Annotated in this window: 85 protein-coding genes; 61 read left to right on the forward strand and 24 right to left on the reverse strand. The window is 43.7% G+C overall.

Translation table 11 applies throughout. From position 1 onward, the window contains the following. Positions 1-59 precede the first annotated feature (59 nt). The 6 genes from ACNQGS_RS16600 to ACNQGS_RS16625 all read right to left on the reverse strand — a co-directional run bounded on the left by ACNQGS_RS16600 (position 60) and on the right by ACNQGS_RS16625 (position 4,929). Positions 60-275 (reverse strand): DUF5342 family protein, encoded by a 216-nt coding sequence (locus tag ACNQGS_RS16600; protein ID WP_491488277.1) that lies wholly within the window; start codon positions 273-275, stop codon positions 60-62. A 41-nt stretch (positions 276-316) separates the two neighbouring features. Further along, positions 317-883 (reverse strand): PepSY domain-containing protein, encoded by a 567-nt coding sequence (locus ACNQGS_RS16605; RefSeq protein ID WP_378584610.1) that lies wholly within the window; start codon positions 881-883, stop codon positions 317-319. 165 nt (positions 884-1,048) lie between these two features. Next, positions 1,049-1,597, reverse strand: coding sequence for a PepSY domain-containing protein (locus ACNQGS_RS16610; protein WP_378584612.1), 549 nt, complete (start codon positions 1,595-1,597; stop codon positions 1,049-1,051). Between the two features lie 43 nt (positions 1,598-1,640). Then, positions 1,641-3,029, reverse strand: a complete 1,389-nt coding sequence (locus ACNQGS_RS16615; RefSeq protein WP_378584613.1) for a HAMP domain-containing sensor histidine kinase — start codon at positions 3,027-3,029, stop codon at positions 1,641-1,643. A gap of 3 nt (positions 3,030-3,032) precedes the next feature. Next, a complete protein-coding gene (locus ACNQGS_RS16620) occupies positions 3,033-3,719 on the reverse strand; it encodes a response regulator transcription factor (RefSeq protein WP_378584615.1) in 687 nt (228 codons plus the stop codon). A gap of 265 nt (positions 3,720-3,984) precedes the next feature. Beyond that, positions 3,985-4,929 carry an urea transporter gene (locus tag ACNQGS_RS16625; protein ID WP_378584617.1) on the reverse strand — a complete coding sequence of 315 codons (945 nt, stop codon included), beginning with the start codon at positions 4,927-4,929 and terminating at the stop codon, positions 3,985-3,987. Between the two features lie 277 nt (positions 4,930-5,206). Between ACNQGS_RS16625 and ACNQGS_RS16630 the strand changes: the two genes are divergently transcribed. From ACNQGS_RS16630 to ACNQGS_RS16680, 11 genes are all read left to right on the forward strand, one after another. Next, entirely contained in the window at positions 5,207-5,509 is a 303-nt protein-coding gene (locus tag ACNQGS_RS16630; RefSeq protein WP_213143852.1) for an urease subunit gamma, read from the forward strand. A 23-nt stretch (positions 5,510-5,532) separates the two neighbouring features. Beyond that, positions 5,533-5,856 (forward strand): urease subunit beta, encoded by a 324-nt coding sequence (locus ACNQGS_RS16635; RefSeq protein ID WP_378584620.1) that lies wholly within the window; start codon positions 5,533-5,535, stop codon positions 5,854-5,856. Next, positions 5,853-7,565, forward strand: coding sequence for an urease subunit alpha (gene ureC, locus ACNQGS_RS16640; RefSeq protein ID WP_378584622.1), 1,713 nt, complete (start codon positions 5,853-5,855; stop codon positions 7,563-7,565). Before ACNQGS_RS16635 ends, ureC begins: the two co-directional genes overlap by 4 nt. Before the next feature lie 11 nt (positions 7,566-7,576). Next, positions 7,577-8,032 carry an urease accessory protein UreE gene (gene ureE / locus ACNQGS_RS16645; RefSeq protein ID WP_378584624.1) on the forward strand — a complete coding sequence of 152 codons (456 nt, stop codon included), beginning with the start codon at positions 7,577-7,579 and terminating at the stop codon, positions 8,030-8,032. Beyond that, positions 8,025-8,711 carry an urease accessory protein UreF gene (locus tag ACNQGS_RS16650; protein WP_378584625.1) on the forward strand — a complete coding sequence of 229 codons (687 nt, stop codon included), beginning with the start codon at positions 8,025-8,027 and terminating at the stop codon, positions 8,709-8,711. The genes ureE and ACNQGS_RS16650 overlap by 8 nt, the downstream gene beginning before the upstream one ends. 21 nt (positions 8,712-8,732) lie before the next feature. Further along, the gene (gene ureG / locus ACNQGS_RS16655; protein ID WP_213143857.1) at positions 8,733-9,344 is read left to right on the forward strand and encodes an urease accessory protein UreG; all 612 of its coding nucleotides are present in this window, start codon (positions 8,733-8,735) and stop codon (positions 9,342-9,344) included. Between the two features lies 1 nt (position 9,345). Further along, positions 9,346-10,170, forward strand: coding sequence for an urease accessory protein UreD (locus ACNQGS_RS16660; protein WP_378584626.1), 825 nt, complete (start codon positions 9,346-9,348; stop codon positions 10,168-10,170). A 63-nt stretch (positions 10,171-10,233) separates the two neighbouring features. After that, entirely contained in the window at positions 10,234-10,953 is a 720-nt protein-coding gene (locus ACNQGS_RS16665) for an urease accessory protein UreH domain-containing protein (protein WP_378584628.1), read from the forward strand. 74 nt (positions 10,954-11,027) lie between these two features. After that, on the forward strand, positions 11,028-11,663 hold the full coding sequence (locus tag ACNQGS_RS16670; protein WP_378584630.1) for a PadR family transcriptional regulator: 636 nt from the start codon (positions 11,028-11,030) through the stop codon (positions 11,661-11,663). A gap of 206 nt (positions 11,664-11,869) precedes the next feature. After that, positions 11,870-12,031: a hypothetical protein gene (locus ACNQGS_RS16675; protein WP_213117382.1), complete on the forward strand. Its 162-nt coding sequence runs from the start codon at positions 11,870-11,872 to the stop codon at positions 12,029-12,031. Between the two features lie 379 nt (positions 12,032-12,410). Then, positions 12,411-12,548, forward strand: a complete 138-nt coding sequence (locus tag ACNQGS_RS16680; protein WP_241113738.1) for a hypothetical protein — start codon at positions 12,411-12,413, stop codon at positions 12,546-12,548. A 160-nt stretch (positions 12,549-12,708) separates the two neighbouring features. On the opposite strand, the gene ACNQGS_RS16685 is transcribed toward ACNQGS_RS16680, so the two are convergent. Next, on the reverse strand, positions 12,709-13,608 hold the full coding sequence (locus ACNQGS_RS16685; RefSeq protein ID WP_491488278.1) for an EamA family transporter: 900 nt from the start codon (positions 13,606-13,608) through the stop codon (positions 12,709-12,711). A gap of 86 nt (positions 13,609-13,694) precedes the next feature. On the opposite strand from ACNQGS_RS16685, the gene ACNQGS_RS16690 reads away from it, so the two are divergent. From ACNQGS_RS16690 to ACNQGS_RS16710, 5 genes are all read left to right on the forward strand, one after another. Next, a complete protein-coding gene (locus ACNQGS_RS16690; protein WP_491488279.1) occupies positions 13,695-13,832 on the forward strand; it encodes a hypothetical protein in 138 nt (45 codons plus the stop codon). Positions 13,833-13,961: 129 nt separating this feature from the next. Continuing rightward, entirely contained in the window at positions 13,962-14,948 is a 987-nt protein-coding gene (locus ACNQGS_RS16695) for an HD-GYP domain-containing protein (RefSeq protein WP_491488280.1), read from the forward strand. A gap of 20 nt (positions 14,949-14,968) precedes the next feature. Further along, positions 14,969-15,652: a diguanylate cyclase gene (locus ACNQGS_RS16700; RefSeq protein ID WP_491488281.1), complete on the forward strand. Its 684-nt coding sequence runs from the start codon at positions 14,969-14,971 to the stop codon at positions 15,650-15,652. A gap of 178 nt (positions 15,653-15,830) precedes the next feature. After that, the gene (locus tag ACNQGS_RS16705; protein ID WP_491488282.1) at positions 15,831-16,340 is read left to right on the forward strand and encodes a CBO0543 family protein; all 510 of its coding nucleotides are present in this window, start codon (positions 15,831-15,833) and stop codon (positions 16,338-16,340) included. Further along, on the forward strand, positions 16,331-16,786 hold the full coding sequence (locus ACNQGS_RS16710) for a CBO0543 family protein (RefSeq protein ID WP_491488283.1): 456 nt from the start codon (positions 16,331-16,333) through the stop codon (positions 16,784-16,786). The genes ACNQGS_RS16705 and ACNQGS_RS16710 overlap by 10 nt, the downstream gene beginning before the upstream one ends. A 36-nt stretch (positions 16,787-16,822) precedes the next feature. On the opposite strand, the gene ACNQGS_RS16715 is transcribed toward ACNQGS_RS16710, so the two are convergent. Beyond that, entirely contained in the window at positions 16,823-17,086 is a 264-nt protein-coding gene (locus ACNQGS_RS16715) for a hypothetical protein (protein ID WP_491488284.1), read from the reverse strand. 282 nt (positions 17,087-17,368) lie between these two features. Between ACNQGS_RS16715 and ACNQGS_RS16720 the strand changes: the two genes are divergently transcribed. Further along, complete coding sequence (locus ACNQGS_RS16720; protein ID WP_491488285.1) at positions 17,369-18,964, forward strand: FMN-binding glutamate synthase family protein; 1,596 nt, start codon at positions 17,369-17,371, stop codon at positions 18,962-18,964. A gap of 245 nt (positions 18,965-19,209) precedes the next feature. On the opposite strand, the gene ACNQGS_RS16725 is transcribed toward ACNQGS_RS16720, so the two are convergent. After that, positions 19,210-22,335: an alpha/beta hydrolase domain-containing protein gene (locus ACNQGS_RS16725; protein WP_491488286.1), complete on the reverse strand. Its 3,126-nt coding sequence runs from the start codon at positions 22,333-22,335 to the stop codon at positions 19,210-19,212. Between the two features lie 465 nt (positions 22,336-22,800). Between ACNQGS_RS16725 and ACNQGS_RS16730 the strand changes: the two genes are divergently transcribed. Both ACNQGS_RS16730 and ACNQGS_RS16735 read left to right on the forward strand, forming a co-directional pair. Then, positions 22,801-24,414, forward strand: coding sequence for a long-chain fatty acid--CoA ligase (locus tag ACNQGS_RS16730; RefSeq protein WP_491488287.1), 1,614 nt, complete (start codon positions 22,801-22,803; stop codon positions 24,412-24,414). Positions 24,415-24,453: 39 nt separating this feature from the next. Continuing rightward, positions 24,454-25,770, forward strand: coding sequence for an MFS transporter (locus ACNQGS_RS16735; RefSeq protein ID WP_491488288.1), 1,317 nt, complete (start codon positions 24,454-24,456; stop codon positions 25,768-25,770). Positions 25,771-25,833: 63 nt separating this feature from the next. Here the strand turns inward: ACNQGS_RS16735 and ACNQGS_RS16740 are convergent, their stop codons facing one another. After that, positions 25,834-26,751 (reverse strand): LysR family transcriptional regulator, encoded by a 918-nt coding sequence (locus tag ACNQGS_RS16740; RefSeq protein WP_491488289.1) that lies wholly within the window; start codon positions 26,749-26,751, stop codon positions 25,834-25,836. Positions 26,752-26,864: 113 nt separating this feature from the next. Then, complete coding sequence (locus ACNQGS_RS16745; RefSeq protein ID WP_491488290.1) at positions 26,865-27,710, reverse strand: MurR/RpiR family transcriptional regulator; 846 nt, start codon at positions 27,708-27,710, stop codon at positions 26,865-26,867. Positions 27,711-27,978: 268 nt separating this feature from the next. Here ACNQGS_RS16745 and ACNQGS_RS16750 point away from each other — a divergent pair, with 268 nt between their 5' ends. From ACNQGS_RS16750 to ACNQGS_RS16790, 9 genes are all read left to right on the forward strand, one after another. Beyond that, complete coding sequence (locus ACNQGS_RS16750) at positions 27,979-29,556, forward strand: ABC transporter substrate-binding protein (protein ID WP_491488291.1); 1,578 nt, start codon at positions 27,979-27,981, stop codon at positions 29,554-29,556. A 27-nt stretch (positions 29,557-29,583) separates the two neighbouring features. Continuing rightward, positions 29,584-30,534, forward strand: coding sequence for an ABC transporter permease (locus ACNQGS_RS16755; protein WP_491488292.1), 951 nt, complete (start codon positions 29,584-29,586; stop codon positions 30,532-30,534). A gap of 17 nt (positions 30,535-30,551) precedes the next feature. Further along, on the forward strand, positions 30,552-31,457 hold the full coding sequence (locus tag ACNQGS_RS16760; RefSeq protein ID WP_491488293.1) for an ABC transporter permease: 906 nt from the start codon (positions 30,552-30,554) through the stop codon (positions 31,455-31,457). Positions 31,458-31,479: 22 nt separating this feature from the next. Beyond that, positions 31,480-32,493 carry an ABC transporter ATP-binding protein gene (locus tag ACNQGS_RS16765; protein ID WP_491488294.1) on the forward strand — a complete coding sequence of 338 codons (1,014 nt, stop codon included), beginning with the start codon at positions 31,480-31,482 and terminating at the stop codon, positions 32,491-32,493. Then, positions 32,474-33,460: an ABC transporter ATP-binding protein gene (locus ACNQGS_RS16770; protein ID WP_491488295.1), complete on the forward strand. Its 987-nt coding sequence runs from the start codon at positions 32,474-32,476 to the stop codon at positions 33,458-33,460. Before ACNQGS_RS16765 ends, ACNQGS_RS16770 begins: the two co-directional genes overlap by 20 nt. A gap of 16 nt (positions 33,461-33,476) precedes the next feature. After that, positions 33,477-34,589 (forward strand): o-succinylbenzoate synthase, encoded by a 1,113-nt coding sequence (gene menC / locus ACNQGS_RS16775; protein WP_491488296.1) that lies wholly within the window; start codon positions 33,477-33,479, stop codon positions 34,587-34,589. Positions 34,590-34,653: 64 nt separating this feature from the next. Beyond that, complete coding sequence (locus ACNQGS_RS16780; protein ID WP_491488297.1) at positions 34,654-35,805, forward strand: M20 peptidase aminoacylase family protein; 1,152 nt, start codon at positions 34,654-34,656, stop codon at positions 35,803-35,805. A gap of 114 nt (positions 35,806-35,919) precedes the next feature. Then, positions 35,920-37,032, forward strand: a complete 1,113-nt coding sequence (gene menC / locus ACNQGS_RS16785) for an o-succinylbenzoate synthase (RefSeq protein ID WP_491488298.1) — start codon at positions 35,920-35,922, stop codon at positions 37,030-37,032. A 621-nt stretch (positions 37,033-37,653) separates the two neighbouring features. Beyond that, a complete protein-coding gene (locus ACNQGS_RS16790) occupies positions 37,654-38,058 on the forward strand; it encodes a VOC family protein (protein ID WP_491488299.1) in 405 nt (134 codons plus the stop codon). Positions 38,059-38,135: 77 nt separating this feature from the next. Here ACNQGS_RS16790 and ACNQGS_RS16795 read toward each other — a convergent pair whose 3' ends face one another. Both ACNQGS_RS16795 and ACNQGS_RS16800 read right to left on the reverse strand, forming a co-directional pair. Then, positions 38,136-38,576 (reverse strand): phosphate-starvation-inducible protein PsiE, encoded by a 441-nt coding sequence (locus ACNQGS_RS16795; RefSeq protein ID WP_491488300.1) that lies wholly within the window; start codon positions 38,574-38,576, stop codon positions 38,136-38,138. A 172-nt stretch (positions 38,577-38,748) separates the two neighbouring features. Beyond that, positions 38,749-40,962 (reverse strand): glycerophosphodiester phosphodiesterase family protein, encoded by a 2,214-nt coding sequence (locus tag ACNQGS_RS16800; RefSeq protein ID WP_491488301.1) that lies wholly within the window; start codon positions 40,960-40,962, stop codon positions 38,749-38,751. Between the two features lie 281 nt (positions 40,963-41,243). On the opposite strand from ACNQGS_RS16800, the gene ACNQGS_RS16805 reads away from it, so the two are divergent. From ACNQGS_RS16805 to ACNQGS_RS16820, 4 genes are all read left to right on the forward strand, one after another. Further along, a complete protein-coding gene (locus tag ACNQGS_RS16805) occupies positions 41,244-41,699 on the forward strand; it encodes a staygreen family protein (protein ID WP_491488302.1) in 456 nt (151 codons plus the stop codon). A 303-nt stretch (positions 41,700-42,002) separates the two neighbouring features. Further along, on the forward strand, positions 42,003-43,118 hold the full coding sequence (locus ACNQGS_RS16810) for a mechanosensitive ion channel family protein (protein ID WP_491488303.1): 1,116 nt from the start codon (positions 42,003-42,005) through the stop codon (positions 43,116-43,118). 201 nt (positions 43,119-43,319) lie between these two features. Further along, positions 43,320-44,177, forward strand: a complete 858-nt coding sequence (locus ACNQGS_RS16815; RefSeq protein ID WP_491488341.1) for a diguanylate cyclase domain-containing protein — start codon at positions 43,320-43,322, stop codon at positions 44,175-44,177. Between the two features lie 372 nt (positions 44,178-44,549). After that, positions 44,550-45,323: an REP-associated tyrosine transposase gene (locus ACNQGS_RS16820; RefSeq protein WP_491488304.1), complete on the forward strand. Its 774-nt coding sequence runs from the start codon at positions 44,550-44,552 to the stop codon at positions 45,321-45,323. Between the two features lie 92 nt (positions 45,324-45,415). On the opposite strand, the gene ACNQGS_RS16825 is transcribed toward ACNQGS_RS16820, so the two are convergent. The 4 genes from ACNQGS_RS16825 to ACNQGS_RS16840 form a co-directional block, all read right to left on the reverse strand. Further along, entirely contained in the window at positions 45,416-45,805 is a 390-nt protein-coding gene (locus ACNQGS_RS16825; RefSeq protein ID WP_491488305.1) for a VOC family protein, read from the reverse strand. A 51-nt stretch (positions 45,806-45,856) separates the two neighbouring features. Then, positions 45,857-46,021, reverse strand: coding sequence for a hypothetical protein (locus ACNQGS_RS16830; RefSeq protein ID WP_491488306.1), 165 nt, complete (start codon positions 46,019-46,021; stop codon positions 45,857-45,859). A 10-nt stretch (positions 46,022-46,031) separates the two neighbouring features. Continuing rightward, the gene (locus ACNQGS_RS16835; protein ID WP_491488307.1) at positions 46,032-46,802 is read right to left on the reverse strand and encodes an IclR family transcriptional regulator; all 771 of its coding nucleotides are present in this window, start codon (positions 46,800-46,802) and stop codon (positions 46,032-46,034) included. A gap of 220 nt (positions 46,803-47,022) precedes the next feature. Then, a complete protein-coding gene (locus ACNQGS_RS16840) occupies positions 47,023-48,321 on the reverse strand; it encodes an MFS transporter (RefSeq protein WP_491488308.1) in 1,299 nt (432 codons plus the stop codon). Positions 48,322-48,800: 479 nt separating this feature from the next. On the opposite strand from ACNQGS_RS16840, the gene ACNQGS_RS16845 reads away from it, so the two are divergent. From ACNQGS_RS16845 to nfsA, 4 genes are all read left to right on the forward strand, one after another. Next, entirely contained in the window at positions 48,801-50,384 is a 1,584-nt protein-coding gene (locus ACNQGS_RS16845) for a bifunctional 3-(3-hydroxy-phenyl)propionate/3-hydroxycinnamic acid hydroxylase (RefSeq protein ID WP_491488309.1), read from the forward strand. A 40-nt stretch (positions 50,385-50,424) separates the two neighbouring features. Beyond that, positions 50,425-51,354 (forward strand): VOC family protein, encoded by a 930-nt coding sequence (locus ACNQGS_RS16850; RefSeq protein ID WP_491488310.1) that lies wholly within the window; start codon positions 50,425-50,427, stop codon positions 51,352-51,354. A gap of 21 nt (positions 51,355-51,375) precedes the next feature. Continuing rightward, positions 51,376-52,212: a fumarylacetoacetate hydrolase family protein gene (locus ACNQGS_RS16855; RefSeq protein ID WP_491488311.1), complete on the forward strand. Its 837-nt coding sequence runs from the start codon at positions 51,376-51,378 to the stop codon at positions 52,210-52,212. 132 nt (positions 52,213-52,344) lie between these two features. Then, positions 52,345-53,097, forward strand: a complete 753-nt coding sequence (nfsA, locus tag ACNQGS_RS16860; protein WP_491488312.1) for an oxygen-insensitive NADPH nitroreductase — start codon at positions 52,345-52,347, stop codon at positions 53,095-53,097. A 178-nt stretch (positions 53,098-53,275) separates the two neighbouring features. Here the strand turns inward: nfsA and ACNQGS_RS16865 are convergent, their stop codons facing one another. The 4 genes from ACNQGS_RS16865 to ACNQGS_RS16880 all read right to left on the reverse strand — a co-directional run bounded on the left by ACNQGS_RS16865 (position 53,276) and on the right by ACNQGS_RS16880 (position 56,551). Beyond that, the gene (locus tag ACNQGS_RS16865) at positions 53,276-53,743 is read right to left on the reverse strand and encodes a thioesterase family protein (protein ID WP_491488313.1); all 468 of its coding nucleotides are present in this window, start codon (positions 53,741-53,743) and stop codon (positions 53,276-53,278) included. A gap of 323 nt (positions 53,744-54,066) precedes the next feature. Next, the gene (locus ACNQGS_RS16870; protein WP_491488314.1) at positions 54,067-55,029 is read right to left on the reverse strand and encodes an L-carnitine dehydrogenase; all 963 of its coding nucleotides are present in this window, start codon (positions 55,027-55,029) and stop codon (positions 54,067-54,069) included. Next, on the reverse strand, positions 55,029-55,925 hold the full coding sequence (locus ACNQGS_RS16875) for a beta-keto acid cleavage family enzyme (RefSeq protein ID WP_491488315.1): 897 nt from the start codon (positions 55,923-55,925) through the stop codon (positions 55,029-55,031). Before ACNQGS_RS16875 ends, ACNQGS_RS16870 begins: the two co-directional genes overlap by 1 nt. 89 nt (positions 55,926-56,014) lie before the next feature. Then, positions 56,015-56,551 carry a GbsR/MarR family transcriptional regulator gene (locus ACNQGS_RS16880; protein WP_491488316.1) on the reverse strand — a complete coding sequence of 179 codons (537 nt, stop codon included), beginning with the start codon at positions 56,549-56,551 and terminating at the stop codon, positions 56,015-56,017. Positions 56,552-56,810: 259 nt separating this feature from the next. Between ACNQGS_RS16880 and ACNQGS_RS16885 the strand changes: the two genes are divergently transcribed. From ACNQGS_RS16885 to ACNQGS_RS16965, 17 genes are all read left to right on the forward strand, one after another. Further along, positions 56,811-57,950 carry a betaine/proline/choline family ABC transporter ATP-binding protein gene (locus tag ACNQGS_RS16885; RefSeq protein WP_491488317.1) on the forward strand — a complete coding sequence of 380 codons (1,140 nt, stop codon included), beginning with the start codon at positions 56,811-56,813 and terminating at the stop codon, positions 57,948-57,950. A 12-nt stretch (positions 57,951-57,962) separates the two neighbouring features. Beyond that, positions 57,963-58,616: an ABC transporter permease gene (locus ACNQGS_RS16890; protein ID WP_491488318.1), complete on the forward strand. Its 654-nt coding sequence runs from the start codon at positions 57,963-57,965 to the stop codon at positions 58,614-58,616. A 16-nt stretch (positions 58,617-58,632) separates the two neighbouring features. Beyond that, positions 58,633-59,556: an osmoprotectant ABC transporter substrate-binding protein gene (locus tag ACNQGS_RS16895; RefSeq protein ID WP_491488319.1), complete on the forward strand. Its 924-nt coding sequence runs from the start codon at positions 58,633-58,635 to the stop codon at positions 59,554-59,556. A 4-nt stretch (positions 59,557-59,560) separates the two neighbouring features. Then, entirely contained in the window at positions 59,561-60,247 is a 687-nt protein-coding gene (locus ACNQGS_RS16900; protein ID WP_491488320.1) for an ABC transporter permease, read from the forward strand. Positions 60,248-60,387: 140 nt separating this feature from the next. Beyond that, a complete protein-coding gene (locus ACNQGS_RS16905) occupies positions 60,388-62,157 on the forward strand; it encodes a CocE/NonD family hydrolase (protein ID WP_491488321.1) in 1,770 nt (589 codons plus the stop codon). A 271-nt stretch (positions 62,158-62,428) separates the two neighbouring features. Beyond that, positions 62,429-63,361: a 3-hydroxyacyl-CoA dehydrogenase NAD-binding domain-containing protein gene (locus tag ACNQGS_RS16910; RefSeq protein ID WP_491488322.1), complete on the forward strand. Its 933-nt coding sequence runs from the start codon at positions 62,429-62,431 to the stop codon at positions 63,359-63,361. A gap of 47 nt (positions 63,362-63,408) precedes the next feature. After that, positions 63,409-64,086, forward strand: a complete 678-nt coding sequence (locus tag ACNQGS_RS16915) for a cyclase family protein (RefSeq protein WP_491488323.1) — start codon at positions 63,409-63,411, stop codon at positions 64,084-64,086. 111 nt (positions 64,087-64,197) lie between these two features. Beyond that, on the forward strand, positions 64,198-65,259 hold the full coding sequence (locus ACNQGS_RS16920; protein ID WP_491488324.1) for a zinc-dependent alcohol dehydrogenase: 1,062 nt from the start codon (positions 64,198-64,200) through the stop codon (positions 65,257-65,259). Positions 65,260-65,418: 159 nt separating this feature from the next. Beyond that, positions 65,419-65,763, forward strand: coding sequence for a DUF3870 domain-containing protein (locus tag ACNQGS_RS16925; protein WP_491488325.1), 345 nt, complete (start codon positions 65,419-65,421; stop codon positions 65,761-65,763). 358 nt (positions 65,764-66,121) lie between these two features. Beyond that, positions 66,122-67,459 carry a short-chain fatty acid transporter gene (locus ACNQGS_RS16930; protein WP_491488326.1) on the forward strand — a complete coding sequence of 446 codons (1,338 nt, stop codon included), beginning with the start codon at positions 66,122-66,124 and terminating at the stop codon, positions 67,457-67,459. Between the two features lie 216 nt (positions 67,460-67,675). Beyond that, complete coding sequence (locus ACNQGS_RS16935; RefSeq protein WP_491488327.1) at positions 67,676-68,359, forward strand: CoA transferase subunit A; 684 nt, start codon at positions 67,676-67,678, stop codon at positions 68,357-68,359. Continuing rightward, positions 68,356-69,012 carry a 3-oxoacid CoA-transferase subunit B gene (locus ACNQGS_RS16940; RefSeq protein WP_491488328.1) on the forward strand — a complete coding sequence of 219 codons (657 nt, stop codon included), beginning with the start codon at positions 68,356-68,358 and terminating at the stop codon, positions 69,010-69,012. Before ACNQGS_RS16935 ends, ACNQGS_RS16940 begins: the two co-directional genes overlap by 4 nt. A 13-nt stretch (positions 69,013-69,025) precedes the next feature. Beyond that, the gene (locus ACNQGS_RS16945; protein WP_491488329.1) at positions 69,026-70,219 is read left to right on the forward strand and encodes a thiolase family protein; all 1,194 of its coding nucleotides are present in this window, start codon (positions 69,026-69,028) and stop codon (positions 70,217-70,219) included. Between the two features lie 100 nt (positions 70,220-70,319). Next, positions 70,320-71,078 (forward strand): carboxymuconolactone decarboxylase family protein, encoded by a 759-nt coding sequence (locus ACNQGS_RS16950; RefSeq protein WP_491488330.1) that lies wholly within the window; start codon positions 70,320-70,322, stop codon positions 71,076-71,078. An 84-nt stretch (positions 71,079-71,162) separates the two neighbouring features. Further along, a complete protein-coding gene (pcaD, locus tag ACNQGS_RS16955; protein ID WP_491488331.1) occupies positions 71,163-71,948 on the forward strand; it encodes a 3-oxoadipate enol-lactonase in 786 nt (261 codons plus the stop codon). 469 nt (positions 71,949-72,417) lie between these two features. After that, complete coding sequence (gene nhaC, locus ACNQGS_RS16960) at positions 72,418-73,830, forward strand: Na+/H+ antiporter NhaC (protein WP_491488332.1); 1,413 nt, start codon at positions 72,418-72,420, stop codon at positions 73,828-73,830. After that, positions 73,827-74,693: an MBL fold metallo-hydrolase gene (locus ACNQGS_RS16965; protein ID WP_491488333.1), complete on the forward strand. Its 867-nt coding sequence runs from the start codon at positions 73,827-73,829 to the stop codon at positions 74,691-74,693. Before nhaC ends, ACNQGS_RS16965 begins: the two co-directional genes overlap by 4 nt. A 120-nt stretch (positions 74,694-74,813) precedes the next feature. Here the strand turns inward: ACNQGS_RS16965 and ACNQGS_RS16970 are convergent, their stop codons facing one another. After that, complete coding sequence (locus ACNQGS_RS16970) at positions 74,814-75,380, reverse strand: hypothetical protein (RefSeq protein WP_491488334.1); 567 nt, start codon at positions 75,378-75,380, stop codon at positions 74,814-74,816. A gap of 250 nt (positions 75,381-75,630) precedes the next feature. Beyond that, positions 75,631-76,293 (reverse strand): TetR/AcrR family transcriptional regulator, encoded by a 663-nt coding sequence (locus ACNQGS_RS16975; protein WP_241113734.1) that lies wholly within the window; start codon positions 76,291-76,293, stop codon positions 75,631-75,633. Positions 76,294-76,488: 195 nt separating this feature from the next. Between ACNQGS_RS16975 and ACNQGS_RS16980 the strand changes: the two genes are divergently transcribed. The 4 genes from ACNQGS_RS16980 to ACNQGS_RS16995 all read left to right on the forward strand — a co-directional run bounded on the left by ACNQGS_RS16980 (position 76,489) and on the right by ACNQGS_RS16995 (position 81,939). Continuing rightward, complete coding sequence (locus ACNQGS_RS16980; protein WP_491488335.1) at positions 76,489-78,027, forward strand: BCCT family transporter; 1,539 nt, start codon at positions 76,489-76,491, stop codon at positions 78,025-78,027. A gap of 110 nt (positions 78,028-78,137) precedes the next feature. Then, a complete protein-coding gene (locus ACNQGS_RS16985; protein ID WP_491488336.1) occupies positions 78,138-80,189 on the forward strand; it encodes a CocE/NonD family hydrolase in 2,052 nt (683 codons plus the stop codon). A gap of 83 nt (positions 80,190-80,272) precedes the next feature. Next, on the forward strand, positions 80,273-81,409 hold the full coding sequence (locus tag ACNQGS_RS16990; protein ID WP_491488337.1) for a M24 family metallopeptidase: 1,137 nt from the start codon (positions 80,273-80,275) through the stop codon (positions 81,407-81,409). 17 nt (positions 81,410-81,426) lie between these two features. Further along, positions 81,427-81,939 (forward strand): DUF2179 domain-containing protein, encoded by a 513-nt coding sequence (locus ACNQGS_RS16995; RefSeq protein WP_213143906.1) that lies wholly within the window; start codon positions 81,427-81,429, stop codon positions 81,937-81,939. 88 nt (positions 81,940-82,027) lie between these two features. Here ACNQGS_RS16995 and ACNQGS_RS17000 read toward each other — a convergent pair whose 3' ends face one another. Continuing rightward, complete coding sequence (locus tag ACNQGS_RS17000) at positions 82,028-82,477, reverse strand: MarR family winged helix-turn-helix transcriptional regulator (protein WP_213143907.1); 450 nt, start codon at positions 82,475-82,477, stop codon at positions 82,028-82,030. A gap of 287 nt (positions 82,478-82,764) precedes the next feature. Here ACNQGS_RS17000 and ACNQGS_RS17005 point away from each other — a divergent pair, with 287 nt between their 5' ends. The 4 genes from ACNQGS_RS17005 (at position 82,765) to ACNQGS_RS17020 (ending at position 86,832) form a co-directional block, all read left to right on the forward strand. After that, entirely contained in the window at positions 82,765-83,985 is a 1,221-nt protein-coding gene (locus ACNQGS_RS17005) for a MalY/PatB family protein (protein WP_491488338.1), read from the forward strand. 41 nt (positions 83,986-84,026) lie between these two features. Beyond that, positions 84,027-85,403 (forward strand): APC family permease, encoded by a 1,377-nt coding sequence (locus ACNQGS_RS17010; protein ID WP_491488339.1) that lies wholly within the window; start codon positions 84,027-84,029, stop codon positions 85,401-85,403. A 71-nt stretch (positions 85,404-85,474) separates the two neighbouring features. Beyond that, a complete protein-coding gene (locus ACNQGS_RS17015) occupies positions 85,475-86,149 on the forward strand; it encodes a carboxymuconolactone decarboxylase family protein (protein ID WP_378586275.1) in 675 nt (224 codons plus the stop codon). Positions 86,150-86,292: 143 nt separating this feature from the next. Then, positions 86,293-86,832: a CBO0543 family protein gene (locus ACNQGS_RS17020; protein WP_491488340.1), complete on the forward strand. Its 540-nt coding sequence runs from the start codon at positions 86,293-86,295 to the stop codon at positions 86,830-86,832. The last annotated feature ends 54 nt before the right edge of the window (positions 86,833-86,886 follow it).

Here is an 86,886-nt window from a genome sequence, read left to right on the forward strand (position 1 = left end):
GTGCCTCACCCCATGAAAAAAGTGAAGCACGAGAACCGTCCCCATGCCTCACCCGTGCCTTATGCCAGGTGGCGTGTCATGAGATCATTGACTTTGGTTTCTACCTGTTGAACGACTTTTTTCTCGAGTTTGGATTGTGGTGTTGGATAGAACCATTGGATTTTTCCGTTTCGGAAAATCCCTTGGTAGGTATGTCCTTTCATTTTTAATGAAAATTGATGGCGTTGGTGGTATTGGTTTTCAAACATTGGTTTAACTTCAAAATTTTGAAACATATGGAACCCTCCTAGAATTTTTTCTTCAATTGCTGGATGATTTAATCACTAAATTCCGTGCTTAAAACTTTTCCGCTGATTGCATCTACTTTAACCTCTGCTTCCTGATGATCAGCTGTCTTTATTTCCACTTCGTAAACGAGCGACTTGTCCTCATCATCCAATTCTGCTTTCGTAATGGAACCTTTTATTATGTCCAAGGCTGTTTTCTTGGCGTTTTCTAATGAAATAGTCGGTGTAACACCCTGCAGAGGAGCCTCATTCTTATGTTCAGCCTTATCCTCATCCCCAGCCTTATCTTGCAATTCCTGTTCCAATTTCAAGACCTTGCCGGTTTCTGCATTTACTTCCACTTCAAATTCTTCATTTTGCTTTATAATCGTAATTTCATATTTTGTCATGCCGTTATCCTGATCCAGCTCGCACTTTGTTACGAGCCCGCCTTTTGATGCGCCTAAGGCGATTTCTTTTGCTTTTATTTCACTAATTGTCTTTACTGTTTCATTTGTTTGTGCTGCCGTTTGCTGATGATTTGTCAACGCATAAGCACTTGCGCCTAAACCGCCTGTGAGTAAACTGCCTGTTAATAGAATGGAAAAGAAGTTCATTCTTGATAACCTCCTTGTTTGTTAGTAACTACATCATAACCAATCAATTTTAAAGAAATTGAAGGAGAAGTTTAAAATTCTCTTAGAAAAATCGAAGAATACCTCATGACAGCATTAAACCCCTCCATTTTTTGAAAAAAAAACGTGCAGCATTACGCCGCACGTTTAGTCTTCATCCTCTGTTTCAAAAGTAATTGATTCAATTTTTCCTGAATAGGCATTAATGATCACTTCTGCCTTCTTAGATTTCGATTGTTTGATTTCAATCTCGTATACCAGTTCACCATCTTCTTCATCTAATTTCGCCGAAGTGATTGTGCCGCTTACTTTTTCTAATGCTAATGCTTTTGCTTTTTCGATGGCGATGGGGGTTTCTGGAGCAACCCCATTATTGCTAGGTGGCGGTTCCTTCGTTTCTGGCTGCCTGCGATCCGTTGTGTCAGGTGCGCCTTGTTTAGTCATAGAGAGCACTTCCCCCGTTCGGCCATTTACAATGATGTCATATTTAATCTGATCTTTAACAAGAGTCAATTTATAGTTTTCTTGAATCATGCTTATGTTCTGAATCATTCCGCCGTATTTGTTCAAAATCATTTGGCTGACCTTGTCTTCCGAAAGGGAGGGATGGGAACGATTGAACGCCATTGTTGCACCATACCAGCCCAGAGCGCCTATGATAAGGATTAGCAAAATGCCTGCCGCTATTTTTTTCATCCATTCACCTCTTCTGTTGTTGAGACAGTGTATCATAGGTTGTTTAATCCTCTATTAAAGATACCTTAGAATCGTTGGAGAAGTGGCGCGGGAATTTTAACGTAACCGTTGTTCCTTTTCCTTCCTCACTGTCAATGTGAATTTCGCCGTTATGGGCAGCAACAATTTTCTTGGCGATGGGCAAACCTAACCCTGAACCGCCAGTATCACGGCTTCTGGCTTTATCTACTCGGAAAAATCGCTCGTATACACGTGCTAATTCATCTTTTGGAATGCCGATTCCATAATCGGTAATCGCAAGAAGCAAAGAATGGCTGCTTCGAGAAATCGAGATGTCTATCGGTTTTTCGCTGTATTTGATAGCATTGTCGACTAAAATATAGAGCAACTGTTTTATTTTCTTTCCATCAGCCATCATTAATGGATGGTCTGTGTTGAGATGAATTGAAATCTTGCGTTCAAACGCCTGCTGAAGATACTTCGCGGTTTCGCGGCAAATGTCTGCCACATCTATTTTCTCAATTTTTAGTTCCCACTGCGTATCACCCTTTGCTAGTAAAAGCATCTGCCCCGTAAGCTGTTTCATCCGGATTGACTCGGAATGAATGGCATCGATTGCCTCTTCCAAAATATCAGGCCGTTCCATTCCCCAGCGTTTTAACATACTAGCGTAGCTTTCAATCACGGTAAGGGGAGTTTTTAATTCATGAGATGCATCTGAAACGAATTGTTCCTGCTTCTTATAACTTCTCTCTAATAACTCCATCATGTTGTTAAACGTGTTGGCCATTTGGTCGAGCTCATCTTTTGAGGGGCGGTCTCTGCTAATTTTTTTAAACGTTCTTGATTCCTGTATCTCTTCCATTGTCTGAATAAGTGCTTTGATGGGACCAAGGATAATTTGGCTTAGTATGCGGCCGCCAATAATCGTTGGAATTAAAATGACGAGAGACGCGACTACTAAAATTACCTGTAGGATGCTTAGTGAATGTTCGACATCTGTTAAGGGTTCTATTACTTCTAGTGAAACGATATCGCCATGGGTCCAAATCATCGGTGTTTTTCCTACCGCATATAAATGTTGATCCACCCTTTCAACGGCCATATGTTCACCTGCTTTATAGGAATACGGAAGGTCTTGCAGCTTGAAGTTATTTTTCATCACTACCAGAATGGGTTTGCCCTTTGGAGGTAGAATCCGGATCATTCCATTTGGCGGCAAATAAGCGCGTAATAAATTTGCAAAATTAACGGAAGAAGGGTTTGCTTGTTTTACTCCTTCTATTATATTGCTGCTCTCTGTTTGAATTCGTTCAATTGCGTGATCCGTCATTGTTTTTTTAAAAATAAAAAAAATGGAACTATTAGCTAATACCAGAAGAATTAATAGCCAGATGGTAGATGTAAAGATGATTTTCGTTTGAATCTTCATACCTTATTCCTTTAACATATATCCAACACCGCGAATGGTGTGAATATAAGGTTTTGAAAATGGGGCGTCAATCTTTTTGCGTAAATAACGTATGTATACATAGACGACATTGCTGTCACCGTAATAATCAAACCCCCATACATTTGATAACAGTTGATCAAATGTTAGGACTTGGTTTTGATTTTGTACTAAGTATAGAAGTAATTCATATTCTGTTGGTGTTAATTCAATGGACTGATCGGCACGGACTACTTCCCGTGTTTTTTGATTGATGGTTAAATCCCCTATGCTAAGAGAGGAATCAGCTGGTTCTTCTTGGAGGACTGATTGCCTGAGCCATACACGAATCCGAGCAAGTAATTCTTCAATTCGAAATGGCTTGGTAATATAGTCGTTGGCCCCTAAATCTAATCCGCTCACTTTATCAGGCAAGGCATCGCGGGCAGTTAGTAAAATCACGGGGGTTTGGTCATTGGCAGTGCGGATTCTCCTTAACACTTCAAGGCCGCTTAATTCAGGCAGCATCACATCCAATAACAGCAGGTCCCAATTTTCTTGTTTAAATAATGAATAACCCTCCAACCCCGTGTAGGCAGTACCTGTCTCATACCCTTCATGCTCAAGCTCTAATTGAATCAAGCGTGCAATTTTCCTTTCATCCTCAACAATCAATATCTTCCCTTTACTCATATGGACCTCCTTGGTTTACCTGCCCTATGCAAAATGGAATTTACCACAACTGTAAATAAATATCCAGTAGAGCGTAAAAGTGGTGCATGGGGACGGTTCTCATGCATCAAGTGGGACACGGGGATAGTTCTCATGCATCAAAACACGTTTGCTCCTGAGGACCATCCCCGTGTTTCCTTTGAATCAACCATTTTGAGGCAGAAGAACCGTCCCTTTGCCTCAGAAAGAATGAGGCAGAAGAACCGTCCCCATGCATCACCATGCCTTACAAATTCGGCATGGTTTTTCTGGCTCCGAGGATGAGCCAGGTGGAGAGGACGAATGGCATGGTTAGGGCGGGGAGGCCGTAGGGGAGGAGCCATGTGCTGAGTCCTGCTGTAATGGGTACGGTTAGACAGGCGGCAAGGATGCCTGATGGTAGGTTATAACGATTGTGCTTCTCATTAAATACACCGGATACGGCAATGATGGTTAGGATGGCGTTGTAGCCGTAGAGTCCTAAGACGATTAAGGAGTGTTCTCCGCCTAGAACATAGGCTATGATGATGGCCGCTGCATTTCCAATCGCTGCGTACATTCCCAGTTTTCTGCTTCCCCAAAAAACAGCAATTAAAACAAGAATACCAGACCATGTATTATTAAGAAAAAACACTTGCCCAATCCCATGGAAAACTCCATCTAATAAATTCACTTTTCCCGCAATATTTAGCTGCCAGTTTGCCAAATCCTGAGGGACTAAGGAAGCGCTTAATGATAAATGTTTTAATTTATAAGCCGCAAGCAGCATTAACCATGTCAGAACAATAAAAGGAAACGTTAAAATAGGTACCTTTGTATTTTTCATAAAATGCATCATTGCGGCCGTCAAAACCGCTGCTACTACAGCACCAGCTAAAGCCACAGTCCACATATAAGGCCCCTGTAAGAATAATGCCAACGCCATTCCCGTTAGGACGGAGTTATACCCTAACAAACCTTGATCGATAGATTCTTTATCGGCGCCCCCCAACATCGCTGTGAATGTCCCAATCATGGCGGACAGCAGTGCAATCACCCCTAAATAAATAGAGGAAATGGCAATGGCAATTAGGATTAGTAATCCGGTGATGGAATTCTCAATCAATATGACCTGAGAGATTCCTTTGAGGGATGCTCTTAGGAAGGGATAAAACTTCCCACCCTTTAAAGATTTTGGTACGTCTGTCTTCATCCTCTTAATCTCCTTTTTTGTAATTTCATAAAAACTGCTAAAAAATATATTTTTTTACATATATAAATTTATTAATATATAAAAATTGATATATGATAATTATGATGATATAGTATAAATCATTGGGAATCAATCAGATATTTTCATCGTCATGATATTCCTTCATTAACATATATCGTGATGTTCAGGATTCATTGATTTCCGGCGAGTAATGACAGAACTGCCTTTTGGCGGGTTCTGTCATATTATTATGCAAAAAATTAGAGGAGGTATATCTATGAAACTATTACCACGCGAGATCGACAAACTCATGATTGTAGTGGCTGCAGACCTTGCAAAGCGCCGAAAAGACAGAGGATTGAAGCTGAATTACCCAGAAGCAGTCGCTCTTATCACCTATGAAGTTTTAGAAGGTGCACGGGATGGAAAAACAGTTGCCCAATTAATGGAATACGGAACAACCATTTTGTCACGTGAAGATGTGATGGAAGGTATTCCCGAAATGATCCATGATATTCAAGTTGAAGCAACTTTTCCTGACGGAACAAAACTTGTGACTGTACATAGTCCAATTAAATAACAAATGACGGGAGGAGTAATGAAATGATTCCGGGACAATTATTTTTAAAAGAAGAAGAAATTATCTGTAATGCTGATCGAACAGCATCGAAACTAACGGTCATCAATACTGGGGACCGCCCAGTTCAAGTAGGATCGCATTTTCATTTTTTCGAAGTAAATGATGCTTTGAAATTTAATCGGGACGAAGCATTCGGAAAACGGCTGAATATTCCAGCAGGGGCTGCGGTTCGTTTTGAGCCAGGCGACGAAAAAGAAATTGAATTAGTAGACTTTGCTGGGGAGCGCCGTGTATATGGCTTTAACAATAAGGTGGATGGATCAGTAGAAAAGGGGTGCAGCAAATGAGTTTTAAAATGACAAGAAATCAATATGCTCAAATGTATGGTCCGACTACAGGAGATTCTATTCGTTTAGCAGACACAGACTTAACGATTCAGATTGAGAAGGACTACACCACTTATGGGGATGAAGTCGTATTTGGCGGCGGTAAGGTCATCCGTGACGGAATGGGACAGCATCCGCTTGTAACACGAGGTGATGGAATTGCTGATGTCGTCATTACGAATGCGGTTATTTTAGACTATACGGGTATTTACAAAGCCGATATCGGTATCCGTGATGGAAAAATTGCCGGGATTGGTAAAGCGGGTAATCCATTAATTATGAACAATGTGGACATAATCATCGGGGCTGGTACAGAAGTAATTGCTGGTGAAGGGATGATCGTTACTGCCGGCGGGATTGATACCCACGTGCACTTTATTAACCCTGAACAAATCAGAACTGCATTAGCTTCAGGATTAACGACCCTGATTGGCGGAGGAACAGGCCCTGCTGCAGGTTCAAAGGCCACCACTGTAACACCGGGTGAATGGCATATCCACCGGATGCTGGAAGCAGCAGAGGGAATGCCGATTAATGTCGGATTTACTGGTAAAGGTCAGGCTGCTTCAGAAGAGCCGCTGGCAGAACAGGTACGTGCAGGTGTCATCGGTCTTAAGGTCCATGAAGACTGGGGAGCAACCCCATCCGCGCTTGATAATGCTCTAAAGGTAGCTGAAAAATATGATGTACAGGTTGCCCTTCATGCTGATACGTTAAATGAAGCAGGCTTTATGGAAAATACAATGGCCGCTCTAAAAGATCGGGTCATTCATATGTACCATACAGAAGGAGCTGGCGGCGGACATGCTCCAGACTTAATTAAATCAGCAGGTTATATGAATGTTCTGCCATCATCTACGAACCCAACTTTACCGTATACGGTTAATACAGTAGATGAGCACCTTGATATGTTAATGGTGTGCCACCACTTAAACCCATCGATTCCGGAAGATCTTGCATTTGCGGATTCACGAATTCGCAAAGAAACCATTGCTGCAGAAGATATTCTTCAGGATATGGGTGTATTCAGTATGGTCAGCTCCGATGCTCAGGCAATGGGACGCGTTGGTGAAGTGATTTTACGTACATGGCAGACAGCTGACAAAATGAAGAAACAAAGAGGTATTTTAGAAGGAGACAAGGAGCTTGCCGATAATAATCGTGCAAAGCGCTATGTCGCCAAATATACGATTAACCCAGCCATTACTCATGGTATTTCTGAATACGTAGGCTCAATAGAGGTTGGAAAAATTGCCGACCTAGTCGTTTGGGATCCTGCCTTTTTCGGTGTGAAACCTGAAATGGTGATTAAAAGCGGCTTTGTGGTGGAGGGTTTAATGGGTGATGCAAACGCGTCGATTCCAACACCGCAGCCGGTGATTTACCGTCCGATGTATGCACAGCTTGGCAAGGCTCTTACAAGCTCTTCCATTACTTTTATTTCGCAGGCAGCATTTGACGGTAAGGTCCATGAAAAGCTTGGCTTGCAAAAATTAATTCTTCCTGTTCGGGGAATCCGCAAATTAACGAAAAAAGATATGAAGCTGAATTCTGAAACACCTGAAATTACGGTGGATCCGCAAACGTATGAAGTAAGAGTTAACGGGGAAGTAATTACCTGTGACCCTGTTGATAAGGTACCGATGGGGCAACGATATTTCCTATTTTAGAGGTGAAGGTTTTGATAATCGAACAAATCGTAACGAATATTGAACAAATGGATAAAGAAGAGATAGCCAAACGTCATAAGGAAAAAGTCTACCTCGAAAGCGCCCATTTAGTGAAACGAATTCAGCGCGTTACAACAGATCACGGTACAGAAATCGGCATCCGGTTAAAAGAGCCGCGTGACCTTGTTGCTGGTGATGTTTTATATATGGATGATAAAAACATGATTATTATCGATGTGATATCAGATGATTTATTGATTATTTGCCCGCGCAGTATGAATGAAATGGGAACGATTGCCCATCAATTAGGGAATCGCCACTTGCCAGCCCAATTTGAAGGGGACGAGATGCTTGTTCAGTACGATTATCTTGTAGAAGAATTACTTCAAAACCTGCAGATCCCTTATAAACGAGAGGATCGCAAAGTAAAGCAAGCATTTCGTCATATAGGTCATAGCCATGACTGATCAAATGTTATCCTTATTTCAGCTGTGTGATTCGAATTTTCCGACGGGGGCATTTAGTCACTCGTATGGGCTTGAGAGCTATATTCAAGAAGATAAAGTTCATGATAAAGCCTCATTCTTAGAATGGCTTCATGTGTATGTCAACGAGCAGCTCATCTATTCAGATGGGCTTGCTTCCCGCCTTGTTTATGAGGCATTGGAGAAGGAAGATCTAGAAAAGGTGTGGAAATTGGACCGGATGCTGATGGTGCAAAATTTACCCCGTGAAACGCGGGAAGGAACGCAGCGAATCGGTGACCGAATGTTGAATCTCGTGGAATCACTCTATGATATTCCAATTCTTGCAGTCTATCGAGAGCGAATCAAGAATAAACAATCCTTCGGTCATCCGTCCATTGTTTTTACAATCGTTGGTCATCATCTAGGAGTTCCTAAAAAAACCACCACTATGTATTATTTATATTCTACCGTTTCAAGTCTTGTCCAAAATGCGGTGCGGGCGATTCCGTTAGGGCAAACGGCCGGTCAGAAATCAATCCAGGAGTTTCAAGCAGCATTAATCAACGCTGCCGAAAAAATCCAAAGTTTAGAGGAAGAAGATTTTGGAATTGTCTCTCCTGGACTGGAATTATCTCAAATGAAGCATGAACGAGTAAATATTCGAATATTTATGTCTTAATAGAAAGAGGAAGTGTTAGAAATGGAACCAATTAAAATTGGTGTAGGCGGACCTGTCGGAGCAGGCAAAACGATGTTAGTAGAAAAATTAACCCGTTTTTTAAAAGATGAACTTAGTATGGCAGTTGTCACAAATGATATTTATACAAAAGAAGATGCCCAATTCTTAATGAAAAATGGCGTGCTTCCAGCTGACCGTATTATCGGTGTGGAAACTGGCGGCTGTCCACATACAGCGATTCGTGAAGATGCATCGATGAACTTTGCAGCCATTGATGAATTAAAGGCAAAGCATCCCGATGTGGAACTAATTTTTGTCGAAAGTGGCGGAGATAACCTGGCAGCCACTTTCAGTCCGGAACTCGTTGATTTTTCCATCTATATTATCGATGTTGCACAAGGGGAAAAAATTCCGCGTAAAGGCGGACAAGGTATGATTAAATCGGACTTATTTATTATTAATAAAACAGATTTAGCTCCGTTCGTTGGTGCAAGTCTTGAGGTGATGGCGTCGGACACGAAGGTTTTCCGTGGCAACAAGCCTTTTGTTTTTACTAATTTGAAAGAAAATGACGGTCTTGATCAAGTCATAGACTGGATTAAGAAAAATGCGCTTTTAAAAGGATTGGAGTAAGATGGAGGACTGGACAGGAGTTTTGCGTTTAGGCGCGGAAGCAAAAAACGGGAAGACGATAGCGAAGGATGTTTATTTCCAAGGGGCGTTTAAAGTCATGCGTCCCGTCTATCATGATGATTCCGGCCAGGCCTGCTATTATATTTTAAATCCTGGCGGCGGTTATTTAGACGGCGACCGCTATCAAATGAATATTTCTTTAGAGAAGCAGGCGCAATTAACCTTAACCACACAATCGGCAACCAAAATTTATAAGACACCTCATTCGCATGCCTATCAGGAAGCTGAATTTCATTTAAAAGAAGGGAGTTATCTTGAGTATATTCCAGACCCGCTTATCGGTTATCAACATGCACGTTATAAACAAAAAAACGTGTTTTATATAGAAAAAGGGAGTTCCCTTCTTTACTCCGATATCATTACCCCGGGATGGTCGCCCGATGGAAATCGATTTAGCTATGATTTGCTCCAGCTTATCAATGAAATTTATTTGGACGATGAGCTGGTTGTATTTGATCATATTAAATTAAATCCAGTTTCACAGAACATGGATGGGATCGGTTTGATGGAGGGCTATTCACATTTAGGATCAATGATTGTGATAGAGGAAAAAACAACTCCTGACCTGCTTGATCGGTTATATCAGGCTTTACCTCACAACCCAGAGGAATATAAACTAGGGATCTCGCTGCTTTCTGTTCCAGGGTTTACCGTTCGGGTATTAGCCAATACCACACAAACTGTTGAAAAAGTATTTTCTGACTTACATTCGATTCTAAGTCAAGAATGGTTTAACAAGAAGCCAAGTTTTTTAAGAAAATATTAATGTTCATAACCCAGCAATTGTTAGGATTGCTGGGTTTTTACTAGAAAGTAGAGGAGAAATCTTATGGATGTTACGTTATTGTCTGTGCTGGCATTGGGCCTGATTTTGGGTATTAAGCACGCCATTGAACCCGATCATGTGATTGCAGTATCAACCATTGCAAGCCAAAGCAAAAAGCTATGGCAGGCTTCTTTAGCTGGAGTATTTTGGGGGATTGGCCACACTGTGACATTATTTATCGTCGGTATTATTGTCATTTTGATGAAGGGTGAAATACCGGAGAAATGGGCCATGTCTTTAGAATTTTTAGTCGGAATTATGCTTGTTTTTCTTGGAATTAAAACCATTATTTCTTTTAAAAATATCCATATACACTCTCATAAACATGATGGTGATGTTGAGGAGCATAAGCATGTCCATTCTCATATAAATAGCGGCAAACATAATCACCAGCATAAGCATAAAAAGGTGACGTACTTAGGATCAACGGTAATCGGTTTGGTTCATGGTCTTGCAGGGAGCGGAGCGATGATTCTGCTAACGATGAGTACAGTAAAGAGCGTAGGAGAAGCCGCTGTTTATATCCTCATATTTGGTTTAGGAACGGTGATCGGTATGCTTTTCTTTACGACCATTATTGGAATTCCCTTTGTGTTAAGCAAGAAACGTACGAGCATCAGTGGTTCTTTAGGATTATTTACCGGTGTCATTAGTACTATTTTTGGTGTATATTATATGTATAATATTGGTGTCAATGAAGGTTTATTTCACCTCTGGATATAAGAATGCTATACTTATAGCACCGTAAACTGCAGCATTTACAGAGGATATTTGGATGCCGTGGTTTAAAGATTGGGGTGATTGCTATCAATACTCTGGGATATGCGATTCTTAGTGTTATCGGCAGAAAGCCTTGTACCGGATACGAATTAGTGAATTATTTAGATCCCATATGGCCGGCCAAACATAGTCAAATTTATCCGCTTCTAACCAAGTTGGAGGATAAGGGACTTCTAGTCCATGAATTTGTCGAACAAATGGGAAGGCCAAATAAAAAGATTTTTTCCATCACAGAAAAGGGCAAAGAGGCGTTAGCAAACTGGATGGTTAAAACACCGTCTGACCCCGTGAATAGAGATGAATTTCTTATCAAGGTCTATTCTTCTTGGGTTGCCGATGAGGAAAAATCGATAAAATTAATCCATGACCGGATGGCAAAATTAGAAGAATCTGTCACCAGACTTTCCGACAAAATTAAAATAATAGAAGAGACCCAAGAACTGGAGACCAATTCCAAAAACTTTGGCCGCTACCTCCTATTCCACCGGAAATTCAGACTCGTTCAAGAGGAAAAGGCCTGGTGCCAATGGGTCCTAAACCTGCTCAAAAACAAAAAAATAAACATCCCCCTTCTATCTATGACCTTCGCGGGAAAACTTCTCCAATATGGAATTGGGACAGAGGGACGGTTCTTGTGCTTCATTTTAGGGTGAATACTTGTATAGTGGATTTCTCGAAAAAGCGAACCTCTATTGCTAAAGGAAACTAGCAAGGTGGTTAGCTTTTTTTGTTTTTTTGTAAGAAGGCGAGACGTATGTATAATCTATGAAAAAATTGTCCATCCTTAAAATATAGTACCTTGGGGAAGTTTATTAGATTGACAGAAATAGAGATATTTTAAAGGTAGGGGTGGCTATTAATGACAGTAGAGGAATTAAACAAGATTATCGAAGTAAAAAAGATGGATTTAGAAGAATGTGAACAAGAACTTTATAACCGTTACTATCCTTCCATAGTCAGAGTCGCAATGATGAACTACATATTGTCCTTGAAAGAACAAATAAAAGAATATGAAGCGTAGGGACGGTTCTCATGCATCATTTTTATTTTAAATTTGGATGGGGAATGATGCAGAAGAACCGTCCCCGTGCATCACTAATTATTATGCAGCCTGATTTATAAAAAACCGTTCATTTTTGGCTAGTTGGGTGGTTACCCATTCGTTTGTAGCACTTTGTCAAAACTTGTAATATAATAATCTTTGAATATGTAACCGTTTTCAATTATAATAAGAACAGGTGGATGGCGCGTGTGGCCATCATGGTATTGTGCGTAGGGCGGGGCCGATACTGTAAGGCTAGGCATTTAACCAAGAATTAAAATCTTAGGGTAAAATTATTTTTATTTAGATATGGTGTATGTCTAGATTTCCAAATCACGACGAAGAAAGGGGAAGAGACGTGGAAAAAAGTAAAACTTCGTTTGACGACTTTCTAAAAGAAGACCGATTTGAACTTCAATCATATCTCACTTACCTGTTTACCCGTATTTCCGACTATTTTCCGGAACAAACAGAAGAAAACATGATCAATCAATAAAAACATGGAGACAAATACATGAGCAAAAATAAATAAAGCGGCCAATTTCATTTTAACTGAAATTGGCCGCTTTTTTGATGCATAGGGACGGTTCTTCTGCATCAAACGCGTTCCTGTGCCTCAACAAAATGAGGCATGAGAACCGTCCCCGTGCATCATCCTACGAGGCGACGCGCAATATCAGGATGCCGATAAAGGCCAGGATGAGGCCGGTGACTTCGCGTCTGTTCCAGGCTTCTTTGAGGTAGAAGCGGGCGTAAAGAATGACAAAGGCCACGTTCATGGCGACGATGGCGGAGACAATCCCGGTAATCCCATCGCGGAAGGCAGGGAAGATTAAAATCATTCCTAGAGCATTTGTAATCCCCACTCCCATTCCAATACCGAGTGTTTTTTTCACGGTCCAGCTGCCGGCACGCTCCATTAACCCTGTTTCAACGGCGGCTGCGGCTTCATGCCGGGCTTTGTTTGCTTTGGCGTTGCCAAGTGCCCATGATAGTCCGAACAAGACAGCACCAGTTGCAAACATGACCGTTAAAGCAGGAAACGTTGACGCGCCAGACAAGGTAGCTAGTTTTACGGTCGTGTCGGTAAACCCGAAAAACAGCATCGTCAAGATTCCCCATTGAATCCCCTTTAATTGATTGAGCTTTAAATCCTGTGAATATTTGATTAAAAGCAGACCAACCAAAACGATGAAAAATGCGATGAACTGCCATGTTGAAAGTGCTTCACGCCAAAGGATGTAAGCAAGAATCACGACTACCAGCGGCGGAAGTCCTGTAAATAATGCGATAATTGAGGCCTTGCCGACGGCATAACCCTTATACATCGAGGCATTTGCGATAAACGAAAACAACCCCAAAAAGAAACCTAACAATGCTTCAATAGTCCACGGCTGCTGGAATACTACATTGCTGGCTAGTGTGATAACGGTTCCAGAAATATAAACGCCTAACAGCATCAGATTACGATCAATCGGCCGCTGCGAGGTCCAATGATAAAGAATCCCCCGGAGCCCAAAACAAGCAGCTGCCAAAACAGCAAAAACAAACCACATAGCAAACTCTCCTAAACTTTAAAAATACACTCCTTCTAGTATACATCAAACGCCTACATGGTGGAGTTTAGTTTTTTTGTCATTTTATGGTGGATAATTTTAGGTTTGAGGCATGGGTGAGGCATGGGGACGGTTCTCGTGCATCATTCATGGACGGTTTTGGATTGAATGAGGCAGAAGAACCGTCCCCATGCATCTTTTCATCCATGGATGATTTTGGCTAAAGTGAGGCAAGAGAACCGTCCCCATGCATCTTTTTGTCTGATTTTTGAACACTATTTGGAAAAAAGTTATTTTTATGATAGATATAGTAAAATTGTAATAGATTTAGGTTGTGTTCGGGGGAGATTCTTTTGCAGCTTAGGATAAATGACCTGTTAAATAAGCCTGTTATTTTTCGTTATGGATTTATGATTGTTATGGCGATTAATCTCTTTTTTCACTTATTAAAAATTAGGGAGCAAAATTTATATATTGGTTTTATCCTCGCTGTTGTTTTTTTAGGCATCGGCTATTATCGGCGCTCCACTTCATTCTTGGTTACCGTAACCACGTTGGTGGTGTATTTCAGGTTCCAGTTGGACCTGCAATCTAACACGTTACTAAGATTCATGATCCTAGAAGTTACGTATCTTATCATTCTGTATATTTCGGTTGGATTTATGAAAAAAAGTCAGAAGATAAAGGACGATCATTTAGAATTAATCTCCGCTTTATCAAATGCATTAGATTCAAGAGATACCTATACATCGGGACATTCCCACAATGTATCGGACTATGCCGTGAAAATTGCTAAGCAGTTGAGATTGTCGAATGAGATGATTGAAACCGTCAGAATAGGGGGATTGCTTCACGATATTGGAAAAATTGGGGTCCCTGAATCCATCCTTTTAAAGCCAGGAAAATTAACGGAGAAGGAATTTTCTTTTATAAAAAAACACCCTATAATAGGCTGCGAAATGATTCAACACGTGAAAGAGTTTCATGAAAAGGGGATAATAGACATTGTTTTGTACCATCATGAAAGATTCGATGGAAAGGGCTATCCCAAGGGACTAAAAGGGGATGAGATCCCATTAACCGCCCGGATTGTCGCTGTTGCAGATACCTTTGATGCTATTATTTCAAAACGTGTATACAGTCCAGAGGTGCCGCTGGAATTGGCGCTGCTAGAGATTGAAAAAAATAAAGGGAAGCAATTCGACCCTGATATTGCGGATGCTTTTCTAAGCCTATTCCAAAGGAAAAAAGAAGACATCATGATGAAGAGAAACGACCATTTTCCGATCGGCAGCATATTGGCCAAAAAACAAAGGGACCGTTTCACCGGAACACTTTAAAAACCGTGAGAATAGTCCATATGAAACTTTCAGTAGAAAAGGCGAATGCATTTTTAAATGACAAGAAGGATGTTGGTCTTATGGTAATTAAAGGCAGGGTTGTAACGTTCTTGATGGTTTTAATCATTAATTCCTTATATATGAGCTATTATTTTTATAGGGATGGATATATAAGCTGGTTTGAAATAATCGGATTGCCTATCATGCTTGCGTTTGCATGGTGGTTCGGGAAACAATATGATATTGCCATCTATTATTCAGAAAAGGATATCTTGACGACGCTTTACAATAGAAGATTCGTTGAAAAGTATATTTCCACACAGAAGGGCCAAAACTTTGCTCTTTTGCTGCTGGATGTGAATGATTTTAAGGTAATAAATGATGTTTATGGCCATAAAGCTGGTGATCAATATTTAATGACGATTGCTGCTCAATTAAAGAAAAGTGTAAAGGAAAAGGATATCCTCGCTCGGTGGGGTGGAGATGAATTTTTAATCATTACCCCAGGAGCCAAGAAAAAGGAAAACTTGGCTGAAATGATCGACAAAATCCATCAAAATCTAAAGGATGTATCACCTGTTGAGCTTGAAATTAGTGTATCCATCGGTGCAGCCCTATACCCCAGCGAAGGAAAAACATTCGACGACCTACTGAAATTAGCTGATAAGAACATGTACAGCATGAAGGCGCTTAAGCATGGGTGAGGCATGGGGACGGTTCTCGTGCATCAATTTTATCTACGAAGGATGGGGACGGTTCCGCTGGCGAAAGCCTTAAAGAACCGTCCCCTTGATTTCCCCCAAGTCTTTTACAATTTTTACAATCCTAAAAGTATTTGTACCATACAAACTCCTAATACTACCTCTATAAGGAGGGCAGTATATGACCTTTGATTATTTCATTCTCGCTATAATTTGGATAGTTTGTATTATCACATTGCTCATAGTCATACCAAAATCAAGATTGCGGGAGTTTATGGCCGTTTTCTTCTTTTTTCAGTCATTAACATGGGTTTTTAGCATTGCTCTTACAGCCTTTGGCGCCTTATCATCAGAAGTTCGCCTATTTGAACGAGCAACCAAAATTAGTTTTACCTCGGAGTTTATGTTCTATCCGACCATGGCTGTTGTCTTTCATCGCTGGTATCCTGACCAGGGCGGGAAACTAAGAGTGGTTCTCCATTACGTTGTGTTCACCGGGGTCATTATTTTATATATGTATTTACTTACGACGTTTACAAGAATTATGAGAATCGATGCCCAACAACTAATTAGATTCTTCTTTAATTTTGTATTTGAATTTTGGGCCTGCAGAAGATACGTCATATGGCTTATGGGAACCACAAAGCTCCAGGCTTATCCTGAAGTGGGAGGATCGGAAGAATGGAAGTGACATTTCTTTATTCCATCTGGTCCCTCACCATCTTCTCATTGGTCTTAATCCCTAAAAAACGTTTAAGTGAAGCAAGTGTCATTTTTATTTTTCAGCAGTTAATAACCTGGTCTTTAGGCCTTATCGTGGCAGAGTTAAATTGGATCGAATACCCAGTTAGGGAGTTTGCTTCGGTTAACAGAACAAGTTTCACCTTTGAGTTTTGGGTATATCCTCTCATTAGTGTGTTTTATGTCTTGCATTATCCAATTCATAAAAGTATTTGGAAACGGACCCTTTACACAGCTGTGATCACAACCGTGTTAATCATTTCAGAAGTCCTGTTTGAAAAATTCACCAACCTTATAAAATACATCCACTGGGAATGGTATGTTTCCTGGATTTCAGTCTACGCCACCCTATACGTAGCACAACGTTTCCACCGCTGGTTTTTTAAATTTGGATGATGCATGGGGACGGTTCTCATGCATCATTTTCCCTAGCTATAGTTGGAGAAGTGAGACGATTTTTTCAAAAAAGGGGTTTCGCCGTAATAAAACAGGCTCACCCCTTTTTTTCTGTCTTAAAATAGTTGCCTGATCATGTCCTCCAGCTGCAAAGACTCTATCACTATACTCTCTACTTTTCGTAAATAATTCTATTAATGAAATATTATTAACACCCGGAAATACACAATCAAACGCGATCTGAAAAGGCTTCAACTGGTCATATAAGGTATCATCCAAATCAAAAAAAACTGCTTTCATACCTGACACTCCAATACATTTATCATCTGATTTTTATTATACAAAAAAGAGGCAGGGGAGACCTGCTCGTTTATTCAGTGATTTTTCGGGTGTCTTTTTGTATTAAATTTGGAAAAGGATTAAAGGCCCGAACTCTATTAGAAATGTCCCTGTCCAACAATCCGCACATCGACTTAAGAGTGAGGCACGAGAACCGTCCCCATGCATCATTACATAAATTTCCCAACGCCGACAAATATTAAGTTTATATCAAATTTAGACTTGAATAGGAGCCTTGGAATGATGGAGATTGCCAATATATTAGTGATTATTGAGTTTGCTTTTATTGCGCTTGTGTTGCTGGGGGTGGTTGTTTTTATTGGATATTTGTTAATTTTCGATCGGAATCAGAAGCAGCATTCGATTTTGCGGAATTATCCTGCCTTGGGTCGGATTCGTTATTTTTTTGAAAAAATTGGCCCTGAGATGCGGCAGTATTGGTTTAACAGCGATACGGAAGGGAAGCCTTTTTCGCGGGATGATTATGAGCACATTGTCAGGAGTGCGAAGTATAAGCGGGATGTCGTGGGCTTCGGGTCGAAACGCGATTTTGATGAAGAGGGATTTTTTGTCCGTAATTCTATGTTCCCAAAACTAAACGAAGAAATCAAAATGGACCAGGAAACAATGGTTACGACGAAAAAATATATTTTGCTAAACGACCCGCTGTTTACGGACCGGAAGGAAAAATGGGAAGATGACGATGCGCTGGCCAACTTGCTTCACGATGATGATGCGGTCGTGATTGGCCCAAAAACCAGGCATCCCTTCGTTGTCAAAAGTTTAATCGGTATGTCGGCGATGAGTTATGGGGCGTTGGGGAAAAACGCCATTACAGCATTATCCAAAGGCTTGGCCCTGGCGAAGGGGACCTGGATGAATACTGGCGAAGGCGGTTTGTCCCCGTATCATTTGGAAGGCGGCGCCGACATCATTATGCAGATTGGCCCGGCCATGTTCGGGGTTCGCGACGCAAATGGGGATATGGATTGGGATGAATTAAAGCGGAAAAGCGAGATTCCGCAGGTGAAGGCATTTGAAATCAAGCTGGCGCAAGGGGCAAAGACCCGCGGCGGGCATATTGACGCGGAGAAAGTCAATCCGGAAATCGCCGCGATCCGAAAGGTGGAGCCCTATAAATCGGTAGACAGCCCTAATCGCTTTAAACAATTTGGCGATATCGCTTCCATGTGTGACTTTATTGAAAAAATTCGCGAGCATACAGGGAAGCCGGTCGGCATGAAAATTGTCATCGGCAGCCCTGATAGCGCGGAGGAACTGGCTAGATATATGAAGGAATCCGGAAAAGGTCCGGACTTTATTACCGTCGATGGCGGCGAAGGCGGAACGGGCGCCTCCTATCAGGAATTGATTGATAGCGTCGGCCTTCCGATTAAATCGGCCCTTCCTATATTGGATTTAACCTTGAAAAAATACGGCGTGCGGGACCGCGTGAAAATCATTGCCTCGGGCAAATTGTTCACGCCTGACCGGATTGCCATTGCCATAGCGATGGGGGCGGATTTGGTCAACATTGCCCGCGGATTTATGATTACGGTCGGCTGTATTCAAACATTAAAGTGTCACTCAAATGCTTGTCCGGTGGGAGTGGCCACCACTGACCCCGACCTGCAAAAGGCCCTCGTGATCGACGAGAAGAAATACCGAGTGGTCAATTACCTCGTCACCCTAAGACAAGGGCTGTTTCGGATTGCGGCAGCAGCCGGATTAGACTCACCCGTCCACTTCCGCCCAAACCACATCTGCTACAAGGACGATAAGGGTATTGTCGTTACCTTAGAGAATATTCTTAGGGACATGGAAGAGCAGATTGGGTGAGGCATGATGAGGCATGGGGACGGTTCTTGTGCATCATTTTGGGTGTGTGGGCGCGGTGCGTGGAGACGGTTCTCATGCATCATTTTAAGATGTGCAATACGAAGCTTTACGCATGAAAAGGCCCGACTAGCGGATAAGAGCTAGTCGGGCCTTTATGCGTGGAACTACTTCGTTCTTCCATGCCTATTTTCTACATCAGCAGGATAAACCATTTTGAGACATGAGAACCGTCCCCATGCATCACATCACCATGAACCAAAAGAACCGTCCTCATGAATCGCTTTTTTATACGAGTCGGCGACTGTTTGCGGGATGAGGTCCTGCGCTAGTAAGCTGTCGACAGAAGTGTTCATTCTTTCAACCCAGTTTTGTTTTGAGCCATAAAGTGATACAAGCTTCTCCTGACTGAACAGGGTCATGAAGTCACTTCGCACCATGTAGGTGGCGAGCGGGTTGTCGGACAATGGATGGCGGAGTCCGCCGATGACGTTGCCGTGTGCATCCCTGGCAAATTTTCCTATGGAAGAGTCGACCTTCAGCCATTTATCCTCAGCAGTTGGGAAGTATTTCTTCGGATCGGCGTTCGGGTTCGCTTTTTTGGCTACAGCAAAATCATAAAGGTTATCGAGCGCGCCGCTTACAAACATATCGATGTGGAGATTGCTTTTTACCGTGTTGGGAAGATCGGTTACCGGGTACTTTCTCGGTGCTACCCCGGCCTTTACCAGCGCATCATTATTCTGAATGATTGGCGAGATTGCATCGGAGTGAGGTGCGTTGGCCACCTCGTATTGTCTGAAAATATCATATTTACTGTTTTGATCTTTTTTGTTTTTATAAGAAGGGAATAGGCCCGCACCTTCTTTGAATCCCGATTCAGCCTGGGACATGACCACCATTGTCGGAACCCCCATTGCTTTAAAAACGGTCTTTGGCGTATTCTTGTCTGTTAATGACGGCATGATCGCTCCCGTAGGCTGGATGGAGGCAGGAATCGCGCCTACCAAGTTATAATAGCCATCAAACAGGTATTTATCTTTTTCAGCATTGTACAAATACGGCTGGAACACGTTAGTATACGTATTCTCATACATGCCTGACTGGCTCTGCCCGCCAAGGAACACAAAATCGGGCTTTGTGCCAAGGATTTGCTGGCTTTGCTCGTCATCGTTCAAGGCCACCCCAAGCTGCGATAGCATATCCCAGAACAAGCCGTTTTCATATTGCCCCGCCTTATCTGCTGTCCAATCAATATCCGCATAACGGGCAGGGTCGTATTTTTTCAATGCTGCAACGTTTACGTCCTTTGATGTTATTCCGATATAACCATGGCCGTTCTGCATGAAGTATTCCCAGCTTCTTCTCCAAGTGTCTTCCATATCGGAATTATTGGAGGCGTTAAGAATATCGATATAAACGGCACCGGAAAAATTCTTCATATCTTGAGGCATGCGCACGATAATTCGGTTCGTATAATCATATGGACCGCTCTTCACCGTCGGAACATCGTTGCCTTCGATATTGCCTAGCTCATAAATATTGGCCTTCCCGGAAAGGAAGAATTCTTTTTCGGTATAATGATAGTCGTTCCAAATATCGACCGCGCCAACTGAATCGAGCATCGAGTTATAAGGGTGGCTCAGCTCCGGATGGGCCGCAACATCTGGTTCTACCGTATGGAAGCCAACCTTTTCAGGGTCAAACGGTTTTTCGACAATCTTGGTTGGCTTGGCATCGGCCACCGCGTTAATTTTATCGGCATCAGGCCCGCCGAAACCTTTCTTTTCATTCACATAGTTTACCAGCTTGTCATAACCTTCTTGTAAAATATATCCTTGATCTAATAGTTTCTTAGCCTGTGTTAAAAATGGCTTCTTGTAATCTTTTTCAAAATCAGGGTACATTTTTGCAATTTTGTCGGCCGTGAAGAATACCATGCTTCCGTTCGTTTCAAAAGGAAGGCCGTTTCGACTTGGATAATAAGTCGCAATCGGTAACTCCATCCGTGGGTCACGAATTCCCCCCAAAGCATTGCCGTTTTTATCGGTTTTTGTTGTAAAAATTGTTTTTCCATCTGCGTTTTTTTCATTATAATCAAGCCATTTGTCGTCAGCAGATGGGGCCGGAATGCCTTTGGTCACCCATTTATGCATGTTCTCCTGAATGGCATTGACATAGCTTTGCAGATTTAAATCGCTTTCATAATGGCCTGGGTCATAATCCTTTGGCGGTCTTCCTTTTCCGTTTCCAAGTTTAATTTCATCGCTAAATGGAATGACGTCGAGCGTTGGGTCCGTATGCGGCGCTCCTGCTACCTCATAAAATCTGAACTTGTCTTTCGTTGTGGACGAGTCATGCTTTCTTTCATAGGCAAATTCCGGCATGTTCGCAAAATTATGCTCAAATTCGGACATAATCACCATATAAGGGACGCCCGTCGCTGAATAGGTCGTTTTTGGCTGTGGTCCGCCGGAGTTCACATTGGTCGTGCCGGGTCCGACGATATTCATATACCCGTTGAATAAAGGTTTTCCGTGATTGGAATTCTCAAGCATTTGTTCAAATAAGGTGATGTATGTGTTCAAATAGAAGCCTGATTGGCTTTGTCCTGATAAATAGACATATTGAGGCTTCAGTCCGCCAAGAATGTCACCAGCGCTATCACTGCGCAGCTTCGAGCCCAATTGCGACAGCATGTCCCAAATCAGGCCGTTTTCATCCTGGCCGTTTACCTTCCAATTGAGGTCAGCGTATCGCTTGCTGTCGAAATTTTTTAAAGCATTGATGGTGTCCGTTTTCGAAGTAATCCCGATATAGGCATGTCCTTCTTTCATATACCAGTCATAGCTTCGGCCCCAAGTGTCTTCCAAATCGACGCCGCTTGATGCGTTTAAAATATCAACATAAACACGGCCGGAGAATTTGGCTGGATCCTTTGGAAATCTTACTAAAAGTCTTGTTGTATAATCGTTTCCGGACGATTGGATATATGGAACATCTTGCTTGTCAATGCTATAAACATTGGCTTTCCCCGACATGAAAAATTCCTTTTCATCATAGCCGTAGTCGTTCCAAATATCGACATGGCCGCTGGAACTATACATCGAGCTGAATGGATGGCTGATGTTAGTCGGCTGACTGTGAAAGGTCATGCCCTCCCCATAAGGAATTTCTTTTACTGTCGGAAGCACCTTCATGGACTTCTTTATTTGTCCTAAATCCTTGTGAGCGTTGGCATTTTCTATTGCCGACGCTGCCGGTTGGCTTCCGCTGCCTGCGCTCGCTGCTGTTGCCGAAAGGCCGCCGCCCATCGGTGCAAGCAACAGCATGGCCGACAGCATAATAGTGGAAATCTGTTTGCTCTTTTTCATAAAAACCCCTCCTTTTTCTACTGTGTAAAAACGCTTACAAAATGTACTGCAATCAATTAAGGGAGAAAACCACCTCCAAGAGGTATTAATATTTGTTTATTAAACTAACTAATAAACTACCTTTTAGTATAAAATCAAAACGTCTATAATTCTATATGTTTTTAGAATATTCGTAATAATATAGTGAAATAGTCCTAAGTGAGGTGAGGCATGGGGACGGTTCTCGTGCATCATTTTTTGGGTGATGTATATTGATGCAGTGTGACGGTATTGCCTCTTTTCTACATATTGTTAGTGAAATTATTAGCCTCCACTATTTTGAGGCAAAAAAACCGTCCCCATGCATCACTTTTGTGTAAGTTAAACTTACACATACGTCGGTAATGTTAACTGTATATTTACTGTGGTTACCTATATAATGTAGATAATTCTAAATTTTATGATTATTAAAGAAAGGGGATGGATATGAATTCGTTACAGTTGAATTTAAGGACGTTTTTGGAGAGGACGGCTAGGTTCTTTCCCGATAAAGAGATTGTATCAAGGGAGTCTGAGGGTTCGATTTTTCGTTACAATTACGCGGAATTTTATCAACGGGTAAAGAAATTGGCTAATGTTTTAAAATCTTTAGGTATTGAAAAAGGGGATAAAATTGCTTCGATGGCCTGGAATAATCATCGGCATCTGGAGCTGTATTTAGGAGTCCCGTGCTATGGCGCAGCGCTGCATACCGTTAATATTCGCTATGGTCATCCCGAAATTGTCTACACCATTAACCACGCCGAAGATAAGGTTTTATTTTTCGATGAAGATTTATTGCCAATTGTGGAAGCGATTTCGCCGCAACTGCCTCATATTGAGGCATATGTCTTCCTTGGCAAGAACCTTCCCGATACCGAAACAAAACTTTCGCCGCTTTATTGTTATGAAGAGCTTCTAGATCGGGCGGAACCAGAGTTCCAGTTTGACATGCTGGACGAGTACACGCCTGCCACCATTTGCTTTACATCTGCTACCACGGGGCTTCCTAAAGGAGTTACTTACACGCAAAGAAGCCTATACTTATACACCTCAGCTCTGCTTTATACGGATGTAACCGCCATCTCAGAGAAAGATTGCATCATGCCCATCGTTCCCATGTTCCATGTTAATGCCTGGGGGCTGCCTTATGCCGCTATTGCCACAGGCGCAAAGTTAGTATTGCCGGGTACTCGCCCGAATGCTCATCAGCTTTTGTCATTAATAGAATCCGAGAGTGTTACCGTAACGGCAGCAGCCGTCACCATCGGCGTTGAAATGGCCAATATTTTAGAAGAGCATCCCTATCAAATTTCCAGTTTAAGAGCATTGTTCCTTGGGGGACAAGCACCACCTAAAGCAATTATTGAAAAATTTCTCTATCAACACCGCGTTCCGGTCGTCCAAGGCTATGGCGCAACAGAAACTTCCCCACTAATTACATTTTTGCATTTTAGAAAAGATCAGGAAAACAACTCAGAGAGTGAAAATATACATTATCGCACCAGACAGGGTATCTTAATTCCTGGCATCGAAATGAAAATCGTCGATGAATTCGGTGAAGAAATCTTATGGGATGACCAAGAAATGGGCGAAATTCTGGCACGCGGCCCATGGGTTGCCAGCGAATATTTAAATGATGATCGTTCCGCCTCTTCCTTTGACAATGGCTGGTGGAAGAGCGGTGACATTGCCACGATTAACAAACAAGGGGCGATTCGGCTTGTCGATCGGAATAAGGATTTGATCAAGAGCGGCGGGGAATGGATTTCCTCTGTTCAACTTGAAAATGAATTAATGGCCCATCCGGAAGTGACGGAAGCATGTGTTGTCGCGATGCCTGACGAAAAATGGCTGGAACGTCCGCTGGCATATGTTGTCCTTAAGCAGGATGGAAATACAAGTTTACTAGAAGAAGAGCTAAGCCAATGGTTAGCGGCAAGATTCCCTAAATGGTGGCTGCCGGATCGGTATGTTTTTACAAATGAAATCCCTAAAAATGCAAACGGAAAGTATAACAAGAATCTTTTGCGCCAGCGTTTTAGTGAAAAGCTAGTTTGAAAAAAATCATAAATTTATAAAACAAGAGGTGGGATGGGTATGGAGGTAACTGAAAAAGTACGTAAGAAGCAGATGAGAAAAGTGGCACTAGCCAGTATTGTAGGAACTTCTATCGAGTGGTATGACTTTTTCCTTTACGGAACATTGGCAGCGCTAGTTTTTCCGAAATTATTTTTTCCAGAATCAACTGCCTTTATGGGGGTTCTGCAATCTTTCATTACATTATTTATCGGGTTTTTGGCACGTCCGCTTGGGGCCATTGTCTTTAGTTCCTACGGAGATAAAATCGGGCGCAAAGCGGCCTTGGTCACTTCGTTATTGTTAATGGGAGTCAGCAGTACGGTGATGGGGCTATTGCCTACCTACGAAACCATCGGCGTGTATGGAGCAGTCCTGCTTGTTATTCTTCGGTTCCTTCAAGGAATTGGTGTTGGCGGAGAATGGGGCGGGTCGGTTACCCTTTCCGTTGAATGGAGTTCGAAAAAATCCCGCGGTTTAATGGGAAGTATGACGCAATTGGGTGTTCCAATCGGAATGTTAGCCTCTACGTCCATTGTTTCGCTGTGTATCTTTCTAACCGGCGATAACTTTGGGGTATGGGGATGGAGAATTCCGTTTATTTTAAGTATTATCCTAGTCTTTATTGGATTATATATCCGACTTGGGATTGAGGAATCTCCAGAATTTGCAAAAATGAAAAAGGAGAACCGCACCGCCAAATCACCAGTCCTTGAATCGATTAAAGGGTATCCTAAAGAGATCATTTTGGCAGCGTTCACGCGTCTGGCGGACAATGTGCCGTTCTATATTTATACTACCTTTGCCATCTACTATGCGACTGTTCATCTTAAACTAGATAAACAATTTATTACGAATGCTGTCTTACTTGTGTCCGTCGTGTTCTTAGTCGCTGTTCCTTTGTCCGCTCATTTATCGGATCGATTCGGCCGGAGAAATATCACGCTCGCTGGGATGATTATGACATTGGTAATGGCTTTCCCGTATTTTTATTTAGTGAATACAGAGGTAAAAGGCCTGATTATTTTAGCTACGATGCTTGCAAGCATTGGGCCGGCCGTCGTGTACGGTCCGCAGGCAGCGCTTATTTCGGAAATTTTCCCAGTGCATTTACGGTTTAGCGGCTCGTCCATTGCCTATCAGTTTGCTTCTATAATCGCCGGAGGACTGGCTCCAACGATTTCATTAACCCTATTGGAAAAATTCAAAAGCACTACTGCCATTGGTACGTATGTGACGATTTGCTGTGTCATTTCGATTATCGCGTTAACGATGCTTAAACCGAGTGAAAAGAGGGTGTTGAAGGCAGATCCTTCTGAAGTGAGTCAAACCATATAATTGAATGAAACACTCTTAGCAGGTACTAGGCTGCTAGGAGTGTTTTTTTTCAAAAAAGAAAGATTATAATTCTGATTTGTAAGATTCAATGGACTCTAGCAAACATTTAATGAATTCCTTCTCAACGATGGAGGAATATTTATTCTTTGCTTGGATGCAGATGAGATGGTAGTTTGGCACTTCAATTGGATCAAAATAAGGGATTAAGCAAATATCGCCCCGTACAACCAACGGGTCTTTTTTCATCAAATCAGTAAAGAAGCCGATGGCTAAATCGTTTGCGATCACATTTTTCATCACTTCGTCATTGTTTGTATAACATAATATGTTTCCTTGGCCATACCTAGAAAAGATATCCTCCCATGTTTTTCGGTTTGGCCGTTCATTCCGGATGACTAAAGGGTAGTTCAACATTTCTTTAGGTGTGATCACATCCATTTTAGCTAATGGGGAGTTTTTGCTAACTGCAACCATTAGCTTGATGGTATACAAAATTCGGGCATTCATATAACGGGATACTTCCTTATGTGTTTCATCGGGGCCCATTATTAAACCAATATCCGTTTGGAAACTTTTTGCCTTTTCGATAATGGGAACAAGCGTATTTGAATCGATTTCCATTTGGATTTGTGGATATTCTAATTTAAAAGATTTTATAGCTTCTAGTAGAAATGTAGAGAAGAAAATAGCGGATGCCGAAATGGATAGGCTGCCCGGCATTTCCTTCGAATGATGGCCTAACTCTTTTAACTCCGTGATTTTATTCATAATTTCATAGGATAATTTAAGGACCGCTTCTCCTTTGTCAGTAAACGTGCTCCCAGAACGCGACCGTATAAAGATAGGGATGCCAAGCTCCGCTTCCAGACTGGATATTGCCTGGCTAACAGCGGAATGTGAAACATGCAGCTTATCAGCGGCTCTGGAAATATTTCCTCTCTTAGCTACCTCAATAACATATTCGAATTGTTCAATATGCATACAATTAAGCCACCTTTTTGGGACATAGGGAAGGGGTTCTCTTGCTTCGTTTCCACATGTTGTTTTTGCCCTCACTATTTTGAAACAGAAGAACCGTCCCCATGCTTCACTGTTTAAATTAAGAATTTCCCCGGATTAAAATTTTCATATGCTTCTCTTCGTTTTTCAAAGCCTTCCTTATCGATGACCGCTACGCCTGCAACAAGAGCATTTATGAGTGAAAAGGCAACTGGTCCGGTTTCAATGGTGGACGTGGAAGGTAATTTTATTGGTAAAAGGATATCGGAATGCTCTTTTAATGGTGAAAGATCAGAATCAGTGATTCCAATAACATATGCACCTTGTTTTTTTGCCAATTCAGCTAGCTCAATAGTCAGTGAAGAGTAACGATGAAATGTTATAGCGATAAAGATACTCTGGTTGTTTATTTTGGATAGCAAATAGTTCATATCATCTACACCTGGGTGAATCAGATGGGAACTCCCTTTTATAATATTAAGGGTAAATGAGAGCCACTGCGCGATGGCAAAGGACGTACGGACACCTGCAACTAAGATATTATTTGAGTCATAGATTTTTCTAGCAGCCATGTAAAGGTCTTCTTCATTTATTTGCTCTTTTAATAATTGAATATATCCCTGATCACGCTGCATGCTTTGGATAAAAAAGTTAGGCTGGTCCGCAATCCCCTCTTTGTTTGCCTGATATTCCTGCAGGCCACTCTTTTGAAAAATAAGATATTTCCTTACCTCATTTTGAAGTTCACTAAAACCACTATACCCAAGTACATAACAAAAACGAATAACGGTTGTCTCACTGACACCGGCATCCTGTCCTAATAGGCTTGCTGATTTTAATGCTGCTTCTTCTGGATGATCTAATACATATTTCCCCACTTTTTTTTGTCCGGAGGATAATGTGGGATAGTGATGTTTAATTTTTTCTTTAAAGGTGTCCATCGGATCAACTCCCAAGGTTTGTGCACTATAGATTTCCAAATGTGTAAATAATCGTGAAGCATAGACTTTGTTGTTATGAAAGTGAAGTTTGTGCTTTTACAGTACCAAATGGCTCATTCATTGACAATATGGATTTTCATAAAATTTAGAAAGAGTATTGTGAAAAAACTGAATATATGGTAAATTTTTTTAAAGTATAAACTTCATATTTTTAAAAATGAAGTTCACACTTTTGCGAGATAAAAATACTATAAGGGGGAAACGGAAAATGAAGAAAGTAAGCCTGCTATTCTTAGTGTTAATTCTAGCGTTCTCTATCATTGGCTGTTCGGGAGCAGAGGAATCAGGTTCGAAAAAATCAGAATCAGGAAGTGAAGAAAAGTTTAAAGGCGGTGAGCTCCAAGTTGCCTACAACGCCCAGCCGCCAACTCTTGACCCGCTTCTAACTACGGCAGTTGCGACACGTGATATTACAAGACATATATATGAATCGCTTGTCACCTTCAACCAGAAGTTTGAAGTGGAACCAATGCTCGCTGAATCCTACAAAGTCAGTGAAGATGGAAAGAAGATTACGTTTGTATTAAGAAAAGGAATTAAATTCCACAACGGTAAAGAGATGACGGTTGAGGATGTTGTGGCCTCTATGAATCGTTGGAGAGACGTTACTCCATTAGGAAAATCTTATTTTAAAGATGCCACATTTACTGCTGAAGGCGACAATGCTGTCGTGCTTGAAATGCCGCAAACGCTTTCGACGGCGCTCGGAATGCTGGCTGACCCAGGACAAGCTGCGATTATTACTCCTAAAGAGGTCAATGAATCCGCAACGGAAAAAGGACTTACGGAATTCGTTGGAACGGGACCTTATAAGTTCGTTGAGTGGAAAACAGACCAATATGTCCATTTGGATAAATTTAAAGACTATCAATCCCTTGAAACAAAAAGCAGCGGTTTAGCAGGAAAAAAAGAAGCGTTGCTTGATGATATCTACTTCCAGTTCGTTACTGATTCTTCCACACGTTTAGCGGGGATTCAAACAGGCGAATATGATGTTGCCAATGCGATTCCGTTTGACAATGCGGAGCAGTTAGAAGCAAATGAAGATGTAGAAAACCATGTTGATCATAATGGATTTAATGGAATTGTATTTAACAAGAAAGCTAGATTCTTTCAAGATGTAAAGGCTCGTCAAGCTGTGAATGCCGCTTTAGATGAAGAGGAAATTTTAATGGCTTCCTTCACGAATGAAAACTTCTATGAATTAGAGCACGGTCTGATGATTAAAGACCAAGTAGAATGGTACAACGAAGCCGGCAAAAAATTATATAACCAGCACGATGCGGAAAAAGCGAAGAAACTTTTAAAAGAAGCAGGATATAACGGCGAGGAAATTGTTCTTTTAGCCAGCCGGGATTATGAAGACCACTACAACGCCGCTGTGGTTGTGCAGCAGCAACTTGAGAAAATTGGCATGAAGGTCAAGCTTGATGTTTACGACTGGCCGACACTTCTTCAAAAGCGTGGCGATGCGAATGCTTATGACATGTTCGTCACAGGTTTCCCAACTGAGCCAACTCCGGCAAAATATGTATTTTTAGATTCTGCTAACCAATGGCCGGGCTGGACGAACGACCCTGTCATGGATGAGCTATTAGACAAAATTAACGCTGCCACTTCCCAAGAAGAGGCAAAGAAATATTTTGAACAGCTTCAGGAGGAGTTTTATAACTATCTTCCAATCATTAAATTCGGAAATAAGACTACTATTACCACAACTCGTTCAAATATCAAGGGAATGGGCTTCTTACAAGGAATCATCCTTTGGAATGTCGAGAAAAAGTAACTAGTTTTAAGAGGGAGTGGTGACACTTTGAAAGGATATATTATAAAACGGTTACTGTCTCTGATACCTGTATTAATGGTTGTATCCGTTGTTGTTTTTCTCATTATCCATATGACACCCGGTGACCCGGCAGCCGTTATGCTGGGACCGGAAGCCAGTCCCGCCGAGGTAGCCGAGCTGCGTGATCAGCTCGGCCTTAACCTCCCTCTATACCAACAATTTTTCAGTTGGTTCATGGGTATAGTGCAAGGGAATTTCGGATATTCCTTCTTTATGAATGAGCCTGTGCTTCATGCGTTTGTTTCGCATTTGGGGCCGACCTTTTCTTTAGCGATTCTTGCGCAGCTTTTTGCTATCGTGATTGCGATCCCACTTGGCGTAATTGCTGCTAGAAAAAGAGGTTCGGTTGTCGATCAATCTTTTATGGGCTTTTCTTTATTAGGGATTTCCGTGCCAAGCTTTTTGCTTGGATTGTTTTTAATTCTATTATTTGCAGTCCATTTAAAGTGGCTTCCTGTAGCGGGCTATAAGCCATTGGATGCGGGGCTGTATCTTCACATCAGGTACTTAATTTTACCTGCCATTGCTTTAGGAATGATGCAGGCTGCCCTGATTGCACGGATGACCAGATCATCTATGCTGGATATTTTAAATGCGAATTACATAAAAACGGCCCGCTCCAAAGGGGTTAAAGAAAAAGTGATTGTATATAAGCATGCGTTAAGGAATGCGTTCATTCCCATCCTAACAATCATTGGTCAAACCTTTGGAACCCTTGTGGCCGGGGCGGCGGTAGTAGAGACAGTCTTTAATATTCCTGGAATTGGGCAATTAATCGTCAACTCGGTAGAACGCCGTGATTTTGCGGTTATACAGGGGGCCATTATGCTTGTCGCATTTAGCTATGTCACGATTAATCTCATCATTGACTTATTATATGGTGTTATCGATCCACGAGTACGATTAAGCAGGAAATAGGAAGGGGGAGCTAATTCATGCAAACATCAACCGTCACGGAGGAAAGAGCTTTATCCAACGTGAAAAATCATATTAAGAAAGAACGACGTGAATTAATGATTCGGCGTTTCTTTTCGAATAAATTAGCCCTCACAGGAAGCATTATTATTTTGCTGATTCTTTTGTTCACTCTTGTTGGGCCATTGCTGACCGCTCATGATCCTTATGAATTAGATGCCAAAAAGCGCCTGCTTGGGCCTAGTTCGGAATATCTTTTAGGAACGGACAATTATGGCCGCGACTTGCTTGCCCGGGTGGCACATGGTGCCAAAGTATCGATTGGGGTAGGGTTTTCTGTTGCGTTGATTACCTCATTGGCAGGAATGGTGATCGGACTTTATGCCGCTTATTTTCGTTCATTGGATAATATTTTGATGCGACTTTGCGATGGGTTAATGGCTTTTCCGGCTATTTTGCTCGCGATTGCGATTATGGCGGCAATGGGACCAAGGGTAGAAAACGTTATTATTGCTTTGGGTATCGTGTTCACACCTTATGTGGCGCGGACAGTCCGTTCCTCGGCACTTGTGGTAAAGGAGCAAACCTATATTGAGGCACTGAGGTCTCAGGGCGCCAGTTCATCGAGAATTATCTGGTCTAACATTGCCCCTAACGTGATATCTCCATTGGTTGTTCAAGCAACCTTTATCTTTGCAGATTCGATTATTACCGAAGCAGCGCTAAGCTTCTTAGGTGCAGGAATTCCCGCACCTGCTCCAAGTTGGGGAAATCTGCTATATGATGGCAAGATGGTTATTTTTAATGCCTGGTGGATGACTGTGTTTCCGGGTATCGCCATTATGCTTACGGTATTGGGCCTTAATCTGTTTGGTGATGGCCTTCGTGATTTGTTGGACCCTCATAATAATAAAGCAAAGAAATAAGGAGCAGAGGAGGGCAGAGTGAATGCAGGAAAAATTGTTGGAAGTAAAAAATTTAAAAACACATTTTAGGACAGAGCGGGGAACGGTTACTGCTGTAGATGGTGTTTCCTTTAGCGTTTATGCGGGGGAAATTGTTGGCGTCGTTGGGGAATCCGGGTGCGGAAAAAGTGTGACAGCCGAATCCATCCTTCGGCTGTTGGATGAAGGCTCCACTATGTATGATGGGGAAATTCTCTATCAAGGTAAGAATCTCTTAAATTTTTCCGTAAGTGAAATGCAGGCCATTAGAGGAAATGATATCTCGATGATTTTCCAGGATCCAATGAGCTCGTTAAATCCGGTGTACACAGTAGGCAATCAAATTGCGGAATCCATTCTTCTACATCAAAAGTGCAGTAAAAAAGAGGCTTATGCTAGGGCGGTTGAAATGCTTCGTTTAACGGGCATTCCTTCTCCAGAAAAAAGAGTCCATGAGTATCCTCATGAGCTTTCGGGAGGGATGAGACAGCGTGTGATGATTGCAATGGCCCTATCCTGTCAGCCACGGCTGTTAATTGCGGATGAACCGACAACCGCACTTGATGTGACGACACAGGCACAAATCCTCGATTTGATTCATGAATTGAAAGAGGATTATAACATGGGGACCATCATGATTACCCATGATTTAGGCGTAGTGGCTGAGGTTTGTACTCGGGTTGTCGTGATGTATTTGGGACAGGTAATCGAAGAGGCTGATGTAGAAACTTTATTTAAGTCCCCTTTTCACCCGTATACACGGGGGTTATTAAAATCCATTCCGCATTTAACTGGAAATCGTTCGGAAAAGCTTCATGTCATTGAAGGGAAAGTTCCGACGCTACATCAAGTTCCGAAGGGCTGCAGATTTGCCCCGCGCTGTGAGTTTGCCAGCCAAAAATGCAAAGAAGAGATGCCGGAACTCAAAGAGGAAGTAAGCGGACATAAAATTAGGTGCTGGCACTATGAAGAAGTGTTGAAAGCAGGGGAGGATCGCTATGTCGGTACAAACAGCTAAAAGGGAACAGCCGCTCTTGCAGGTACGGAACATAAAGAAGTTTTTCCCCGTCACCAATTCATTAGGAAAAGTGACTAGTCACGTGAAAGCAGTCAACGATGTATCATTTGATATATACGAGGGTGAAACTTATGGATTAGTAGGAGAATCCGGATGCGGTAAGAGCACTACAGGCCGTACCGTGATGAGGCTGGTCGAGCCGACTGGGGGAGAAGCTCTTTATCAGGGAAAGGATCTTTATAAGCTTAAGGGGAAAGAACTCCTTAACATGAGAAAAGAACTGCAGATGGTCTTTCAAGACCCATACTCCTCCTTGAATCCAAGAAAAAGAATTGGTCATATTTTAGAAGAAACGCTTAAAATCCACCGTATTGGCAACAAAGCGGAACGGATGGAGCGTGTCATGGATATTCTGCACAGAGTGGGATTTCAGTCGGAGCAATATTATCGCTATCCCCATGAATTTTCGGGAGGGCAAAGGCAACGAATCGGTTTAGCAAGAGCGCTGATGGTCAACCCGAAGTTGATTATTTGTGATGAGCCTGTTTCCGCTCTTGATGTATCCATCCAGTCGCAGGTTTTAAATTTATTAGAAGAGATTCAAGATGAATTCCAACTATCGTATTTGTTTGTTTCCCATGATTTAAGTGTTGTACGTCATATTTCGGACCGTATTGGGGTTATGTATTTAGGGCAGCTGGTAGAAGAGGCGTTGACGGATGAATTGTATGCCAATCCGCTTCACCCCTACACTCAGGCATTACTATCAGCAGTACCGGTTCCAAATCCTGCCGTAAAAAAAGAACGAATTACGCTAAGAGGCGAGGTTCCTTCACCGTTAAACCCTCCATCTGGTTGTGTTTTTCATACAAGATGCCCATACGCCACGGAGATCTGCAAACAAGAAGTCCCGGTGAAGAAGATGGTTGCAGCGAATCATGCAGTTGCGTGCCATCTATATGAATAAGATAGGGGATAATAGGATGAAAATTGAAAAAGTTGTACTTAGAAAACTAAAGATGGATTTAAAGTTCCCGTTTCAAACAAGCTTTGGTACCCAGACGAATCGTGAATTTATTATAACAGAGGTTTATGCTGGAAACGATATCGGTTACGGGGAGTGCGTTGTCAACTCCAACCCATTTTATAATGAAGAAACTGTCCATACGGCCTGGCATATATTGAAGGATTTCCTTATTCCGTTTCTTTTTCAAAAGGAAGAAATCAGCCATCCGGATGAAGTGAATGAACTTTTTAAACAAGTCCGCCGTAATAATATGGCTAAATCAGTCTTGGAAGGCGCTATTTGGGATTTGTATGCTAAGAAGCAGGGTAAGCCTCTTGCGGAAGTAATCGGCGGAACGAAACAAAAGATTGCCGTCGGAGTCAGTATCGGGATTCAGGAATCGAAAGAGGCGCTTCTTGAAACGGTAGGGAAGTATCTCGAACAGGGATTTCAAAAAATCAAAATTAAAATTAAGCCTGGGAAGGATATTGAAATGCTGCAGGCGGTAAGAGACAAATATGGCGATATTCCAATGATGGCGGATGCTAATTCAGCGTATACATTGAATGATGTAAGCCTGTTTAAGCAGATGGATAGCCTCGGGCTGATTATGATCGAACAACCGCTGGCCCATGATGATATTGTCGATCACGCCAAATTACAGGCTGAGATTCAGACCCCAATCTGCCTTGATGAGAGCATTCATTCCGTTGATGATGCCAGAAAGGCGATTGAACTTGGAAGCTGTAAAATTATTAATATTAAGATTGGCAGAGTAGGCGGAATCTCTGAAGCTATTAAAGTTCACAATTTATGCAAAGAGAACAATATTCCGGTATGGTGCGGCGGGATGCTCGAGTCCGGTATAGGGCGTGCTCACAATCTAGCCATCACCAGCTTGGACAATTTTACAATTCCGGGGGATACAGCTCCTTCTGCCCGTTATTGGGAACAGGATATCATTGACCCATGGATTGATATGGATTCAGAGGGCAATATTGAACTTTCCAAGAAACCGGGAATTGGCTATGAGGTTAATCAAGCTGCATTGGAAAAATATACAGTAGAAACGGAAGTTTTTGCGAAATAAAATGGGCTGGCGGACCATGATTTCTGGAGAAGCCACGTCCCAGTAAAACAAAGGAGATTTAGTTATGATTGGAACATTAGCGGTTAGCACCCTTAAATCTCAAATCTATGACATTTTTGAATACCTTCACCAACACCCGGAAGTGAGTTGGAAAGAGGTAAACACCACCCGGTATATCGCTAAACGGCTAGAGGATTTAGGGGCTGATTTGGTTCAGACATTTGATGATTGTCCAGGGGTGATAGCGGAAATTGGCAAGGGGCCTTTGACGGTGGGCCTCCGGGCAGATATGGATGCCTTGTGGCAAGAGGTGGACGGCACGTGGAAAGCGAATCATTCCTGCGGCCACGATGCCCACATGACATTAGCATTAGGCGTGTTTATGACACTGAAAAAATTGAATGTGAAACTGCCGGGAAAAGTAAAGTTTATTTTTCAGCCAGCGGAGGAAAAAGGAAATGGCGCCTTAACAATGGTCGAAAAAAAGGCCATTGATGATGTGGATTATTTATATGGGGTTCATTTGCGGCCGGAATTGGAGGTTGAAAATGGAAAAGCAGCCCCTGCTATTGTCCACGGAGCTGGCCAATTTATTTCAGGTAAAATTGTCGGGGACGACGGTCATGGCGGCCGGCCGCACCTAGGGACAAATGCCATTGAGGTTGCATCTGCATTGGTTCAGAATTTGAATGGAATCCACCTTAATCCAATGGTCCCTTATTCCGTTAAAATGACAAAGCTTATGGCTGGCGGAGAAAATAGCAATATTATCCCGGGGTCCGCTGAGTTCAGCCTTGATCTCCGTGCCCAATCCAATAAGTTGATGGGGCTATTGAAGGAGAAGGTTGAAAAGGTCATTGCCAGTATTTCCGAGCTGTATCAAGTAGAAATTACTTATACGTATGAATCTGAAGTAGTAGCGGCTGAGGTAAACGATGAAGCGAAGGATATTATGGCGGAATCGATTGCAAGTGTGCTAGGGGAAGAAAACTTGCTGCCGCCAAGCGTTACTCCAGGCGGCGAGGATTTTCATTTCTATTCTGTTAAACGGCCAGAGGTAAAAGCAACTATGCTGGGGTTAGGATGTGGATTAACACCAGGCCTGCACCATCCGAAAATGACGTTCGACCGTGAAGCCTTAATTGCGGGGACGGAAATCTTAACGAGGGCAATTTTGGCGACTTTTGAAAAAAACGGGCTGAAGGTCGATTTTTAGACGTTTTTTAAAAAACGTGATGAATGGCTTTTTGTCTTGGCGGATGATTAAAATGACGAGGGATTAAGAGAAATAATAACGGCAGATACTTTGCCGTTTTGGGAGGAACTACATATGAAAATAGAAAAAGTGAAATTTGAACGTTTAAAAATGCCGCTCCTTTCTCCTTTCCAGACGAGCTTTATGACGGAAACGGAGCGTGAATTTATTCTCGTTAGTGTTTATGGAGATGGTCATGTCGGCTATGCAGAATGCGTAGCGATGGATGCACCAGTTTATAATGAGGAAACAATCGATACTGCTGTCCATATCTCAGAACAGTTCATCATTCCAAGGGTACTCGAAATGGACTTTGAATCTCCAGAGGATTTCACGAAAGAATTTGCCTGGATGCGCAGAAATAACATGGCGAGATCGGGTATTGAAAGTGCGATTTGGGATTTATTCGCAAAGCAAAAGGGAATCTCCCTTGCTGCGGCATTGGGTGGAGAAAAGGAAGAAATTGAGGTTGGTGTAAGTATTGGGATTGAGCCAACTGTTGAAGGATTGTTAAACAAAGTAGAAAAGTTTCTTGAGGAAGGCTATAAAAAAATTAAAATAAAAATCAAGCCGGGTGTTGATGTTGAGCGGGTAAGGGCAGTCCGTGAAAAATTCGGCTATGATGTGCCGCTTATGGCCGATGCGAACTCAGCTTACACATTGGAGGATATTGACCTTCTAAAAGAGCTGGATCAATATGGACTGATTATGATTGAGCAGCCGCTTGCCCATGACGACATCATTGATCACGCCAAGTTACAGAGTCAATTGGAAACACCTATATGCTTGGACGAAAGCATTCATTCCGTAGAGGATGCCAGAAAAGCGATTGAGCTAGGAAGCTGTAAGATTATAAATATCAAGATTGGCCGTGTTGGCGGGTTAACGGAGGCTAAAAAGGTGCATGACCTCTGTCAATCCTATGGAATTCCTGTCTGGTGCGGAGGAATGCTTGAATCGGGGGTCGGACGTGCTCATAATATTGCGATTGCGTCTCTTTCAAACTTTACGATTCCAGGAGACACCTCTGCCTCCAAGAAATATTGGGCAGAAGATATAATTGAACCAGAGGTTGTCCTAAGCAAGCCAGGTATTGTCGCTGTACCAGACGGACCTGGAATTGGATTCAAGGTCCGACAGGATATTGTCGATAAGTACCTTATAAGCTCGAAAGTGTATTCTTTATAGAAAATGAGAAAAGTGTGATTAGTTACGGGTCTTGCCATAGATTTTATCAATAATTAGGGGAACTACCCAAGACGTCCGACTTAAGGGGATTTTTTAAAAGTTTCCCTCTTGAACATTAGAGATTCAGAGAGGAGTGCTATCGGTGCACTTCTCTTTTTGTTATTCATACTAATTTATTAATGATTGTTAGTTAATATTAAATATTGAGGTTTTTTTGGAAGACTAAAACGGAAAAGAATCAAGGCCTCCTGAAAGTAAAACCATTGGAATTAGGGGGACGTCATGTTACACCAAGGTTGTGTCATACTTAAGATTTCTGCTTCCCTTTATTATCATGATAAGTTCTTGGTGGTTTGGTGATTAGAGAAAGTGAATGTATTATATTTCCCTGCAGGAATTTGATGTATTATGGAGAAAAAGGGGGAGTTTTGCGGAATTTTAAGTGAAGGTTATTGAATATATAAATTGAACAGGGTCAGTTCTAGTGCCTCTTTTCCGCATATGCTCCCATTAATCTTTTGGGATAACTCTCTTGTTAGCATGGAATGTTTATAGATTCTTAGCGTGATACATATGTTTGAAGCAGGAGAACCGTCACATGTACCACTAGGAGGAATTTAGGTGTCGCAAGGATTAATTCATCATATCGAGCTATATGTTTCAAATTTAAAGATTTCGGCTGACTTTTGGGGTTGGTTTTTGGAAGAGTTAGGTTATTGCATGTATCAAAAATGGGATCGGGGCCAGAGCTGGAAATTGGGTGAAACTTATATTGTTTTTGTGCAGGCAGAGGAAAAATATTTAAATGTAGCATATCACCGATGCCGTGTGGGTCTGAATCATCTGGCCTTTCATGCCAGATCCCGCCAGCACGTTGAGGATATAACGAGTAAATTGAAAGATAGAAATGTACCGATTTTATATGAGGACAAGCATCCCTTTGCCGGAGGAACAGACCATTATGCGGTGTATTTTGAAGACCCGGATCGAATGAAAGTGGAATTGGTGGCACCTTCGCAGGGATGAAAGGGTTTTCAAAATGCCATCGTGGTGTGATTATGTTTTTCTATTCTATTTTGAAGCAGAAGAACCGTCCCCATGCATCAACTATGCCTCCAAATCCTCTCGGGCCTTTCGCGGGGAGTTAGGTTTAAGATGAAATAGCCGATGATAAGAATTAGGATGACCAGTGCGTTGATTAAGGTGTTTAATGCAGAATCGTGCTCCACGATGATGAGCCTGATCATTGCGGTAATGCCAATGTATAGAAAGTATCGAATTGGAAAATGGTATTGTTCTTTGAAGTATTTAACAATCATCGCGATGAACTCAAAATATAAAAAGAAGAGCAGGATATTGGCAAAAAACTGCTGGTGGTCATGGCTGCCATTGTCCACCAACATCCGGCCAAAAATGAGTAATTCTTTCACCAATAATATTGCTAGAATGGTAGCCAGCAAGACAAGCGTCACATTCAAAAATAGTTGCAGAGCACGTGGAAGTATCCGCAATAGAAAATTGAAATTCCTTTTCACTTGTTCCATGCACATCATCCCCTGTAAATTATGAAAGAGGCAGAGGGACGGTTCCCATGCCTCATTTTAGTAGGTTGTTTTTTGGTAGCTGTTGCCTGACCCCTATTTTGAAACGCAAGAACCGTCCCCATGCATCACCTATTTTGAGGCACGAGAACCGTCCCCATGCCTCATCCGTGCATTACTCCAGTTCGAAGGTGTGGCTGAAGTGGGTTTTGCCGTTTTCGTCTTGGATTTCTACTGTTGCTTGCTGTGTTGCTGGGTCGACGCGGAAGACGCCGTAGTTGAAGAAGTTGCCTTCTGCGTATAGTTTTTCAGGTCCAAAGGTTGGGTCTAATGTTCCCGGATTGATTTTTACTGCGCCGATAGGTCCGCTGATGAGTTCGTTATAATCCGCTTTTCCGTCATGGTTGGCGTCATACTTGATGACTTCCGCAAAATGGACATCGGTCGTGACGAAAAAGACGTTCTTGATTCCTTTTTCGATAATAAAATCAGAGATTTCCTTGAACTCGTTCTCATAGCCGGTTGGGTCATTCGGGTTGACGTTGTCGCCGTTTGCCCATCCGTCCCGCGCCATTGCTTTTCCGGTCGGAATTGAGATTGGCACGGAAGTCGCGACTAGTTTCACTTTGGCATCTGACTCAAGAAGCTGCTGCTTAAGCCATTGTACCTGCTCATCGCCAAGCATGGTTTTATCCGCACCATCGGGCTGAGTGTTCGGTGAGCGGTATCCCCGGTTATTAAGGATGATCATATCCATCGTGTTTCCCCAAGAATATTTATGATAAAGCTTGTCTGCTTCACTGCGTTCACCTGAAATCGGCCAGTAATCTTTAAACGCACTTAATCCGGTTGGTGTCAGAGGCTGGGACGGTCCGGAAAAATCATTGATTACCTCGTGGTCATCCCAAATGGCAAAGGTTCCTGTTTTTTGCAAAAGGCTGCGCAGCCCAGCATCGGTCCGGTTCTCCTTATACTTCGCCCAGAAATCCTGTACGGTTTCAGACGGAGGATTCGGAACGGCCGGTGTTGCATTATCAGCATAAATGGTGTCCCCGCTGAACAGGAAGAAGTCTGGATTTAAAGCTGCCATCGATTTGTACGATTTAAATGGAGGGATCTCTCCCTGGCCGCCCGTATCCCCGCCCCATACCATGGTCAACGGCTTCAAGCTGTTTTCCTCCGGTGCCGTTTTGAAGGAACCGTTCACGATATATTTGCTGGAAACCGCATGTGCCCGGTAATAATAAGTCGTATCCGGCCTTAATCCGTCAATCTGGACATTAACTGTGTAGTCATGCTCCACGTCTGCAGGGCTTGTTTTTACGATGGTATCGTGTTTAAAACTGCTGTCCGTGGAAATTTCAAATTGAACATTTGTTGCCGCGTTAGTGCGTGCCCATAGAATCGCAGACGAATCGGTTACATCCCCGCTCGCCACTCCATGTGAAATAAACGGTTTTTCAACTAAATCAACCAGCAGGTCCGTATTGTTGGTAAAGGCACCGTCCACACCCAGGGAAAGCAATGAAACCATATCGTCCTGAGCATTGACAGTCCACGGATGGATGAGCAGCTGGTTCTGGTGGGCAGCCTCCATCAGCTTTGGAACAACCAGCTCCTTACTAGGGCCAATCCCAGCAGCATAATCAGAGATTCGCTTCATTTCCTGTGAGACATCCTTGCCAGCCAGCATGGCACCTGTATAAAGCTGGATCAGCTTGACATCAGGGGCAAGTGTTTTTAACTTACGCAGTGAGTCCTCGCTGAACGACTCTAGAAAAAGCATTTCGCTGTCTAGGACATTTGTTTTTTTCAAAACATCAATGACTTTCTCTTCCATTCCGGGGTAAACGTTCGGTGCTTTTGTCTCCATATAGAGGCCGACTTTGCCGTTTCCGTGCTGTTTGACAAACTCGATGGCTTCCTCAAGGGTTGGCACCTGCTGTCCAATATACGCTTGTTTCGCCTTGTCCGGGTAGGCTTTGTTAAACCATGAACCTGCATCCAGACGTTTGATTTCTTCGAGCGTAAAATCCTTTACCCGCCATGGTGATCGGTCAGGATAAAGCTCCTTGGCATTGGTTGTCCGCGCGAGCGTTTCATCATGCATGGCGATCAGCTGACCATCCTTCGTCATTTGCAAATCGAATTCTACATAATCTGCCTTCATGGTCATTGCCTGCTTATAGGCTGCAAGAGTATGTTCCGGGCCGTAAGCGGAGGCACCGCGGTGGGCAATCACCGCCACATTAGAGGTAAGCGGGCGCAAGGTCGATTGTCCATTTTCAGTCGGGGAAATTTCAATAGGCTTGGCCAATGCGGCATAAGGGGCAGCGGTCGTTACCGCCAAAGACAAACAAGCCAATCCAGCTACTAAACTCTTTCTCACGTTTTCATCATCTCCTGTAAGAATATGTATTTCATATACAAAAATACAGGAGAAATATTGAGCCGACGTTAATAGACTTTGAGAATATTGTAAATCGGGCAAAAACAGGTCTTTTGATGCATGGGGACGGTTCTCGTGCATCATTTTGTGTTGAGACGCGGGGACGTTTCTCATGCATCATCGCCAGCTACTCTAAACAAAAGAACCGCCAAAATGGTTCACAGTCTTCATTTTTCCGAAATATTCTATAAAGGGTTAAATCTTTTATAGGGAGTATGTTTATGAATCCGGATTTCAATCCTTCTAAGTTGCATGTTAACTGCTTGCCTTCCTCATCATCGATGCAGGTTTATGGCCGAAAATACACTTTGACACATTCCGATACGACCGGTGACTTGTTTTTGAGTATTGGTTATCATTATGATTTAACAGGTATTAACGTTTCCAAGCGTGATGAAGTACTGGCAGAATGGATGACAACAAAGAAGGGGGCGCCTATTTTAAGCGGAAATGTGTATGTGAGTGGAGGGGAATTTGATGAACAAACGGCACAGCGGCGATTCCTGATCTTCCAGCGTGAATTGAACCTTGCCCTATCTGCTATCATCTATGGTGACCAATGTCTTTTCCGTCAGTATCCCGAACTGCTCGATGCAAACATCTTTATACACTTTAACTCAATCTATCCAGCCTTTAACCAAACCATGTACTATCGTACTCCGCGCTATTATACGTAGGGACGGTTCTCGTGCCTCATTTCAGTCGTTGCCCGCCATTTTCTCCTAACTTAACTATTGGTAATAATCGGATTGATTTGTGTCTACTAGTACACCATTTTTTGAAACATAAGAACCGTCCCTCTGCCTCACCTCTGCTAAAGCTGACTCGTCACAGGCAATTGTGAGGCAAGAGAACCGTCCCCGTGCTTCAATCTGAGACTATTGATGTATTCCATTATTTTTTTTAAAAAGTTATTATATTTCGTTGTAATGGTTTAATGATGTTATAAAGTCTTGGAGTAGAGGGAAGGTATTTTTGAAATGTCTTTGGATTCTTTGGTATTGGCTTTTTCAACGGCGGACATAGACTATGACATGTTAAAAAATTTAGGAATTTCGATTGGAATTTTGGTTGTATTTATTCTTTTTAGAAACCTGTTTACCAAATATGTGTTTCAGTTGATTGTAAAATTGGCCCGCAAAACACCGACTGAATTTTTAACACAGATTTGTTTGAGTTTTGAGCGTCCTTTAGGGTGGGCGTTTATTATTGTAGGTTTGTACCTGGCAATGGATTATTTCCCTTTTATGGAGCAGCAAAATGCGTTGTTTATCAAATTTTTGCGTTCGATGATCATTGTTTTAATTACATGGGGATTGTTTAATTTGTCCTCTCCTAGCACAGGAATTTTGATCAGTGTTAACGAAAAAATGAATAATAAGATTGATTTGATTCTTCTTCCGTTTATTTCAAGGACCATTCGCGTCATTATTATCGCCATTAGTATCAGTATTATCGGGCAGGAATTTAATTATGATGTCAATGGATTGGTTGCCGGCCTTGGCTTAGGGGGACTTGCCTTTGCTTTAGCGGCAAAGGAAGCGGTCGGGAATCTCATTGGCGGGGTCGTGATTGTCACGGAAAAACCATTTTCCATAGGAGATTGGATCAAGACGCCGAGCGTAGAGGGGATTGTCGAAGATATCAATTTTAGAAGCACGAAGGTTCGAACCTTTAGCCAAGCTCTAGTGACGGTTCCAAATGCGACACTCGCGAACGAAGCGATTACGAACTGGAGCCGTATGGGAAAAAGAAAGATCGATTTTCACTTAGGACTTAACTATAAAACCACGAAGGAAGAACTGGAACGAGTAGTGAGGCGGATTGAACAATTGCTAAGGACGCATGAGGAAATCCACCCGGATACCATTATGGTCGCGTTCGACCACTATAACGAGAGCAGTCTCGATGTTCTAATCTACTTTTTCACAAACTCGACCGTTTGGGCAGAACACGTAAAAATCAAACACGAAATCAATCTAGAAATCAAGGCGATACTAGAGGAAGAGGCAGTAGAAATAGCCTTCCCAAGCCGAACCCTCTACGTCACACCACAAACAAACGAAGTATTCCAAACAATGGGCTCTATTGATTGAGTGATGCATGGGGACGGTTCTCATGCATCATTTTTCTTTTTTTGAGGCATAAGAACCGTCCCCATGCCTCAGCCCCATGTATCACCATTTTTTGTAATCTATTAAAATATGTGAATTTGAATTATAATTTTACTAAATTAATTCCTTGAAATGGGGATGTTTGCTATTTTCGGCTGGGCTGCCAAGGAGGATAACTGATTGATGAATTTGAATGTGGGCGTTAGTAGGAAAATTCCTGTGCCGCTTGTTTTGCTATGTATATTTTTTGCATTCTTACCCGACTTTCTAGATGACTACGAAACGTTTTACATCGACGACATGGCGTGGTTTGCATTGCTTTTCCCGTGCTTTATCTTTTCCTATTATCTAGGATTATATGGCGGCGTTTTTACTGGAATCATCCTTAATGCTTATCATTTAAGCTGGTTTTTTTATGAAAAAAAGTTCCACAGTGAGGACATGATCGATGAAAGCGCGGCGCTGCATATCGGCATCTCTGTCATTACTCTATCCTGCTCGATTGGGGTAGGGGTATTAACGGACAAGCTCCAACACAAACAGCTAAAAATACAAGAGTTAAATGAAAAACTAATGCAAATGGCTTTATATGATTCGCTGACAGGCCTCCCCAATCGACATTATTTTTTGAGAAAATTAGAGCATTCCTTAAGGAAAAAGAAGCAGGTTTGTCTGATGTTTATTGATTTGGATGGCTTTAAGAGGGTGAATGATCAGTATGGCCACGAGGCCGGGGATGAGGTGTTAATCGAGGTTTCCGGAAAATTACAAGAAATAGAGGATGAGGATGTTTTTGTGAGCCGCCTTGGCGGTGATGAGTTCACAGTGCTGCTTAAAGGCGCAAACACCCATCAAGCGGAGGCTCTAGCAAACCGGATCTTAAAACTTTTGCAGCTAAGCGTCAACGATTGCAGGGTCTCCGCCAGCATCGGCATCGCCGTCTGCCAGCCAGACGACACCCCCGCCACCATCCTAAAAAGCGCAGACTCCGCCATGTACAACGCCAAACTCGCCGGCAAAAACGCAGTATACGTGGTTTGAAATAGTGATGCATGGGGACGGTTCTCATGCATCATTTTTCGATTCGCCGCTGATGCGTGGGGACGGTTCTCATGCCTCTAATTTTTTGCCTCCCCTTAAATGGTAAAAAGATGAAAAACTATTTAAAGTAGTATATGATAGAGCTGTAACCTCAGATAAACCCCCGGAACCAGGCAGAACCTAGGGACGGTTCTCGCGCTTCTTAATTAACCCACTTTTAAACTACTTTTATATGAATTTTCCCTTAATAATAACCATCTTGGTCTACATAACTTTTTATTTAATACGGCCTGTTGTACATTTTTGAGACATAAGAACCGTCCCCATGCTTCACCTTGTTTCCCCATTTAATTTCAAGGTCAGGTGATTGAGATGTCCCGAGCAGCAAGGTTGAAGAGTATGAGCGGTATATACCATATTATGTGGAGAGGAGCGAATCGGCAGGAGATTTTCCATGATGATGAGGATTGTAATAGGTTTCTTGATATTCTAGAAAAGTATAAAGCTGAATCGGATTTGGAGATATATGCTTGGTGTTTGATGGGCAATCATGTACATCTCCTTATCCGGGAAGGAAATGAAACCATTTCCAATACGATGAAGCGGATTGGTGTCAGCTATGCCTCGTATTATAACTGGAAGTACGACACGACAGGGCATTTGTTTCAGGGGAGATTCCGAAGTGAAAATGTAGAAGATAATAGGTATTTACTAACAGTTACTAGGTACATTCATCAAAATCCCGTTAAGGCTGGAATCGTGGACAGACTAAATGAATGGAGATGGAGCAGCTGCTGTGAGTACTACGCTTTTAACCCCCATGATAAAAGAAATCTGCTTGATGCAAACTTTATTCTCGGAAAGATATCCCCTGATCAAACCTTTGCGATGGAAAAATTTAAAGAATATAACGAAAAAATTAACAACGATGAATGCTTGGAAGAGAAAAGAAGAAGGCTGCCGGACGAAGAGGCAAGGGTCGTCATTAAGAAACTGCTTGGCCCTGTGGATATCACTCGCGTAAAGGTACTGCCAAAGGCACAAAGAAAGGAAGTCTTTCAAAAAGTAAAAACAATCAAAGGCGTATCCCAGCGCCAGGCAGCGAGAATTTTAGGGGTCTCGCCTAATCTGATATTTAGAGCATGAGGCATGGGGACGGTTCTCCTGCCTCATTTTTCTTTCCTTCGCCCAGCCCATTTTGATGCACGAGAACCGTCCCCGTGCATCATCCCCATGCATCACAACTCCGATTGATCAACGTTTAATTCTATGAGGTTTCCATCGGGGTCGGCGCAGAAGATTTGGGCAAAGCCGCTGACGCTGTTTGACTTTTCTAGGACGTTTACTCCGTTCTTTTTCAGCCAAGCTAAAGTTTCTGCATAGTTTTTGACTCGAAGGGCAAAGTGTCCTTCCCTGCTGCTTAAGCTTTTGTCGTGCCGAATGGTTTGTGAGTGGGGAAGGACAATTAAGTGCAGCTGTTGACCTCCTATACCGTACCAGGCACCTTCAAAATCAAAAGCAGGCCGGGTAAGTTCTTTTAAACATAGAATTTCACTATAAAATTTCTTTGCCCTGCTTAAATCTGTAACATTCAAACTTACATGATGCAGCTCAGTGTACTCAATCAAAGTATTCAACCCCAATACTAAAATTTCTCGATACATGGAAATATAACATATTTAGCTCGAGGTTTCACGGTTGAGGCAGAGGGACGGTTCTCCTGCCTCATTTTTCTTTTCTTCGCTAATTTTGATGCACGAACCGTCCCTGTGCATTTTTCTTTCCTTCGCTAATTTTGATGCACGAGAACCGTCCCCATGCATCACCCATGCATCATCACCCATGCATCACTCGTCAAAGTGGTTCTGATATTAGGTTTGAGATTAGATTGGCTGCTTCTTTGACGATTTCGATGAGTTTGTCCGTGTTGAATACGGAGAATCTGGCAGTCGGGAGGACTAGGCTTAGGCTGCCTTTGATTTGGTTGCTGTTGAAGATGGGGGCGGCGATAGCGGATAGTCCGGCGTCGAGTTCACCATGAGAGATGCAGTAGCCATCACGGCGAATTTTCGATATGGCTTTTTTAAACTCTTCCCAATCCCCTCCAAAACCGGCCTCAGCAATTTCTTCCCGACGCGATTCAAACAGTTTGATCAGATCGTTTCTTTGCAGATTTGCAACGATAATTTTGGATGTAGAACTCTTGAATAGCGGGTGTGGAATCCCCCGCGAGTAGCTGATATTGGTTTGTTTATTGTCCGGTGCTTCCGTATGTACCACTAAAATTTCTTCATTAAAAACATTGCTCAATAAAACCTCACAGCCTGTCAAATTCACAAGGTTTTCCATAATCGGCTGGCCAATTTTGATGATTGGGTCGGAAATTCTAACCTGCCGATCCAATTTAATAATCTTAGGCCCAATTACGTACGACCCGCCTTTCACCCTTGCCAATAATCCGGCAGTACTTAATTCTTTCACATATCGATAACCGGTCGGCACCGAAAAATCAAATTCATTCGTGATTTCTTCCGCCGTCCAAATCGGTTTTTCTTCGGTAAATAAATCTAGAATCGCTAACATTTTCGTAAGACTCGACATTTTGCTGCCCGACACCTCTTTCACTCTCTCCAGCCTCTATTTATTTAGATTATAACTTTTTTTCGCGAAAAAACTCACCCACTTTCTTTTTTTAAAAAAAGAACCCCTGAAGGAGCACCACTCCATCAAGGGTTCTTTTTTTAAAAAAAGAACCCCTGAAGGAGCACCACTCCATCAAGGGTTCGCAAACAGATACAACCTTTCCATATTCTGACTTACCGAAAAAACAGTTCCTGCCTACCTATCATCCAACCTTCTGACTATTAACGGTTTGCGCCGCTTCTTGTGGACGAACCCAAATCCAGAACAGCAGGCCGGTGACAAAAATGATAGCGGCACCTAAATGAAAGGCTTGATGGAATCCTGCGATGGTTGTAGCGGCATTTTGGATAATCAGGCCTGTCACGAAAGGAGCGAGAATCCCGGCTAAATAATAGATGGCTGTATAACTTCCTTGCGCCTTCCCATAATGTTTCTTTGGAAAAACACTTGTTAAAATCGCTGGTCCGAGCACCAAAATAATACTTCTTAGTGCGACCGCCAACGTTAACATGGCAACGGCAAGCGTACTCGATTCGACGACTGTTGCCAGGTAGTAAAAGAGTGCCGCCAAAAGCATCATTGGGCCTACAATAAATACCCGTGAACGGACAACGTTTTGTGTTTTTGCATAAATGCGGTCAGAAACTGAGGAAAAAAACAGCTGTGAAATGGTAGTCAACACCCAAGGAATCATAATCGCCAGCTGCAGCATCGTACCATCTATTCCTCTAGCTTTCTCGAAATAGTTAGGGAACCAAGCGAGTTCAATGGCGAAAAACCAATAAGAAGCAAAAGCACACAGTGAAATGAGAATAAAATTGCGGGAAAACAGCTTTGGTAAAACCTCTGACCAGCTAGCTTTCGCCTCGTCCTCGTTTTTAACCTTAATCGGTCTAACACTGATATCCTCTTTATTTTCTTTTACAATAAGCACCCATAATAAGGTCCAAATCGCTCCGATGACTCCTAAAAAGATAAATGCCGAACGCCAGCCATGATTGACAATGAAGTAAAGTAACACAGGGGCAGCAATGGCGGCGCCAACGGTATTGCCGACGGAGACTAAAGTAAGGCTTACGCCAACTCTTTCTTTCGGAACGGATTTTGCGGCCATCGTCATAGCTAGTCCATAGGTCGGCCCCTCACCGGCTCCCAAAATCATCCGGGTGACGACAAGATAGGGTAAGCTCATCGTAAAGATGGTGGCAAATTGTACGACAGCCCAGATGGAAGTAATCACGGTAATGACTCGTTTAGTGCCAATATAATCCGATAAGAATCCTACCAGTAAGGCCGATATAGAAAATAACCAGAAAAAGGAGCTTCCGACAATTCCCCATTGGGAGGGTGATAAATTCAATTCCTTCATAAGCGGTACAGAAGCGAGACCGATAATGGCCTTATCGGCAACGTTAATAATAGAAACAGTAAATAGAAAGCCAATGGTCAGCCAGGCATTTCTACTTAATTTTGGATTAGAATGCGCTTTCAATTCATTCATCAGCAAATCCCCCTATTAGTTCATACTATCTTAAACTTTCAAACTTGACCAATCGAGAATAACAGCTTTCATTAAGCAAACTAGTTAATAAAATTTTTCACGCTCCCATTGTTCGAATTTTTTAAAAATTTATTTACATTATATCCGTAGTGTTTATCGTAATGCAATATTAATTCTATAAAAATATAAAAAATTCATAAAATATTTATTTTGTTTATTAAATTATGATAATACTTAACAATATATGTAACAGCCGATCTATACTATTCGATGTAAACAATTATATAAAATCATATATTAATAATTACTATAAAATAAAGCGGTTTAATTTTTAATTATTTAATATCTATTATCAAATTATGATAATAGTTGTTGACAACTGTAAAAACATGTTTGATAATTATGAATATTAACTACTGTTTTAAATGTGAATATGTTAATAACTATTTAAATTTTTACTAAATGAGGTGAAAGTCATGATGTATGCAGATGTAATTATCGCGGGCGGCGGACCAACTGGGGTAATGGCAGCCAACATTTTAGGAAGATACGGGCTTAAAACGATTATATTTGACAAATTAAAGGATATTTATCCCAACCCGAGAGCTGCAGTGATTGATGATGATATTGCTAGAATCATACAATTTGCAGGCCTTGAGGAAGAAATACTTAAATTATCCACTGTTTCCAAAGGATATAAATTTTTAAATCAACAGAGAACGCCGATGTTCGGCTTCAAACGTGTGGAAGGCAATACGTCCAATGGCTATCCTACTACGCTGGTTATCAGACAGCCTTTGATTGAAGAGGTATTAAGGAGCGGCCTGAAGCAGCATGAAAATGTCACGATGTACAGCAATCATGAAGTATTAGATGTAGAAGAACACAACGATCTTGTAACGGTAAATGTGAAAGATTTAGCTGCAAAAGAGGAAAAAGCGTTTCAGGCAAAGTATGTGATCGCGGCGGATGGTGCCAGGAGCAAAATAAGAGAATGTATCGGAATCGAACGAGAAGATATGAATTTTAACCACCCTTGGTTAATTGTCGACATTAAAGCACCAAAAGAACTGAATTTGCCTAATATTAATCAGCAATATTGCAATCCATCCCGGGCAGCTACTTGTATCTATCTGGGAAATGATATGTACAGGTGGGAAATTGCCCTCCTTAAGCACGAAACCCAGAGCACGTATAAAACGGATGAATCTCTTAAAGAACTGCTTTCTAATTGGATGAATACGGAAGAGATCACGATTGATAGAAAAATAGTCTATGTGTTCAGGTCCTTACTGGCAAAGGAAGGCAGAAAAGGACGGGTTTTTCTGGCTGGCGATTCAGCCCACCAAATGCCGCCATTTTTAGGCCAAGGGCTTTCATCGGGAATTCGCGATGTGATGAATATTTGCTGGAAAATCGCTCATATCCTCAAATACGATTTCTCTGAATCCATCCTAGATTCCTATGAAAAAGAGAGATTGCCGCATGTAGAAAAGATTATGCGCCATGCGGTCCTGCTGGGTGAGATTATTCAAACAAGCAACCAAGAAATAGCGGATTTCAGAGATCGTCTATTTAACTATTTAAATAGCATTCCAAATGTGAAAGAAGCATTGAACAACCTGGCAAAGGCGGCTTCACCAATTGGCACAGGATTTCACCATGCTACTATAAAAAGCGACGAGACTACCTTGTTCCCGCAAACAACTGTAACATTGGCAGACGGCACACAAGCTAAATCGGATAATGTGATTGGCAACAGGTTTGCCGTGGTTGTTTCAGCAAACGTTTCAGAGGATCAACTCGATGCATTAAAGCAAAAATTAGCCGCCCTCCACTTAACCGACTTTTTTGAATGCCTGCAGGTTGTCACGCAGCAGCCCGTAAAGGCAGGCCAAATCCTGGAGGAAATACCCCACTTTTCAGAATGGTTTGAAAAAAGTGGCGTGGACGTGGCCATTGTTCGTCCTGACCGGTATGTCTATGCAAAAGGCGAAGCTGAAATCGCTGGAGATATATTAGAGGATTTGGCAAAAAGCTTTGGAATCAAGGTACTGAGTTAAAATTTTTAAAAAACAAGATTGCGGGTTAGGAGATGATCGTGTGATTAAAACGATTCAATTGGGTTATGCCGATTTCAACTGTGTGGACCTGTCCAAGATGGCGGACTATTATGAAAACGTTCTCGGACTGTCGCTCGTTGAGGAAGGCGATCAGGGGGAAAAATATCTTAGCAGCAGCTTAGACCATCATAATATTGTGTTAAGAAGCAGCCGCGAAAGTGAATTGTCAACGCTTGGCTTTCAGATTGCTGAAACCGATACTTTGGAAAATATTCAGAAGTTCCTTGCGAATGCCGGGATTCATTCAGAAATAAAATCAGATTATCAACCGGGGATCAGGAAGTTATTGGAGCTGAACGATCCAGATGGCTACACCATTCACTTATACCACCATATTGACATGCCTGCACCGGGGTATAGGCGGGACTCGATTTCCCCCTTTAAGTTAGGCCATATTGCGCTGGGGTCAAAAAAGCAGCAGGAGTCGGTTGATTTTTACAGGGAAATCTTAGGGTTTCTCGAGACCGATAAAATTGGCAACCGGGCCGCCTTTTTAACCTGTAATTCCGACCATCATGTCTTAAATATTTCAAACTTCGGCCATAAAATCATGCACCATATTGCCTTTCAATTAAAAGATTCAAGCCACCATACGTTAAGTGCCGATTTTCTTGCCAGTAAAAATATCCCGCTTGTCTGGGGACCGTTCAGACATACAGCCGGACACAATCTTGCTTCGTATCATCATGACCCGGAGCTGAATTTAATCGAACTGTACACGGAAATGGACCAATATATTCCGGATCTCGGGTATTTTGAACCGCGTCCCTATCATAGTGAGCTGCCATTACGACCAAGAGAGTGGCCGCGCAATTGCAAATGGTATCCAAAAGTAGAGCGTGACATTATCGACTCTGTTTTACAAAAAGTAGAATTTAACAATCGTTTGGTTTCACAAATACATGATTAATAGATTAGGATGGTGTTAGTAATGAAATTAGTAAGCTATCAAGTTGAAAACCAAAACAAGTTTGGCATTTCGAAGGATAATGGGATAGTTGATTTAACGAAGCGCGTGGATGCTGCAGACTTAAAGTCTTTATTGGCCTCCGATTTAGCGCAGGTCTCGGAGTTCGAAAATGAACCAGTGGACTATACGTTCGAGGAAGTGACCTTTTTGCCGGTCATTCCAAATCCTAATAAAATCTTTTGTGCCGGAGTCAACTACGATGATCATCGAAGAGAAGTAAATCGCGATAAAACGGAAAAACCGGTGATTTTCTTCCGCCTTGCTGATTCGCAGATTGGTCATAATGAAGCGATTTTGCTGCCACAGGAATCGGATGTACTGGACTATGAAGGCGAAGTGGCTGTCATCATCGGAAAACCAGGCAGACGGATTCCGAAAGAGCAAGCGTTTGAACATGTAGCCGGCTATGCTTGTTATAATGATGCCACAATCCGCGACTGGCAGCGACATACCCACCAATGGGGCCCAGGAAAGAATTTTGAAGGAACGGGAGCTTTTGGACCATGGATGGTCACCCGCGATGAAATCGAAGACAATGAGATTTTAACGCTTGAAACACGTTTAAATGGCGAAACATTGCAGCATACTACAACCGATTTAATGATTTTCTCCATACCCGAACTGATTCACTACGTCTCCTCCTTCATCACCCTAGTGCCAGGCGACGTCATCGTCACAGGCACACCAGGCGGAGTCGGCTTCAAACGCAACCCGCAAGTCCTAATGAAAGCCGGCGATGTCGTGGAGATAGAAGTAAGCAAAATCGGAACCCTTCGCAACCAGATCAAGGAAGGGTGATGCACGGGGACGGTTCTCGTGCCTCACTTCATCACAGTGATGCACGATGAAGCATGGGGACGGTTCTCGTGCCTCACCCAATTACAGTGATGCAAGAGAACCGTCCCTCTGTCTCAAGAAAGGAAGATTCAGATGAAAGATACAAGTACATTATCTGAAACAATGAAAGTGATGCAAAGTCATGTTTCCGTTCGGAAGTATTCGGCAGAACCGATTTCGAAAGAGCATTTGGTGGAAATACTTCAGGCTGGACAGAGTGCAGCTTCCTCGCATTTTGTCCAAGCGTATTCAATAATTCGTATCATAGACAAAGACAAAAGGGAACAAATCGCTGACCTTGCTAAAAATCCGCATATCAAAGACGCTGCCGAATTCCTGTTATTTTGCGGCGATTTAAAGCGCCTGGAAGCTGCCGGCCGGAAGCACGGGATTATGATTGAACATGATAATTTAGAAAATTTTATCGTCGCCACTGTTGATACCGCCCTCATTGCCCAGAATGTTATCACGGCTTCGGAGTCACTTGGTTACGGAGGCTGCTATATCGGCGGCGTCCGGAATAATCCCGGTCCAATCAGCAAGCTAGTGGGTCTTCCAGATAAAGTGTTTCCGCTATTTGGATTATGCTTAGGAGTCCCAGCCGAAAAGAACGAGGTAAAACCAAGACTCCCATTAGACGCCATTCTCCATGAAAATGTTTATAACAATGAAAAATACGATAGTTTACTTGATGACTATGACCAAACCATGAGTAACTACTATCAGCAGCGTTCTACCAATAACAAAAATACCAACTGGACTGAATCAATGGCCCACTTCATGCAGGGTAAGAGGCGAGTGCACATGAAGGAATTTATGGAAAGCAAAGGGTTCCATTTGGAATGATGCATGGCGAAGGTTTTTATAAGGCACTCGGAAGTTTTGCACGTAAAAAGGCACAGCTAGTGGATTAAAGCTAGCTGTGCCATAGTGCTGTTATGTGAAACATCGAGTTCAAATCCTCAAAAAATGATTTTACTATTTAAACAATCGATTTGGAAACACCTCTCCCGTCCTCACTGCTTCATATCCCTATTCTTCTCCCAGCTTCCTTCGGTCTCAACCTATGTTTATGTAGTTCTCCCACTCGTTCAATTTGAGCGAGGATGCTGGGAGGGAAGGGGGCTGATCGTCCTGTTTTGGTGCTGATGCCCATAAGCATTTGTTCGCTTGTGGCGAGCCGTTCGCCGTTGGTGTTTTCCATTGTAAAAAATACGTGCAGCCGTTTTGCATCATAATCTAGGAGCTGCAGGGCAATCTGCAGCTCCTGGCCTTTGTGGGCTTCTTTTAGATAGCAGAGGTGGGTTTCTAACGTGTAAATGGTGTACTGTGCCTTTTCTCGGAAGTCTGCATCAATCCCCAGCCGCACCATCAGCTGGTCGACTGCGATGCTAAACACCTTTGCATAGGCCGAATCCGTCATATGGCCGTTATAATCAATCCAATCCTCGTGCACCGTTTCAATTAAGAGCGGGTTTTCGATTTGCGGCATTTGGATACATCCCCCAATTCAAAATTATTTTTTTAAAAGTTGGCTATGATATAACTGAATGTTGAGTTCGTCGTGTTTGAAAAATAAACGGAAAAATTCCGTTTAAATTGGGAAATACCCATATTTCTTTAAAAATAAAGGAAGTTTTTCCGTTTATCTTATCCAAATCTTTGGATTTTGCCTTATTCAGAGCAGTTAATCGGAATATTTCCACTTATATCTGCTTCTTAAGCTGCATCTATACGAATTAGCCGGAAATTCTCCGCCTATGAATTCTCCTACCAACACGAGAAACAACAATGAATAATAGCAGAGGCAAAAGTTTATATCTTCCCGTTCAGATTAGCACCCGGCCAATATTTTTCCAGCAGCTGCTGAAGCTCAATGAGAAAGTTGTCACGACGTTCTTCCAGGTCAGGAATCGAATGGCCGGCAGTCTGCCGTTCGCAGCCATCAATCACCTGATTGCTCAGCTCCTCCGTCAGCTCGGGTGCGACCAGTTTGGTCCAAGGCAGTTTCAAGGCCGGGCCGAATTGTTCCAGCATGTGTTTCATTCCTTGTTCCCCGCCGGCAAGATGCAGGGTTAGGAAGGGACCCATTAAGGACCACCGCAATCCAGGCCCATAGATGATCGCGGCATCGACCTCCTCGGTTGTGGCAATCCCGTCATTGACAAGATGCAGGGCTTCGCGCCAAATCGCCTCCATTAACCGGTCGGCGACATGACCCTCGATTTCAGCGGAAATGACCAGCGGCTTCATTTGAATAGATTGATAGAATTGTTCCGCCTTCGCCAAAATCTCCGGTGCCGTCCGCTTTCCCCCGACCAGTTCAACCAATGGAATCAAATAGACAGGATTAAAGGGATGGGCCACGATGATCCGTTCAGGCCGGGCGCAGTCTGCCTGCAGTGTGCTAGGCATAAGCCCTGATGTACTCGAGGCAATGATCGCATCCGGTTTTGCATTCAAATCAATTTCCGCCAGCAAACGCCGTTTTAGTTCTTCCCGCTCCGGTGCGTTCTCCTGAATCAAATCCGCGTCAGCCACCGCCTTTGCTAATTCTGGTTCAAAGCGGAGCCGGTCTTTCGAAGCTCCCGCAGCCAATCCCAATTTCTCCAAAGCTGGCCAGGCACGCTCGAAACTTGCGCGCATCCGCTCTTCTGCACCAGGTGCTGGATCTGTTGCGATGACATCATATCCCTGCGCTAAAAAACGAGCGATCCAGCCATTTCCGATTACTCCTGTGCCAACGACGGTTACTTGTTTAATAGAATGATTGTGCACTAGATCCCAGCCTTTCGATGAGGGTTTTTTAAACCTAAATGGGTTCGTGCTTCCGTAGGGGTCATCGGTTCGGCGCCAAGCCCTGCCATGATGCTAACGGCTCTATCAACCAATTGGGCATTGGTTCCCAGCACTCCTTTATCCAAATAGAGATTGTCTTCCAAGCCGACCCGGACATTTCCGCCGAGCAGCATCGATTGGATCGCCATCGGCATTTGCATGCGGCCGATGCCAAAGGCGGACCAGTGGGCATTTTTCGGAAGTTTATCCCGCATATAAATGATCGTTTCCGCATCGGCGGCTGCCCCCCAAGGGATGCCCAGGCAGAATTGGAACATCGGGTCGCCGTCAATCAGGCCTTCCTCGATTAATTGCTTGGCAAACAGGAGGTGTCCGGTATCGAAGCATTCCAATTCGGGCTTGACTCCGCTTTGTTGGATAAGGCGGGCCTGTTTGCGCAGCCAATCGGTGGTGCTTATGTAAAGCTGATCGCCGAAATTCAAGCTTCCGCAGTCTAATGTACAAAGCTCCGGCAGTAATTTCCCAATTGGTTCATGGCGTTCTTCCGGGGTCTGGATGTCTGTTCCAGGTCCGCCGAGGGCTGGGTTCTGTTCGCTTGGAATCCAGTCCCCGCCCCCTCCGGAAGTGAGGTTGAGGATGACGTCGGTTTCTGCTTCACGGACCCGTTCGACCACCTCTTGGAATAATGCCGGGTCATGGCTGATTCCGCCGGTTTTGGGGTCGCGGACATGAATATGGGCGATCGTGGCACCAGCCTTTGCTGCCTCAATGGCAGATTCGGCGATTTCCTTAGGGGTAACGGGAACATAGGGGCTTTTCTTGACTGTATCTCCTGCGCCAGTGACGGCACAAGTGACGATGACCTTATTCTGCATATATTTTCCTCCTCGAAAATTTATAAAAAAAAAGAAAATGGGGTAATTTCCATTTTCTTTTTTCATCCTAATTCACGTCTTAATGGCTTTTATGGCTTTGGAACATATTTAAAAATCTCTCCGCTGTCAAAGAATTCAACCAACTGGGCTAACCAATGATAATAATCCAGCCATTCCTTTGTTTCTTTGAGGAGGACATTAATCTTTTGTTCCAGTTCTGCATCGATTGTCCCACAATCCACAATGGACCGCAGTTCAGCAGACATCTTTTTTTCAAACATTTTGTTTTTCTGGATGGCTTTGCGCCAGTTCGAGGTGAACAACGAAACGAAGGTCTGGTAATAATCCTGCTCTACGGTGTATAAGTCTTTGCGGACTCCTTTTTCAAACACCTTTTCGGCAATATTCAAATCGACCATTTCACGGACGACTTGGCTCATCCGGGTTTTGCTCATTCCCGTTTCCTCAGATAGTTCATCCAGTGTCATCGGCCTCCGGTTCATATATATGATGCCTAGTACTCTCCCGACAGTAGCGGAGACCCCGTATGTTTGCATATTATCGGCGATTTTCTCAACAAACTGCTCTTGGATATGATTAATTTTTTCTAATGGTTCTTCATCCAAAGGAATTCACCCTTCCAGTTACCCTATTACGTTGCCACTATATCACATTTTTTGAAAAAATCGAAAAGGGGAATCGGATAGAAAAAGGGAGGAATTGGGAGGATTTTTAAGAATATGTTGGAAAAGTAAATCTAAAATACATGTAATCTGTAAATTTGATGTAATTTATAAAATTCATAAACTTTTTATTTTACAAACTTTACTTTATACTAAATTTAGACAATTAAGATTTTTTAAACAAAAACTGGAGGTGCTTACTTTGCTTAAATTTGATCATGTTTCAAAAGTGTATAAGGGGGGAAAACGAGCGGTTCATGATCTGAACCTGGAAATTGCCAAGGGAGAATTCATCTGTATTATCGGCCCAAGCGGCTGCGGGAAAACGACGACCATGAAAATGATTAACCGCTTGATTGAACCGACAGAGGGTACCATTTCTATCAATGGTGTAGACATTATGAAGAACGACCCGGTGACGCTGAGGCGAGAGATCGGGTATGTGATTCAGCAGATTGGCTTATTTCCTCACATGACCATTCAGGAAAATATCTCCCTCGTCCTAAAATTATTAAAAGTCCCAGAGAATAAACGCCGCTCCCGGGCCCGGGAATTACTGACACTTGTTGATATGACACCTGATTATTTAGAGCATTACCCCCATGAACTAAGCGGCGGCCAGCAGCAGCGGATTGGTGTACTGCGCGCATTGGCAGCGGATCAGCCCCTGATTTTAATGGACGAACCATTTGGCGCCTTAGACCCGATTACCAGGGAATCCCTCCAAGAAGAATTCAAAAAGCTGCAGCGGAAGCTGGAAAAAACGATTGTATTTGTCACCCATGATATGGATGAGGCGCTGAAATTGGCCGATCGGATTGTCATTATGAAGGACGGGCAGATCGTTCAGTGTGATACACCGGATGAAATCCTGCGCAATCCAGCCAATGAATTTGTCGAAGAGTTTATTGGAAAAGACCGTCTTGTCCAGGCAAGGCCGAATATCCAAACGGTTGGGCAAATCATGAGCCCAAATCCAATCACGATTACGGGCGACCGTTCTTTATCAGAAGCGATCCAATTAATGAAGCAGCATCGCGTCGATTCCTTGCTTGTCGTGGATGAGTTGAAGGTTCTGCAAGGGGTTATTGATGTCGAAATTATTGACCAAAAACGGAAAAAGGCAAGTCTGGTACGAGATGTTGTCGAAAGAGAGGTCTTTACCGTCGACAAAGAGACGCTCGTTCGTGATACGGTCCGAAAAATCTTAAAAATGGGCATGAAATACGTTCCGGTTGTCGATGACAAACATCGCCTTGTCGGGATTGTCACGAGAGCTAGTTTGGTAGACATTGTCTATGATTCAATCTGGGGCGTGGATGAACTAACAAAAATAGGTTAGGAGGGAGATGACATGAATACCATTTTACAATTTTTGAATACATACGGCGGTGAAATACTGTATAAGACGTGGGAGCATTTATATATTTCGATTTTTGCAGCACTGCTCGGCATTCTCATCGCGGTACCTCTCGGAGTGGCGTTAACGCGGTTTCCTAAAGGGGCCGAAGTGGTGATGGGGATATTAGGTATAGTTCAAACCTTTCCGAGCTTTGCCATTCTCGCTTTCTTCATTCCTCTTTTAGGTGTCGGAAAAACACCGGCTATCATTGCTTTATTTTTCTATTCGGTCCTACCTATCCTGAGAAACACTTATACGGGTGTGAACGGCGTGCAAAAGAGTCTGCTCGAAGCAGGACGCGGGATGGGTATGACCGGATGGGAACGCATCCGCTATGTAGAGGTGCCGCTGGCGATTCCCGTCATTATGGCAGGAATTCGCTTATCGACAGTCTATTTAATTGGCTGGGCGACCTTGGCTTCGTTTATTGGCGGCGGGGGCCTCGGTGATTACATTTTCAGCGGTCTGAACCTGTATCAGCCTGAATTCATTATTGCCGGTGCGGTTCCTGTTACTTTGTTGGCTTTATTGACCGATCTTCTTTTAGGCAAAGTCGAAGGCTGGGTAACGCCTAAAGGAATGAAAAAGATGAGAGAAGCTACATAGGAAGGGAGGCACGGAGATGTTGAAAAGAAATCATTTACTGATTGCCGTTGTCATGACGGTGGCGGTTTTCATGAGCGGCTGCGCACTGCCTGGCTTGAGCGGAGCGGCCGACAACACGATTAAGGTAGGAACGATGGGGACATCCGAATCACAGATTATGGGGAATATGGTTCGGCTGATGATCGAACATTACACTGATGCCAAGGTGGAAATGGTCAATAATCTAGGGTCTTCCATTGTCCAGCATCAGGCCATGCTGAATGGCGATATTGATATCTCGGCGACACGCTATACGGGAACGGACTTGGCGGGGGCGCTTGCCATGGACCCGGTCAAAGACCCGAGGGAAGCGCTTACGATTGTCAAACGCGAATTCCAAAAGCGCTTTGACCAAACTTGGTTTGATTCGTACGGCTTTGCGAATTCCTATGCGTTTACAGTGACAAGAGCACTGGCGGAAAAAGAAAACCTGAGCACCGTTTCCGATTTGCAACCGTTTGTTTCGGATTTGAAATTAGGTGTCGATAATTCCTGGTTAAAGCGGAAAGGCGATGGCTATGAGGGATTTGTCAACGAGTATGGATTCAAATTCGGCAAAACCTTCCCGATGCAGATTGGCTTAGTGTATCAGGCGGCGGCGAACGGGAAAATGGATGTTGTCCTCGCCTATACGACCGATGGGCGCATCAGTGCCTTTGATTTAAAGGTGTTGGAGGATGATAAGCATTTCTTCCCTCCTTACGATACATCACCAGTGGCACGAAACGACGTGTTAAAGGCCCATCCGGAATTAAAGAAGATCCTGCAAAAGCTCGCTGGAAAAATTAGTACCGAAAAGATGCAGGAGCTTAATTATGAAGCTGACGGAAAAATGAAGGAACCGGCCGTTATTGCAAAGGAATTTTTAGAAGAGCACAAGTATTTCGAAGGGGAGGGGTGAGACCATGGAGACGATCAGTAGTATTTTGTATTACTATTCACAAAATGCGGCGTATGTGTGGGTCGAGTTTTATCGGCATTTCCTCATGTCTGCCTATGGCGTTTTATTTGCAGCGATTGTCGCGATCCCGGTGGGTATCTTCATTGCTCGCTACAACAGGCTGAGCACGTGGGTGATTGCGCTTGCTAATATTATCCAAACGATTCCGGCCTTGGCGATGCTGGCTGTGCTCATGCTTGTCATGGGACTCGGAACCAATACGGTCGTATTTTCCTTATTCCTCTATTCGTTATTGCCGATTATAAAAAACACCTACACCGGCATCCGGAACGTCGACCATGCCTTGCTAGAATCGGGAAAAGCGATGGGGATGACCAAGTTTCAGGTTCTCTGGATGGTCGAGCTGCCGCTGGCAATGTCCGTGATTATGGCAGGGCTTAGGACGGCATTGGTCATCACGATCGGGATTGCCACAATCGGAACCTTCATCGGTGCTGGCGGCTTGGGCGACATTATCCTGCGTGGCACGAATGTAACGGACGGAACACCAATTATCCTCGCAGGTGCCATCCCAACCGCGTTGATGGCTGTGATTGCCGATGTGGTGATGGGCTGGCTGGAAAGAAAGCTGTCGCCAATTAAAAAGCGAAAAGGCAGTCTTAAGAAAAATATTACTGAACGGGCCGCTTAGGCTGGCTTACCTTTATGAAAAAGTCCATCCCTATTTTGAACTGCGGGTGGATTTTTTTCATGATATAGTGCTGTGCCGGAGCATAGAATTTCGCTTCAGGTGCTTATGATTTTGGAGAGGAAAGGGTGAAATTTTTAAAAATGAAGATTGAACAGGTTTTGGTAGAGAAAAATGTGCCTTGTAGAATGCGGGATGGGATTACGCTTTATGCAGATATTTATCGCCCCAGCCAAGAGGGGAAGTTTCCGGTGCTGTTGACACGGCTTCCCTACAATAAGGATTTGCCGTTCTATTCGCATCGCTATCTGGATACCCATCGTCTGGTGCAGCATGGCTATGTCGTGATTATCCAGGATGTCAGGGGCCGCTTCCACTCGGAAGGAGAATTTTATCCATTTTTATATGAAGCGAAAGACGGCTATGATACCGTTGAATGGGCCGCGGCTTTACCTTATTCAAATGGAAAAGTAGGCATGTTTGGGCTGTCGTATTATGGTTATACGCAATTGCTGGCTGCCGCCGAACAGCCGCCTCATTTGGAGGCGATTGTTCCAGCGATGACGTTAAATGACTGGCGGAATAATTCACTGGACAAGGGCGGAAAGTTCCTCGTTGCGTCATCGGAAACATGGGCGCTGGAGTCCGTGGCTCCTGAGTATCTGAGAAGGAAATACGGTGATTCAGCAGAGTATGCAGTGATGATGGAAAAATGGGCAGATACCTATAACCAGATTGAAGAGTGGTATTCGTATAAGCCGATTCAGCAATGGCCGCCGCTGAAGGAGCTTGATGCGGCTGGCTATTTCTTTGACCTGCTGGAAGGGAACATAAAAGAGGATATGGGGGAGCGAATGAGTATTCTGAACAAGTATAAGCAGATACATGTCCCTGCCTATCATATTGCCGGCTGGTACGATAATCTGTTGCAGTCTACCTTAAAAAACTTTACGGAACTGCACAAACATGGCAGGGGGCTGAATAAATTAATCATTGGGCCGTGGGGGCATGGGGTCTTCAGTTCTGTCATCGGTGAACGGAATTTCGGGCTGCAGGCTTCCGGTGACTGGATTGACGGGCAAGAAGATTTGACGGGGCTGCACATTCGCTGGTTTGATCATTGGTTAAAGGGTGAACACACGATTGTAGAGGATGAAGCGCCGATCAAGCTGTTTGTGATGGGGGTCAATGAGTGGCGGGACGAGCAGGAATGGCCGTTGGCCAGGACCACGTATGTTCCCTACTATTTGCATAGCGACGGCAAGGCTAATTCCCGTTTTGGTGATGGGCGATTGGGTGTGGAATTGCCGACGAAGGACGAACCGAAGGATACGTTTGTTTATGATCCTTCAAACCCAGTCCCGACCAATGGCGGAGGCACCCTGTATGCAGGTGTCCAAACGATGGGCCCTAAGGATCAACGGCAGCTAGAGGAGAGAGACGATGTGCTTGTTTACACCTCTGAACCGCTGGCAGAAGCGCTTGAAGTCACCGGCCCTGTTAAGGTGATCTTGTGGGCAAAAACGGATGCCGTCGATACGGACTTTACGGCAAAGTTAATCGATGTCTTGCCGGATGGAACGGCATTTAATTTAACAGATGGGATTGTTCGTGCATCCTATCGAAATGGGGAGATTCAGGTTCAGGGATCCTATGAATCTATCAAGGATGAAATTATGCAATACGAGATTGAACTGTGGCCAACCAGCAATGTCTTCCTCCCAGGCCACCAAATCCGGCTCGAAATCTCATCCAGCAACTTCCCGCGCTACGACACAAACCTAAACACCGGACACACCATGCTCACAAGCACCAAATATAACACGGCAAACCAAACCATCTACCACCAGGAAACCTACCCATCACATGCGGTGCTGCCGATCATTGGTTCTAGTGCTTCATTTTCAAAATGAATGAAACAAAGGGACGGTTCTTCTGCCTCATTCAAAGAATGAGGCATGAGAACCGTCCCTATGCATCACTTGACGAAAACTAAATTTAGAAATATCATAATAATATAAACAGTATTAATAGTTAATGAGAAGCAGTTTCTTAATGGTGAAATTACCCATTTCATGTGATTTAGGATACCTAGCTTTCCATTGAAAGATAAGGATGTGTTTGTTCTTATTTTTTATGGGGCTGGGTTTTTTTATTTTCAAATTAAGGAGGGACCACGCTCATATGGAAGATAGAAAAATTACGGTTGTTGGTGCAGGGACGATGGGCAGGGGGATTGCTCAATTACTTGCGCAACACAATGTAAACGTTCACATGGTCGAGCAGAACCAGATAGTCCTAAGCGGAGCTTTGGAGAAAATCAGGGATCAATTTGAGATTCTAAGAGAATACGAGTTTATCTCAGAACAACAAATGAATGAAGCGCTTGGCCGAATCTCACTTTCAGATACCCTTCAAGATGCGCAAAACTCCTGGATGGTGATTGAAGCCATTCCGGAAGTCTTGGAGTTAAAGCAAAATCTCTTTCAAACGCTTGAAGAGATTTGTGAGCCGGCGACCATTTTTGCTACGAACACTTCGGGGTTGTCCATTAACCAGATAAGTGAACAGCTAAAGCACCGCGACCGCTTTATCGGCACGCATTTTTTCATGCCGGCGGCGATTATTCCGTTAGTGGAAATTATCCGCGGCGACGCGACTTCCAATCAAGTCTGTGATGAAGTCATGGAATTTTTCAAAAAAATCCATAAAGAACCTGTCTTAATCCAAAAAGATATCCCGGGTTTCATCGGTAACCGGATTCAGCATGCGATGGCGCGGGAGGCGATTTCGCTGCTGGAGGAAGGGATTGCGACAGCGGAGGAAATTGATACCGTTGTCCGTTGGAGCCTCGGTATCCGGCTGCTCTTCACCGGACCATTGGAGCAGCGCGACTTGAACGGTTTGGACGTTCATCACCATATTGCCTCCTATCTTTATAAGGATTTGGAGAACCGGACTGAACCAGCAAGGCTACTTTCGGAAAAAGTGCAAAATGGCGAGCTCGGAACAAAAACGGGCAAAGGGTTTTATGATTGGCCCAAGGACTCCCAGACGGACGCCCTCCAATCGAAAAATGCCCAGTTGCTTCAAATGATGAAATGGCTGAAGAAATAGAGCAGCACGCTCATTTTTAAAAAATAAACTACTAGAGGTGCGTAATTATGAAAACGGTTGACTTATCAGTATTGTTGTACGACGGCTTAGTTTCTTTTCCATCCCATCCAAAAGTCGTGTTCATGGACCACATCACTCACGATTTTTCCAAACCAAGATATACGGCACCTTGTGAAGGCTATGCCAGCAAGATTTTCATGATGTCCGACCATAGCGGCACACACATGGATGCTCCCTATCATTTTTTCAAAGATGGCTTAACGATCGAACAGATTCCGATTGATGCGACGATGGGGGACGCCGTTTTAATTGATTGTTCGGATAAAAATCCTTCAGAGCCGGTCACGCGGGAAATGGTAGAAGCGGTGGTTGAGAGGGACCAGCTTGAAATTAAAGAGAATAGTATTGTGCTGTTTCGCTGCTGGGACGGGGAATGGAATGGCGAAGGCTTCCATCAGTGCAAATCCCTTGCTCCTTCTGTCGGGGATTGGGTCGTCGAGAATAAAATTAAAGCAATCGGCCTGGATCTAGCGAATGCCGATATCAATGACAATATGCAAAGGGATGTCCACCTTGCCCTGCTGAGCAGAAACATATTAATCATGGAAAACATCGTTAACTTGGATAAGCTTTCGAAAAAGCATTTCTATTTTATTGGAACTCCTTTGAATTTGAAAGGTTTGACAGGTTCTCCTATCAGAGCGATTGCGGTGGAAGAGTGGTAGGAATGGCATCTTCGGACAAAATCGGTGAAAAACGAAGATGAAATGTCCGTAAAAAGGATTTATAGTCGCTTGCTGAGGCAAAAAAGCATAATCCAGAAAGGGTGAGAAAACATGAAAGCAGTTGTCAAAGCAACAAGAGACCATGGTGTAGAAGTAAAAGAAGTGGAAACTCCTAAACTGAAGGAAAACGAAGTGCTTGTTCAGGTAGAGGCCGTGAGCATTTGCGGGAGTGATTTGCACATGTACGAGGGGATGCGCGCGTATGAGTGGGTGGCGACACCTGTCGTTCTCGGCCATGAATTTGCCGGAAGAGTCGTTGGTGTGAACAATCCTGACCATGAGCACCTGATAAACAGCCGAGTCATCATCAATCCGTATGTGGCCTGCGGTGAGTGTGCTAATTGCCAGCGGGGCAGGACGAATCTTTGTGACCATGGCAAAGGAGCGATGGACAAGGTGCCGGCGAAATCCCTGCAATATGGCTTCCGGCAAAATGGCGGAATGGCCGAATATGCGGCGATTCATTATAAAAACGTTCTGCCGATTCCGGAAACGATGCCGATTGAGGTAGCCGGAATGCTCGAGGCGCTTGGCATTGGCGTTCGGGCGCTTGAGCGTGCCGACATTCTGCCAGGCGACACGGCTGTTGTCATCGGACCGGGTCCAATCGGTCTTTCCCTAATCGCGTCCTTATCCAGCCTCGGCTTGAAAAAGCTGATTGTAACAGGCTTGTCTGTCGATGAAGAAAGACTGCAGCTGGCCAAAGAATTAGGTGCAACAGACATTGTCTATGCCGACCAGGTGAACGATGTCGAAGCCATATCTGAGTTGACAAATGGCCAGGGTGTCGACCATGTGTTTGAAACAAGCGGCTTCCACCAATCGATGGTGTCAGGGGTCAGGATGTGCACAAAGGGCGGCGAACTGTTATTGGTTGGCATTTCCGCCAAGGAAACAGTACTGCCATCCAACGAAATCGTCCGCGGTGAAGTAACGGTCAAAGGGGTATACGGTGTAACCGAGCAAACCTTGAAGCGGACCATCGCCATGGCTTCTTCAGGAAAATTTCCTTATCTGAAGCTGGTTTCCCATGTCCTTCCGCTTGAAAAAGCAGTCGAAGGCTTCGAAGTCGGCGTTCAAAAGCAAGGGGTCAAGGTAATCCTAAAACCATAAAGTGAGGCGTGGGGACGGTCCTCGTGCCTCACTTCCTTCGTTTGCAAAACAGGAACCCCAACCCTTCCCTTGCTCAAAATGATGCAGAAGAACCGTCCCCATGCATCACCCATGCATCACATCTGGTATAATAATAGTAAAACTAAGGGAGGGTCCAACTTGAATTCACAACATGAGATGAATACGGTGTTGGTGACTGCCTATGCGAAGGCGCCGACAGGAAGTGCGATGTACGAGATTTATAAGCATGCTGGAATTGTTCTTGAGGTTGATCCGACGAACCATTCCATTGTGGATGCGGAGTTTACGTTTATTACTGATTTGGCCAAGGACTTTATCAAGCGGCTTGTGATTGGCTACAATTTGTCGAATGGTGTTGACGAGCTTGTCAAACGGATTGAAGAGCATTATTTTGCGCCTTCGGTTAATTCTGTGATTGTCGCGTTAAAAGCAGCCCATAAAAGATATTTTGAAAAAATAAATCAGATAGAAAATAAAAAATAATTTGACAATTAGACAAAAGGATATTATAGTTTTTTTATAAAATAAATACCTTTCGAAAAGCGTCTTCTTAACGATGGAATTACCCATTCCACCTTAAATTAAGAATACCCAGCTTTTCCAAAAGACAATAGGGAACCCTTGTGTTTCTTATTCCTTTTGGCAGGGCTGGGTATTTTTTATTGACATTATGGTGGGGAGCAACAACCCAGCGAACGCTGTCATCCATTATTTGTTAATGAGGAAACCTTTTCGATTCCTTTACAATAAGGATAGAAGCTTTAACGAAGGGGATTTTTTTTCGAATGTAATGAAAGCGTTAACTTAAACTATTTTTCTAAAACAACAAGGGGGCGAAAGCATGGAGAAAATTACTGGTTTTTTCACGAATCTGATGAGGAAGTATCTTCCCGATCCATTTGTGTTTGCGATTGGATTGACCATCCTAACACTAATTTTGGCGGTTCTTGTCGAAGGACAAGGATTTGTGGCTGCCACAACCAGCTGGGGAGCAGGTTTCTGGAATCTGTTATCTTTTACGACCCAGATGGCTGTCATCCTGGCGATGGGCTATGTGCTGGCAAAGGCGCCGATTATTGACCGGTTCTTAAACAAAATTGTTTCACTCGTTCATACTCCTCGAATGGCCATTATCGTTGCGACATTGGTCGGGGGAATTGGCAGTTACTTAAACTGGGGCTTTGGTTTGGTGATTGGGGGGATCATCGCCAAGAAACTCGCTCTAAAGGTCAAAGGGGTTCACTACCCGCTGATTATCGCAGCCGCGTACAGCGGATTTACGTTATACGGATTAGGTCTTTCCGCTAGTATTCCAGTGTTGATTTCAACACCTGGCCACCCAATGGAAAAAGCAATGGGCGTCGTGCCATTATCAGAAACTATTTTTTCAATACCGATGCTAGTTACCAGCTTGATCGTTATTATCACTCTTCCTTTATTAAACGCTTGGCTGCATCCGAAGAAGAAGGAAAATGTCATTGAAATCAATCCGGAGATTGAGGCGCGTGAACAGGTGGCAGCAGCAACTGCCCTCGGCAATGAAGAAGTGACGTTTGCAACTAAGTTAAACAACAGCCGCTTGCTTTCATTGGCAATTGGAATTATCGGTATCATTTATGTCGTGTCCTTCTTTTCAAAGGGCGGCAAATTAGATTTAAACATGATCAACTTTATTATTCTTTTCCTTGGCATTATCCTATTAGGAACTCCGGCAAACTATGTTTCTAGTTTAAACGACGGAATTAAGACAATTTCCGGCATCATCCTGCAATATCCGTTTTACGCCGGCATCATGGCAATTATGGCGGGGTCCGGTTTGGTAGATACCATCGCCCACTGGTTTGTGCAGTTCTCTTCAGCCCATACACTGCCATTCTGGGGACTGGTCAGCTCGTTCGTGATTAACTTCTTTGCTCCGTCTGCGGGCGGCCACTGGGTCGTTCAAGGACCATTCATGATTGACGCGGCGAAAGAATTGCACGCATCCATTGCCCATACGTCTATGTCCGTCATGCTCGGAAATGCCTGGAACGATTTAGTCCAGCCGTTCTGGATCTTGCCGGCGCTGGCCTTATCGAACCTTAAGCTAAAAGACGTCATGGGCTACACTGTTGTCATGATGTTCTGGGTTGGGATTATCTATTGTGGTGCTGTTCTACTTTGGGGATTCTTGGGATAAAAATAAAATAGTATAATATAATAGAAGAAATCGGGTCACAAGTTGACGGCGATGATGGAAAGTTGAGATCTTCACGGTGAGAACGGCATCCCCGTTTTCACAATAATGAGGGTAGCCCAGCCTTTCCAAAAGAAGTGCACTAGAGTTGCGCTTTCTTTTGGGATGGCTGGGCTTTTTGTTTGGAAAAAGTAATCAATTTTTTACGAGGTGATAATCATGCAAAAACAAATGAAGCCAGAAGCGGCCATTCAAAAAATTCAATCGGGACACACACTGATGGTTGGCGGGTTCGGCCTTGTCGGGGCACCGTTAACATTGATTGACGAACTGACACGCCACGATGTCAATGGGTTGACCGTGATCAGTAATAATCTTGGCGAGGCTGGAAAAGGCCTTGGAATTTTATTGCGCCAGGGAAAAATCAAAAAGGCGATTGGCTCTTATTTTACCAGCAATCGTGAGGTCGGCGATTTTTATAATCAAGGCAAGCTTGAAATTCAATTGATGCCGCAGGGAACGATGTCGGAATCGATTCGTGCAGGCGGTGCCGGGATTGGCGGTTATTTTACAAAAACAAGCGCTGGAACGGAGCTGGCAAAAGGGAAAGAAACGCGGGAAATCAATGGCGAACTGTATGTGCTTGAGTCTCCATTGAAAGCCAATGTCGCGCTTGTCAAAGCGGCCAAAGCTGACACTCTGGGAAACTTGGTTTTTTATAAAACGGCGCGAAATTTCAATCCGTTAATGGCAACGGCAGCGGACTTTGTGATTGCCGAGGTCGATGAGATTGTCGAAGCGGGCAAGCTTTCACCGGAAGAAATCGTCACCCCACATTTATTTGTGGACGCGATTGTCGAAAGCCAATTGATTTTAAGCAAAGAAGGAGTTGTTTCCAAATGACCAACAAAGATATTCAAGAGTTGATTGCCAAGCGCGCGGCTGCAGAACTAAAGCCAAACTCGGTTGTGAACCTTGGAATCGGGATTCCAACGCTTGTCGCGAAATATGTCCAGCCGGGTTCGGTCTATTTCCACACTGAAAATGGGATGCTCGGGGTGGAGGAGCTGACGAGCGAGGAGGATCTTGACCCAAGCTTGGTCAATGCTGGAAAGCTTCCTATTTCAGAGGGTATTGGCGCTTCTTATTTTAATAGCGGCGAGTCATTCGCGATGATTCGCGGCGGGCATGTGAATGTCGCCATCCTTGGCGCGCTTCAGGTCGATCAGGAAGGGTACATTGCCAACTGGGCGATTCCTGGAAAAAACATTATGGGCGTCGGCGGCGCAATGGATCTGTTGAGCGGGGCCGGAAAGGTCATTGTTACGACGAATCATACTTCAAAAAATGGAGAGTCGAAAATTGTGGAGAAGTGTTCGTATCCGATTACGTCGCTTCGTAAGATCGATGTCATCATTACCGAATTAGCGGTATTTAAGATTGAAGAAGGAAAGCTCGTGTTGAAGGAATTAATGCCGGGTGTGAGCTTGGATGAAGTCAGAGAAAAGACCGAGGCGTCTTTTGAAATAAGTGAAGAGATTTTAGCATTACGGTAGGGAGATGGAAAGAATGGATAATCGAGTATTTGTGGTCAGCGCCCAGCGGACGGCGGTAGGAAAAATCGGCGGAACATTGAAGGACCTGCAGCCGGATGAGCTGTTAGTGCCGTTATTTGAAGATTTATTGGCGAAAAAATTGATTCCGATTGAGGAAATTGATGAAGTCATCATTGGCCAGGCGAAGCAGAGCCAGGATCAATCCAATATTGCGAGGAAGGCTCTTCTGATGGCGGACCTGCCTGAATCGCTTCCTGGCTACACCGTTCATCGCGCCTGCGGTTCCGGCATGCAGGCGATCCATAATGCGTTTATGGCAATCCGCTCCGGCATCGGCCATGCCTACATTGTCGGCGGGGTGGAAAGTATGAGTGCCGCCCCTTATTACATCCGCAATGGCCGCTATGGCTTCCTGTCCGGCAACGCGGAAATTTTGGACCCGAATAAAGAAAGCCAGCCTGGTTCACAGCCTGAGGATAAATATGGCCGGCTGGTGATGGGAATGACGGCTGAGAATCTTGCTGAAGACTATGCGATTTCCCGCGAGGAACAGGATGTGTTTGCCTATGAGAGCCAGGTAAAAGCGCATGAAGCGATCGAAAGCGGCGCTTTTGAGGATGAAATTGTTCCTGTGACAATTGTTCAGAAAAAGGGTGCGCCGATTGTTTTTTCAGTAGATGAGCATCCACGGAAAACGAGTTTGGAAAAACTGGCTGCACTGAAGCCGGCCTTTAAAAAGGATGGAACGGTGACAGCTGGAAATGCCTCCGGATTAAATGACGGTGCTTCCATGCTGTTGATCGTGTCCGGGGATATGGTCGAAAAATATAATCTTGAGCCGCTAGTTGAAATTACGGCGCTCGGGCTTTCCGGTGTGCAGCCGGACCGGATGGGAATCGGCCCGGTAGAAGCAAGTGAACGAGCTTTAAAAATGGCTGGAATCAGCAAAGACGACCTGGATTTGGTAGAATTAAATGAAGCGTTTGCAGCCCAGTCGCTAGCGTGTCTGAAAGAATTGAAGCTGCCAATGGAAAAGGTAAACGTAAACGGCGGAGCCATCGCCCTTGGCCACCCAATCGGCAACAGCGGCGCCAGAATCTGCGTATCCCTCATCCACGCCATGAAAAAAAGACAAGCAAAATGGGGCCTCGGCACCCTCTGCATCGCCGGCGGACAAGGAATCGCCACAGTTTTCCGGTCAGTATGAGGCATGGGGACGGTTCTCGTGCATCATTTTTTGAGGCAGAGGGACGGTTCTCATGCATCATTTTTCATGGTTCATGAGGGGACGGCTCTTAGAAAAATAAATGTTTGGAGATGGTGACATGTCAACAGAATTTAATGGGCTAGAATTTTTTGAAAAGGTATACGGTCAGGTCCCAGAATGGGTAGCTAAAATGCATCATTTTGCTCCTAAGGCGCTTGAATATTATACAAAATTAAGGGGCGAAATCTTAGTAGACGGAGCCCTTTCCAAAAAGGAGAAGGAATTAATCTTAGTCGGCATCAATGCGGCCCGCCGCTATGAACGCAGCATGATCTACCACACCAAAGGCGCCATCGACTCAGGCGCCACCCTCGAAGAACTTGCAGACATCCTATCCGTCTGCATCATCTCCAGAGGCATCCCAGCCTGGTTCACCGGCGTAAAAGCTCTCGAATACGCGGTTTCTGACCTTGGATTGATGCAAGGGGCCGGTTCTCCTGCCTCATTTTTGGAAGATGAAGTGGTTAGTGCTCTGGATTATTATGAAAAAGAAGCAGGCGGAGAACTTCCTGGCTGGGTGAAGGTTTTACATCAATACAACCCGGCATGTCTAGAAGGATACGCTGACTTAAGAAAAACAGTCCTAAGAGACCATGTTGTCTCTCGTAAACTGAAAGAACTAGTTTTAGTCGGAATCAACGTCGCGGAAATGTATCCAAAAGGAATCGAACTCCATATCAACGGAGCCAAAAAGTTCGGAGCAACCGACGCCGAAATCGCTGACGTCTCCCTAGTTGCCCTACTAACTGCAGGCATCCCAGCCTGGTTTGAAGGCAGCGATTTTTTAGAGGTTAAATAATGTGTGGGTGATGCACTGGGACGGTTCTCCTGCCTCATCCCATTTTTTTAATAAGCTAATAATAAGTAACAGGGGTGTTTTTTCATGAATTTTATCGATGTGAACGGGGTTCGTCTGCATTACCGTTTCGACGGGGCGGAGGAGCTTCCGGTTGTAGTTCTTTCCAACTCGCTAGGAACGGACCTCACCATGTGGGATCCCCAAATAGAAGAGTTAACAAAATACTTCCGAGTTCTGCGTTATGACACACGCGGTCATGGGGCTTCTGATGTCCCTGCTGGTCCCTATTCCATTGATCAGCTTGGCCAGGATGTTGTGGGCCTGTTAGACAGTTTGGGGATTGAGCGTGCCCACTTTGCCGGCGTTTCGATGGGTGGCATGACTGGCATGTGGTTAGGCCTGAATGCTCCTAAGCGTCTAGGGAAACTGGCACTTTGCAATACGGCTGCCTTTATCGGGCCGCGTGAAATTTGGGATACGAGAATTTCGGCTGTGCAAAACAGCGGGATGGAGCCAATCGCTGAGGGTGTCATAGCGCGTTGGTTTACAGAATCCTACGTGCAGCAAGGGCCGGAGGAAGTGAAGCAGGTTAAAAAGGTGTTTTTGGAAACGTCTGCCGAGGGCTATGCTGCGGCCTGTGCGGCTGTTCGGGACATGGACGAGCGTGATACGGTGAAAAATATTACCGTGCCGACATTGGTCATCTCAAGTAAAGATGACTTGGCTACGCCTCCACGCGACGGTCAGTACTTAACCGACCAAATTGAAGGTGCGCGTTATGTTGAACTAGAAGGGTCCCACCTTTCTAATATCGAAACCTCAAAAGAGTTTACAAAGGCATTGGTAGAATTTCTGCGGGGGATTGCTTAAATTCTTATAGGAAAAAAAAAGCATTAAAATCGTATCACAGCCTAAAGCCCAACCAGCAGTCGTCCGCTGGTTGGGCCTTTTTGTGCGAAAACCCGCGATGATGCACGAGAACCGTCCCTCTGTTTCATGCGAATACCAATAATGATGCACAAGAACCGTCCCCATGCATCACCCATGCATCACTTACCCAATTTAAAAAAGATTGACTATGATGATTCATTCTATTAATATATCCATATACTTAACTGCGTAAAAGCATAAAAGCATAAAAGCGTTGAACTATTAAAGTAGCTGATATCATCTTTGAAATCAGAGCCTGATAGGGAACTAGGGGCCTGCTTCGGCCGTTATCTGAACAAGCGAGCAGAAGGTTAATCTGCTAACTAGGGTGGTACCGTGGAGCTTCCTTCCCTTTTAGGGATGGGGGCTTTTTTTATTCCATCAAATTATCTAAGGAGAAGGTGTACATATGAAAAAGGAACTGTCTATAGGGAAGTCGCTCATTCCTATTATTGCTTTGATTGGCGCTGCTGCGTTTTCTATTTTTATTTGGAAAGCGGGGATGCATATTCCGTTAATGATTGGAGTGATCGCAGCAGCCATTGTTTCCATTATGGCCGGGTGGAGCTGGGAAGATGTCCAAAGGATGATGGTAAATGGTGTGGCAAGAGCGTTGCCTGCAGTATTTATTTTGCTTATTATCGGTATTATTGTCGGCACATGGATTGCGAGCGGCGTCATTCCGACTATGATTTACTATGGATTGTCCATTATTAAACCTGCTATGTTTGTACCGATTGTGGCACTGGTTACCGGAATTATCTCTATCACACTAGGAAGCTCTTTTACTTCTATTGCAACAATTGGCCTTGCTTTCATGGCGATCGGAGAAGGTCTTGGTTTCTCTCCAGGGCTTGTAGCAGGAGCAGTGATTTCAGGTGCCTATTTTGGTGATAAATTATCCCCCCTGTCTGATACAACCAACATTGCACCGGCAATGGCTGAAACCGACTTGTTTAGTCATGTCAAGCACATGCTCTGGGATACGATTCCAGCCTTTCTACTTTCCATTCTATTGTATTGGGTAGTGGGCCAGTCAGCAGGAATCAATGGCGGGGTAGATACAAAGGTCATTGGTGCAATGAAAACAGGTTTGGATGATGTTTTTGTCATACACCCCTTACTATTATTGATGCCAGTATTAACCATTATTTTAATGGTTAAAAAAACACCTGCCATTCCGGCATTAATGGGTGTAGGTATTTTAGGCGGTGTGCTCGCCATCTTCGTTCAGGGGTCTTCCGTAACTACTGTCATTCAAGTCATGACAAGTGGATTCCATGTAGAGTCTGGAATAAAAGCATTAGATTCCTTGTTAAATCGAGGAGGACTTATGTCGATGCTGGGGACAATTGGCTTGTTGATTTTAGCAACCGCACTTGGGGGAATTTTAGAAGAGACTGGGTCGTTCGAGGTATTAACTAAAAAGATGATGTCAAAAGTTCATTCTACTGGAACCTTAATCAGCACCACCATTCTTTCTACCTTTATAGTCGCATTTGCCAGTGGGGCACAATTTTTAGCTATCATTTTACCAGCAAGAACATTTGTCAAAAACTATAAAAAGATGGGGATTGATACGAAGAACCTTTCTCGCTGTGTAGAAGCTGCAGGAACTGTTGGAATCAACCTTGTTCCGTGGGGGGTACCTGCTGTATTTGCTGCGGGAATACTCGGTGTTAGTCCAGGTGAATTTATTCCGTTTGCGTTCTTTGCCTTCCTAGTCCCACTCATGAATATTTTATTCGGATTTACCGGTTGGACGATTACAAAGAAAAACTATGAAGGCGAAACAAATCACAAAAGGAGTGTTTCACTATGAGTGAGGTCATCTTAAGCGTAATAGGAACTGCTCAAGATGCTGGGCTGCCCCATCCAAATTGTTTTTGTAAAAATTGTTCAGAGGCAATCAGAAACCCGCAGTTTAGACGCCTTGCCGCATCGTTGGCGATTGTCGAAGCCAATGAGCAGACATGGCATTTGATTGATGCATCACCTGATCTGAAGGAGCAAATGGCTAGGCTGCAAATGAAATACGATCTGCAAACCAAGCTAATGGATCATATTTTTTTAACTCATGCCCATTTGGGACATTACCCAGGTCTATTATTTTTAGGACGAGAAGCCATTGGCGCAAAGGGAATCCCGGTAATGGCTGGGTCAAAAATGAAGTATTTATTAGAAGAACAGGCTCCATGGAGCCAATTAACGAAGCTTGGCAATATAAGTGTCCAAGAACTCCAGGATAGCCAGGATATTCAGGTTTCTCCTTGTGTTACGGTAACACCTGTTGAAGTGCCGCATCGCAATGAATTTTCGGAGACATTTGCTTTTTGGATTAAGGGGCCAAATAAGAAAGTCCTCTATGTCCCAGATATCGATCGCTGGCACGAGTGGGACCATGACATTCGCTCCGTTTGCGAGGAAGCAGACATATGTTTACTCGATGGGACCTTTCATTCCGAAAAGGATCTTGAAAATATTGGGCGGGTTTATCGCGAAATCCCTCATCCGCTCATGACAGAAACAATGGACCTGCTGCAAGATTTAACAAAAACGACTGAGATTTATTTCACCCATTTAAATCATTCAAATCCGGCAATCGATTCGGAGCAGGAGATTCGGAGCCAAATTGAGGCGAATGGCTTTCATATTGCAGAAGAGGGGATGGAGTTTAGGTTATAATCCCGCTAAATAATTTGGTTCGGTCATAAAAATTAATGAAAGCCAATTCATATGCGAATGGCTTTCATTTTTGCATTTTATACTAATGTTTCTGTTACTTTAAATCGTATTTTTTACACTTTAAAATAAAAACCGTCCGATACTAATGATACTGCTGAGAATTCCCAGCCCGCCTAATGCTCCTTTTCCAACCTTAAGTAAACCTCCGAACATCCCCGGTTGACCTTGACCCGCGTTATTCCACCAGCCCATCGGAACTCTCGGATTACCCCAGCCTGCTGGATAGCCATAATTTCCCCAGCCTGGCGGACGTCCAAGACCTCCCCAACCCATCATTTGCCCTTGAGTGTTCAAACCCGTTTGATTCATCGGAGCCCAACTGGCTGGCTGACCCTGGGTACTTAAACCCGTTTGATTCATGGGGGCCCAACTGGCTGGCTGTCCTTGAGCACCTAAACCTGTTTGATTTATTTTCGCCGCCCAATTAACCGGATGCCCAGGATCATTATTAACCGGACCCCACCAACCTACTGGATTAACTGGACCACTCCAGCCTGCTGGAATTCCAAGACCATTTAATTGGTTAACTTTAGGCATTTGTTCTTGCAGGTGTAATGGTGATACCGAAATTTGGTTATTATATGACTGCCTTTGTCCACTTAATTTCGTATATTTATAATGGTACATCTGCATAACCCCCCCATCTTAAAAACATAATGTTAAGGTTAGGTTATGTAATTTGACTTTTTGTGACTGGTTAAATAACCAAGTGTATAAGCCAAAATAAAAAAGTGCGCCGGGAGGGCTTGCCTAAATTTTTATAGAAAAAAAGAGCTTAAAACGTCGTATAACAATCTAAGGCCCAACCAGCAATCGTCCGCTTGTTGGGCTTTTTTCCGTGATAACGCCAATGAGGCAAAAGAACCGTCCCCGTGCCTCACCCAAAGTTAAAAACAGCTTGGTTTCTGACGATTTCTGTGATGTAGTTCATGGTCATTTGCATGGCTTCTTCTGGTGTGTATTGCCTGCGGTTGTTTAGGATGTTGGTGAACATGCCTTGCCAGATGAGGATGGTGATTTCGTTGATGGCATCGATATTTTCCTCTTTGATATAGCCTTCCTTTAGGGCTAATTCCAAGTATGATCTTCCTCGTTTGGACATGTTCCGTTCGAATAGAATCGGTTTTAGCTCCTCCGGGATGGTGATCAGTTCCTCCGGATAAATCTGATAATAACGTTCAAGCAGATTTTCCGGCTGTTCTCCTAGGTCCATGATAAAGACAGCATGAAAGATTTGCGGGTGTTGGAACGAGTGCTTGCAAAAGCATTCCCAGGCCAATAGGTATTTCTCCAGGGGATTATTCCCTTTATCCATATATGTGGACACTTCATCTGTATAGGGCTTTAGAAACTTCATCGCCGCGAAAAAAATTAAATGTGAGATCTCGGAAAAATAATTATAGATGGTGGCACTATTGTAGCCTGCTTTATCGGCCACCTTCCGAATGGTGATCTTATTAATGCCCTCTTCCTCAATAATTTCCGCCGTCGCTTCCACAAAATATTGCCACATACGGCTCATTTGGATTTTCTTCTTCATTGCAGCCAATTCTCCTCATCTATCGTCTTTTTTGAGTATATCAAATTTTTAGAATTTTCATTGAAAAAATTCAGATGGAATAATATAATCTTAATTATAAAGTAATCGCGATTATATTTTAACCAATTTTACCACGATAGGGGGTTTTTAGAAACTATTTTACTAGAAATGAAATTTTCACAAAGGAGTGGAAGAATGGGGAAGGTAAAAATTGATCCGATTGTATTTTGGTCTTCATTAATTGTTATTGTTGCTGCAACCTTACTACTGGTCTTCAATCGTGAAACGGCGGAACCGTTATTAAACAACATGATGACAGACATTACGTTTAAGCTGGATTGGGCGTTTCAGTTTCTGACCGCAGGATTATTTATCTTGCTAGTTTGGCTGATTTTTGGACGCTATGGAAAAATCAAACTCGGCGAAGGAAAGCCTGAATTCTCCAACTTTAGCTGGGGCGCGATGCTGTTTTGCGCCGGGATGGGTACGAGTATTATGTTCTGGTCGATCATGGAACCGATCTATTATTATACCGGCCCGCCATTCGGCATCAAGGCAAACAGCCCTGAAGCGGCGGAGTGGGCTGTCACCTACGGTTTATTCCATTGGGGGATTTCAGCATGGTCATTGTATGCGCTTCCAACTGTAACCATTGCTTACTCATTCTTTGTGAAAAAGCAATCCTCTTTAAAAATCAGTACCGCCTGCCGCGGTGTACTTGGGAAGCACGCTGACGGCTTGGTTGGAAAAATTATCGATATCCTGGTGATTTGGAGTCTGGTTGGCGGACTTGGCACTTCCTTAGGACTTGGTGTTCCGATGATTTCTGCAGTCATTGGCGAAATTTTAGGAATGGAACAATCACTTGGATTGAGTATCATCATTATTCTTATTTGGACCGTCATTTATTGTTCCAGCGCCTATCTCGGACTTTATAAGGGCATCCGCAAATTAAGCGACATCAACGTGTATATGGCCTTGGCGCTTGCCTTATTTGTGCTGCTGGTTGGACCTACCTTATTTATTCTATCTTATTTTACAAACAGCTTCGGCCTGATGCTGCAAAATATCGTACGCATGAGCTTTTATACAGACCCAATTAATCAGGGAGGCTTCCCGCAGGGCTGGACAGTCTTTTATTGGGCCTGGTTTGCGGCGACATCGCCATTTATGGGCTTATTCGTGGCCCGAATTTCAAAAGGAAGAACGATCAAGGAATTAATCAGCGCTGTTCTGTTATGGGGCTCGTTAGGAAGCTGGCTGTATTTTGCGGTGTTTGGCGGTTATGCGATGCACCTTCAGCTTAATGATATTGTCCCAATCACGGAAATTCTCGACAAACAGGGTGGCCCTGCTGCGATTGTCGCTGTCTTGAAGTCTCTGCCGCTCAGCACTATTGTCTTGATTTTCTTCGTGGTTCTCGGCTTTATTTTCTTAGCGACTTCATTGGATTCAGCCACCTATATTCTTTCTGCTATTGCCACTAAAGAACTAGTGGGTGAGCAGGAGCCGGCGCGCTGGCACCGTCTGTTATGGGGAGGCATTCTGGCCATTATGGCGGTAGCCTTGTTAATGATTGGCGGGCTGAAGGTCATTCAAACTTCCTCCGTCATTGTGTCCGTTCCGGTTATCATCATTTATCTGTTGCTGACAGTGTCCTTACTCCGGTGGTTAAAGCAAGATTACGGCAGCCCATCTTCAAAAGACCTTGACTTAGAGGAAAAGGCGGGCTAAGTCCTTAAAGAAATGATTGCTAACGCGCAGTGTGCCGCCCTGGCTGCTGCGCTTATCCTTATCAGGCGTTTTTTTGAAAAATTTAGGGAAAAGGTTTTGGAGGTTTTTTCATGGTTTTTAATGTACGTGATTCGAATCTTTCTATTAAAAAAGAATTCCCGCGCAAGGTCCATATAATCGAGCATGTTTGGATTCCGATGTCGGACGGCACGCGCCTTTCTGCAAAAATCTGGCTCCCGGAGGATGCCGAGCAGCAGCCGGTTCCGGCGATTTTGGAGTATATCCCGTACCGGAAAAATGACTTTACGGCACTGCGTGATTCGATCCGCCATCCTTATTTCGCCGGGCACGGATATGCGAGCATTCGCGTCGATATGCGGGGGGCTGGCGATTCGGAAGGGATTCTTTATGATGAATACCTGCCACAGGAGCAGGAGGATGCCCTTGATGTAATAAGCTGGATTGCGGAACAGCCATGGAGTACCGGAGCGGCAGGCATGATTGGTAAGTCGTGGGGTGGCTTTAATGGCCTTCAGGTGGCTGCAAGGCGTCACCCTGCTTTAAAAGCGATTATTACCCTTTGCTCGACTGACGACCGCTACGCCGATGATGTCCATTATATGGGGGGCTGCGTGCTGGCGTCTGATATGCTTTGGTGGGCTTCGACGATGCTTGTTTATAATGGCCGTCCAGCAGATCCGGAAGTGGTCGGGGAAACGTGGCGATCGAGCTGGCTGGAGCGCCTTGACAAAACGCCGCCATTTGTCGAGGAGTGGATGAAGCATCAGCGCCGTGATGCCTATTGGAAGCATGGTTCTGTCTGTGAAAATTATGCGGATATCGATATTCCGGTCTTTGCTGTTGGCGGCTGGGCAGACGGTTATACGAATGCCATCCCGAGGCTGCTAGAGGGACTGCCGGGACCAAGGAAAGGATTAATCGGCCCGTGGGCGCATGAGTATCCGGAGGTAGCAGTTCCCGGTCCGGCGATTGGCTTTTTACAGGAAGCCTTGCGCTGGTGGGATTATTGGTTAAAGGGAATCGACACTGGCATTATGGAGGAGCCGATGCTGAGGGCATGGATGCAGGAAAGTGTACCGCCGCAAGTAGATTACGAGGAACGTTCTGGCCGGTGGGTGGCCGAAACAGCCTGGCCGTCGCCGGCGATCGAACCTATGGATTTTTGGCTGGATGAAAAAAGAATGTCAGAATTGGTGCCGGGTGAAAAACAGGAAATCCTCGTTTCCAGTGTCCAGCAGCATGGACTTTATTCCGGTGTTTGGTGCCCATTTGGCCAGCCGGGCGACCTCGCTTCTGACCAGCGGCTCGAAGATGGGCTTTCGGTTTGTTTCACTTCAGAACCCTTGATGGAACCGGTGGAAATCCTTGGTTTTCCGGAGGTAACAGTGGAATTGTCGTCTGACCGGCCGAACGCTTTGCTTGCCGTCCGGCTTTGCGATATCGCGCCAGACGGGGCCTCAACCTTGGTCAGCTGGGGCATGTTGAATTTAACTCATCGGGACAGCCATGAGTTCCCAACTCCGCTTGTTCCAGGTGAGCGTTATACCGTAACCGTCAAGCTCAATGCGATTGGGCATGTGCTGCCTGAAGGACACCGCTGGTCGGTCGCGTTGTCGCCAACCTATTGGCCGCATGCCTGGCCATCGCCGGAACCGGTGACCTTGAAAGTTTTTACCGGTGAAAAAACGCGTGTGACCTTGCCGGTACGGTCGCCGCAGCCGCTAGATCAGGAACTGCCTGAATTTGGTCCTCCGGAAACGGCCGCTGTCGCTGAACGGGAAATCCTTAGGGCCGAGAACCGCACCCGGAAAGTCCACCATGATTTAATTAACGGAGTATGGGTGCTCGATGACTTTTCAGACGAAGGAGCCCGCCGCCTGCCTAGTAATGGTCTCGAATATGGCAGTATTAATCGGAATGTTTACACCATTAAAGAGGGCGACCCGCTGTCGGCCGAGGTTAGCTGCGAATGGACGCTGACGGTGGGCCGCGGAAGCTGGCAGACACGTCTTGAGAGTGTGAGTACCATGAAAGCAGATGTCTCTAAGTTTTATCTCACCAATGAATTGACAGCTTTTGAGGGTGAGGAGCAAGTTTTTTCGAAAAAATGGAATAAGGAAATTCCGCGCGATCTTGTGTGAAATGAAATAAATGATCCCCTGGTGAAGACCTAGTCTGCCAGGGGGTTTTTTGAGGGAAAAAGTAGATTTGGGGGGGAGTTTTAATGAAGATAAATAAAAGGATTCAAATTTTTCGAGAGTTTATGGAGCAGAAGGGCGTCAGACTTAGTCTGATTTGGGACCCCGACAATCAATATTATTTAAGCGGGTTTCGAGCGATTATCTATTCGCGTCCCATTGTGACGCTCATCCATGCGGATAAAACTGAACTTATTGTTCCAGGGCTGGAAGAGCTTCATGCCTTAGAAAAGGCGAAAGTTGACAAACTCTATGTTTATTATGAGCAGATTGATATGGCTCACAAGGAGATTTCCTATTTAGATCATTTAACTAGATTGCTAAAAAAATATCCTGCCGGTACAAAGCTTGGCGTTGAATTGGGGCTGCTGCCTGCGAGCGTCTATTTATTTTTACATGAGCAGGGCTTTGAGCTTGTCGACGTTGGTCAAAAAATTATTAACATGAGGGCGATTAAAGATGAACAAGAGATAGAGCTGCTGAAAATTGCCGGCCAGCTGTCCGACTATGCGATCGGCGAATCGCTCAAACATGCCCGGGCCGGAATTAGTGAATTGGAATTCGATTCGTATGGTGACAAGTTTTTATTGGAAATTGCCTCAAAGGACTATCCGGAGGAGTTAATTGGCTACGCGAATTGGACCTGTTCCGGAATCAAGCGGAGCGCCATGCCGCACCTTTACTCCAGCACGCGGAAATTTGCCGATGGCGATGTTGTCGTTCACAGCCGTCAGGTGTGGTTTAACGGATACCGAGCCGAAAACGAGCGGACGTTTTTTGTCGGAAAGCCATCTGAAAAACAAAAGGACTTATTGAAATTGGCGATTGAGGCGCAGCGGGTCGGCATGGAAATGATTCAGCCGGGAATTACGGCAAAAGAGGTCGATATTGCGTCGTATCAGATTTTTAAAAAGGCTGGTTACGGAGAATATGTGAATCATCGAATTGGACATGGGTTAGGATTATCGGAACACGAGGAACCGTACTTGCGGTTTGATAATGACTTGGTGCTCGAGGAGGGCATGGTTTACACTATTGAGCCAGGCGTGTATGTGCCGGGCCTTGGGGGCTTTAGGCATTCCGATACGATTATTTTGACCAAGACAGGAAGTTTTTCGATTACCCAATACCCTCGTGAACTAGAATACATGCTTTTTGATTAACAGCTGAGGTGGACGTCATGTCGTCAATTATTCTTACCATCATTGTGATTAACGTTTTATATGTTTCTTTATTTACTTTGAGAGTGATGATTGTCATTAAAGGATACCGGGTTCTAGCCTCAGTGCTGTCGATGGGTGAGGTGTTTGTCTATTTGATGGGACTGACGATTGTCCTTGATAATCTTGATAAACCCATGAACATCGCAGCCTACTGCTTTGGCTGGGGACTAGGTGTGTTTGTCGGCAGTAAAATTGAAGGGTATTTGGCTCTAGGTTACGTCGTGATGGAGGTCATCGTGGAGCCGGTGGACTGTATCCTGCCTGACAAACTCAGGGAACAGGGCTATGGAGTCACTTCTTGGGGGGCCGATGGAAAGGAAGGCAAGCGGCTGGTCATGAAAATCCTGGCCAAACGAAACCGCGAACAAAAACTCAAAAACCTCATCCTATCCCTATCACCAAAAGCCTTCATCATCTCCTACGACCCCACCCACTTTAATGGAGGGTTCTTGCTAAAGAGGCTTGGGTGAAGCATGGGGACGGTTCTCATGCCTCATTTAGAGAAAAGGGGACGGTTCTTTTGCTTCCAAAGTGAAGCAAAAGAACCGTCCCCGTGCTCTATTTCGACGTATTTTCTGATAGGATGGATGATATTTTGATGTAGACTAGTAGGTCTTCTTCGGAAAATTGGTGTAGTTTGTTTAGTATTTTGGTATATTCCGCTTTATCTAATTGGTAATGGAAATCGTAAACCATCTTCCCTTTTTCTGTTAGTTCTAGGATGTATTCTCGTTTATCGATTGGGTTTTTGGATTTTAATACTAGGCCTTTTTTTATTAGTTTATTAACCATTTGAGAGATGGCGCCTTTTGTTTTTTTTGTAAGATTGGCAAGCTCTGAAGCAGTCGTTTGGGTTTTGTTTCCGATTAAATTGATTGTATGTGCTTCGACCATATAAAGCTCATCTTCGGTACCGTACTTTCTAGGTATACTTTCGTAGGAGCTAATTTGTCTGGAAAGGTCATAGACAGATTCCATTAATTCATAAATAATCTCTTCCTTTTTCATTACTGCTCCTTTTTAAAAATTTAATAGATTCTTATCTTTATTATAGCATAATACTTATTTTTCCAGTCACTTTTATCAGATGGAATAGCCTCCAATATCGATGAGCAGAAAGACCTAACAATTATATTTCGATATAATTGTTTTAATTTTCAGAATTTTTATTGACTAAATATAGTATAGTTGCTAAACTATATTTAGATGGTTTAGCAACTATACTATCGTTAAAAGCACTTTTTTTAAAAATATTTGTAAGCGTTTTAATTCAAAAGAGGGGGAGTTGATTTCAAGTGAAGTACGATTTTGACCAAATCGTCGACCGCAGAAATACGTATTCCTTGAAATGGGACGGCGGCGATTTAATTAAGGAATTGGGAATTACCCAGAGGTATGATCAAGAAACTTTGCCTTTATTTACGGCGGACATGGATTTTCCCGTTCCTCAGCCTTTACTCGATGCCTTGCATCAAACAGTCGAGCATCGGATATTTGGTTACTCCATTTTTCCAAAGGAGTACTTCGAGGCGATTCAGCATTGGTTTAAAAAGAGACATGACTGGGACATCCAAACCGAAGAAATTGTCTATAGTCCAGGAACAGTCCATGCTTTGAATGTGGCGGTACGAGCTTTTACCGAGCCCGGCGATGGGGTGATCATTCAGCGTCCGGTCTATCCGCCGTTTACTGCGGCGATTGAAGGGAACGGACGACAAGTCGTTAATAACGCCCTGATCCGCGAACAAGATGGCTCTTATTCGATTGATTTTGAAGATTTTGAGGCAAAAGCAAAGAATGAAAATACAAAGCTGTTTATCCTCTGCAATCCGCATAATCCGACCGGAGGAATTTTTACACCGGAAGAGTTAAAAAGATTAGCAGATATTTGTGAAAAAAATCAGGTTCTTATCATTGCGGATGAAATTCACGGTGACTTAATTCGCCGTAACCAAACCTTTATTCCAATCGCCAAAGCTGCAGCGAACACGGAGCATATTATTACCTGCACGGCCATCAACAAAACCTTCAATGTGGCCGGGCTCCATTGCACCAATGTCATCATTCCGAATCCTGAACTTAGGAACATCTTCAGTCAAGCCATGGGTTTCCAATTACCATCGCCTTTTACCGTATCAGCGTTGATCGCTGTCTACCATGAAGGAGAGGAATGGCTGGAACAGTTGAAGGAGTATTTAGATGAAACGATGGAATATGTACAAGCTTTTTTTGCTGAAAAAATGCCACAAGTGAAGGTACACATTCCGGAAGGAACGTATGTGATGTGGATGGACTTCAGCGCTTATGGAATCACACCAGAAGAGGTTCATGATCGTATTTACAATAAAGCCAATGTCTTATTGGAAGATGGCAGTATGTTTGGTGAAGAGGGACAAGACTTCCAGCGAATTTGCGTATCTTCCCCAAGACCGATTATTAAGGAAGCGTTGGAACGGATTGAAAAGGAATTTGCCGACCTCGCGTCTCCTAACCATAAAGCAGCTACTATCCGATGATGCAACAACAATCCCAAAAAAACATATAAGAGGTGAATGAAATGGCTAGTCAAGAATCGAATTTAAAAAAGGTTTTAGGGCTTGGGGATGTAATGAGTATTAGTATCGGGCAAATAATTGGTGCTGGAGTCATGGCCCTCACCGGAATTGCCATTGGGATGACGGGGAGCGGCGTTTCGTTGGCCTTTGTCATTTCATCCATCTTTACGATATTTATGGTTATTCCAGTTGCCGTGATGGGTTCTGCGATTCCGACCACTGGGGGATTGTACAGATATACAAGTCGGCTATTGTCTCCAAAAGTCGGGTTCTTTTGGTTAACGTTATTTATTCTTGGACAGCTAACCTTGGCCATGTACGCGATATCCTTTGCGGAATATGTTCAAGGCCTCGTGCCGAACGCACCGCTAAAGCTAATCGCCTTCTTGCTTCTGACTGTGTTCTATATTGCAAATATAGTGGGCGTACACTTCGCAGCCCTTGTTGAAAAATTAATGGTTGTTGTCTTGCTGCTGGCATTAATTGTTTTTGTCGTCTGGGGAATGCCTGAGGTGAATTATGCCGTGTTTAATTCAGGTGAAATGTTCACGGGCGGCTTTGTTGGATTTTTTATGGCGGTAGGATTGTTATCCTTTGCTACCGGCGGTGCGCAGGTCATTGCCGAGCTAGGCGGGGAGATGAAAAATCCGGGGAGAGATATCCCGCTGACAATCATCACAACGACATTGGCTGTCGGAATCTTGTATGCGTTTATGGCGACGATTGCTGCAGGGGTGCTGCCGATTGCCGATGTTGCGAACAAGCCTTTAACAGATGTCGCAAAAACGATTTTACCAAAACCGCTGTTTATATTCTTTATGGTGGGCGGAGCCATGTTTGCCTTAGCGACGACCTTAAATGCGACTCTTTCCTGGGTCACCAAAGGAATTATGATTGCCTGTGAAGACGGCTGGCTGCCAAAATCCTTAGGGCAAGTTAACAAAAAGTTTGGAACACCGCACTGGTTACTTACCTTGTTTTATGTGATTGGAGTAATTCCAATTGTAACAGGGCTTTCCTTAGGAATCATATCGGCTTTAGGCACTGGCGTATTCCTGCTGGCGAATATGATTCCGGTTTTTGCTGCCACCAAATTACCAAAGAAACACCCTGAGCTGTATCAGGCGGCACCATTTAAACTGTCGCCAATGGTTTTAAATACGGTTGTCTATATCGGAATTGCCCTATTATTTTTTCAAGGATATTTACTCATGTCATCTTTGTCTATGCCGATCATTATCGGAACGATTGTCTATCTAGTAGCTGCTGCAGCTTACGTTATGATAGTAGGTAAAAAAATAACCCACGATCCCGGCCACTTCGGCTTCGGCGGGCATGTAAACACAACTGAAAACCCCAAGGAGAATATAGGAGTCTAAAATGATGCATGGGGACGGTTCTCATGCCTCACTTTGTGAGGCAGAAGAACCGTCCCCGCGCATCCAATGAAATGGAGGTAAAAGATTTGATAGATGAAAGTTTATATAAAAAGTCAAATATTCGTAGGTTGCCGGAATTAGGAAAGCTTGCACCCGAGACGTTTAAAGCGTTTGTGAAGTTTGACCAATTGGCTTTAGCGCCAGGGGCGATTCCTCAAAAGACAAAAGAACTCATTGCTGTCGCTGTGGCACATGTTACGGGTTGCCCTTATTGCATTGATGGTCATGTTGCGAAGGCAAAAAAACTAGAGGCTTCCAAGGAAGAGATGCTGGAGGCGATTATGGTCGCGACTGCTTTGAAAGCAGGTTCAGCCTTGGCACATGGATTAAATGCCTTGAATGCCTATGATGAGGATGGGGGAGATGAGCTTTACAACCGCTCCAACATGAATCGATTTGGCGAGTTCAAAGAATTAGGGCAAGAATCCTTTCAAGCCTTTGTGAAGTTTGATACGCAAGCCCTGAAAGCCGGGTTATTAAGCCGTAAGGAGAAGGAATTAATTGCTGTTGCTGTCGCCCATGTGACAGGCTGTGCCTACTGTATTGAAACTCATACGAAAAAGGCCAAGCAATTGGATGTTACGAAGGAAGAGCTCGTCGAAGCCATCTTTGTCGCAACCGCATTAAAGGCAGGGTCTGCACTTGCCCATAGTGTGAATGCGCTAAACGCATACGATGAAAATTGAATAGTGAGGCGTGGGTGAGGCGTGGGGACGGTTCTTTTGCATCATGATGCACAAGAACCGTCCCCATGTTTCAATTTTAGGTTTATAGCAAATAATAGAAATGGTAGTAAAATTGTTTTTCGAAAAGGATTTGAGGGAACGTAATGTTACACACTGTGGTTTCGTATTTAAGATTTGCGCTGCCTTTTCTTTATTTGCTGGGTTCCTGGCGCTGGGGTGATTGGAGGAATTGGAAGGAGTACTATCCAACCATTCTTTTTTTCGTAACCGTGAACTTTTTTATTTCTATTATTATGTATGAATATCCACTATGGACTTATAAAGAATCTTTTTTTATTCCCAACCATACCATTGTTGATTTTATTATTGCTTTTTTGATTTTCCCCCAAATGGCCTTTATATTTCTTTCAAAATACCCTTTTCAGGCAAGCCTGCTTAAACAGATAGGTTATGCATCTATCTGGGTCATTTTTGGTATCGCAATAGAGAGCCTTTTTAAGGCTGCAAACCTAATCTCCTATGATCATGGCTGGAATTTCTGGTGGTCTCTAGTGGTCTGGATTTTTATGTTTTTTGGCCTGCGTCTCCACCATACAAGGCCCATATTAGCCTGGTTCCTCTGTTTCGCATGTACCATTTTTTTAATCCTATACTTTCACATACCCATTACGAAATACAAATGATGCATGGAATGATGCATGGGGACGGTTCTCGTGCCTCACTCGAAATGATGCACG

The organism is Neobacillus sp. PVCKKU3 (assembly GCF_058323225.1).

Excerpts from the sequence above, each read along its gene's own strand:
- ACNQGS_RS16600 (WP_491488277.1), bottom strand. The coding sequence starts at position 275 with ATGTTTCAAAATTTTGAAGTTAAACCAATGTTTGAAAACCAATACCAC.
- ACNQGS_RS16605 (WP_378584610.1), bottom strand. The coding sequence starts at position 883 with ATGAACTTCTTTTCCATTCTATTAACAGGCAGTTTACTCACAGGCGGT.
- ACNQGS_RS16610 (WP_378584612.1), bottom strand. The coding sequence starts at position 1,597 with ATGAAAAAAATAGCGGCAGGCATTTTGCTAATCCTTATCATAGGCGCT.
- ACNQGS_RS16615 (WP_378584613.1), bottom strand. The coding sequence starts at position 3,029 with ATGAAGATTCAAACGAAAATCATCTTTACATCTACCATCTGGCTATTA.
- ACNQGS_RS16620 (WP_378584615.1), bottom strand. The coding sequence starts at position 3,719 with ATGAGTAAAGGGAAGATATTGATTGTTGAGGATGAAAGGAAAATTGCA.
- ACNQGS_RS16625 (WP_378584617.1), bottom strand. The coding sequence starts at position 4,929 with ATGAAGACAGACGTACCAAAATCTTTAAAGGGTGGGAAGTTTTATCCC.
- ACNQGS_RS16630 (WP_213143852.1), top strand. The coding sequence starts at position 5,207 with ATGAAACTATTACCACGCGAGATCGACAAACTCATGATTGTAGTGGCT.
- ACNQGS_RS16635 (WP_378584620.1), top strand. The coding sequence starts at position 5,533 with ATGATTCCGGGACAATTATTTTTAAAAGAAGAAGAAATTATCTGTAAT.
- ureC (WP_378584622.1), top strand. The coding sequence starts at position 5,853 with ATGAGTTTTAAAATGACAAGAAATCAATATGCTCAAATGTATGGTCCG.
- ACNQGS_RS16650 (WP_378584625.1), top strand. The coding sequence starts at position 8,025 with ATGACTGATCAAATGTTATCCTTATTTCAGCTGTGTGATTCGAATTTT.
- ureG (WP_213143857.1), top strand. The coding sequence starts at position 8,733 with ATGGAACCAATTAAAATTGGTGTAGGCGGACCTGTCGGAGCAGGCAAA.
- ACNQGS_RS16660 (WP_378584626.1), top strand. The coding sequence starts at position 9,346 with ATGGAGGACTGGACAGGAGTTTTGCGTTTAGGCGCGGAAGCAAAAAAC.
- ACNQGS_RS16665 (WP_378584628.1), top strand. The coding sequence starts at position 10,234 with ATGGATGTTACGTTATTGTCTGTGCTGGCATTGGGCCTGATTTTGGGT.
- ACNQGS_RS16675 (WP_213117382.1), top strand. The coding sequence starts at position 11,870 with ATGACAGTAGAGGAATTAAACAAGATTATCGAAGTAAAAAAGATGGAT.
- ACNQGS_RS16685 (WP_491488278.1), bottom strand. The coding sequence starts at position 13,608 with ATGTGGTTTGTTTTTGCTGTTTTGGCAGCTGCTTGTTTTGGGCTCCGG.
- ACNQGS_RS16690 (WP_491488279.1), top strand. The coding sequence starts at position 13,695 with ATGGTGGATAATTTTAGGTTTGAGGCATGGGTGAGGCATGGGGACGGT.
- ACNQGS_RS16700 (WP_491488281.1), top strand. The coding sequence starts at position 14,969 with ATGAAACTTTCAGTAGAAAAGGCGAATGCATTTTTAAATGACAAGAAG.
- ACNQGS_RS16705 (WP_491488282.1), top strand. The coding sequence starts at position 15,831 with ATGACCTTTGATTATTTCATTCTCGCTATAATTTGGATAGTTTGTATT.
- ACNQGS_RS16710 (WP_491488283.1), top strand. The coding sequence starts at position 16,331 with ATGGAAGTGACATTTCTTTATTCCATCTGGTCCCTCACCATCTTCTCA.
- ACNQGS_RS16715 (WP_491488284.1), bottom strand. The coding sequence starts at position 17,086 with ATGAAAGCAGTTTTTTTTGATTTGGATGATACCTTATATGACCAGTTG.
- ACNQGS_RS16720 (WP_491488285.1), top strand. The coding sequence starts at position 17,369 with ATGGAGATTGCCAATATATTAGTGATTATTGAGTTTGCTTTTATTGCG.
- ACNQGS_RS16725 (WP_491488286.1), bottom strand. The coding sequence starts at position 22,335 with ATGAAAAAGAGCAAACAGATTTCCACTATTATGCTGTCGGCCATGCTG.
- ACNQGS_RS16730 (WP_491488287.1), top strand. The coding sequence starts at position 22,801 with ATGAATTCGTTACAGTTGAATTTAAGGACGTTTTTGGAGAGGACGGCT.
- ACNQGS_RS16735 (WP_491488288.1), top strand. The coding sequence starts at position 24,454 with ATGGAGGTAACTGAAAAAGTACGTAAGAAGCAGATGAGAAAAGTGGCA.
- ACNQGS_RS16740 (WP_491488289.1), bottom strand. The coding sequence starts at position 26,751 with ATGCATATTGAACAATTCGAATATGTTATTGAGGTAGCTAAGAGAGGA.
- ACNQGS_RS16745 (WP_491488290.1), bottom strand. The coding sequence starts at position 27,710 with ATGGACACCTTTAAAGAAAAAATTAAACATCACTATCCCACATTATCC.
- ACNQGS_RS16750 (WP_491488291.1), top strand. The coding sequence starts at position 27,979 with ATGAAGAAAGTAAGCCTGCTATTCTTAGTGTTAATTCTAGCGTTCTCT.
- ACNQGS_RS16760 (WP_491488293.1), top strand. The coding sequence starts at position 30,552 with ATGCAAACATCAACCGTCACGGAGGAAAGAGCTTTATCCAACGTGAAA.
- ACNQGS_RS16765 (WP_491488294.1), top strand. The coding sequence starts at position 31,480 with ATGCAGGAAAAATTGTTGGAAGTAAAAAATTTAAAAACACATTTTAGG.
- ACNQGS_RS16770 (WP_491488295.1), top strand. The coding sequence starts at position 32,474 with ATGTCGGTACAAACAGCTAAAAGGGAACAGCCGCTCTTGCAGGTACGG.
- menC (WP_491488296.1), top strand. The coding sequence starts at position 33,477 with ATGAAAATTGAAAAAGTTGTACTTAGAAAACTAAAGATGGATTTAAAG.
- ACNQGS_RS16780 (WP_491488297.1), top strand. The coding sequence starts at position 34,654 with ATGATTGGAACATTAGCGGTTAGCACCCTTAAATCTCAAATCTATGAC.
- menC (WP_491488298.1), top strand. The coding sequence starts at position 35,920 with ATGAAAATAGAAAAAGTGAAATTTGAACGTTTAAAAATGCCGCTCCTT.
- ACNQGS_RS16795 (WP_491488300.1), bottom strand. The coding sequence starts at position 38,576 with ATGGAACAAGTGAAAAGGAATTTCAATTTTCTATTGCGGATACTTCCA.
- ACNQGS_RS16805 (WP_491488302.1), top strand. The coding sequence starts at position 41,244 with ATGAATCCGGATTTCAATCCTTCTAAGTTGCATGTTAACTGCTTGCCT.
- ACNQGS_RS16810 (WP_491488303.1), top strand. The coding sequence starts at position 42,003 with ATGTCTTTGGATTCTTTGGTATTGGCTTTTTCAACGGCGGACATAGAC.
- ACNQGS_RS16815 (WP_491488341.1), top strand. The coding sequence starts at position 43,320 with ATGAATTTGAATGTGGGCGTTAGTAGGAAAATTCCTGTGCCGCTTGTT.
- ACNQGS_RS16820 (WP_491488304.1), top strand. The coding sequence starts at position 44,550 with ATGTCCCGAGCAGCAAGGTTGAAGAGTATGAGCGGTATATACCATATT.
- ACNQGS_RS16830 (WP_491488306.1), bottom strand. The coding sequence starts at position 46,021 with ATGGGTGATGATGCATGGGTGATGCATGGGGACGGTTCTCGTGCATCA.
- ACNQGS_RS16840 (WP_491488308.1), bottom strand. The coding sequence starts at position 48,321 with ATGAATGAATTGAAAGCGCATTCTAATCCAAAATTAAGTAGAAATGCC.
- ACNQGS_RS16845 (WP_491488309.1), top strand. The coding sequence starts at position 48,801 with ATGTATGCAGATGTAATTATCGCGGGCGGCGGACCAACTGGGGTAATG.
- ACNQGS_RS16855 (WP_491488311.1), top strand. The coding sequence starts at position 51,376 with ATGAAATTAGTAAGCTATCAAGTTGAAAACCAAAACAAGTTTGGCATT.
- nfsA (WP_491488312.1), top strand. The coding sequence starts at position 52,345 with ATGAAAGATACAAGTACATTATCTGAAACAATGAAAGTGATGCAAAGT.
- ACNQGS_RS16865 (WP_491488313.1), bottom strand. The coding sequence starts at position 53,743 with ATGCCGCAAATCGAAAACCCGCTCTTAATTGAAACGGTGCACGAGGAT.
- ACNQGS_RS16875 (WP_491488315.1), bottom strand. The coding sequence starts at position 55,925 with ATGCAGAATAAGGTCATCGTCACTTGTGCCGTCACTGGCGCAGGAGAT.
- ACNQGS_RS16890 (WP_491488318.1), top strand. The coding sequence starts at position 57,963 with ATGAATACCATTTTACAATTTTTGAATACATACGGCGGTGAAATACTG.
- ACNQGS_RS16895 (WP_491488319.1), top strand. The coding sequence starts at position 58,633 with ATGTTGAAAAGAAATCATTTACTGATTGCCGTTGTCATGACGGTGGCG.
- ACNQGS_RS16900 (WP_491488320.1), top strand. The coding sequence starts at position 59,561 with ATGGAGACGATCAGTAGTATTTTGTATTACTATTCACAAAATGCGGCG.
- ACNQGS_RS16905 (WP_491488321.1), top strand. The coding sequence starts at position 60,388 with ATGAAGATTGAACAGGTTTTGGTAGAGAAAAATGTGCCTTGTAGAATG.
- ACNQGS_RS16910 (WP_491488322.1), top strand. The coding sequence starts at position 62,429 with ATGGAAGATAGAAAAATTACGGTTGTTGGTGCAGGGACGATGGGCAGG.
- ACNQGS_RS16915 (WP_491488323.1), top strand. The coding sequence starts at position 63,409 with ATGAAAACGGTTGACTTATCAGTATTGTTGTACGACGGCTTAGTTTCT.
- ACNQGS_RS16920 (WP_491488324.1), top strand. The coding sequence starts at position 64,198 with ATGAAAGCAGTTGTCAAAGCAACAAGAGACCATGGTGTAGAAGTAAAA.
- ACNQGS_RS16930 (WP_491488326.1), top strand. The coding sequence starts at position 66,122 with ATGGAGAAAATTACTGGTTTTTTCACGAATCTGATGAGGAAGTATCTT.
- ACNQGS_RS16935 (WP_491488327.1), top strand. The coding sequence starts at position 67,676 with ATGCAAAAACAAATGAAGCCAGAAGCGGCCATTCAAAAAATTCAATCG.
- ACNQGS_RS16940 (WP_491488328.1), top strand. The coding sequence starts at position 68,356 with ATGACCAACAAAGATATTCAAGAGTTGATTGCCAAGCGCGCGGCTGCA.
- ACNQGS_RS16945 (WP_491488329.1), top strand. The coding sequence starts at position 69,026 with ATGGATAATCGAGTATTTGTGGTCAGCGCCCAGCGGACGGCGGTAGGA.
- ACNQGS_RS16950 (WP_491488330.1), top strand. The coding sequence starts at position 70,320 with ATGTTTGGAGATGGTGACATGTCAACAGAATTTAATGGGCTAGAATTT.
- pcaD (WP_491488331.1), top strand. The coding sequence starts at position 71,163 with ATGAATTTTATCGATGTGAACGGGGTTCGTCTGCATTACCGTTTCGAC.
- nhaC (WP_491488332.1), top strand. The coding sequence starts at position 72,418 with ATGAAAAAGGAACTGTCTATAGGGAAGTCGCTCATTCCTATTATTGCT.
- ACNQGS_RS16965 (WP_491488333.1), top strand. The coding sequence starts at position 73,827 with ATGAGTGAGGTCATCTTAAGCGTAATAGGAACTGCTCAAGATGCTGGG.
- ACNQGS_RS16970 (WP_491488334.1), bottom strand. The coding sequence starts at position 75,380 with ATGTACCATTATAAATATACGAAATTAAGTGGACAAAGGCAGTCATAT.
- ACNQGS_RS16975 (WP_241113734.1), bottom strand. The coding sequence starts at position 76,293 with ATGAAGAAGAAAATCCAAATGAGCCGTATGTGGCAATATTTTGTGGAA.
- ACNQGS_RS16980 (WP_491488335.1), top strand. The coding sequence starts at position 76,489 with ATGGGGAAGGTAAAAATTGATCCGATTGTATTTTGGTCTTCATTAATT.
- ACNQGS_RS16985 (WP_491488336.1), top strand. The coding sequence starts at position 78,138 with ATGGTTTTTAATGTACGTGATTCGAATCTTTCTATTAAAAAAGAATTC.
- ACNQGS_RS16990 (WP_491488337.1), top strand. The coding sequence starts at position 80,273 with ATGAAGATAAATAAAAGGATTCAAATTTTTCGAGAGTTTATGGAGCAG.
- ACNQGS_RS16995 (WP_213143906.1), top strand. The coding sequence starts at position 81,427 with ATGTCGTCAATTATTCTTACCATCATTGTGATTAACGTTTTATATGTT.
- ACNQGS_RS17000 (WP_213143907.1), bottom strand. The coding sequence starts at position 82,477 with ATGAAAAAGGAAGAGATTATTTATGAATTAATGGAATCTGTCTATGAC.
- ACNQGS_RS17010 (WP_491488339.1), top strand. The coding sequence starts at position 84,027 with ATGGCTAGTCAAGAATCGAATTTAAAAAAGGTTTTAGGGCTTGGGGAT.
- ACNQGS_RS17015 (WP_378586275.1), top strand. The coding sequence starts at position 85,475 with ATGGAGGTAAAAGATTTGATAGATGAAAGTTTATATAAAAAGTCAAAT.
- ACNQGS_RS17020 (WP_491488340.1), top strand. The coding sequence starts at position 86,293 with ATGTTACACACTGTGGTTTCGTATTTAAGATTTGCGCTGCCTTTTCTT.